The sequence below is a fragment of the Shewanella eurypsychrophilus genome, from assembly GCF_007004545.3.
In the GTDB taxonomy this organism is placed as follows: Bacteria; Pseudomonadota; Gammaproteobacteria; order Enterobacterales; family Shewanellaceae; genus Shewanella; species Shewanella eurypsychrophilus.
In genome coordinates, this window is record NZ_CP045503.2 from 573,186 (window position 1) to 688,528 (window position 115,343).

A 115,343-nucleotide genomic window follows, 5' to 3' on the forward strand; every position below is an offset into this window, starting at 1 on the left:
ATAACCTATCGCAGTTAGCCTATCGGATGCAATGCTGTAACGCTCTGCTAATAGTGAAGTTACTGCATCGGCACGATTTTGTGACAAGGCCAAATTATGCTCGTAAGAGCCTGTTTTACTACAATGACCTTCAATGGTGACTTGCGTATTGGGGAACTCACTCATAAATGAGGCGATGACTTCCACTTGCTCATAATACATTGGGTCAATGTAAAAAGAGTCATTTGGAAATAAGATTTTAAGCTCTGAACGTTCGTTTATCGCTGTGACTTTTCCACAGCCATAGTTGTCAATGGTGGCACCCATGACGGTATCGTTACAGCGCTCACGGGCGACAATAACACCGTCAGTATCCAAATCATTAAGATCATGGACTTGAGTCGTATTGCCATCCATAGTCACTATGCTGGAGCATGCACTGAGTAAAGTGATGGCTAAAATTGAGATGAAGGTTTTCATTAGTTGACTCCTCCTTCGTAGTTACGCTCACCTTGCCAAACATCTGGGCGAGTCACTCGCAAGGACTCTAGTAGTCGGCCAGTGGCATTTAAAATACGATATTCTGAAAGTATTTCGTCGTATTCGGCTTCTAAGTAATCTTTACGGGCTTCGAATAATTCATTCTCAGTATCGAGCAAATCGAGCAAAGTCCGCTGGCCTAAGTTGAACTGCTGGCTATAGGCCACTTGTGTATCCTTAGCGGCGACGACGTGATCTCGAATATACATTTTCTGCGGCACTAGTAACTCATAGGCATTCCAGGCGAGACTAACGCCTTCTACTACCTGACGATAAGCACGCTCGCGTATCTCTTTAGCTTCTCCGATTTTGTAGCTAGCTTCTCTTTCTCTAGCGCGATCTTTACCACCAGAAAATAAGTTGTACTTGATTCTCACCATAGCGACGAGGTCATTACTATGACCACCCACATTAGCTGAAAACTGATTGAAACCATCTTCACCATCTAGATCGTTATTCCAGTTCCCATCGAGTTCTAACGTCAATTTGGGGTAATAGTTAGACTGAGCTGAATCACGTTCATTTTTAGCCGCATTAATATCACTGGTTGCAGATTTCAATATTGGGTGATTATTTTGCGCCAACTGCACGCTGGTATCGAGATCTTCAGGCAGCATATCATCGTCAGGAACCGGTACAATTAGATCCTCTGGCTGCTTTTCTACTACGCGGACAAATTGTGCTTTAGCGTCATAAAAATTGTTCTTTGCAGAGATCAGATTGGCATTGGCACGAGCAAGACGTCCTGTAATTTGTGACAGGTCGGCCACTGAACCTAAGCCTGAATCGGTTCTTTCTTTTATCTGCTCGTAAATATCCTGATGGCTGAGCAGGTTTTTTTCGGCAAGCGTCAGCACTTGTTCACTACGGATATAATTGACATAGACTTTAGCAACATCCAGAGCCATATCTTCCGCTGCGGCAAATAACGCCCATTGTTCGGCACTTGCTTCAAAGCTATATCTGTCGACTTCGCTTGAGGTATAAAAGCCGTCGAAAAGCATCTGTTTGATGCTGAAGCCAGCTTCTCCACGTTCAAGCTCAATGACACCTTCGTTATCGACATCGCCTTGTCCGGCTTTTCTTCTGGTCGAAGGACTGTTGGTCTGTTCCCAGCCATAGCCACCGCTAATATCAATTGTTGGCATATAGCCAGCGATAGCTTGATTGACTTGCTCCTCACGAGCTTTGAAACGATTAAAGGCGATACGTATTTCTGGATTCGTATCGAGTGTATGCGCGACAGCTTGTTCCAGTGTTTGGCTATAGGCCGAAGCTGGCAGTATCAGCGTGCCAACAGCTAACGCAAGAGCACTGCGTCTGAGCTGTCGAATAGTGCTGGTTTTCATGTTAACCCCTCCAGGTCGATTTTTTGGGCTTAGCGCTCTCTGAGAGCGGTATCTTTTGCCCTTAAAATTGGATTAAGTATGTACTCTAGGACGGATCTTTGCCCAGTTATTACATCAACCGAAGTTAACATCCCTGGTATAATTGGCATTTCAGTGCCGTCGTCCTTGGTCAAACTCGATAATTTAGTCCTAACCCTTACAAGATAGAAACTGTTTCCCTCTTCGTCCTGTGTTGTATCGGCACTAATGTGCTCTACAACGCCATTTAATCCCCCATAGCGGGTGAAGTCATAAGCGGTAACTTTGACTACAGCGGGTAAGCCAGGATGTAAAAATGCGATATCCTTTGGAACAATTTTGGTTTCAATGAGTAGCTGATCTTCCGATGGGACTATTTCGATAATATCGACACCAGGTTGAACTACACCACCCAATGTATTGATATGTATTGTTTTTATCGTTCCGTTAACCGGAGATGTTATTTCTGCTTTATTGACTTTGTCTTGTGCGCCAACTTGAGCTTCATTCATCCTAGAAAGCTTAGTCTGCAGTTCATTTAATTGAGTTCTGGTTTCTGCGGCGAAACTTAATACGGCTTCACGTCTTTTTAATATCGCTTCATCTTGAGAAGCCTTGAGCTTAGGTCTTAATAATCTAAGGGAAGAGAGCTCACCTTGAATATCGTTAACGACACGTTCGACTTTTAGCAACTCAACTTCGGGTACTATGCCTTTATCTGCTAATGGACGGGTTAATTCAAGCTCTCTGGAGACGAGCTGGAAACTCCTAGAAAGCGTGTCTATTTTAGAGGTCAGCTCTTTCGATTCTTGTTGTTTCTGCTGGATTTGACGGGCTAAAATTTCCAGCTGGTTGGTCAGGCTATCTAGCCTGCCTGTATACTCATCAGATTGACGTTGAATCAATTCAGGCTCTTCTTTTATTAACTGCCCTGAAAACTGTAAGGGTTTGGGGGTTATTTTTACCTGCTGTCTCCAGTCTGTAGCCATGCTTGTTATGGTGATACTGGCAAGTTCAGCCGATAAACGAATCACGTTGGCTTGTAAGCTGTAGACTTCTTGAGCTTGTTGGTCAAAATCAGAACGAAATCGTGTGTCGTCAATACGTACTAGTGGCTGGCCCTTAGTGACAACCATACCCTCTTTGACATACATATCCTTCATGATGCCGCCATCAAGGCTCTGAATTACCTGAATTTGAGAGGAGGGAATAACTTTACCCATACCCGTGGTGACTTGGTCTAGCTCTGCAAAATAGGCCCAAAGTACAAAACACAGTGCCAATGCCGCGAGTGACCAAATGATTAACCTGTGGCTGGTTGGCGCATCTGTCATCATCGCGCCATATACGTCATCGACCATCTCTAAGTCATGAGTTGTCAGGTGTTTGCTCATTTCTGGACTCCAGCGAGCAAGCCTTTACTCAACTTATCCAACACTTCTTCTTTGTCTCCATCTGCGATGACATGGCCTCTGTCTAGTACTATGATGCGATCAACCAATTTCAGAAGATGCATTTTATGGGTGATAAGCAGCAAGGTTCTGTCACGACTGACGTTCTGCATGGCGCGAATAAATTGCTTTTCGGCGCGGGCATCCAAACTCGCTGTAGGTTCATCCATTAATAAAACCGGTGGATCATTTAATGTTGCTCTGGCTAAAGCGACTGTTTGTCTTTGTCCTCGAGAGAGCGCTTGCCCACCTTCACCCACTTGCTGATCTAGACCTTCAGTTTCTAAATCGGTAAACAGATTAATCCCGGAAAGTTGAACCGCTCTAATCAGTTGATGTTCAGTAACTTGGCGAGTACCAAAAAGAATATTATCTCTGATGGTTCCATGAAACAGAGTGATGTCTTGTGGTAGATAACCAAAATTTCTACGCAAGTCGGTGGGGTGTATTTGAGCCGAGTCTAGTCCATCATATCTCAGGCTACCTTTAGTTGGCTGGTAGAGACCTACAAGCATCTTGGCTAAGGTGCTTTTACCCGAACCATTGCGGCCAATAATCGCTACACGTTCACCAGGCTTAATATTGAGTGACATAGTGTGTAAAACTGGCTTTTCAGATCCTGGATAACAGAAGCTAATATGGTCGGCGTTGAGTTGACCTTCGAGGCGCTGACGGCTGACAAGGTGGCCTTTGTTTTCAAATTCATCTTCTTGCTCCATGATCTCATTGAGCTGACGCAGGGCACTGGCAGTATGGTTACCACGGGTCATTAACCCAGCCAACTGTGCCATTGGCGATATCGCTCGGCTCGATAAGATAACCGCTGCGATAATGCCCCCCATAGAGATGGCATTATCTGCGACTCGATAAACACCCAAAATCACCACACATACGACAGAAAGTTGCACGGTAAAATTAGCTAGGTTTGTCACTGAAGTAGAAAGTTTTTTTGCCTTTAATTGCCAGTTGGCTGTATGGCCTATCATCTGCTGCCAACTCTTTTGGACCAAACCCTCAGCACCGCTCGATTTGATTGATTCTAATGAGGCAAGCGACTCAATTAAGTGGCCATGCTTAAGGCTAGAAAACTTATTACTTTCCTCAATCGCCGCTTTTAGCTTTGGCTGAACAATTAAGGTATAGCCGATAATGATGATGCTACCCAGTAGAGGGATCACCGCGAGATCGCCAGCGACGACATAGATGATTAGCATAAAGAAAATAGCGAAGGGGAGGTCGACTAAGGTGGTGATGGTCGCAGAGGTTAAGATCTCTCTTATGCTATCAAACTCGCCTAGCTGTTTCGCCATCCCCCCGACACTTGGGGAGCGTTTTTCTAATGGGATCCCAATCGCTTTGGCAAAGAGTTTAGAAGATACGATGATATCAACTTTCTTACCTGCAACATCGATAAGATATGCGCGTAATTGACGCATTATTAGATCAAAAATATAGGCTATACCTGCGCCAATAGCGAGTACCCACAGAGAGGCGAAAGCCAGGTTAGGTACGACCTTGTCATAAACGTTCATGATGAAAAGGGGAGACACTAATGCAAACAGGTTAACTAATACCGAGGCAATTAATGCATCTCGGTAGATAGGGGCTGAGTCTTTCAACGTTTGCAAAAGCCAGTGACTATTATTGTCATGCTGGTGAAGATCAAATCCCATGTCGCCACGGTATTGCTGTTTGACCAAAAACAGATAGCCAACATAGATAGCTTCAAGATCCTCAATTGATAATACCTGTTCACCACCCGTTTCCGGCAGTTGAATCACAGCCTTGTCTTTATCGAAATCGATTTCTCTGAGCAGGCAAGCTTTCTTGTCTTTAAGCAACAAAATACAAGGTAAAAAGATAGGTGATACTTGGTCTAGCCCTTTGCGAGTGAGCTTTGCTGTTAACCCTGCACGACCTGCTGCTTGAGGAACAAGGTCTGGTGTCAGGACGCTAGAGGACAGCGGTAGGCCTGCCGCCAGAGATTCGCTGGAGCATGGGCTACCGAAATATTCGGTTAATAGGACTAAACTGTCTAGCAAGGGATCGACTGAGACTCTTTGAGAGGCAGAGACTGTCCATTGCTCAGTTTTCTGAGAAGCAGTTACAGACACCTAAAACGTATCCTTAAGGATTATGATAAGAACTTATTGATTTTATATTACTAAATTATTAATCAAAATGGCCTATATTGCTACAGGCCATTGTTAGATTTAATTTATTTTAAGGGTAGTCATTGCCAATTCTATTCTCTTCGAATGGAGAAATAGGCTCTGAAACTGGTGCTACAGGAGAACCATTTGAATTGGTTTCATTGCTGATTATTAGGGCTCCGTCACTGAGTAGGCCACTAATAGCCTGTTCTTCGGTGATCCCGCCACTAAGCAGGTTCACTCCATCTAGAATGATATGCTGCGTATAATCATCACCACCATTAACGTCAATATCAATAGTTGTTGCACCTGTTGTATGGTCGAAGCTGATATGCAGGAATTCATTGAGGTTGTCACTATTCTCACCCTGCAGTAAGTCACTGATATCTAGCTTATTGGTTCCTACTTCGAAATCAATTATATGATCCGTACCAAATTCGTCTTTATTCCAAATGAAGGTGTCATCACCTAAACCACCAATAAGCGTGTCATTACCTAGGCCACCAATGAGCATGTCGTTACCGGATTGTCCATCAAGAAGGTCGTGACCATCAGTACCTTCGATAGCTGTTTCCAGAGTATCTGAGTTTGCTGAGCCTCCGCGAATATAAACTGCACCATCTGCACCAACAATCTCTAGTCTCGGCTCAAAATCTGCTGCTATATCTATACTCGATTCGGCAGTCCAGCCAGAGAGAGAATAGACGCCTCCTGATTCTGAAAAAGAGTTAGCGTTGAGAGTCCATGTACCGTCACCATTACCAGAGACTAAATCTGAATTAGCATCGTAAATGGTTACCCCGTCAGGGAATCCAGATAAGGTGATTGAGTTGACTGATGAGAGATCATGATTAGTAAACTCATATGATGCTGAAAGCTCATAACTCGTCACAGTTTGGTAGCTGTCATCACTTTCAATTTCAAAAAGCGTAACGCCATTAGCACCATTGGTATCGCCTTCGACAACAAAGCTGAAAGAGCTAAATGGGATGTTATTTACTAGGGTTATGGTGTCTAAATTGTTATTTCCACTACCAATTTCAATTGGGGTATGGACTACAACGTTGCCGTTTATGTCAGTTGTAGTAATTTTAATTGACTGCCCCGCAGGGTTTTTAAAGGTAAGAGTGATATCTTTTACGGCAGACGAAAGCTCTATATCTAACTGTTCACTACCATTGATTCTGAAGCCATCATCTGCACTCCCGCCACCATTACCATTACCTTCATTTAACCCTATACCGACCCCTTGACCATTATTGTAGCTTAGGTAGCCATCTCCACTGGTGATAGAAGTTCCATCATTGAAAATGATCTCGGTTATATCTTTATCATTATGATTAGCATCGCTATTTCCACTCTTGAAAGTGGCGACATCATTTTTTACTTCAATATCGATATCTTCATCGGATTCAACAAGTCTTTCTTCACCCTTAACTAAAGTGACGGATAGATCTTTAATGGCAGCTGTAGGCTCAGGAGTTTCTGGTGGTGTTTCATTACCATTTGATGAGGTTTCTAAAACTGTCAGATCCCAATTGATAGTATTGGTAGCTGTATCACCGTTGGACGATTCAGTAGCAGTAGCTGTAACCGTTAGGGTGTAAACATTATCAACCGAATCGTTGTCAGGAACTTTAACTTGCAGTGAGCTTAGGTCCCAACCTTCAAGGTTAATGGTTCCATCGACTGTGAGTTCAGTGACCACACCGTTGTAGAGGCCTTTCAATATTGAGCCATTAGGAATGCCATCAAGAGTCAATGATAAGCTCTCTGAACCATCAATATCGTTCAAACTAGATGTGATCTCACTCAGTTTTATAAAGTCATTTTCATAGCCAAGGTTATCGACTGCCTTAAAAGTTAGATTATCTAAAATAGCGCCTACAGAGTCAGAGTTCTCTGCTTCAAATAGCAATCTATAAGTCCCGGTTTCATCGACTGGCAGTACAATTTTTTGATCTAATAACCATTCACTATTGGTTGGTGAGAACGTGTATAGAAGCACCTCTGTTCCTGGAATAGCATCACCATTATCATCAATCTGAACTAATGTTATAGACATGCCAGAGGTATCCGCATTGTTTAATCTAGCCGCGACATCAAAGCCAACTTCATAGAATCGACCTGCCTCACACTCTATGTCAGTATAAAGAGTCTTATCTCCTGTACTGCCTTCAATCTCCATTACCTGATTTTGCGAATTACCAGCGAGATAGGTGCCCTCTTTACCAACCTCAACATATCCATTATTGTTAGCAGTATTCCAAACCCCTATAGTATTCGCGCCAGAAACAGAGTTGATATCTATTTGGCCAAGCCATGAGCTACCATTGAGGTTTACATCTTCGAAATTCATTAGGGCAAGCGTTTGATAACCTTCTAAGTTAAGGTTTGGTGTATCGGCATCTGCAGTTACATTAATAGTTAATGTGGCCGTAGCACCAGTATTGGTAGTGTAGGTGATTAGAGGTACTGTTCCACTCCAATCTTCACCCGGTGTGAAGCTATAACTTCCATCACTTTCAAGCTTTAATGTGCCAATTTCGAGAGTTTCAAGAGTGCCACCTATCTCTATGTCATAGGTTAATACTACTTCTGTTCCAGCCGTATAGGAGCCAGTGTGACCAAGTATAGTAAATGAGGTCACAGTTAACTCATCATCGGCATCACTATCACCAGTTTCTGAATCTGTAAGAACATTACCAGTAGTTTGAACACTATCTTCGAGAACGGTTAAGCTATCATCTTGCGTTAGCGTAGGTTTGCCGATATGACCTTCAACGGTATTGAGATTGATAGTCAATGTTGCATTTGACTCATCCCCGTCGCTATCCCGCATGGTGTAGTGAAACTCTTCTTTAGCATTATCTGGAATATCGTTAGCGTCAGTCGTTAGCTGATAAGTGTAGCTACCATCACTGAAGATAAATAAGTAGCCATAGTCACCGTCAACTCTTGTTCCTGTGTCAGTTACGGCTGCAGCTTCAGGATCAATATCGTGCTCTGAATCAATGGTAATAACAGATAAATCGGTATCAGCACCCGTTATATCATTTGTTAATACGTTGCCCGAAGTGGCAGGTAGCTGATAATCACTACCTTCGGTAACTTTGACGATAATCTCGTAATTAGTAGATTGGCCTTCCGCAGTGTTAATAACAGTGATGGGATCCGCATCAGGAGTGCTTGGATCTCTAAAGCCAACCACTTGAATGGTATAGACGCTACCATCATGGTCAAAAGTGATACTCGGTGTACCAATAGTGATGATGTCGTCGCTATTACTACCTGAGTTTGGTGTTTCATCGTGAGCGAACGGGATATCTAAAGTGACTAGGGTTTCGTTACCAAGTGCATCCTTTACGGTAAAGGTTATTTGCATGGTAGCACTAGTGATGCCTGTGTCACTGTTTATGGTGTAGTTGTAGTGAGTAAAGGTGCCTAAGGAGATATCTTGATTTAGTAATAAACCATCACTTAATGCGGTGTCGTTATCAATAAAGCCATAACCAGATTGCTTACCACTTGTTTCACCCCATCGAATTTGGTCATGACCTGAGTCATTATCCTCACCACCACCGTAATCATTTCCTGTTGCATCTGTACCATCGAAAGTATCGACGTTTTGGCCACCTGAGTGGCTAGTCCATACGGCTTCAATGTCACCAACTAGGAAGTTATCGACAAGGACATCTAAGGTTTCTTCATCATCTTTTGCTATGCCGGCATCATCCAAGACGGTGACCGATACACTGCCTGTCGCTGTAGAGCCATTTGAATCCGTAGCAATAACTTCAATGCCGTTTATCTGTAAGGCGTCGGCATCAAGATTGTGATCCATATTATCAAGTAGAGTAGCTGTAACTGTAACGCCCCCCGTAGTCCCTGCCACGATTTCACTGCTAGAAAGTTCTATTCGAATGATTTGAGTTTGAGTACCTGCAAGACTACCGATTAAATGTCCGCCTACGATTACCCAAGAAAGGGTGCCATCGAAACCACTAACGGTTATCCCATTGAGATTGCCGAAAGCGAAGTTGCTTATATTGGCTGAGGCAGCGGTAAAGTTGAGGCTATCTGAGTGTGTATCAGTATTTGCACCTAAAGTATCGGCATCATCGAGGCTCAGTAAGACCTTATTGCCTCCACTGATCTCGTCTGTTCCATATATGGTGATAGTAACGGTTGTCGTTGTTACGCCATCAGCATTAAGAACGGTAAATATATCGTTTAAGAAGCTTGTGGGTTCAGAGGTCAAATCTTGAATAGCAGTCTGGCTATTATCTGCAGTATAGGTCCAGTTGCCGCTAGCATCTAACACTAAAGTACCGTAAGTTCCGGTGAAGCTATCGGCAGTGAACTTATCTTCACCGGCATCGCCACCAGTACCAGCATCGAGTTGGCCATTAGTCACCAAGTCACCACCAACAGTAACAGCAGTGTCTTCAGTAACACTTCCTAAATCAGGGGTTAAGACTGGAACATCATCGGTTCCAATTATGTTGATTGTTACCGTGGCGGTATCGGTAGCACCAAACTCATCTGTGATGGTATAGGTGAAAGTATCTGTATCTAGCTCGCCAGCTTTTAAGCCGCTAAACGCTCCATTGGTGTTGTAGTTGTAAGTTCCGTCATTATAGATGGTAAGAATTGCGCCACTAGTGAGTGTAATCGTATTACTAGCTGGAATGTCACTGCCGTTTACAGCGGTAATTGAAAATGAATCCGCCAAAACATGTGTATGGTCGCCAATGTCGTGATCAGGGTCTAAATCATTAGCAAGCAATCCATCTTCAATACTAGAAGCTGATAGTGAGCCGCCCTCTTGCACTACGAGTGCATCGCCTCCTAGCGCAGGGCCGGAAACAGTAATAGAGGTCAGGTAGTAATCAGAAGAGTCTCCGCCAGGGTTAGCTTGATTTAATTCATCAAGGGTATAGGTAGCCTCGAATACTAAAGTATCGAATACCAAGTTACCTGTATCTATGGTGAACTCGCCACTATTGCTACCATCTGTTTTGAAAGTCTCCATTGCAACGAGTTGACCTTGGTAATATGCCTTCCAGATACCTTGCTCACCACCTTCTTCGCTCGAATACATGTTGCTTACATTGAATGTCGCTTGGTTGACTAGTCCATTAAAGGTAAAAATTAGCGCTTCAGATTGGCCTGTCTCAGCGTTAAATTCAATTTGATCCGTTGTCGCCCCCTGAGTTCTAGGAGTGCCTACAACGCCAAGTTTGTTTGCATCGGAAGAATAGTTAACTTCGCCTACCTCTCCGTTGGCATTTCTGGCACTAATGGCAAACAATGGATTTACTTGAGCACCATTTTCAGTTCCCCAGTTATCTGCAGAGCTTGCGCTGGCTGCAAATGAGCTGCCTTGTGCATCATCAAAGGCATCCACAGTATTAATGCTAATGTTTAGCGTGCTCGTCGAGCCGGTATTCGTTTCGTATTGGATAGTAGGGGGTGTTTCACCATTCCAATCGTCAGCGGCGACGAATGTATAGGTACCATCAGCGTTTATGGTGATATCGCCATAGCCATCAATGGAAATGGTTTCACCTGCGTTAACTGTTTTTATAACTGTTAAGTTATCTGCAGCGAGTAAAGAGAAAGTAGCGACCGATAGCGTATTGTCGACATCTTTGTCGTTAGCCAGCACACCTTTATTTACATCTAGAACTTCAAGAGTTTGCCCTTCATTTGCCCTATTAGTATCGGGTGTAAGCTCTGATGGATCATCTACATCAGTTGCAGTTATCTTGACAGTGTTCTCTTCGGTAGAGAATGCACTTGAACCACCTGTTTCAGTGATATTTACTGTTGTGCCCGCCGATCCTGTTGTTTGATCCCAAGCTCTGTAAGTAAACTCGGCTGTTGTGCCTTGCTCACTATTAGGAACGAAGCGGATTTGATCGCTAGCACTCAATAATAGCGCTTGTGTAGAGCTGATATTTGTTGGGTCTAAATCTATCCAAGCCCCACCACCAATTGATACTTGCCAAGTGCCGTTACCATCATCTAAGGAGGTGATAGCCATCCCTTCTACAGCACCATTATCTACATCACTCACATTGGCAGCGAGTATTTCAGATACAGAGTATGCTTGGCTTGTTTCATCTTCAGTAATGGAGGTTAATATTTTTGTTTCTGAAAGCAGTACAGGCGCGTCATTAGTGCCAGTGATGGTAAAGCTCACAACCGTTGTTGCAACACCATTGTTATTGTCTGTCGCGGTCACAGTGTAGCTAAAGGTGATGGTTTCACCTTGAGCTAAGAAGTCTAGATTGACACCTGCGGCATTGTAATTCCAAGCGGTGTTACCAGGTGCTTCATCGGTAGCGCTGGTGCTAAAGCCATTTATCAGAGCGGTAGTGAGGCCACTGTCTAGGTCGCCGCCATTCCAGCTGATGTTGTTATTGGACGCAAAAGTGATATCAATGACATCGTTGGTATCTACATCACCAAAGGTAACAGTACCGCTGTCAGTTAAGGTTTGTGTTGAAGCGTCTGCAGCTTCGGTAAAGCCAGCTGATGCCGTAGCGCTGACAGTTGGCGCGTCATTAGTGCCAGTGATGGTAAAGCTCACAACCGTTGTTGCAACACCATTGTTATTGTCTGTCGCGGTCACAGTGTAGCTAAAGGTGATGGTTTCACCTTGAGCTAAGAAGTCTAGATTGACACCTGCGGCATTGTAATTCCAAGCGGTGTTACCAGGTGCTTCATCGGTAGCGCTGGTGCTAAAGCCATTTATCAGAGCGGTAGTGAGGCCACTGTCTAGGTCGCCGCCATTCCAGCTGATGTTGTTATTGGACGCAAAAGTGATATCAATGACATCGTTGGTATCTACATCACCAAAGGTAACAGTACCGCTGTCAGTTAAGGTTTGTGTTGAAGCGTCTGCAGCTTCGGTAAAGCCAGCTGATGCCGTAGCGCTGACAGTTGGCGCGTCATTAGTGCCAGTGATGGTAAAGCTCACAACCGTTGTTGCAACACCATTGTTATTGTCTGTCGCGGTCACAGTGTAGCTAAAGGTGATGGTTTCACCTTGAGCTAAGAAGTCTAGATTGACACCTGCGGCATTGTAATTCCAAGCGGTGTTACCAGGTGCTTCATCGGTAGCGCTGGTGCTAAAGCCATTTATCAGAGCGGTAGTGAGGCCACTGTCTAGGTCGCCGCCATTCCAGCTGATGTTGTTATTGGACGCAAAAGTGATATCAATGACATCGTTGGTATCTACATCACCAAAGGTAACAGTACCGCTGTCAGTTAAGGTTTGTGTTGAAGCGTCTGCAGCTTCGGTAAAGCCAGCTGATGCCGTAGCGCTGACAGTTGGCGCGTCATTAGTGCCAGTGATGGTAAAGCTCACAACCGTTGTTGCAACACCATTGTTATTGTCTGTCGCGGTCACAGTGTAGCTAAAGGTGATGGTTTCACCTTGAGCTAAGAAGTCTAGATTGACACCTGCGGCATTGTAATTCCAAGCGGTGTTACCAGGTGCTTCATCGGTAGCGCTGGTGCTAAAGCCATTTATCAGAGCGGTAGTGAGGCCACTGTCTAGGTCGCCGCCATTCCAGCTGATGTTGTTATTGGACGCAAAAGTGATATCAATGACATCGTTGGTATCTACATCACCAAAGGTAACAGTACCGCTGTCAGTTAAGGTTTGTGTTGAAGCGTCTGCAGCTTCGGTAAAGCCAGCTGATGCCGTAGCGCTGACAGTTGGCGCGTCATTAGTGCCAGTGATGGTAAAGCTCACAACCGTTGTTGCAACACCATTGTTATTGTCTGTCGCGGTCACAGTGTAGCTAAAGGTGATGGTTTCACCTTGAGCTAAGAAGTCTAGATTGACACCTGCGGCATTGTAATTCCAAGCGGTGTTACCAGGTGCTTCATCGGTAGCGCTGGTGCTAAAGCCATTTATCAGAGCGGTAGTGAGGCCACTGTCTAGGTCGCCGCCATTCCAGCTGATGTTGTTATTGGACGCAAAAGTGATATCAATGACATCGTTGGTATCTACATCACCAAAGGTAACAGTACCGCTGTCAGTTAAGGTTTGTGTTGAAGCGTCTGCAGCTTCGGTAAAGCCAGCTGATGCCGTAGCGCTGACAGTTGGCGCGTCATTAGTGCCAGTGATGGTAAAGCTCACAACCGTTGTTGCAACACCATTGTTATTGTCTGTCGCGGTCACAGTGTAGCTAAAGGTGATGGTTTCACCTTGAGCTAAGAAGTCTAGATTGACACCTGCGGCATTGTAATTCCAAGCGGTGTTACCAGGTGCTTCATCGGTAGCGCTGGTGCTAAAGCCATTTATCAGAGCGGTAGTGAGGCCACTGTCTAGGTCGCCGCCATTCCAGCTGATGTTGTTATTGGACGCAAAAGTGATATCAATGATATCGTTGGTATCGACATCACCAAAGGTAACAGTACCGCTGTCAGTTAAGGTTTGTGTTGAAGCGTCTGCAGCTTCGGTAAAGCCAGCTGATGCTGTAGCGCTGACAGTTGGCGCGTCATTAGTGCCAGTGATGGTAAAGCTCACAACCGTTGTTGCAACACCATTGTTATTGTCTGTCGCGGTCACAGTGTAGCTAAAGGTGATGGTTTCACCTTGAGCTAAGAAGTCTAGATTGACACCTGCGGCATTGTAATTCCAAGCGGTGTTACCAGGTGCTTCATCGGTAGCGCTGGTGCTAAAGCCATTTATCAGAGCGGTAGCGAGGCCACTGTCTAGGTCGCCGCCATTCCAGCTGATGTTGTTATTAGACGCAAAAGTGATATCAATGACATCGTTGGTATCGACATCACCAAAGGTAACAGTACCGCTGTCAGTTAAGGTTTGTGTTGAAGCGTCTGCAGCTTCGGTAAAGCCAGCTGATGCTGTAGCGCTGACAGTTGGCGCATCATTGGTGCCAACAATGGTCACTTTGATGGTATACGAAGTTTGTCCATCTAGGCTGGTGACGACGATATCACGGACAACTTCTTGACCTTCGGCTAATGATTGAATAACTAGGTTGTCGTTACTTAACTCGTAACTCCAGTTGCCATCTGCATCGATGCTGAAGGTGCCGTAATTACCATTAGAGTCACCATCGGCAACATTAGTTTGGGTGGTAAAGAATGCTTCACCTGTATCTACATCGCTAATTTCAAGCTTACCGCTTGTTGTTAACACGGTCTCATCAAGTTGATCTAAATGAGCATCTTCAGTGACGGTTCCTAGATCTGTGCCTTGATCATTAGCTGTGATAATCGCAGTATCATTAGTCCCTACGATGGTGACGGTAATTGTATGGGAAGCTGTGCCGTCAGCACTGGTGACTGTGATTTGGCGGGTAACAGTTTCTCCTTCGGGAAGAGACTGTACATCAAGGTGATCATTGTTGAGTTCGTAGGTCCAATTACCGTCGGCATCAATATTAAAGGTACCGTAGTTAGCATCTTGTACATTGGTTTGAGTTTGAAATACTGCTTCACCGCTATCGACGTCAGTGACATCAAGTTTACCACCAGTGATCTCTACAGTTTGGGTGTCATTGTCACTGGCTCCATCTTCAGTGACGGTACCCAGATCTGAGTCTCCTGCACCTGAACCAACAGAGATATTGGCAGGATCATTGGCGCCAACAATAGTGATGGTAATCGTGTGAGTATCTGTTCCATCTTTACTTGTGACGGTTATTTCACGAGTAATGATTTGCCCCTGGGTTAGTGACTGTACATCGGTATGCGCGTTATTGAGAACATATGTCCAGTTGCCGTTTTCATCTATGCTAAAGCTGCCGTAGTTAGCATCGGCTACATTAGTTTGAACCTCAAAGACGGCCTCACCAGTATCAATATCTACAATATCTAGCTTGCCGTTGACGGCCTGCACAGTAGTATCAATTTGATCGCTGTCTCCATCTTCAGTGACAGTTCCTTTATCTGTATCGCCTAGATCTGTGCCGACAGTAATATCTGCTGGATCATTAGCACCAACAATAGTGACTGTGATGGTATGAGAGTCGCTGCCATCAATACTAGTGACCGTTATTTCACGGATAATAACTTGGCCTTCAGTCAGTGATTGAACATCTATATGGTCATTATTGAGAATATATTCCCAGTTACCATTTTCATCTATGCTGAATGCGCCGTAGTTTTCATCCTCTACGTTATCTTGAGCTGTAAAAAATGATTCACCTGCATCAGGGTCTGTTACATCAAGCTTTCCACCGACAACTTGAACTGTAGAGGCATCATTATCGCTTGCACCATCTTCAGTTACTGTTCCTTGGTCGTTAGAACCATCAGCGACTGAAATAACGGCAGGATCGATTGTTGGCAAAACATTAATTGATAGTGTTGCAGTACTACCAGTATTGGTGGTGTAGGTGATAACAGGAACTGAGCCATTCCAGTTGTCGTTTGGCGTAAAGGTATAAGATCCATCTTCATTGATGACCAGCTCGCCGCCTTCAAGTTCTACTATTGTACCAGCAGTATGAGTTTCACCATTGACTTCAAAGCTTGCAACGGTGAGATCGTTATCTATGTCTGAATCGTTATCTAATACATTACCTGTCGCGACAGTGTCTTCATCAATGGTGTTGGTATCGTTAGCTAATGTGCTTGCATCATCAACCGGAGTAACCTCGATTGAGAGTGTTGCAGAAGAGCCTGTGTTGGTCGTGTAGGTGATAATAGGAACTGAGCCGTTCCAGTTTTCGTTTGGCGTAAAGGTATAAGAGCCATCCGTGTTGATGACTATTGAGCCGCCTTCAAGTTCTACTGTTGTGCCAGCTGTATGGGTTTCACCGTTTACTTCGAAACTAACTACAGATAAATCACTATCGATATCGGAGTCGTTATCTAATACATTGCCAGTCGCGACGGTGTCTTCAGCAACGGTATTACTGTCATTAGCGAGGATGCTTGGATCATCGACAGGTGTAACCTCAATAGTTACAGTACCTGTTTGGCCAGTATTAGTGGTGTAGATGATATCTGGGACCGTGCCGTTCCAATCATCATCGGGTGTGAATACAAAGGTGCCGTCTTCGTTGATGACTAACGTACCACCTTCCAGTTCTACTTCTGTTCCTGCTGTGAAAGTATCGCCATTAACGGTAAATGTATCTACAGTGAGTTCAGAATCACTATCAAAATCATTGTCTAATAGGTTGCCTGTGGCAACTCCATCTTCTTCGATGATATAGCTATCATTGGCAATGACACTAGGAGAGTCACTGCTTTTGATGCTTTCGTTATTTAATGCTGAGAAGCTAGATTGAGAGGCTCCAGCGGTATTGAAACCAGAACCTGCTTGAGTTTCACTTCCGCTACGGCCCAGGGAGACGAAATCACCGCCTTCATTACCATTTGTGCCTGCGCCTGCTGCCGTGGCAGGTCCTTCAGTTGGATCTTCACCTGCTGCGATCAGAGCTTGAATCGCTTCTATTTCATCAAGAGCAGATAAATCTATATCTGATAAAGAGGTGACTTCACTTGCTGAAGCTTGATTGGAGTAGCGAGTGCCATCTTCATATTCGATCTCTAACTCTGCATTTTCTTCTATAGATAATGCAGCTCCAACTGGAAGTTGATCACCTTGTGCAAGAAGCCGTTTATCACCGTTTATGTCTACAGTGATCTCTCCATTTGCAATCAAAACTTGTCCATGTTGTGTGGTGATTAAAGATTTCATTCTTAGCTCCAAGCAAATAACGTTAACAGTGCAGCTCTGGTAAACCCTTTACCCAACGTCAGCAGCAAATTCATACAATCTGATCGCAAAGGTTAACCCATGTAAAAACCAACGTCAATTTGTTGACGTGTTAATACCTGTTTGTTAGTAAGTCGATAGTTTTATTGTCTATTCTAACTTCTGGAATTAGTTAATAATTGCGTTGTTTTATTGGCATAACTAATTATTGGCGGGTGGACTGTTACATTGGGGGGGATATGCATTGTCACTTCCTTGTATTCAAAATATTGATAATATTTGAGTGGATTTTATTTGAAAGTTAAGAGTTAAAAATAGATGACAGTTCGAGATGTGCTAGTTAATGTAATCGCTGGTAAAAAAGGGGAAACTGGTTCAAAATCGTGTTGAATTTGTACCTGTACAACTCTACCTGCGCTTTGATCTTTTAGTTGATTCGCGTCCTCTTCCCATGTGGTAATCACTCGAATTTGTTCCAGTGGTTGCGCTCTAAGTAATACGTGAGCCTCTATTTTCTCATCGGTAGTTGGTGAATCTCCAACTCTGCGCAAATCATCACCAGCTTCAGCACCTCTGACTACAGCATAGCGCACGCCCTCCCTAGCTGCATGTGCAACAGCGCCATAGGCGAATATCATCCTAGCACCATCGAGAATAGCGAATAGAAGGAGAAAGAATATTGGTGCAACAATAGCTGCTTCCACAGCTGCTACACCTTTTTGGTATTTGCTGGGCTTTGTATTAAACAGCGGACTAGAGTACTTAAATATTTTCATGATTATTGTGCCCTTATGGTCGCTGTCCTGCTAATTACAAGTTGATTAGGTATAAGAGGATAGGAAGTTGCTGTGCGGAAGTCGCGAGTGGCAGTGACTTCTACAAATATCTCAAGTTGACCTGAGCATAAGTTACTCGTGCAAAATACTTCGTTACTGCTTCCTGGGCACTTGCAGATACGCCTTGAACTTACTGTGACAGGATCCGAGTTAAAAGCATCACTGATGAGGTCACTAGCTTCCGATAATGCTGAGGCTTTGATTCCTGATGAATCAATGACTAGGTTGGTACTTTGCGCTCCGTATCCAGCGGCTGCTCGGGCAGCATTGGTAGTAGTAATCGATACATACATCACACGCCCAAAATCGATCACTACCAGCATGAAAAAAAAGAGGATAGGTAAAACAATGACGGCTTCAATAGCGGCAACCCCTTTTTGCTTAGTGACTCTCAAGTTAAGGTACTTGTTTATATCCATATATCACTCCTTATTCTACTAACGTAACCCGTTTGAGGGGAGAGCCACCTGAGCCTGTGAAATTGCTAATCTCCACCGTCGATCCACTCGAAATCTCTAAGAATTTTGAAACTAAGATAGTATCAGACGGGTTACCCGTTGAGTTACTGTGAAATTTTAAGTGCTGGTTTCCGACATATATAGCACCGGCAAGTGTTGCTGTTACACTACTATCTATTCTGTTTAGTGGGTAAGAGCCAGGATTATCCGAGGAGGGGGCGTCTCTGTCGGAGAAGAAGAGGATGCCATCTAGATCGTTAACACATTCACTGCCACTGGTACCGCCATTACAAAGAGGGGCGGAAAAGTTAACTTCAGCGCTTGAATTGATATCCAGAGTCCAGAACCACTCTTTGCCTTTTTCGGGATCATGATCTGAATTTGAATCATCACAGGCCCAATAACAGGTGTTATAAAAAGAAACGCCGGTACCGTTAGCTTCAGAATCTGCACCTTCAACTCTTAATCCACCACCGCGAAGCACGTATAAGGCAGGAGTACCAGGAGTACCAGAAGTAAAGTTAACAGTGCCTTTTTTTACGAGAATTCCACCACAGTAAGTACCTGGACTTAATGTTACTGTGCCAGTGGTATCTATGGTGTATGGCTCATAGGGGCCGCCAGGGTCTTTCTCTTTGCCGCTACATCCACTTGCGTTACAACTCTCATCAGGTGGACATGCGCCAGAGGTCCTATCTACTGTAGGCGGGATTAAACTAGCCAAAGGATCGGGGGCGGGTAAGGGAGATTCTTCTGGTGGTAATCCCATACCGCTAAGAGGGCAATCACCATCGTTGTCACACTGATAGGCATCGCCGCCTAAATCGCAAGTTTGTCCGGTGGTATAGCCTCCAACAACAGTGATCATACCCGCTTTCACACAAGCGCCACTCTCAACCACACTGGCTGCACCGCTATCATCAGAGTTAACCCAGATGCCACAACGTGCGTCGAGTACCGAGTCACTAGTGACTTCAAAGGCTTTTTTTTGCTCATTGTCGAGTACATATACGCAGTTGATTCCGCTAGCTGTATTACCATTAGCTACTGCCCTGACTTTGTAAGGGATAGAGTCTATGTTGAGTATTTGTGAGAAAAAGGTCAGGGTTGGTTGGGTGATGATAACTTCAACTGAAAAGGGATCATCGAAGTAGAAGCCTGATAATGGCGGGTGGTTAATCTCTACGTCAATGCCATCATCGCCATGGGTGAAGCCATTGACTATGGCTTCTGCGTTAGCTGCCGTGATAATAGTGGGGTGGTCGCGACCATAAAATTTTTCGAAGGCACCTGCTAAGGCGGCTGCATCTGCGGCAGTTTGGGCCCGGCGGTAATCGGAATAAACTTTTCCTGAGTCTAAGGCTAAGCCAGCCATTGCGATTAAGGCGAGCAAAGACACCACAGCTAATGGCGCGATAATGCCTTTCATCTTTCGGCTTAAAGAGCTTATCCCTACCATAAAAGCACCCTAATTAGTTCTTGTTAGCAATCCCTCAATTAAGTCTAGTCGCGAAGATCTTGTTCATCAAATGTGAAAGTAAGCAGGCTAATTATTTAATTAGCCTGCAGTCATTAAGGAATACTTACTATTAGCGCATTATTATCGAGTAAGTCTTGGATAATGGCTTGATTACCTAATCCTGTTAAACTGGTCCCTTCCAGCAGAATGGTTATGGTGTCGGTGCCAGAGCCATCACCATCAAGATCTATAGTGATGGTCGTATCACCACCTGAAACATCGAAAGATAAATAATCAACCAAGTCTAGTGCATTATTTGTTTCACCAGAAAGAAGATCGGAAAGGTCGAGTACGTCCTCGGAAACGTCGAAGTCGAGAATAGTGTCGTTTTCGCCATTGATGGAATCAGTATTCCAGATAAAGGTGTCATCTCCTGCTCCACCATGCATGATGTCGTCACCTCTACCACCAGTTAATTCATCGATACCATCACCGCCATACATGATATCGCTACCATTGCCACCAAGAAGCTGATCATTTCCACCTTGACCAAATAAGATATTGTCACCGTCACCTCCAGTAAGGATATCATCACCGTCGTTTGCTCCAGATACATCAAAGTCACTAGCATTTGCAGATACATAAGCATGAACTTCATAAATTGATATATCTCCATCTGAATTCAAGTCACTACCCGATTGAAGGTCTACATATTCGACAAGTGCATCAAACCCTTCTTCATCTATACCGTCAAACTCGATCAAGTCACCAAAGATGATATCGTTACCGTTGCCAGCATTAAGATCATCATCACCGGGCAACAAGGCTGTTTGTAAGATGGCATCTGCTAAGTTATCAACATCGACATTAGTTAATGGAGTGCCATTGGAATCGAATTGATCAAGTATATAATCTGGGTCATTAGGGTTAAATGCATTTCCAAGGCCTATTGCTTGGACGTAAGTCAGGTTTTCAAAGGTGAGCAATGCAAACGCTGCAACGGCAGCAAGGTAAGCTGCTTCATAGTTATTATCATCATCACCAGGTTTTGTGGGCTCACCATCAGTAACGAAGAAAGTGTAATTCATCCCTATGTTTGTTGAAGCCAATCCAGAAGTAAACCAAGTGGTCGCAAGGTTAAATGCGGCTTCATAATTTGTCCAACCATCACTATTCATATCTTTTAGAGCTGCCTGAATGATACTTGCATCTAAATTTGATAAATTAATATTTAGAAGAATTTCAGCACCGGTATTGAAGTCTATTACTAAGATATTTACGACTCCGGGATTACCTTGACCAATGGTAGATATCAACTGGTTTAACACATTTGTTATCTGGGTTCTGGCGGTATCTACTGCGCTCCCCATACTACCTGACGTATCAATAATAAAGGCGATATTGTAGTTTTGACCAGGGCCGAAGCCTGTAGTATCACCTATGAGCACGTCATGGGCATTGCCTGTTTCGACTGTGGTGTCATCTTCTGGTCCAAATGTCTCTTCGGAATAGACCTCAAAGTACACAGTTGCAGTATCTGTTCCTCCATTGCCATCGTCTAGGGTGTAGGTAAAGCTGGTTGGCGCATCTTCTGTGCCATCGTGATCAAAAGTAAAGCTACCATCCTCATTAATAAATAAAGTGCCACCGGTTATATCAACTTCGGCATCACCATTATTATCAAACACTACTGCGACACCATTTATGTGGGTGATTAGTAGAATATCACTAACATCAGCATCGCTATCAATACCGTTACCCGTATCATCAGTGATTATATTACCGCTGACAGAGTCATCTTCATCAACATGATAAATGTTATTTCTGGCATCAGGAATTAGGTTTGCAGGCTCTAGAGTGATGGTGAAATGTCCATCATTTTCAGGAGTAAAAATGACTGCATCCCCATCGTTATCGGTAGCACCGTAAGCAAACTCTAAATCAATTGGCGCATTGAAAAGGGTATCTACTGAGGATAGGCCTGTGATTTGGAAATCATTCCCACTGACATGGAATATCTCAATAGACATAATAGATAACCCACTTGTGGCTAACTGTTCAATGGTTAGAGTTCCATTGATGGTAGCATTGAAAACTTGGGTAGAGTTATCTGAGTAAGTCACAATATACTGAATATCTGTGGTTCCAGTGTGATTACCGTTGTTGTTAGTCCCTAGGCTAATGGCCGCAAGTGATGTTCCATCAACGCCATATACAAATTTGATTGCTTCTCCTGTGAAAATCGAAGTCTGAGGTCCAACTCCAATACCGTGTGCATTAGAGTTGATTGAAGAGGTTGAGCCGTTGAAGGTACCTGTGATGGTTGCGATAACCATAGCAGCTTGATCATCTTGAGCGTAAATGGCGCCATCAGTGTCAACATAGTAGGCGGCATTATTGCCCGCTGGAGCGCTTCCTAAATCGTAATCAATTACGACTTCAACGTCTATTTCATCAAGTAATGTGAATTTATAGTCATAATGGCCTGTTCCATCAGGTATAGCCTGTAGAGTAAATACAGCTGTGTTACCAGCCATTGCGGTCAGTGTGTCACCGTTCATAGTATAAGTTAGGTCTATACCATTAGATTGCAAACCTTGAGTAATGACCTGAAAATCTACGCTACCAAAGCCATCGGCTCCTGGGTCGAATAGATCACCAGTGATAAATTCATCGATAGTATGAGGCATGCTAGGTGTTGCTGATTCATCGACTTCATCGAGAGGTGCATCATCTTCAATTTTTACATTGAGAATTATATCGGCATTACCTCCATTTTGATCATCTACAATGACTGTAAAATCAATAGAAAGAACGTCTTCATCATTGTTTACTGGGTGATCTACTGGGGCAAGTAGGGTAACGGTATAATTTACCGTGAAATCTGGAGCTGTACCACTGACAGAGCCAAACTGTATTGTCATTACTGTTGTTAGTCCTGCAGTACCTGTGAGCGTGTTCCCGGCCCAATCCCAAGTGATAGGAACACCTCCCGAAGAGTAGGCACTGATGTTCAAATCATCAATTGAAATTGAAAAGCTTGTGCTATCTACATCTGTAAAGTTGAGACTTCCTATGAAAGTCACAGAGTCCGTGGTGTCGTCAGGCGGAAGCGGGCCGTCCATTATACCATTTTGTAATCCCTCCTCAGAAACTGCGCCAGACTCAATACTGATAATCTCAGGATCATCATTGACAGGGTCGGTGGTAATGGTAACCGTGGCGGTATCGGTATCTACGCCGTCACTTAAGGTGTAGTCAAAGGTTGGCGGGGTTACTGCCGGATCACTGCCATCATGTTGATACTCAAAGCTACCGTCGGCTTTGATACGTAAGGTGCCGTTACCGACAGTAAAGTCCTGACTCCAGCCATCGAGGTCAAAGACCAGATTAATGCCATTAACCTGAGTGACGGTGAGTGTGCCACCGTCACCGCCGTCACTGTCTTGCAGGCCATCATTGTTATCAATGTGGCTGATAACATTACCCCCAAGCAATGCGCCCTCGTTGACACTGAAACTGTCATCTTCGGCAAAGGGACCATCGTTGACTGGATTGGTGGTAATGGTAACTGTGGCGGTATCGGTATCTGCCCCGTCACTTAAGGTGTAGTCAAAGGTTGGCGGGGTTACTGCTGGATCGCTGCCATCATGTTGATACTCAAAGCTACCGTCAGCTTTGATACGTAAGGTGCCGTTACCGACAGTAAAGTCCTGACTCCAGCCATCGAGGTCAAAGACCAGATTAATGCCATTAACCTGAGTGACGGTGAGTGTGCCACCGTCACCGCCGTCACTGTCTTGCAGGCCATCATTGTTATCAATGTGGCTGATAACATTACCCCCAAGCAATGCGCCCTCGTTGACACTGAAACTGTCATCTTCGGCAAAGGGATCATCATTGACAGGGTCGGTGGTAATGGTAACCGTGGCGGTATCGGTATCTGCGCCGTCACTTAAGGTGTAGTCAAAGGTTGGCGGGGTTACTGCTGGATCGCTGCCATCATGTTGATACTCAAAGCTACCGTCAGCTTTGATACGTAAGGTGCCGTTACCGACAGTAAAGTCCTGACTCCAGCCATCGAGGTCAAAGACCAGATTAATGCCATTCACCTGAGTGACGGTGAGTGTGGCACCGTCACCGCCGTCACTGTCTTGCAGGCCATCATTGTTATCAATGTGGCTGATAACATTGCCCCCAAGCAATGCGCCCTCGTTGACACTGAAACTGTCGTCTTCGGCAAAGGGACCATCGTTGACTGGATTGGTGGTAATGGTAACTGTGGCGGTATCGGTATCTGCGCCGTCACTTAAGGTGTAGTCAAAGGTTGGCGGGGTTACTGCTGGATCGCTACCATCATGTTGATACTCAAAGCTACCGTCAGCTTTGATACGTAAGGTGCCGTTACCGACAGTAAAGTCCTGACTCCAGCCATCAAGGTCAAAGACCAGATTAATGCCATTAACCTGAGTGACGGTGAGTGTGCCACCGTCACCGCCGTCACTGTCTTGCAGGCCATCATTGTTATCAATGTGGCTGATAACATTGCCCCCAAGCAATGCGCCCTCGTTGACACTGAAACTGTCATCTTCGGCAAAGGGACCATCGTTGACTGGATTGGTGGTAATGGTAACTGTGGCTGTATCGGTATCTGCGCCGTCACTTAAGGTGTAGTCAAAGGTTGGCGGGGTTACTGCTGGATCGCTGCCATCATGTTGATACTCAAAGCTACCGTCAGCTTTGATACGTAAGGTGCCGTTACCGACAGTAAAGTCCTGACTCCAGCCATCGAGGTCAAAGACCAAATTAATGCCATTAACCTGAGTGACGGTGAGTGTGCCACCGTCACCGCCGTCACTGTCTTGCAGGCCATCATTGTTATCAATGTGGCTGATAACATTGCCCCCAAGTAATGCGCCCTCGTTGACACTGAAGCTGTCATCTTCGGCAAAAGGACCATCGTTGACTGGATTGGTGGTAATGGTAACTGTGGCGGTATCGGTATCTGCGCCGTCACTTAAGGTGTAGTCAAAGGTTGGCGGGGTTACTGCCGGATCACTGCCATCATGTTGATACTCAAAGCTACCGTCAGCTTTGATACGTAAGGTGCCGTTACCGACAGTAAAGTCCTGACTCCAGCCATCGAGGTCAAAGACCAAATTAATGCCATTAACCTGAGTGACGGTGAGTGTACCACCGTCACCGCCGTCACTGTCTTGCAGGCCATCATTGTTATCAATGTGGCTGATAACATTGCCCCCAAGCAATGCGCCCTCGTTGACACTGAAACTGTCGTCTTCGGCAAAGGGACCATCGTTGACTGGATTGGTGGTAATGGTAACTGTGGCGGTATCGGTATCTGCGCCGTCGCTTAAGGTGTAGTCAAAGCTAGGCGGGATTTCATCCGGATCGCTGCCATCATGTTGATACTCGAAGCTACCGTCAGCTTTGATACGTAAGGTGCCGTTACCGACAGTAAAGTCCTGACTCCAGCCATCAAGATCAAAGACCAAATTAATGCCATTCACCTGAGTGACGGTGAGTGTGCCACCGTCACCGCCGTCACTGTCTTGCAGGCCATCATTGTTATCAATGTGGCTGATAACATTGCCCCCAAGCAATGCGCCCTCGTTGACACTGAAACTGTCGTCTTCAGCAAAGGGACCATCGTTGACATTGCTAATATTGAGGAACACAGTGGCCGTATCTGAGCCTCCTAGGCCATCATTTATTGTATAAGTGAAACTTGTTTCGGCAGGCTCTTCACCATTATGCGAGTAGGTAAAACTACCATCTTGGTTGATGGTTAAACTACCATCTCCAATAGGTATTATAGCTACCCCGTTAGTAAAGGTTACCGCGATACCATTGATATGTGTGATGTTAAGTGGGCCGCCGTCTATATCGCTATCGACACCTGAACCTGTGTTATCTGTGATGATATTACCGCTGGTCAAGCCCCCTTCAAGAAGGTTATAGCTATTATTTAATGCATCGGGGGCATCATTAACAGGATCAACAATGATGGTTAGTGTTGCACTAGCGCCAGTATTTGTGGTGTAAGTAACGATAGGCACATTACCGTTAAAATTAGCATCAGGTGTGAAGGTATAGGTACCATCACTATTAAGCGTTAAAGTACCGTCTTCTAAATCTACTGTGCTACCAGCATCGTATGTATTGCCCTCAACATTGAAGGTTGCAACGGTTAATACATCATCAGTATCACTGTCATTATCTAATACATTCCCCGTTGCAACAGTATCTTCATCAATGGTGTTAAAATCATCGACGATAATTGAAGCCTCATTGGTTCCAACTATATTAATGGTTACAACTTGGGTATCGATTGCACCGAATTCATCGGTCACTGTGACCAAGAACTGTTCCTGTACAACTTCCCCTTCAGTTAAGCTGTCTGCAGCCTGATTATCTAATGTGTAAACCCATTGACCAGTATCAGGATCTATTGCGAAGCTACCATAAAATGAATCTGCACTACCGCTCCAAGCTAGGATGGCTCCGTTATCGACATCAGTAGCCGTTAACGTGCCTGTAGTACTTTGAATTGTTGTGAGAGGCTCGTTTGATTCCAGTTCGCTAACGCTACCAGTAGCATCAGTCTCTGAGGATGTAATAACCGGAGAATCGTTGGTTCCTTGTACTGTGATAGTGATCTGTTGTGTGGTTGATGCGCCAAGTTCATCGGTAACAGTTACAATGAAAATTTCTTCAACTGAAGTTCCTTCGGCTAAGCTATCAGCCAAAGAGTTATCTAAGCTGTAGCTCCATTCGCCACTTACTGGATCGATAGTTAAGCTACCAAAATTACCTGTCGAATCTCCGCTCCAGGTTAAAATTGAACCATTATCGACATCTGTGGCTGCTAAGCTGCCAGTCGCAATGGTAATGCCTGGAACGACAGTGCCGTCATCTTCATTCCCTGCTTCAATTACCAAGCCTTCGTCACCAGGTAAAATAGGACCGTCTGGACCATCGGGGTCAACTACCACTACCACAGGTTCATCGTTTGTACCTGTAATCGTAATAGAGAGAGTGACTAAAACGGTATCGCCATCGGCATCCGTAAGCTGATAGGTAAATGTTTCAGTAACTTGCTCCCCTTCAGCGAGTGCTTGCACATTATCTAATGAGTTATCTAACTGATAGGTATAACTACCATCTGAAGATATTTGCAGAAGTCCAAAATCACCGGAAATATCAGCTGTTTGCAGCACTGCTATAGTGGTTCCGGCGGAATTCGATATTTGAGAAACTAATGCTGAGTCGGCTCCTTGGGTATCATTAGCAATCACATTACCTGCAATCGATACTTCACCATCCTCTGCAACGCTATTTGTGTCAGCTACACCGTTTGGATTATCGTCGACTATGTTTACTGTGATTGTGGAAGCGTTTGTATTACCTAGAAGATCTGTTACAAGCGCTGTAAATGTTTGAGAAACTATGTCTGAAACTGAATTATCTACAGCTGAGTTGAGAGTGAAGTTATAGCTAAGAGTACCGCTTACAGGATCAAAGTTTGTTAGAGTGAGAATGCCGCTAGCAGTTGTTATTGCTATTGGGCCAATAAATAAGCCTCCGGTAAATATATCAATACCATTAATTGTTAGGCTAGCAACACCTGCTTGTGCGTCAACTTGTAGACTATTCGACTGAGTAATTGCTGTGGCTAGCGGGCTTGAACCTTGCAATAAATTAGCTTCGAGTAAAGTCACACTGCTCGCGCCTATAGTGGGCAAGGCTGCTTCTTCTTCTGTCAGAATTAGGGGATCTTCGCTAGCAGTGGGTGCTGCCGCGAACCCCTCGGTATCATGACCTGCACCAGCAAGAGTTTCATCCCCTGAACGACCGAGAGTAATAAAGCCTGATCCTCCCTCATTACCTGCACCACCGGCTACGGTACCGGCTGCGGTTGCTGGAAGGCCTGCTGTTGGATCTTCACCCGCTAAAATCTGAGCCTGTAAGGCCGCGATTTCAGCAATATCAGATACCGGCGCTGTAGCTAACTCTGGGGTGGCTGATATTTCAGGAGTTGCTCCAAGGGAGCTATCGGGTATCGGCTCTGCAAGATTTGTCTCAGTGATGACTGTGCCGTCAGCCATCTGTAGTATGAATTGAGAGCTTGGTGAGAAGATTAGTTGTTCGCCGTCTTTAATAAGATCGCCAATGGTTATATCTCTGATATTACCTTGATCATCTTTGGCCTTTAATTGACCCACCAGATTGGTGACGACCGCATCTTGTTTTGCTACTGAAACACCCATAATATTATCCCTGAGCTTATTCACTCATTAGGTAAGCAGTAAATTTATTGACCCAAAAAAGATTTCTGCTATTAAACATCTTGAATTTAGTTTGGCTTTAATTGACGCTGAGTCAAATTAATGACATTGGGCTGTAAGTGGCATGGATATAGGGTTTGATATACTTTTTGTAGAAAAGTAACAATTATTCAGCTGTTTGTAGCTAGCTAGAATGGAAAATAGCTGCTACTAAATAAAAAAACCACCTATTAGGTGGCTTTCTTAGTTAATAATCGTATAAAAACTAACCGGCGATAGCGGCTTGACGGTAACTCTGAAGAGCATTATTTTGTTCGCCTAGGTGTTCATGTGTTTCACCTAGAGCCAGCCAATTGTCTTTATTTGGTTGCTGATGACAGACCTTTGTCCAGTAGGACATAGCTTGACGATAATCTTTATTTTGCAGATGAAGCTTAGCTAAAAGCTTTTGAAAATTGAGCTGTTCACCGTACTTTTTCTCCAGTGAAAATATCTGCTTTCTTTCTTCAATATCTGAGGGGGTCAATACGTCGGCAAGCGCAGAGGAAATATCTGTAGACAGATCACTCTTGAGCTTTTTCATTAAGAGTTTTTTAGCTTCAGCTTCGCGCTTAAACTTATTTAGACCAATGCAGTAACTTGCTAGATATTTAGACTCTTTGCGTTCTGCTCGGCTTAACCAATGCCAAACTTTTTCGAGCTCTTGTTCATTGTTAGTCTGAGCCTGAAGTAGCAAGGAGTTATTGGTCTTTATGGTGAGTTGATCAAGTTCCTCTACGCTGAGTACTTGTCGTTTTCTAGCTATTGGCAATAGCAGCTTCAGTGCATACCAATCTGCTTGTGCTTGATACAACTCAATGGCCAACCTTAATATTGGCAACTTGCTCTTACTGGTTGGTGATAGCTTATCAAGCTCCATTCTGGCCTTGTCTAACTCTCCTTGTTGTAACAAGTAACGAGTACGACTTGTGCTGACGGCTTTAGCTGCTAAAGGTTCTAGCTCCGCTTTTAATAGGTATTGATCTCTGCTTTCTATATTATTTTGATGTTGTGCTGCTCTTGCGGCTGCTAGCAGATTAAGTGTTGGCAACTCACCTTTCTCTGCCCCCCTAACCATGGATTGCTCCGCTGAAGACCAATCTTCTTCAGCTAATGCTAGCGCGCCTAGCAGGGTGTGTTTTCGAGCGGCTTTCTTGCGCCATTTCTCAGGAAGTAGGCGACTGCTCATTATTAAGTTGATTAGAAAAACAAATAGCCACTCTGCAAGCTGAAGAAGCCCGTAAAATATGATCAGTGAGATAATGGCAAAGACTACACCTGTTTCTACTTCGTAATCCCAAATGGTGAAATAAAGATAACCGTTCATGCCCTCAAAGAAAGGGCTGATGCATAAGCCTAATAAGATAATCCCGAGATAGATCATGATTCTAATCATAGAGAACTATCCTCTGAAGCTAGCAGGTTACCGTGTACTACCAGCTGTTGAAGTAAGGCCGTAGAGTGAAAATGTTCCATTGTCGGAGTCTGTATTTCGAGTGTTTTCAATGCTTCTAGAGCAGATAAAGCTGCTTGTGTTTGTGGATCATTAAGATCAAAATATTGATAGATCCACTTTCTCGCTAGGGTGAGTGACTGACGATAGTTCACTTGATCTTGTCGATATAAAGCCAGCTGAGATTGAAGTAACTTATTGCGAATATTTTCAACTAGATACCACTGTTGATCCGGAGTGAGAATTGGCGTGATATCTGTGGTTCGTTTACGAACTACAACAAAATCATCCATTATAGACTGCCAAAATTTACCTAGGTTAGCTTGCCAATCATCGATAGATTCTGTCATTTCTGGAGCTTCTTTGCGATTGACTGCATTGGTAAGTTCTACTCGGTTTAAAGGTAACTGATGTAGATGCTCAATCATGCTATCTAAGGTCAATACAGTGCCGGTGATATCTGTACTTTTTATGGCTGAGACAGCGGAGATATCCTTTGCTAATGCCTTTCTTAGCGGTGTTAATGATGGGTCTTTCATTGATTCAATACGTGTGTCTGCAGCTTTCAGTAAACTTGCAGCCGTACTTGGATCTTTTTCAAGCCAAAGCTTGTTACCTGCCATTCTGACTAAATATTTCGCTTCTTCAGCCATCCAGTGATTAGGATTACGCAAAGCAAGCTTAGCAACACGCTCATTTAATTGAACTTGATTAGCTGCAATTTGATCGATTCCTGAATGAGTACTGCTAGCTAATTCTTGTTGTTGTTTAGCGAGCCTTGAAATCTGCCTGTTTGGTTCATTTAAGGCCTGTTTTAGCTCGACAGATAAGGCCGACGCCTTTTCTTTTTGTGCCGTTAGTTCTTGATATAGGTAGTAGCCGCCACCACATGTGGTAAAGGTGAGCAGTAGGAGGAAAACAAAATTAAACAAGAATCCCCAAGATACACCAGAAGACCCAGCTTTTATTTCAGGTTTGGTTTTTGTTTTAGGTGCTTCTTTATTTGAGGCGTCCAGCGTTTTGGGCGATCGAGAGTTTGTTTGCTCGGCTTCTTGTGGAATCGTTTCAGCTTGTGCGTCTATTTTCGCTTCTACAGCGTTCTCATCTAAATCTTTCTTATCCATTAACAAGTCCTTGAAAGCGATACAGCAAAAAATGACGAGTTAGAACGTTATAAGCCTAAGGCTGAAAGTATGGCTTTGCAATTGGCAGCTTTTGCGTTAGTGACATGCTGCAATCCATAAGCAAAGGCTTGTTCCTGTACTCGTGAGCTAGGGACTATGATATGACATGCGCGCAGCCATGCAAATAACTCTTTTGGTACAAGTTTAATCAAATTGTCTAAAATCTCGCCGCTGGTGACTATGATGGTGTCTATTTCGGCCTGTTGCCATGCTATAGCGGTACTGTCTTTTGGAAGTTCAGGGCAGCCCCTGCGATAGACTTCCCAATAGCTGACCTGTCCACCTCTGCTTGCCAGAGTCGTCGCTAAAACTTCTCGTCCTCCAACGCCTCTAACAATCACAATTTTCTTGCCTGAAAGATTTTGTAGCTGAGGGAGCGTGAGTAGTCCTTCTGTTTGCTGACAGTTTTGCGGGGCTTCTTGCGCCGTAATGCCTAAATGCGTAAGCGCGTTAAATGTTGCTTCTCCCACTGCGTAATATTCAGCTTTTGCAGGCCAAGCTATGTGTGGATGAGAAGCATCAATTGCATTTGCTGCAAATTTTACGGCATTTGTACTGATAAAAATGATGATGTCAGCGTGGTTAATTTGATCAATATATTGATTTTGATGTGTAGCTGGAGCCGGAGTTACATGGAGTAAAGGCGTGACAATATGCGAGACACTCTTTAAATTGAGCGCCTCGATCATTAACTGATTACGCCCCTCGGGGCGTGTTAGCAGTATTTTCATTGGATAGGGCTATTGAGCAATTTACTTAATGTAAACAGCATCAAGAATTTCCTTGGCACCCTTATTTAGCAGATCTTTTGCTAATGCAATGCCCAGTTCTTTGGCATCTGTTTTAGGTCCAACAGTGGTGCCTACAAGAATTTTACTACCATCTGGATTACCCACTAAACCGCGTAAGGTTAATGTGTCACCGTCGATTTCAGCATAGGCACCAATAGGGACTTGGCATCCGCCTTCAAGATGGGTATTCATCGCGCGCTCTGCAATCACTCGGTAACGGGTTTCAGTATGCTCAAGCGGAGCCAATAAGGCTTTTACTCGTGCATCATCGATGCGGCACTCAATACCGACAGCACCTTGGCCGTTGGCTGGAAGCGAATCTTCAGTAGAGATGAAGCTAGTGATGCGCTCTTCAAGCTTTAAGCGCTTAAGACCTGCCGCAGCAAGAATGATAGCATCGTAATTGCCTGCATCTAGTTTACCTAGTCTAGTGCCTACGTTGCCGCGAAGATCACGAATTTCAAGGTCGGGACGAAGTCCACGGATCTGACATTGGCGTCTTAGGCTTGATGTACCAACGATGGCGCCTTGAGGCAGATCACTGATCGATTTATAGCTATTTGAAACAAATGCATCACGTGGATCTTCACGCTCACAAATGATTTCAAGACCTAAGCCTTCTGGAAAATCTACCGGCACATCTTTCATTGAATGAACGGCAATATCGGCTCTGTCTTCAAGCATCGCGACTTCTAGTTCTTTAACAAACAGGCCTTTTCCACCTACTTTTGCCAATGGCGTATCTAGAATGATGTCACCTTTAGTACTCATTGGGAGAAGTTCAACAGTTAAGTCTGCGTGAAACTTTTCAAGTTCAGCTTTTACAAATTCTGCTTGCCAAAGTGCAAGTGGGCTTTTACGTGTTGCAATGCGAATGACATTTTGAGACATGCTCGATATTCCATCAGAGGCCTTAGTTGCAGCAATGCTAACATTGCGCGGGGTTAGATGTAACAAACAGGGTTTGATTCTTTGAAGTCTGCCTCAAACTTTTCTAGTCAAAAATGTGATCTTAGTCTCGTTTATTCACTGTTAGTCGCAAAACTGCTAGCATGAGGCTGTTTTGACTCTGCACCCTGGTGTGACCTTAATTGCAAAATGAACGAAATCACTTCATTGAAACCGCCGAACGATTAAATCGAGTAAGGTTAGCGCGTGCGCGTGCTTTATTATCCCCTCTTAAAAGAGATCTTCTTAGCCTAATCCCGCTTTTGTTTCATTATCACAGAGCTGGTTATCCTGGTTACAACGGCCCAATGACACCATCAGGTGTATTCGAATATCAACCCTCAGAGCTTGAGCTGTTAGCCTGTGAAACTTTAGGGCTCGTCAAGCCTATGGTTCACCTCGTTAGGCAAGCGGCGATTGAAGGGGTTTATAGCATGGGAAGCATGTCCAGCTTTGGGCAAAACCCTAAGAGTGATATCGATGTCTGGCTGGTTCATGATCGCCTGCTGAGCCCTGAAGAGTGCCGACTATTGCAGGAAAAGTCAGCCTTGTTAACGTCATGGTTCGCACAACATGCTTTAGAAGTGAACATTTATCTGGTTCACCCTGAACAGTTTATCGGCATTAAATCTGTGGCTGGAGAGGCTGTTAGTGCCATTGGTAATGAACACAGCGGCAGTGCACAGCACTGGTTATTATTGGAAGAGTTTTATCGTAGCCAAATATGTTTAGCGGGTAAGCAAGTGGCGTGGTGGCCAAAATCTCAAAACATTGAGGGCTTACTCAGCTTAGGAAGTGTTGATCAAATCCCAGCCTGTGAATATTTTGGCGCCTCGCTATGGCAGCTTTATAAAGGATTGGATAAACCCCATAAGGCTTTGCTGAAAGTATTGTTACTTGAATCCTACGCATCTAACTATCCAAATACCGAGTTTATCAGCGAAAAAGTGTGGCAACACACCATAGAGGGGGATTTTTCATCTGCCAACGATAGCTATTATCTGCTCTATGAATCGATAGACAAATATCTGGTCGCTCAACAAGAACCACGTCGATTAGAGATTGCTCGTCGATGTTTTTATCTCAAATGTGGCGTACGTTTGAGTGAGCCTGAGCAGGCGCAGGATTGGCGTTATCGTAAGCTGAGTCGTCTGGTTGAGAGTTGGAATTGGTCAAAGAGTTTACTAGAGACACTGGATAATTGTGAGCATTGGCATTGCGGCCAACTGCAGTGGTTTAACGAGCAGTTAAATGAGCTGATGCTTGGTAGTTATCAAACCTTATTGCAGTTCGCATCGACCCACAAGTTGAGTGAAAGTTTGAAGCTGTCTGAACTCGGCCTCCTGACTCGCAAGTTACATACCTATTTTAGTAGTGACAGTAACCAAATCATCGGTTTGAACCGCCTTTGGAGCGAATCTATTGCAGAGCGGCATCTGACGCTTGTCTATAGTCATAACCTGGAGGAATATTGTCTGTACTGCTGTCCTCCCCAGAGAAAGTCCTTCATTGGTCAGCGTGCGGTCTACCAATCAAGGAGTCAGGCAAAACTTCTTGTGTGGGCGGTGCTCAATGGGGTTTCTGAAGGCATGACTCAGTGGTATGAACTTGATAAAGGTCGGAAAAAATCGACTCGATTAACCGATGCAGCCTTACGCTTATCCACAAGCTTTGACCCCATAGGTAAAAAAGTGTCCAACATGGATCTTTATCAGCCTTGGCAATATCGTAAGCTTTTATTCTTGCTAAATTTTGATAAAGATTCGACATCTGAGTGGCAAGGACAAGAGATAATGGTCGATTATCTTAATGCCAACATTTTTTCTTTAGGTCGCGCGGAGCAGAATATGTTGGAGTCTATCGATCTTTTCAGCCTTAATTCATGGGGAGAGTGGCATTGTCAGCATTTTGAGGGAGATCTTGCCATCTTAGAAGTGCTTGCTTTTATTACGCCAGGAATTCGCCGCTCTAGTGAACAGGTAGAGATAGAGGTTGTCAGTGGCTCTGCTAGATTGAAAGTTCAGTTTGAACAAACGGTAATAAATTTAGTGAGGCGAGCAGCACGTTTAAGTTCAAATGTGTCCTCATCATCAACTCTGGTATACCCATTAAAAGTGGCTAAGGTGCAGTATGGTTTATTTTTTAATAGTAAGGGCATGGTATATCAAGACCTTAAGGATGCTAAAGCGTTTTATCAGCAGCTCACTACTCGTATGCTGATTGAGCTTCCTCGGCCAAATCTAGGTAATGAACCTTTGACCATGGCGCCCGATGTGATTCAGGATTTTGCCGCTAGAGGTGCAATTCAATATTTTTTACGCCCCAGTGAGGAGGGGGTTGATGTGTTCGTGCTCAACGAACATAACGAGCTTAATCATTATATTCAGCATGGTGTCAGTGTCGATGAATTAGTCAGTAAAGTGAGTCATAACCATGCATTTGAGGAACCAGAGACGGCAACTCATAGATTTAACCTGCCGCAATTTTTTCGGTTAATACGAATTGATGGACGTTTACGGGCGATCCCTTTTGGGATCTCTATTGATGAAGTGGAAATGGATTTCTAATGCTTTTTTATCAATGATGTAAAAGGGAGCCTTAGGCTCCCTTAGTATCTCTACACGCTTAAACATTATAGCGACAAATTGATGCCACTTTGTTTCTGAATCGACTCTAAAACGAAAGGCATAAACTCAGTGCCATTGCGGCTATCTACCCATTTCCCTTCTACATAAGAGAAGTGATAGCCGCCAAACTTAGTGGCAACCCAGATCTGATGTAAGGGCTCTTGTTTATTGATTACAATTTTAGAGCCATCTTCGAACTCTAATTGCAATACATTGCCAGAAGCGTCTATATCGACATCGGCATCTTGTTCATCGATTGCGTATTCTATGGCCTCGTCTATGGACTGAAACATCTCATCGGCAAGTTGGTGAAATTGTGAGTCTGTTATCGACATCTGTTTTCGTCCTTTATTTAGGGCATATTGTGATTGTGAACATAGTATCAATCGCCATTGTTATGCTCCAACACTTTTTATTAAATAAACCTGCAGGTCAGCTCATGATAGAAAAATATTCAGTTTAATATGTATTAGGCCTTTATGTGCTTGACGTAGAAAGCTGAACTCTGCAACATCAGTAGACTGAGTCTATTTCGGGGGTTATCTTCCGGATCCGAAAGACTCAAAACAGATAAGATAAAAAAATCGCACTCATACCCTATTTAGATGGAAAGATTGATGTTGAGAAAAATGAGACTGTGTTCACTGATAATTTTTGTCAGCCTTTTTGCTGCCGCATGTGGTCAAAAGGGGGCGCTATATAAATCGCCGGACAAACAAGACAACCAGACAGAAGAACAACAGCAGCCAAAAAAACAAAGCAATAAGGAATAAACTTTTGGATCATTTTCTCTATAAAAATAATGAACTGTTTGCTGAAGATTGTTCAGTAGCAGAGTTAGCCCGTATTCATGGTACACCTTTGTATATCTACTCACGCGCTACGCTGGAACGTCATTGGTATGCATTTGACCGTGCGGTTGCTGAACATCCGCATCTTATCTGTTACGCCGTAAAGGCCAACTCCAATATTGCTGTCTTGAATGTACTCGCACGTTTAGGCAGTGGTTTTGATATCGTGTCTGGAGGTGAATTACAACGGGTTATTCAAGCTGGGGGAGACCCGAGTAAGGTGGTTTTCTCTGGTGTTGGTAAAACGGTATCAGAAATGGAGATGGCGCTAAACTTAGGTATCTATTGCTTTAACGTCGAGTCTGCCGCAGAGCTTGAACAGCTCAACATCGTTGCTGGGCGTCTAGGTAAAGTCGCTCCCGTGTCGTTACGTGTGAACCCAGATGTGGACGCCGGTACTCACCCGTATATCTCAACAGGGCTTAAAGACAATAAATTTGGTATTGCGATGGAAGAGGCTGAAGCTATTTTTGCTCGAGCAGCTTCTCTGCCACATTTAAAGGTTAAAGGTGTCGATTGCCATATTGGTTCGCAACTAACAGAGATGCAGCCTTTCCTCGATGCGATGGACCGTATGTTAGCCTTAGTGGATCGTCTTGCTGAGCAAGGTATTCAAATCGAACACTTTGATGTTGGTGGTGGTTTAGGGGTGCCATATGATGATGAAACTCCGCCACAGCCAGATGTTTATGCCGCTGCATTACTCGAACGTTTAGGCGATAGAGATCTTAAACTTATTTTTGAACCTGGCCGTGCGATAGCTGCGAATGCAGGCATCTTTGTGACTCAAGTACTTTATCTGAAAGGTAATGGCAATAAACACTTTGCGCTCGTTGATGGAGCGATGAACGATCTGATCCGTCCTGCGCTTTACAGTGCCTGGCAAAATATTATTCCTGTTAACCCACGTGTTGGCGAAAGTCTAAACTACGATATTGTTGGGCCTGTATGTGAGACGGGTGACTTTCTAGGAAAAGACCGACAGTTATGCCTAGCTGCTAATGACTATCTGGCGGTTCGTTCATCAGGTGCTTATGGTTTTACGATGTCATCGAACTATAACTCGCGTCCTCGTGCTGCTGAGTTAATGGTAGACGGTGAGCAGGCACATCTGGTCCGCGAAAGAGAAAAGATGGCTCAGCTATGGCAAGGTGAGCAATTACTGCCGTAAACTGTATATAATACTTGAAGATATTTCTGTTCCGTACTGAATTAACGTCTTATGACTTAATCTGGCAGACGGTTCGCTGAGATTTGAAGGAAATCCAACTTGATCCATTTCACTAAAATGCATGGTCTAGGCAATGACTTTATGGTCGTCGATGGGGTAACACAGAATGTGTTCTTTTCACCCGAGCAGATAAAGCGCCTGTCCGACCGAAAGTTTGGTATCGGTTTCGATCAATTGCTTTTGGTGGAGCCTCCCTATGATCCCGATCTCGATTTTCATTATCGTATCTTTAATGCAGATGGGGGGGAGGTTGAACAATGTGGTAACGGTGCTCGCTGTTTTGCTCGTTTCGTGCGAAATAAAGGATTGACCAACAAACAAAAAATTAGAGTCAGCACCTCAAATGGCAAGCTCACCTTGCGATTAGAGCATAATGGCAATGTCACGGTTAATATGGGCATTCCAGTACTCGAACCGAGTAAAATCCCATTCAACGCCAAAAGACCTGAAAAAACTTACCTGCTACAAACCGGTGGTGGCGATACTCAGATGCAGACCTTTCTTTGTGGTGCTGTCTCTATGGGAAATCCACATTGTGTATTGGATGTTGAGGATATTGAGACTGCTGACGTTGAAGGTGTCGGTGAGCTACTGACTCAAAATGAGCGTTTTCCGAAAGGCGTCAACGTTGGATTTATGCAAGTGATTAACTCGGGGCACATCAAGCTACGTGTTTATGAGCGAGGTACAGGGGAAACGTTAGCTTGTGGCACTGGTGCATGTGCAGCTGCCGTCGTCGGTCAGTTACAGGGCAAGCTTGAACAGAGTGTCCGTGTTGACCTGCCGGGAGGGAGTTTAACCATCAATTGGGAGGGGGAAGGTAAGCCATTATGGATGACAGGCCCTGCAGAGCACGTATATGACGGACAGATACAAACATGACTGAAATGACTAATGTGAAGAAACCGCTACCTTTTGATGAAATATTGATCCGAGAATACCTACTGGATAATCCTGACTTTTTTAGTCGTTATCCAGAGCTGTTGTTGGCCATGCGGATCCCACATGCAGAACGTGGAGCTGTGTCCTTGGTTCAGCGTCAACAGGAGATGTTGCGTAGCAGGGTACAGCAGCTTGAGGAGGAGATAACCTCCTTGATGGGAATGGCGACCCGTAATGAAATGATCTATATGTTTAATACTCAGCTATCCCTTAAGATGCTGCAGTGTGAAGACTTGGGTGAGCTGAGACAAGAGCTATCAGAAGGCTTGAGAACTCAGTTCCATTTTAGTCATGTGCGTCTTATTACTGTGCATGATCTTGATAGTGAGTTATCGAAGATCTGGAGCAAGCGTCTTAGCCAAGGCTATTATTTTGGCCGGTTAACAACGCTTGAATCTAAACGTTTATTTGGCTGTGAAGTTGGCTCAGTGGCCTTATCTCGATTATCTGAGCAGTGTGGTCAAGTGATCTTTGCTATTGCGAGTCAAGACGCTATGCATTTCCACCCTGAGATGGATCACTTACTACTCGATCAACTGAAGCAACTTTTAGATCATCTTTTGCCTAAGCTATAGTAGCGGCTTTTGAGTATTTTCTTGCTCATAAATAATGAGGGCGCAATGAATACTCTTTGGTTTAAACAGTTTGAGAGTTACCTCAGTGCAGAGCGTCAGTTTTCTGCACATACGGTGCGTAACTATCTTTATGAATTGAATAGAGTCACCGGAAAACTAGAAGGTAACAGCTCACCCCCAGTTCTATGGTCCCAAGTCAGCCACGAACAAATTCAACATACGTTAAGCCAACTACATCGTCAGGGCCTAAGCCCACGATCTTTATCATTGACGCTTTCTGCTGTTAAACAGTTCTGTGAGTTCTTACTCAGAGAAGGTGTTATTCAGTCTAATCCCGCAAAGAGTCTAAGTGCACCTAAGCAAAATAAGCCGCTACCTAAGAATATGGATCTCGATTCGATCACTCATTTACTGGACATTGATGGTGATGATCCCTTAAGCGTGCGTGATAAAGCCATCATGGAGCTGTTCTACTCCTCAGGTTTACGCTTGGCTGAGTTGGCGGCTATTGATGTCGATGATATTTATTTTTCAGATAAACAAGTCAAGGTTATGGGCAAGGGAAGTAAGGAAAGGATTATTCCGATTGGTAGGTATGCCTTAGAGGCAATAGAAGCCTGGTTGTTGCTGAGAGAAAACATTCCCTGTGAAAATGAGGCCTTATTTGTGACGAGCAAAGGAAGGCGTTTAGCTCATCGGAGCATTCAGGCCCGATTAGCTAAATGGGGGCAAGAGCAAGCCTTAAATATGAAGGTGCACCCGCATAAACTGCGGCATTCATTTGCCACGCATATGCTTGAATCGAGTGCCGATCTACGAGCTGTACAGGAGCTGCTTGGACATGCCAATTTATCCACGACTCAGATCTATACCAGTTTAGACTTTCAGCATCTGGCTAAGGTGTATGATGGGGCTCATCCAAGGGCATCAAGAAACAAAGGTACAGATAAATCTAAGGGGAAGATAGCTGATGATTAAACTGAACTCCGGCTCTTTATCAGTCACTAGAGCGGTTAAACTTGCTAGTGAGTTTACAGGAACAGAAAACGAATGAAGATTTATCTACGGCCTCATAGTTTCTCCGCTATCAGCTTTGACCTCGATGACACCTTATATGATAACGGCCCGATAATCAGAGCCGCAGAGCAATCACTGCTAGAGTTTTTAAATTATCGTTACTCTGAAACATTGCGCTGGCAAAGAACTGATTGGCTGGAATTAAAAAAGCGACTCATTCTGAACCATCCTGAGCTAGCGCATGATACTACAGCCGCACGACTTATTATGTTGGAGCAAGGCTTGTTAGGCTTGGGCTATTCCCGTGGTGAGTCGGAGGAGGGGGCTAATGCCGGTCTGAACCATTTCTTAGCAGCACGTTCAGCTTTTACCGTCTCCAAACCTGTGATTAAGTTACTCGAAGCCTTGAGTGAACAATATCCTCTCATTGGCATCACCAATGGCAATGTTGATGCAGACAAGATTGGTTTAGGCAATGTATTAGATTTTGTGCTTCACCCAGGTCAAGGGACTCGTATGAAGCCTTATCCTGATATGTTTTATAGTGCATGTCGAAAACTCGATATCCCTTTGCACAGTTTACTCCATGTCGGTGATAGCCATGTCTCAGATGTGCAGGGTGCTAGATTAGCGGGCTGTCAGTCAGCTTGGTTAAACCCAAAGTTTGATGGTGCTAAAAGTGTCATGAGTCATGGATTACTTCCTCATGTAGAAGTCAGCTCACTTCAAGAACTTATCGCGTTCCTATAGGCGTATTTAAATCTGTACTAAATCTAATTCCAATTGGTATTAGGCCAGTTATTCCGGTTGGTATAACTGGCCTTTTTTGTATCTGAAATTTATACCGATTTACTCAGCCAAGCTTAATGCTTTAGTGAATAGGATGTTGTTCTCAATATGGATGTGCTGCATCAGGTCGGCTTCAAACTCTGCTAGAGAGGCATAACAGACTCTCCAGGTTGTGCATGCATGCTGAGGTGGCTGATAGTTATTGGTTAGCTCTCTAATCTTCTCAAGCACTAAGCTCGCATCATTGTGATCATGCTCCATAGCATTGATTGGGTTGCCAATATGACCAAAACAGCCATTGACCTGTTCACCAGCAGCCATTGCTCGGATAGATGGAAATAGGATTCGCTCCTCTTTCATCAGGTGAGGGACTAGGTCTTCAATGAGGGCTTGAATCCAACCCGCCAGCGGTTTTATCTCTTCATAATGTTCACCGTGAGCACGCACCATTTTCTGGCTATATTCGATCAGCAAAGGCGCTTTCTCTCTAACATAGGTATGGTGTGTATCTTCGATATAATCGATAAGCTGATCAACAGGAAGCTGATTTAAACTATCCTCCTTTTGACCTGAAACAGCACTGGCCAGAAGTGCTGCTTCAACTTCAGACAATTTTGCATCTGCCTTCTCACAAGCTGAGGCCAGTGAGCGGCCACCGCCACAGCAAAAGTCGATACCGAACTGACTGAATATATGTGCAGCCCGAAAATCATCGGCAACCAACTGGCCGACACGTTGTTGAGAGATATCTTTGACTGGTTGTGATGTGGTGCTCATACATTGCTCCAAAGCTGCATTTATTTTATATCTTTAAATCATGGTAATCGCAGACGCTCGTTGCTGACAAGAAATACTTGAGTAATTTAGTCGGGAATTGGTGTTTTTATGATGTAGATTAAGTTGATCGTAAAAATTAGAGATAAAAAAACCAGCCGAAGCTGGTTTTTTTATCTAGTAAAGTATGAACGATTTAGTTCATGCCGTACTTTTTTAATTTCTTACGCAGAGTACCGCGGTTGATACCTAGCATGTTCGCTGCACGTGTCTGGTTGCCACGTGTGTGCTGCATGATGATATCTAGCAGAGGAGCTTCAACTTCGCTCAACACCATTTCATATACTTCTTCAGCTTCTTGTCCGTCCATCTGAGCGAAGAAGTTTGTTACTGCGCGCTTTACAGCGTCACGTAGTAACTGAGGCTTGATAGTACCGTTAGCGGTTTCGATTTTGCCAACTGTAAGCTGATGAGTTTCTGTGTTAGTAGTCTGATCAAACATTCGTATTCTGCTCTTTAATTAATTCTGTGCAATTTCATCAAAATAGCGTTCCACCATGGAACCTTGTTCTTCAACAGTTTCCAGCCGATTAAACTCGGCACGGAATGGGCGCTGTTCTTCCTGGTCCAAATACCATCCAACATGCTTTCTAGCAAAACGGATCCCCTTATACGTACCGTAAAGTTCGTACAAGTTTTGGAGATGTTCCAGCATCACATGACGCTTTTCATCCATCTCAACAGGCGCTAGCTTGCTACCCGTTTCCAGGTAATGTTGGATTTCTCGGAAAATCCAAGGCCGTCCTTGGGCACCTCGTCCTATCATGAGAGCATCGACACCCGTATGTTCCAGCACAAAACGTGCTTTCTCTGGGGTGACAATATCTCCATTAGCAACAACTGGAATCGAGATATTCTGTTTGATAGCCTTAATTGTGTCGTATTCAGCGTTACCTTTATACATGCATTGCCTAGTTCGGCCATGTACAGCTAACGAGGCTATTCCACATTCTTCAGCTATCTGGGCGATTTGAACACCGTTCCTGTGTTCTGGAGCCCAACCGGTTCGAATTTTCAGGGTCACTGGTACATCAACTGCTGCCACCACGGCCTGTAAAATTGCTTTTACTTGCACAGGGTCTTGCAGTAATGCTGATCCAGCTAGCTTTCTATTCACTTTTTTAGCAGGACAGCCCATATTGATATCGATGATTTGTGCCCCTTGCTGTACGTTAACAACAGCGGCATTAGCCATCAATTCAGGATCGGCACCTGCGATTTGTACTGAGCGTATCCCATTTTCACCAGCATGACTCATGCGCTGGCGGCTTTTATCGGTATCCCAAACATCAGGATTAGATGAAAGCATCTCTGAAACCGCCATGGCAGCGCCATAACGAATACAAAGATTTCTAAAGGGTTGGTCTGTGACACCTGCCATTGGTGCCACGATCAACCGGTTTTTCAGTTGATAGGGTCCAATCTGCATTTTCAACACACCTAGCGCTCCAAAGGGGCGCTATAGTACGCCTTTTTTAAGCCGGTGAAAAGGTCAATAAATGACCTGAGAGAAACTTTTTTTCTTGACTTTTAAAAGTGGAGAAGACATAGGCAACACAAGCTGTGTCGCGTACTACTGCTATTTACGTATACCTGTCAAGCGACTCCAATCTTCTTTGTGAGCAGGCGCGTCCATATCGAACCACTCGGTGTAAAATTCAGCAATTTCCTCAGCCTGTTCTTTTAAAAGTCCAGACAGGGCTAATTGACCACCAGATTTTACTTTTTCAGCGATTAATGGGGCTAACTCTCGCAGTGGGCCCGCAAGAATGTTGGCAACTAAGACATCTGCCTTTAAATCTGCTGGTTGATCTTCGGGAAGGTAGAGGCTTATTTGGTCTAAAACGTCATTGCGTTCAGCGTTGGCTTTAGATGCGTCTATTGCCTGATAGTCAATATCAATCCCAGTAACTACTTTGGCACCTAGTTTTAGGGCTGCAACGGCTAAAATTCCTGACCCACAACCAAAATCGATGACCTCTTTATCAATCAATTTCAGTCCATCAAGCCACTCAAGACATAAAGCGGTCGTCGGATGAGTTCCGGTACCGAAGGCTAAACCTGGATCCAATATAACATTGACTGCTTCAGGGTCAGGGATTTCACGCCAACTAGGACAGATCCATAGGCGTTGGCCGAACTTAATTGGGTGGAAGTTATCCATCCATTCTCGTTCCCAATCTTTGTCTTCAACTTGTTCAATCTTATAGCTAAAATCGGTACCAAGATAAGGCAGTAACTTAAGTTGCTCTACGATGATAGCTAGATCTCTGTCGGCTTCAAATAGTGCAGTAAGAACAGTGTGATTCCAAAGTGGTGTTTCACCCAATGTAGGCTCGTAAATGGGCGTATCTTTACCATCTTCAAGGGTGATAGACAGTGAACCTTCTTCCATCAGCAGGTCACTTAATGCATCTGCGTGTTGGTTATCGGTATCAATTTTTAGTTGGATCCAAGGCATGGAATCATCTCGTTACTTGTAAAATTGCGGCTATTGTATACCCAAGGGGGGATGTAAGCGAGTTTACAAGCATTTGTGGCTTAGGTTTATCTTGGTAAATATATGCAGCGAGTGAAAGGCTTGAGCTGAAAACTGGGAAATATTAAACATAGCGATTTTTTAGGGAGGAAATGGGTGTGTTTTGACTTATGCACCTGAAAACTATAAAGAACTGCGCTTAATTGTTCTGTTTGAATTAAAGGTGTAAGCGTTTGAATTAAATTGGTTAATTGGTATGACCTCTGTTTTTAAATATAACCATTGTTTGTGACACGCTTCAAATACCTAGCCATATTGCCGTGAGTTAAATCACGAAACTCTTAGGATGAACATCTCTTCAATAACCTTCCTGATAGAGTGTAAGTTCCGACAATAGGCACTATAAGAACATGACTGTGAGAACTCTACTACCTGCATCTAGCGTACCTGGAATCGCTGGACATCCATGGTCTGCGAAAGCGGACAAAATTCAAAGTGCTACTGGCCTCTTATTAGGCTGTTTTTTGTTAGCGCACTTACATTTTGAGTCAAGCATCCTGTTTGGTAAGGAAGCGTTTTATCAGGTTGTACAAATATTAGAAGGAGGGATGTTTAGCGATACTGGGCATGGCTTCCCTGTTGTTACTAAAATTTTCTCTATCTTCATTATGCTTGTTGTCATGTTGCATGCAGCCGTAGCACTGAGACGTTTCCCTGCACAAATTGGCCAGTGGCGAGCCCTTCGCAGACACATGAATGTCATCAAACATAAAGACAGTCATGCTTGGTTCTGGCAGCTTATTACCGGTTTTATTCTATTTTTCTTAGCGCCAGTACATATATTTACCATGATCACTAACCCTGAGATTGGCCCTCACTTGTCCGCAGAGCGTGTTTATCATGCCAATGCATGGCTGCTTTATGCCTTACTGCTTCCCGCTGTGGTTATTCACGCAATGATTGGTTTGTATCGTGTTGCGGTGAAGTGGGGGATAACTGCTAATCGAGTAGGTTTAAGAAAGCTGGCTAAAGTGATGATTATTTACCTGATCACCATAGGTGTATTGAGCTTAGTTTCTTACATTTATATTGGCAGCGGCCTGTCTTTACCTATAGAGCCCTATGTGCCTGCTAGTCATTAGTCTTGATTAGATAAGGATATCCTTGATTATTTAGAACTGAATTGATCTACCTCACTGTAATGGAGTGATTTGTGAGCGACATTATCATTACATCTAATAAATGTATTAGATGATGTAGCTACTCAACATTAAGTGAGGGTCTATGGCGGTTAATGATTCTGTAATCGTAGATAACACGACAAATACAATAAAAACAACAAATACAGTCGCGAAAGGGAGAGTAAATCGTTGGAGTGCATGGCTCGATATGAGCCAGAGTATTTCAGGTGTGATTTTGGCACTCTTTTTATGGACACACCTAGTGTTGGTTTCATCAATATTACTGGGTGGTGACGCTATGACTTGGGTTGCCGGCTTGATGGAACTCAATTTTCTGAGTGCCGATGGTCACGGATACCCTTGGGTGGTGTCGCTTGTTGCCATAGGAATAGGCGCGCTAGTATTTATTCATGTGTTGGTTGCTCTACAAAAATTACCATTGAGCATAAAACAGCAGAGCGCACTTAGAAAGCAGATGAGCACCATTAAACATGGGGATACTCAGCAATGGGTGTGGCAGGCAGTTACCGGTGTCATTATCTTTGTGTTGTTGCCAGTACACCTTTGGCTTATCGGATCAGCGCCTGAAACAATAGGTCCATCAGGCTCAGCGAGTAGAATTTGGAACGATGGCGCTTGGCTGTTATATCTGCCCTTGCTATTGAGCGTTGAATTACATGCTGCCATCGGTGTTTACCGGGTGGCAATAAAATGGGGCGCAGCTAGAGATCTTAATACACGCGCCCGTATGAAAAAGATAAAAGTCATTATCAGTGTGGTATTTGTGCTGATTGGAGTGGCGTCATTATTGGCTTTTTTACCATATGCATAATGAAGAGAAGAGCCGAGTTCCTAGGTCCTAGAACCTAGAACCTAGAACCTAGGAAAGCTGAGAAGATGCTGCGCTGGTCGGGTGAGTTGTAGGACTGGCTTTAGCCAGAAGGGAATAAACCCATGAACATCGGGGCTAAAGCACCCTCCTACAAAAAGATGATGATAGCGTTATTAGGGCGTAGCCCGTCGAATAGGCGCAGCGGTAGGCCGAAGGCCGTCGTCTTAGCTTTAACTATTTTACTTAAAACTTAAAACTTAAAAAATAGAACCTTACGCTTTAAAAGGAGCAAGTGTGAAACTGATATATACCGATTCTTTAGTGGTTGGAGCTGGATTAGCTGGCTTGCGAGTTGCTATAGCTTCCAAGGAACGCGGACTCGATACTGTAGTGCTTTCTCTTATTCCTGCTAAGCGGTCACATTCCGCAGCAGCTCAAGGGGGAATGCAAGCGAGTCTGGGCAATACCGTGAAAGGAATGGGTGATGATGAAGATATTCATTTTCAAGACACGGTAAAAGGTTCTGATTGGGGCTGCGATCAAGAAGTTGCTCGTATGTTTGCTCATTGTGCGCCCAAAGCAGTTAGAGAGCTGGCAAACTGGGGCGTTCCCTGGACACGAGTGACAGAAGGACCTAGACAGGTCGTTGTCAATGCAGAGAAGGTCACGATTGATGAAGCCAAAGAGGCTCACGGTCTGATTAATGCTCGTGACTTTGGTGGCACAAAAAAATGGCGTACTTGTTATACCGCCGATGGCACCGGGCATTCTTTACTTTACGCTGTCGATAATAAAGCAATATCAATGGATATTCCTGTTCACGAGCGTGTTGAAGCGTTAGCACTGATCCATGATGGCAAGCGTTGCCACGGTGTCGTTGCACGCTGCATGATCACAGGTGAGCTCAGAGCTTATATAGGTAAATCAACCACGATTGCGACAGGTGGTTATGGCCGTTTATATGAGGTCTCTACCAATGCCATTATCTGCGAAGGAATAGGTCAGGCACTTGCGCTAGAAACTGGCGTTGCCAAGCTAGGTAATATGGAAGCGGTTCAGTTCCATCCTACGGCTATTGTGCCGGTTGGTATCTTAACGACCGAAGGTTGTCGCGGCGATGGCGGCTTGTTACGTGATAAAGATGGCCATCGCTTTATGCCAGATTATGAGCCAGAGAAGAAAGAGCTGGCATCCCGTGATGTGGTTTCGCGTCGTATGACAGAGCATATGCGTAAGGGCAAAGGGGTTGATAGCCCTTATGGTCCACATTTATGGCTCGATATTACCTTACTGGGCCGTAAGCACGTTGAGACTAACCTGCGTGAAGTGAAAGAGATCTGTGAGAACTTTCTTGGTATTGATCCTGCTAAAGAATGGATCCCAGTTCGCCCAACTCAGCATTATTCCATGGGTGGTATTCGCACAGATAAAACCGGTCAAAACCCTCAGCTTAAAGGCTTGTTTAGTGTCGGTGAAGCAGCTTGCTGGGATATGCATGGCTTTAACCGTCTCGGTGGTAACTCACTGGCTGAAACGGTCGTTGGCGGTATGATTATTGGTAAATATGTTGCCGATTTCTGTCAAGAAAACAGTTTAGAAATAGACACGAACCTTGCCGAGTCGTTTGTTGATAAGGTACGCGACGAAATTGATGATCTGATTGAAGGCAACGGCAGTGAAAGCCCGTTTGCGCTCAGAAAAGAGATGGAAAGGATCATGATGGACTATGTCGGTATTTTCCGAAATGGCCCAGAACTAGATAAAGCCGTTTGTGAACTACAAGCGCTACTCAAGCGTTCACGTGCTATTGGCCTAAAGTGCAAGAAGCGTCATGCCAACCCAGAACTTGTCGAAGCGCTCCGTGTTAAGCGCATGATTAAAGTTGCATTAACGGTGGCTTGTGGCGCTGCAGCCCGAACAGAGAGCCGTGGCGCTCATGCTCGAGAAGACTTTCCACAACGAAATGATAAAGATTGGTTGAACAGAACGCTTTCAAGCTGGCCAGATGAAAACTCACTTTCACCTGAACTCAGTTATGAACAGCTCGATGTCATGAAGATGGAGCTGCCACCAGGCTATCGTGGCTATGGCATAAACAATGCGATTGCCCATCCAGATACCGACAAACGTGAGCAAGAGATCACTCGAATATTGAGTGAGCTGGGTGATGATGCAGATCGTCATGAAAGACAAGATGCTGTTATGCCTTTTGAAGTGCCTGAAGCTTTGGTAGCAAAAAATGAGCGTTTAAGTGACACCTTATGTAATGAGAGTGCGGGAGATAAAGTTAAATGAGCCAAGTGACAGCTAAGGGCCGTACCTTAACCTTTAATATCTTTAGATATGACCCTCAAGAGGCTGGTGATAAGCCGAAGATGGTGAAGTACCAAATTGAAGAAACGCCAGGCATGACAGTGTTTATTGCACTGAACATGTTACGCGAACATCAAGATACGTCTCTGCAGTTTGATTTTGTCTGTCGGGCAGGTATTTGTGGCAGCTGCGCCATGGTGATCAATGGTTTTCCAACGCTTGCTTGTCGGACATTAACCAGTAAATATCCAAAAGGTGAACTCACTCTTATGCCGTTACCTGGCTTTGAGTTAATCGGTGATCTTTCGGTTAATACGGGTAAGTTTATGCGTGAACTGGCTGAGCGCTTAAAGCTGTGGCTGCACCCTGTTGCTGATGATGCTGACGTTCATAGATTGGAAACGCCAATGTCACCAGAAGAAGCTGCCAAGCTTTATGAGCTTGAGCGTTGTGTCGAATGTGGCGTTTGTGTATCGGCCTGTGCGACTAAACAGATGCGAGAAACCTTCGTTGGCGCTGTCGGCATGATGAAGCTGGCAAGATTCGAGCTAGATAGCCGTGATGGCCGTAGCGTTGAAGATTTTTATCATGTTATCGGTAATCAAGATGGTGTATTTGGCTGTATGACCCTGCTGGGTTGCCAGGATAACTGTCCGAAAGATCTACCGCACATGCAGCAGATCGCATACCTGCGCCGTAAAATGGCGGTCGCCCAAATTTAATTATTTGATAATGAGTACCAGATAAAGAGCCTGCTTTAATAGCAGGCTTTCTTTTTTGTGTTAGAACTCATAGCATGATGATGACTTTCGCTAATGAAACAATTTTATGCAAATAAATGATCTTACGCTTTTTGTTCGAGTGGCTGATTGTGGCAGCATTACCGCCGCTGCGACTGAGTTGGATATCTCCCCCGCTTCTGCGAGCGCAGCACTGAAACGACTCGAAAAGCAATTAGAGACTAGTTTGTTTATTCGCAGTACCCGCAGCTTGAGGTTAACGGATGCGGGTGAACGTTACCTAATACATTGTCGCAGAGCATTGACAGATCTTAACCTTGGCCAGCAAGCTATTGATAATGTGAAAGAGAAAATTTCCGGCGTTGTCAGCCTTGCTGTGCCTTCCGATGTTGGCAGAAATGTATTACTTCCTTGGCTAGATGCTTTTATGGATGAATATCCAGAGTTAAAGCTTAGGTTGCATATCGGTGATACTTTATCGGACTTTTATCACGATAAGATAGATGTCGCTCTGCGTTCAGGGACGCCAAAAGACTCTTCCTTAGTGGCTTTTAAAATATGTTCAGCCCAAAGGGTATTGTGCGCCTCTCCTGAATATATTGCAAAGTGGGGAAGCATAGAGTCAATAGATCAGTTATCTGAGCATAGTTGTCTTTTTTTCATGTTAGATGATCGTACTCATGATCAATGGGCTTTTACCAAAGGTGGTAAAGAATTTAAAGTCAGGGTCACTGGAAATCGAACCTGTAATGATGCCGATATCGCGCGCCGTTGGGCCGTTGCAGGTAAGGGGATTGTCTATAAATCATCATTGGATTTAGGCGATGACTTAGTAACAGGAAGACTCGTTCCTTTGATGACGGATTACCAAGGTGAGTCCGCCGATCTTTATCTGGTTTGCCCTGGAAGGGATCATGTCACCCCAATTATTTTACTATTGAGGGATATGCTTAGGGAAAGGTGTAAGCAGAGGCTAGGGCTGAAGCTAAGGAAATAGGGAATAGGAGCTAGGAACTAGGAACGAGGATGGGTGCTAGGAGCTAGGATCTAGGAGCTAGGAACTAGGAGCTAGGAGCATCATCGACCCATGGGTTCTTTGAAGAGACAGACATAACTCTTTATTACAGGAAGGCCAGACACAACGAATGTTTCAAACCATCCTTGGCAAACCTTCATAATTCTTTATTACAAGAAGTCCAGACATTAAAAAGCCGCAACATGTGCGGCTTTCTTTATGCTTTTTTAGAACTTAGAACTTAGAACTTAGAACTTAGAACTTCTTAAGTCTTAGCGCGCTTCATCGCTTTGAAGAAATCTTCGTTAGTCTTGGTCATTGCCAATTTATCGATAAGGAATTCCATACCAGTCACTTCATCCATAGGATTAAGTATCTTACGTAGGATCCACATCTTCTGTAGCTCATCCGGCGTGGTTAACTTCTCTTCACGACGTGTACCTGAGCGGTTAAAGTCGATGGCAGGGAAAACACGCTTTTCAGCAGCTTTGCGAGAAAGGTGTAACTCTTGGTTACCTGTACCTTTAAATTCTTCGTAGATGACTTCATCCATCTTAGAACCGGTATCAACCAATGCTGTAGCGATAATTGTTAAGCTACCACCGAACTCAATATTACGAGCTGCACCGAAGAAACGTTTAGGACGGTGTAGTGCGTTAGCATCGACACCACCAGTAAGTACCTTACCTGATGATGGGATCACTGTGTTGTATGCACGTGCAAGACGAGTGATTGAATCAAGCAGAATAACCACGTCTTTCTTGTGCTCAACAAGGCGCTTAGCTTTTTCAATAACCATTTCGGCTACTTGTACGTGACGACTCGCTGGCTCATCGAAGGTAGAAGCAATCACTTCACCTTTTACCATGCGCTGCATCTCGGTCACTTCTTCCGGACGCTCATCAATAAGCAGAACCATTAAAACTACGTCTGGGTTGTTGTAGGTGATGCTTTGAGCCATGTTCTGAAGCAGTAATGTCTTACCTGCTTTTGGCGGAGCAACAATCAAACCACGTTGACCTTTACCAATTGGCGAACATAGATCGAGAATTCGTGAAGTAATATCTTCTGTTGAACCATTACCACGTTCCATGCGCATACGTTCTTCTGCATGTAGTGGGGTTAAGTTTTCGAAAAGAATTTTTGTACGAGAATTTTCAGGCTTGTCATAGTTGACTTCAGAGACTTTTAGAAGTGCGAAATAACGTTCGCCTTCTTTAGGTGGTCTGATTTTTCCGAAGATGGTATCACCGGTCCGCATACTGAAGCGACGGATCTGGCTAGGGGAAACATAGATATCATCAGGACCTGCAAGGTAAGATGCATCACCACTGCGGAGGAACCCGAATCCATCTTGTAGAATTTCTAATACTCCGCCACCGAAAATATCTTCACCGCTTTTGGCGTGGGCTTTGAGGATAGAGAAAATAATGTCCTGCTTACGTGCGCGGGCTGTATTCTCAACTTTCATCTCTTGGGCGAGCTTTACTAAGTCTGAAATCGACGTATCTTTTAATTCTGATAAATTCATCTTGGTGGGTCTTTTTATGCGAGACAATGCTATTTACGATAAAGGGATCAATAACTGTTTAATACAATTTGAATGATTAATCGTATAGCGAGGTGTGGGTTAGTAGAAAAGGTCTGGTTATTAAAGTAGCACTATAGTGAGTGTGCGTCTAGGGATTTAGCTCAACCCGACACAATTTAATGAATAAGCTGTGTCAGGAATCACTATATTAGCGCTATTGTGTAAGGCATCTCGTTTTTTTGATGAAATGACTTACAGTAAAGCTGACTAAAGTTTATACCAAAGAGGCAAAATACTTATAGTTGAGCTTCGATGAACTCTTTAAGTTGAGTCTTTGATAGAGCGCCAACTTTGGTTCCAGCTAATTCGCCGTTCTTGAAGATAAGCAATGTTGGAATACCACGTACGCCATACTTAGCGGGTGAAACGCTGTTTTGGTCGACATTTAACTTAGCGATAGTCACTTTGCCTGCATATTCTTCTGCGACGTCATCTAAAATAGGGGCAATCATCTTACAAGGACCACACCACTCCGCCCAAAAATCAACAACTACTGGTAATTCAGAGTTGATTACGTCATTTTCGAAGCTGTCGTCGCTTAGTTGTACTATCTTGTCGCTCATGATGTTCTCCAGTTAGGCTGCCATTGCTGGTTTGTTAATGGCTTAACCTGTATATTGGGTCTGAAAATAACTTTTCAAGGTAGTTTGAATAACCTTTAAAGCTACTTTTTATAATTAGTCGCTATTTCAAACGATTGAGTTTCTTATTGCAACCCTAACTGGTATGCTGCCGCTATGAGCGAAACACATTTATCTAATCAGAAGTTTGCCGACTTTTCCCTTAATGAAGGGATAAAAACAGCACTAAACGAGAGCGGCTTTGAATTTTGTACGCCTATTCAAGCACTATCAATACCTATTCTATTGCAGAAAAAAGATATCGCAGGTCAAGCACAGACCGGTACAGGGAAGACATTAGCATTCCTGGTGGCGACTTTTGAACATCTGCTATCTACCCCAGTTCCTGAAGGTCGTCAAATTAATCAGCCTCGCGCTATGATTATGGCACCAACTCGTGAGCTTGCTATTCAGATTGCTAAAGATGCAACTTTATTAGCAAAACATACTGGCTTGAAAGTCGGTATCGTGTATGGCGGTGAAAGTTACGAAGTGCAACGTAAGGTGCTAGATAAAGGTATCGATATTCTTATCGGTACCACGGGACGTATTATTGATTACGTCCGTCAAGGCATCATTAACTTGAGTGCTATTCAAGCTGTTGTGCTTGATGAAGCCGATCGTATGTTCGATCTTGGTTTCATTAAAGATATCCGCTTCCTTTTCAGACGTATGCCTGATGCTAAATCGCGTCTTAATATGTTGTTTTCTGCGACTTTATCGATGAAAGTACAGGAACTGGCATACGATCACATGAATGAACCTGAAAAGGTCGTCATTGCGCCTAACGAAAAAACCTCTAAAAATATCAGAGAAGAGATCTTCTATCCATCGATGGATGAGAAGATGAAGTTACTACTGACTTTGATTGAGGAAGATTGGCCCGAGAAGGCGATTATCTTCTCTAATACTAAGCACAGCTGTGAAAATGTCTGGTCTTGGTTATCAGGTGACGGCCACAGAGTGGGCTTGCTAACTGGTGATGTACCACAGAAGAAGCGTATTCGTATACTCGAGCAGTTCACTACTGGTGAATTAGATCTATTAGTTGCTACAGATGTTGCTGCTCGTGGTCTACACATCTCTGATGTTTCACACGTGTATAACTACGATCTTCCCGATGACTGTGAAGATTACGTTCATCGTATTGGCCGTACAGGGCGTGCTGGTAAGAAAGGCGTGTCGGTGAGTTTTGCCTGTGAAGAATATGCACTGAATTTACCAGCGATTGAAGAGTATATTACTCATTCTATTCCAGTGTGTAACTATGATAGCTCTGCGCTGCTGGAAGATATTCCTGCACCGATACGAGTACATAGAAAGCACAACAATCGTCCTCAACAGGGACGTAGTGGGTCGGGACGTTCGCAAGGTAACCGAAATAGCGGTCCACGCCGCCATGATCGAGTTCGCAGACACTCGTAAATGACAACACCTCGCTATGCAGCCATTACGTTAGGTTCTAATAGCTTTAATATGCTGGTCGCTGAAACTAAGGCTGATCAGCCATCTATTATTGCCAAATATAAGCGTAAAGTGCGTCTTGCTGAAGGGATCCAACAGAATGGATCTCTTAGTGAGGAGGTGTTATTACGTGGCTTAGATTGCTTAGCCATGTTTGCAGATATGCTCGATAAAGAGGGTGTAGCGAGAGATAGTATTGCAGTGATCGCGACCGCGACCCTGCGAAATATAGCCAATTCCGATGATTTTTGTCGTCGTGCTCTACCTATTTTAGGTCATCCCATCGAAATCATCACAGGCATGCGTGAAGCTGAGCTGATCTATCAAGGCATGGTGGCCACGACCTGTGGCGAAGGACGCCGCTTAGTAATTGATATCGGTGGTGCGAGTACCGAGTTTATTATCGGTGATGGCGATAGAGTCTTGTTGAAAAATAGCCTGCCTATGGGCTGTGTCACCTTCAATGAGCAATTCTTTAACTCATTCCCACTGCAAGAACTAGATTTTGAAAATGCTAAGTCTCAGGTTAAGCAAACACTGGGTACGCATTTAAAAGAACTGACTAGCTTAGGCTGGCATTGTGTTGTCGGTGCATCTGGTAGCGTTCAATCTGTTGTAGAACTCTTAAACCATCGCAATGAATCAAGCTGTATTACACTTGCAGTGCTTAATAGCCTCAAACAAGAAGTACTGGCACAGTCAGATCTTTCGATGACTGAGATCACAGGTTTAAATCATGAGAGAGCGCCAACCTTTGCAGCTGGTATCTCTATTTTGCTTGCCCTGTTTGAACTACTTAACATAGAAAAACTGAACCTCTCCGGGGGGGCGCTCCGTGAAGGAGTACTGCAAACCTTAGCTCATCGTCTCTAGAGAAAGCTTTTCCATAACGAGTTTCCAACTAACCACTCCCCATCCCTAATAGACTTTCTGATAGCAGTTTATCTAAAAGTAAGTCATCTATAGCCTGTTTGTTTTGCATTGCAGCACAAGGAGTAAATCCCCACTCCCTCTGATTTACGATTCCTTTTCTCAAAACCACACAGAAACAAATCAGTTTAAAAAACCATTTCAGATATAAAAAAACATACTTTCGACCAAATTGTTAAATCTATTAACAATTATCATCTTGTAAAACTTGAACATACTAGGTTTATCACTGTTTATACTCTCCAAATTACCTGACTATGGGCTTTTTTGGTATATTGCAGATTGTATAAAGTATGTAAGCTGTGTTATCGTTTTGTTGCGCTTAGTTCGCTTTGTACCCAAATCAACTAATAATATTTTTGCTAAGCGCGTATTCAGAGAAGGTTTAAGGGAGAATAAATTATGTCTGGAAGTAACGCGTTTAAGCGATTTACACCAAGAAGAACGCTAGCAGCAATCGCTGTTGGTTCAGTGCTGATGATGTCAGCGCCAGCTGCTATGGCAGCCGATACGAGTATTGTTAAGGGTCATATTGTCAACAGTGACGGTGTCACGGTAGCTAATGCGACCATTACTTTGAAACATAAGACTAAGGGTCTTGTGTATACGGTAGAAACGAATGCAAAGGGTGATTACTTCTTACGTAATGTTCCCGTTGGTGACTATGACGTTAGTATCACTAAAGATGGATTTTCTAAGACTCAAGAGTCGGGTGTAAGAGTTAGTATTGGTCAGCCAGTGATCTTGGATGGACAATTAATCGCTGTCGGTGCTGACAATGTCGAGCGTATCGCCGTTACTGGCAGCATGATACGTCGTGTCGATATGAGCTCATCAACTTCTGGCGTCACTTTTAGCCAAGATGAACTCAATACAATGCCTGTCGATTCAGGTTTTGAAAATATCGCTCTGCTTGCTCCTGGCACATCAGCTCCTGGCGGTGAAAGCTTTAATGGAGCATCAAGTTTTGGTGGTTCATCATCTGCTGAAAATGCCTATTATTTGAATGGCCTTAATATTACCAATATCAGAACTGGCCTTGGCTCACTTAGCCTACCTTGGGAAGCGATTGCACAGACTCAAGTTAAGACTGGCGCGATTACTCCAGAGTTTGGCAGTGCCATTGGTGGTGTCGTTAATGCGGTATCTAAGTCTGGTGATAACGAGTTTCATTTTGGGGTTGAGGGTCGTTGGGATCCGGCATCGATGAGATCGTCTCATGATTCAATCTATCAAGCCGATGGAACTATCGATGGTGACAATAACACCATGCAAAACTCAGAAGATTTCAAGCAAGCCAGAATCTGGGCAAGCGGTGCAATCATCGAAGATAAGCTGTTCTATTATGGTTTATATGAGCCGAGCCAGAATGATTTTGAGTGGGCTACTCAAACGGTTTATAAAGAGAAAGATCGTGAGTCTAATCGCTGGTTCGCTAAATTAGATTGGTACATGACAGAAGATCACTCTATCGGCTTCATGGCGATGAACAATAAGCGTACCTGGACGACAACGACCTATGCCTATGATTGGGAAACCAATAAAATTGGTGATCAGCAAGGTATTGCTGCACCGGGTGAAGATGGTGGTGAACTCTATAGCATAAATTATAATGGCTACATCACCGATGACTTCTCTGTGTCTGCTGTGGTTGGTCGAGTTGAAGAAAATGTAGAAAATCGTGTTGCTTCTTCAAACCCTGGTGTTTGGGATGAGAGAAATGGTTCATTTGTTACTTTGAGCCAGCATACTAACTCTACTGTTGTTGAGCAGCATTATGTACGCGATCAGGCTCGTATCGACTTTAACTGGGATCTTGAAGATCATGCTATCAGCTTTGGTGTCGATTACAGCAGTGTAGCGGTTGATTATTCAGAAGACCAAAACGGTATCGGTGAAGCACAGGGTTGGTGGACAATTGCAACCGCTGGTGCCAATGATATCTCTGGCGCTGCAGAAGGCGAAGACTATATTGAGCGTCGCCGTCGTTCGACCTTTGCTAAGAATGATTCAGAGGTGAGTTCATTAGCTTATTATATTAATGATTCATGGCAGGCTACTGATAACTTAGTTATCAATGCTGGCGTGAGAGTTAATAGTTATAAAAATACCGTATCTGATGGTCGAGCTTATGTCGATCTAGATAACCAGATAGCACCAAGACTTCAGGCTATCTATGATATTCATGGTGATGGCACATCTAAGATATTTGCAACATACGGACGCTACTTCCAGCCTGTATCGGTCAACATGAACATCAAGCAGGGTGGTTCGCAGCGAGAAGTGTTTGACTATTATGAGCTAGATCAGCTTGATAGTGATGGCCATCCAATTATTACTGCCGATGGTTCTCCTAGCCGTGGTGTTAATATTCGCGATACACGTGTCAGACAGCAAGGTATTACTGAGCCAGGCTTAATCGCATCATCTTCACTCGATTCTATGTACTCTGATGAAATTACTGTTGGTTATCAGCAGGAAGTATTTGAGACTATGTCTGCCGGTGCTCGTGTAATCTGGCGTGACCTAGGTCGCGGTATAGAAGATACTGATGTTGAACCGATTTTAAGTAAGAAGTTAGCTGAGCTTGGCATCGAAGATAATGTTGGTCAAGGTTCATACTATGTGCTGCATAACCCAGGTGAAGCGGTAAACTTAAGCTATGATTTTGATGGTGATGGCCAAGTCGACAACGTGACACTTTCACCTGAAGAGATGGCACTTGATGCTATGGAACGTCACTACTTAGCGCTCGAGTTAACGCTCGATGGTAATGTGACTGATGACTTCCGCATTAACTCCTCTTACACCCTGTCGCATAACTGGGGTAACACAGAGGGCTTAGTTAAAACAGATAATGATCAAGCCGATCCAGGCTGGACGACATCTTATGATTATGGCGACCTAATGGACCATGGTTATGGCGACCTGCCAAATGATCACACCCATGTGTTTAAGTTTAATGGTAGCTATGACATTACCGAAGAGTTGATTCTTGGTTTTGTAACTAGCATTAGCTCGGGTCGTCCGCAAAATGAATTCTCAGTTCACCCTGAAGGCGTAGATAGCTGTGCGCCGGGTAATCCATGGGATGCATGTATCAGCCGTTATTACGGACATGCTAGTCACTATGACGAGAATGGCAACCCATCTCCACGTGGTACAGCTGGTACTTTACCTTGGGTAACCAAACTTGATCTTTCCTTGATGTATAGAACAGAGCTATTAAGTGGTGACTTCAGCATTAAAGGCACAGTTTACAATGTGTTGAATACAGACACTGCGACAAACATTAATGAAGAGCGTACAGCTTATGGTGAAGATGGGCTAATGCTCAATCCGAACTATGGAATGACGACTGAACGACAAGAAGAGCGTTACTTCTCACTTGTCGCTCGTTATGAGTTCTAAATAACCTAGCTAAGAGAAAAGGCCGCATTTGCGGCCTTTTTTATTTATGGGGCATAGATACATTCGTTCACTTCATTCTGTCACTTATTCCATTCAGACATATTTAGATACTTTTTATGCTAATTGCATTTTTAGTTATTATGAATCTTGCACCGATAAATTTATCAGACTTAAGCTTATGGTGAGTAAGCTGTCTTAACTTATGTAACTCAGGCTTTACTGAGTAAGTAGCTAATTACTAGTCGGAAAAATATTTTTTATAAATGTGATTATATTGCATAAATACTCTAAATCACCGCATAAACTAAAACCATACCCAAGAAAGATATATTGCATACAAAATACAGCATGTGATACATATGTTGTCGCCATGTTTTGTTGTTGTTTGATTTTTGGTTTCAAACATCAAAGTTAACTGAGCATAGGACCTATAAAAAATATATTCTTGGGAGATGGAAGTATGAAATTTAATAACCTTGCGAAGCTGGTTAGTTTAGCCTGCGGTGGTGTAGTAGCACTATCTGCACCCGTATATGCAGTAGAAGCTGATGACGATGCGGTAGAGCGTATCGAAGTTACTGGCTCACGCCTTAAGCGTGTCGATATGGAAGGTGCAAGCCCAGTAACAACCATTACTGCTGAAGATATGGCAACTGCAGGTTTCTCGACAGTGGGTGATGCATTGAGAGCATCGACATTGAACTCCTTTGGTTCATACGGCGGCACATCAAACAACAGCTGGTCATCTCAAGCAACTATTCAGCTTAAAGGTGCCGATGCAAGTCATACACTGACATTGCTTGATGGTAAGCGTATGGCCAAGTCTCCAGTCTTAGGTGGCGGTGCAACCAACATCAACACTATTCCTACAGCAGCGGTTGAGCGTATCGAAATTCTCTCTGACGGTGCCTCTGCGATTTATGGTACCGATGCCATCGCTGGTGTTATTAACATCATCTTGAAGAAAGACTTTGAAGGTGTTGAAGTTAAGCTTCGCGCTGAAGATCCTGCTGCTGATGGTGGCGGTGATAACCACTCAGCCTCATTTACTGGTGGCCTAAGTTCAGATAAAGGTAACTTGATGTTCACTATTGAGCATTTTAAGAAAACAGGTATTACCTTTGGAGAACGTCCATATACTGCTGCACACGTTAAAGATGGCCAAGATCCAAGTGATTTTCAAAGCTGGATTGGTCTGAGTCAAACAGGTCGTACAATCGATATGGGGCCAAATGGCGGTTGGGAATATCAAACACCATTTACTAATGAAGGCCTAGATTGTGGGGATGTTTATGGTGAAAACTTCACCGGACCTTTGAGCGATAGTGCATATCCTGGGGAAACCTCTTGTGCCTATGACTATACTAAAGCGGCTTACAATGATGTTGACCAAGAGCGTACATCTACACTACTAAACTACTCATATAACATCAGTGATGATATTGAGCTAACAGCGCGTGCATACTGGGCATCGAATAAGACCACTGATGTGTCTGCACCTATCCCTGGATATATCAGTTTCCCACAAGCTATGCCTGCTTATACTACTGCTGCCGGACTAGATCTACGTGCAGTGCCTGAAGGTGGCGCGATGAAGTATCGTTTCGATACCGCAGGTAACCGAGTCCGTGAAAGTACCGATAACATCTATGACTTCTTAGTGGGTCTTGATGGCACAACTGATAGTTTCGATTGGAATGCATCTGTGTCATACAACAAGTATGACGTATTCAAATGGGGAACTGGCTATCAATTGATTGGTGCTACAACTGACCTCGTTGGTGCTTGGGATGATGATAGCAACTCATTTGTAGGTTGGGATCCGCGCGATCCAAACTCAGAAATGCCTGGCGGTGCAACAGCTAACTCTGATGCTCGCTTAACAAGCAGCGCATTAGAAGTTGATGCTGGTCTTAGTTTCGAGTTGTTTGAACTTGCTGGCGGTGCAACTGGTCTGTATGTTGGCGCATCATATCGCGAAGAAAAGCTCGACTCGCAGGTTGATGCCCTAGATGAAGCAGGCTTAATTGCAGGTGGTAGTGGTGGCGCTGGCGGTAGTGGTGAGCGTGATGTTAAAGCGGTCTTTATGGAGATGGCTTTCCCGGTTCTCGATAACTTAGAACTCAACCTTGCGGCGCGTTACGATGAATATTCTGATTTTGGTGGCACATTCAACCCACAAGTTTCAGTGCGTTATAACGTGCTAGAGCCGTTATTGATACGTGCATCTTGGGGAACAGGTTTCAGAGCACCGACTTTGGCGGATCTGAACCAATCTACTAGTGTTGGCTATAACGATGTGACTAACTACCTTAAGTGCTATGAAGATGGTTTAGGTATCGATGGCTGTGATATCGAAGATAATGTACCTGTTTCTATCGGTCGTAACGAGAACTTGGGCCCAGAAGAGTCAGAAAGTTATAATGTTGGTGTTGTTTGGGACATTACAGATAACTTCAATGTATCTGTTGATTACTGGTCACTTGAGACTGAAGGTCTAATTAGTTCTTTGAATGATAGTGAAATCACCCGTGCTCAAGCTGAGTTATGGCAAGCTGCTGATGCTGCTAGCCAGCCCCGACCTGATATAAGCACTATCTACCCTGGTACATCGGTGAGCCAAAACGGTGCGGGTAAGCTAACGGCAATGAATAATGTCATACAAAACATTGGTTTGAGCGAGCGCCAAGGTGTTGATACTAAGTTTGCATCTACCTTTGAAACTGAAGTGGGTGACTTTAAGCTAGGACTTGCCTGGTCTCATTATTTAAAGTATACAGATTCAATGCCAGTAGGTGGTGTACAGACTGTCTCACGTAACTGGAGTGGTACTGAAGATTATCCGGATGATCGCGTTAACTTTTCTGCTAACTATTTAGTCGGCGATCATAGCTTGTTCTATCAAGCGGATTATGTCGATCACCAGTCTACTGAAGACGAGAATGAAAACGGTAGCAGCTACCAGATTGATTCAGTTGTCTACCATACGCTAAGTTACTCATACACTATGCCTTGGAACAACACTGTTTCAGCAGGTGTGAACAACTTGACTGATGAAGATCCAAGTTTCCGTGCTAATGGTGATTATGAGAGCAGTATTTATGACATTATTGGTCGTTCTTACTGGGTGTCTTTCACTCAAGCTTTCTAAATTTGTTTAGTTAAATAATCGACACAAAAAAGGCACTCATCGAGTGCCTTTTCTTTTTAAGTCAAATGTTATCAGTTTAGAATTTTTGCTAAATCAATTTCTAATGACACTTCTGGACGTTCTACGATACGGCCAATCTCTTCACCTTTTTGCATGACAATAAAGGTTGGGATACGGCTAAATTCATACTGTGCTGCGAGTCCTTCTGGATCGGCTTTCTGGCGATCTACACCAATATAGGTCACGGTGATATTTGGGTTGTTAACCTCTTCCATGATTCGGATAAAACGGGGCGTTTCACGGTGACAATCAGGACACCAGGTACCGATGATCACAATGATTTCGGTAGGCTCTTTGAGAGACTTGAGCGGAGTAATCGCCGCAGTATCTACTTCGTATTCTTTATAACCTTCAGTAAAGTCATCTAGTTCTGTCACTAAGGTTTGTGCACTTACATCACCGGTTAAAATCACTTCTTGTTTCTCCTCGCTACAGGTGGCAATAAAGCCATCTTGCTTTTCATCGAATGCGCAGCCGCTGTCAGCTAATGTTTGGCAGCTAAAAAAGAGGGCGGTAGTGGCAAGTAATGCCTTGACGCTTTGATTCATGATAATACCTCAGGCTCGGGGGAAATGGCTAGTGCTGCTATATAGTAGCGACGCCTGTATTTAAGCATTTAGTGCTAGAGTGGAACAGCAACACTGCTGATAAAGGCTGGTTGGATCACTATCTATTTGTACAATTACTTGTATCGGTCACATATTGCCGTAGTGAACAGCTAATAAATAAACCTCTCTGTAACGATGGATAAATTATTAAACATGGTTTTATCAAGTGATGCCTTTTGCTACAGACTGCGCTTATAAGTCAGAATAGCAGGCGTAAAAAGACCGCAATAGATGCGGTCTTTTATCGAGAAAGGCGAGTAAGATTACTTAGCTTGATCCTCTTTTAACCACTGAGCTGCTCGTTTGGCGAAATAGGTCAGTACTCCATTAGCGCCAGCACGTTTGAAGCACATCAGTGATTCCATTACGATTGCTTTCTCTGCTAACCAGCCATTCTCAATCGCAGCCATATGCATCGCATATTCACCACTAACTTGATAGGCAAAAGTAGGCACAGCCAGCTCAGTCTTAACCCTAGTGACTATGTCTAGGTAAGGCATGCCAGGTTTAACCATGACCATGTCAGCCCCTTCTTGAATATCAAGGGCCACTTCGTGGAGTGCTTCATCACTGTTGGCTGGATCCATCTGATAGCTATGTTTATTGCCACCCTTAAGGTTACCAGCAGAGCCGACGGCATCGCGGAATGGGCCATAATAGTTTGATGAGTATTTCGCTGAATAGGCCATGATCTGCGTGTTAACGTGACCCGCTTCTTCCAATGCTTGGCGAATAGCACCAATACGGCCATCCATCATATCTGATGGAGCAATGATATCCGCACCAGCTTCGGCGTGAGATAAGGCCTGCTTAACTAAGATTTCTGTGGTTATATCGTTGAGGATATAACCATCTTCGTCGATGATTCCATCTTGTCCGTGGGTGGTGAAAGGGTCAAGCGCCACATCTGTCATAACACCCAAATCAGGGAAAGCTTCTTTTAGCGCACGTACAGCGCGCTGTGCAAGAGCGTCAGCATTATAAGCTTCTTCGGCGAGTAGGGTTTTCTTCTCTGATGGTGTGACAGGGAATAAGGCGATTAACGGAATACCAAGTTCTACAAGTTCTTGTGCTTCTTTTAATAATAGGTCGATAGAGTAACGCTCTACACCAGGCATAGAAGCGATTGTCTCTGTACGATTATTACCTTCAAGAACGAACATAGGGTAAATTAAATCGTTGACTGAGAGAGTGTTTTCGGCCATTAAACGGCGGCTGAAATCATGTTTACGCATGCGGCGCATTCTACGCTGAGGAAAAGCACTAGTAATTATATTCACTTTCGACTCCTAACTTTGTTCTCAAATAATTATGACCCTATTTGGCCCTATAATTATTGACTGAGTGATGTTGATAATTGTGACTAAAGAGTGTCTGGGGTATATGTCATCACCCGATTTCTACCATCATTTTTGGCGCAATAGAGTGCCTTATCCGATTGTTCTAGTAGCTGAGTTGGGTGTTGTTCTGTGTTGATGATCTCAGCGCTGACTCCAATGCTTATAGTTAGAGGAATTAAGTGGCTCTCCCAAGTGATTGGTAGCACTGCAACAGTTTGTCTGATCCGTTCTGCGACCAGAGCTGCTCCATCTTCGTCGGTATTGGGTAATATGATAGCAAACTCTTCTCCGCCAAAACGTGATACCAGATCTCCTGGACGTTTTAATTTTTCATTTAACGTTTGCGCGATCAACCTGAGCGCCTGATCACCAGCGAGATGGCCATAGGTATCATTGATAGATTTAAACCGATCGATATCCAACATCAAAATGGCCATAGGGGTTTGCTGTCTTCTGCTTAAACGCCCCTCTGCCTGTAAGCGTTTATCGAATGCGGCGCGATTCTTAACCCCTGTCAGGCTATCTATGGTTGCTTGTTCGGTGAGTTTTTGATTTGCTTCGTTAAGTTCTCGCAAAGCTATCTCGAGCTCTAAGGTTCTACCTTGAACCATCTGCTCGAGTTTTTCATTACTTTCAGCTTCTATCTTGAGGGACTCTTCGCGAGTCTCTCGAATGCGTTGTGCTTGTATGACTGCTTCTTGCTGTATTTTTAATTTTGACTTGCGTTCATCGTTATACCGAATCGCAAGTACAGCGGCCATAAAGACAATTTCGAACAATAGACCTAGCATCAAAGGAGTGAGGTGAGATATTGGTAAATCCAGTAAGCCTAAATACATGGCAGCTGTCACAAAGGAGCCAACTAGCATACCACTCCAGGCTAGGGTATAGAGTTTAGCGAGTTTATGTCCCTTCATTGCTTGGATCAGCGCCATGATCATCAAGGCTACTGTTACGATAAGTACGGCTAGAATGTTAATGTACAGACTGACAGTGTAATTTATAAAAGGTGTGATAAAAGCCAGCAAAACTGCTACAAAAGCCCCGTAACGACACAGCCTGAGCATGCGTAAATTATGGTACTTAAGCTGCAATACTTTTTCGGTAAACAGTAAGGCAAAAAACATCGTTGTAGGCACTAAAAACGGGATCATGTATTTTTGTAGAAGGGGCCAATCAGGCCAGATGAAGCGAAATGCAAAGCCATGCAGTGTTGCAACCAATAAGGTGACAGAGAGTACATAACCTGAGTAATAACTGTAGCTAAATGAGCGAGAGCTAATGGCAATGAATAGGCTAAATAAGCCGATAGCAGTGAGTGCACCGAGTTGAAAACCATTTGTCAGTGAGCTTGCTTCTATGTCTTTTGCAAAAGAGTTCGGTGATGACAAGCTTAAAGGCAGTGACGCACTGCCTTCGGTTTCGATTTTTAGATAGAAAGTATGTAATACATCCGGTTCGAGCTGAAAAGGATAAAGAAAGTGGTTATTAATTATTGGCCTTTGATTAAAGGGCAGGCTGTCACCCATAATCATTTGATGCTTCACTTGCCCATTAATAACATGATAAAGGGAGATGTTATCTATGTGGGGATTTGCCAAAGACAGAATGCGATCTATCGGTGTGTTTTCAGCGTTGTAGATACTAAACCTCACCCAGAATGCAGGTATACCAATGCGATTATTGTCGTCTGGGGTTAATCTTTGCCAGCGGCTGGAACTGAGCTGTCTAACAGTCGTAATATCATCGGCATGTTCGGCGGGTGTGTGATAAAGCCAATGGGTTAGAGCCAGTGCTCCTTCAGCATCTTCTCCGACGGCGAGTAAGGTTTCTGAACGAACTTCAGAAACCATGAATAACGAGAGAAACAGCAGAAAGAAACTAGCTGGTTTCATCGGCTGTACATACTTGAATATGCGGTGGCTGCAGATGTTGCAGACCAAAAAAGTCAATACTGTTATGGTAAACCTGTGTGACAAAGGCCTCGGCAGGTTGGCCTCTTAGGTTAGCAATATATTCAGCAATATAGGGTAAGTATTGTGGCTCATTTTTACTCGATTTTGGCTTAGGTCGCATACTGCGAGGCAGCAGATATGGACTATCAGTTTCTATCAAAATTCGATTGTCGGGTATATTGGGAACTAGCTCGGCAAGCTCAGCTCCTCGACGTTCATCACATACCCAGCCAGTGATCCCTATATGCAAATCAAGATCTAAATACGCTTGCAGGCTCTGTTTATTACCAGTGAAACAATGCAGCAGGGCCGCAGGAAGGGAAGAGCGATATTCTCTCAAAATTGCGAAAAAGTCTTCATGGGCATCACGCTCATGCATCAACACTGGCATTTGTAGCTCGGCGGCTAATGCGAGTTGATCTTCGAAGGCTTTTCGCTGCATGGGGCGCGGAGAGAAATCACGATTATAATCTAAGCCGCATTCACCAATAGCAACCACTTGCTTCGCTAGAGTGAGTCGTTTTATCTTCTCGGTGCTATCGGGCAGCCATTCGCTGGCGTGGTGAGGGTGTGTACCCGCGGTGCAAAAAAGCTGATTGGGGTATCGCTGGCACAGTGTGATTGCATCAGTACTTTGTTCGATATCGCCACCAATAACGATGAGCGGCGAAACCCCTTGGATCATCGCGCGTTGGATGACCTCATCAGCATTTTTCTCAAGCGCGCAGCCAATCAAATTGACAGCAATATCTATATATTGTGGCATTACTTTAGGCGTTTAACCTTGATGGTGGAGTTTCTTTCTTTTACTCCTAGGTAAAACGCACCAAAGGCACCTTTTTCAATATAAACAGTTTGTCCTGCTGCTAGCTTAAATCGCTTGCTATCACTTTGCTTCCATACTTGACCATTAGTGAAGGATATCTTTAGTGACCCATAAACATCCTTCTTTATTGAATCGACATCTAAATAAATTTTGTTAATTTCTTTATCAGCTTCTTCTTGGTCTTTTTTTATGCCGGCACGACCAAATTCATCTTCAATGTTGGCAGGGACCGTGGTACCTGTCGCTGTGACGGTTTGAGCTTTAGAAACTGCAGCAACGCTAGTTACTGAAATTGCTGTAGCATCACTTGTGACTTTTGGCGCGCTTTTCACGCTTCCTGCTAATGTGTCATAACAGATCAAGCGATCTAGTTTATCCGCTTTAGCGCTACAGGTTGCCAATCCTTGTTCCAGTCCAGCACTAGCTTGAGCCGATACCAGTATCGCTGCCGCGGTAATCCAACTTATGCGCATGAATATTTTCCCTTATGATATTTGAGCGCGCCATTTTTAACTAATTAGCTATAGCTTATTTAGTTTCTTGGCCAGGTTCATCCTGTTTGTCTTGCTCATCGTCTTCTTCATCATCCTTTTTACTGTAGAAACGAGCAGCAATCAATCCCCCTTCGAATAAAATTAACATAGGGATTGCTAACATAGTTTGCGAAATGATATCTGGAGGTGTCAGCATCATACCGAGCACAAAGGCACCCACGACAATATAGGGGCGTTTTTCCTTAAGCTCTTCTGGAGTCGTGACTCCAGCCCAGCAGAGTAAAACGACTGCAATTGGGATCTCAAAGGCTAAACCAAATGCAAAGAACAACTTGAGAATAAAGCTGAGATAGCTAGTGATATCCGTTGCGACTTGCACACCTTCAGGGGCTGCACTGGCAAAGAAGCCAAATACAACTGGAAACACGACATAGTAAGTAAAGGCTATTCCTAGGTAAAACAGAAAAGTACTACTGGCCAGTAAGGGGAACATCAAACGCTTTTCATGCTTATACAGGCCGGGTGCTATGAATGACCATATCTGATAGAGCACGTAAGGGATCGCGATGAAAAAAGACAATACTAATGTGAGCTTAAAGGGGGCGAAGAAAGGTGCCGCCACATCGGTAGCAATCATGCTAGTGCTTTCAGGCAAAGCTTGCATCAGAGGTGTTGCCATATAATGATAAATATCATTAGACCAATAGGCCAGGCAGGCAAACACTACGAGCACACTAGCAGTTGCGTGTAGCAATCGGGTGCGCAGTTCAAGTAAATGACTAATTAGAGGCTGTTGAGACATGGACTACCTGTTAGGTTTTTCTGTAGTGGAGCTAGTCTCAGTTGTATTTGTCTTAGGTGTTGATGATTCCGTAGGCACACTGCTACTGGCCGCTGGAGTCTCTTCTACCTTATAGGGACGATTAACTGATTGAGCTGCATCTTTTAATTGATCTATCGAATCCTGTAACTCGGGTGAAAGGTTTTTTAAGCCTTGGCTTTCAGCCTTTTTGAGATCTGAATGCAGTTGCTCAATTTTAAGCTCCTGCTCTAGTTCATCTTTCACTGAGTTCGCCATGTTTTTCATGGCGCGGATCCAACCTGTAATTGAGCGGACTGCAACCGGGAGTTTTTCAGGGCCAAGTACTACTAGCCCTAAAATACCGATCAACAACAGCTCCATAAAGCCGATACCGTCGAACATAAGGAATTACGCCTGTTCTTTGTCCTTAGACTCTGGCTTCTTTTCAGTAGCCTCTGCAGAAGTTTTAGCTACATCAGAGCTATTTTCTTCCAGTGCTTTCTTCTCATCTTCGCTAGACATGGCGTTCTTGAAGCCTTTTACAGCACCGCCCAAATCACCACCAAGTGAACGCAACTTCTTTGTGCCAAATAATAAGATTACGATCACTGCGATGATCAGAAGTTGCCAAATACCCATGTTACCCATGACGATCTACCTCTTAAAAAATATATACGGTTCTATTATGAACCTATGGTTAATTAGTGCTAGCTAAAATTTGCGATTCTTTGGTCGAGATCTCCACCCGGTAAGCCAAAGAATGACGCCGGCAGTGATACTGCCATAAGACGCCCATAGTGTAGCGTCTTGATTAAACAAAATCGTGCCGCAGATCACTAAAACTGCTGATGTGAGCAAAAGATAGTTACTTTTATGGGCCTTTTGCTGCTGTTTTAGGTAGCGGTCAAGCATCTTGTTCTGTGATTTGACAAAATTCTTGCCCACTTTCAGGTTGTCGTACACCAGCTCTGGCAACTCTGGCAATTTATCTATCCAGTACGGCAACTCTTGCTTGACCTTTTTCGCCATCGCCTTGGGACCGACTTGCTGCGACATCCAATCTTCTAGGAAAGGTTTGGCGGTTTGCCAAAGATCCAACTGAGGGTAGAGTTGACGCCCTAGACCTTCAATGTATAGCAAGGTTTTTTCGAGCAGTACCAGTTGTGGCTGAACCACCATATCGAAGCGTCTTGCTGTACGAAATAACTCTAGCAGTACATGGCCGAATGAAATTTCATCTAATGGCTTATTGAACATAGGTTCACAAACGACTTTAACGGCTTGTTCGAAGGCACCGATATCGGTATCTGGTGATACCCAGCCAGACTCGATATAAAGTTGGGCAATTCGGCGGTAATCTCGGTTAAAGAAGGCCAAAAAGTTTTCAGCAAGATAACGTTTATCCTCATCCGTTAGCGTGCCCATAATGCCGCAATCTAACCCTATGTAGTGGGGGTCATCTGGATTTTCACGGCTAACAAAAATATTACCTGGATGCATGTCGGCGTGGAAGAAGTTATCTCTAAACACTTGAGTGAAAAATAGCTCTACTCCGCGCTCAGCGAGTTTTTTAAGGTTGGTACCCTGAGCCTTCAAAGCCGCCATATCTGAAACAGGGATGCCGTCAATGCGTTCCATCACGATTAAACGAGTGAAGCAAAGATCTTCGTACATATAAGGGATATACAAAGAGCCGGAATCTAAAAAGTTATTTCTCAGTCTGATGGCATTCAGTGCCTCTAACTTGAGGTTTAACTCTCCTTCGATGGTTGTGCGGTAATCTTCGATGACTTCCGCTGGGCGGAGTCTATTTCCATGGCCTAACAAGGTCTCAAGAAAGGAGGCTGCCTGAGACATGAGTTGAATGTCGGCATGGACTTGTGCTTCAACATTTGGGCGTAAGACCTTTAATACCACGGCCTTGCCATTGGATTTTAATGTCGCTGTGTGTACTTGTGATATTGATGCTGATGCGAGAGGGGTATCGTCGAAGTCATCGAAGTAGGTGTCAATCGGTGCACCTAACTCCTCTTCAATCATCTTTCTAGCAATCGCTGAATCGAAAGGCGGCACTCTGTCTTGCAACATAGCAAGCTCTTCTGCCCACTCATCACTGAGCAGGTCTCGCCTAGTCGATAGCATCTGTCCAAACTTTATATGCACGGGACCAAGCTCTTGCATGGCGAGCTTTAGTCGTTCTCCGCCAGCCTTGTCCTTATGCTGATTTCTGATCCAGAACAGGCAGCAACGAAGAATTCGAAAGTACCAGGGAGTCATTTTTGCAGGTATTAACTCGTCGAGCCCATAATTGAGGGTGATCTTGATGACCTGATAAGCTCGTCTGATACTGGTTGCCGTCATGTTTTAGCGTTCGCCTTTGTTTTAAAATCACTGAGTAGTTGATTGATGCGCGTTTCAATGGCGTCAACATCTACCACTAGATCATCGATTCTATCACCTAAATGGATAAATTCGATTTTATGAGGAGCTAACTTGTACTCTTCGGTGGTTAACTGACCGATATGAGAGCGGCTCTTATTCAATACTTGCAGCAGGTCTGACTTTGCTTGCTTTACCCCTTGGCTAAGGAAGTGGGTAGGGGCGTCGCCAAGGTAATTAGAGAGAGGCTCGGCAAAATCAAATTCTACATGCTGTAGATAATGACTAAATGTCTGTAATAGACTGAGATCACCTTCGATACTTAGCTTGTCTTGCTTGATAAGTTCTGTGAGGTTAGCTCCCTCGGTAAGCTGATACAAGGTGGTAATGTCAGCGTTAACTTTGGTGGTTACCTCACCTTCATATTTACCCAATACTTGGATTTCGCTGGCGAAAATGAAATAAAGCGGCCAACTAAGTTGGCTAAGTTGAATGCAGAGGACTTGGCCATGAAGAGTACGTAATTTGGCATACTCCTGGGGAGACTGGGCGACAACTTGTTTTAAAGCTGTTTCGAGTCCTGCGCTGAGTAGCAATGCCATTTCACGTTTCATAAGTTATCCAATGACTAATTTCAGGCTTTATTTAGATCAAAATTCAGCGCCTTCTACAGACTCTGAATTTTGATGTCGCAACTGAGTGAATCGCAAACAGGATTTAAAACTTATAGCCTTTATGTAAGGCTACAACGCCATCAGTCATATTGGTGTACTCGACCTGCTCAAAACCTGCTTCGACCATCATACCTTTTAAGGTTTCTTGATCTGGGTGCATGCGAATCGATTCTGCTAGATATGCATAGCTGTCGGCATCTTGAGTGATGAGCGCGCCCATTTTTGGCATGATTTTAAAGCTATAAAGATCATATATTTTACGCATAACATCATGCTTTGGCTTGGAGAACTCGAGCACAAGTAGCTTTCCACCTGGCTTTAGTACACGAAGCATGGAGCGAATAGCCGCATCTTTGTCGGTTACATTACGAAGACCAAATGCGATGGTAATAATATCGAAGTGATTATCAGGAAAAGGCAGTGCTTCGGCATTGGCTTGAACATAATTCACATTGCCAACGATGCCCTTGTCTCTTAATTTTTCACGACCGACTTTAAGCATCGAGTCATTAATATCGGCTAGGGTTACTTGGCCTCTATCACCGACAAGGTGAGAAAATTTTGCAGTAAGATCGCCGGTACCGCCAGCAAGATCTAATACTTTCATGCCTGGACGTGCGCCAGCACTTTCGATAGTAAAACGCTTCCACATGCGGTGGATACCGAAGGACATGACATCATTCATGATGTCATATTTAGCAGCAACAGAATGAAATACACCAGCGACCATATCAGCCTTCTGCTCTGTTTCAACTGTTTTATAACCGAAATGGGTACTGTTTTCTGTGCCCTGTGACATCTGTTTGTTCCTATCTCTGCAATTATTAGAAGCGAGTTTAAGCCATTCTCTGAAGTTGCAGAATGTTCCATCAAGCACAGTGTGATCGATGTAAGTTATCTGGACTTGGAATTGTTGAAAATGCGTGTTAGCGCAGGCTTTCGCAAATTTGACTGCGCATTACAGCATAATATTAGTCATTGGTGAATAGTATGAGAGAAATAACCTAGGTCCTAGGTCCTAGTTCCTAGGTTATAAACCCTAGAACCTAGGAACTAAAATCTAGATTTAACTTATCTTTTGTGCCTGCATTCTGCCTTGTATATAGGCGTAAATTAACTCGCTAATACTCTGACCTGTTTCACGATAACCAGCCGCTATGCCTGCTAGATGGCAGCTAGGCGCCGCTTCGGCTAAATGTAGATAAGCACAAGGGGTATTTCTGGCAATGTGATGCACGTAATGTAAAGCATCTAGCAGAGGGACTCCCGCAGCAGTTGATGCACTGCTAGGCATGTTAGTAATGGCGTCAAGATCTAGCTCCAGTCCGACTGGTAGCTGGCTATCATTGAGCTTAATCGTTATATCATCTAGCGCCTTTTCTAAGCTTATTTCACGGCGTACCCAGATTGATTGCAAGGTATGCCAGTGACCACCAAACGTACTAAGTTGTTCCAGTGTTTCCTCACTATTTTTAAGCTCATGCATGCCTAAAACATGGTAGTAACCTAAGGCGCCGCTTGCCGCTGCATAGCTAAAACCATTACCGCTATGGCGGCCTTCACGTGGACGAAAATCTGAATGTGGATCTAAGTTAACTGCCGCGACCTTTTTGTTATAGGTGTTTTTCACCGACATCAATAAACCGTAGGCATTGTTATGGCCTCCACCGATGACAATGGGCTCAAGACCTGCTGCCATAACTTGGCTGGTTATTGAAATAACACGCTCATCGAGTTTTTCAACATTTTGTCTTAGGGCTTCTGCACTTGCTCCTTCGGCGAGCTGCAAATCATTGGTTTCAATCTGACCTAAGATTAAACACTCTTTGCCACTTAAGAAGCGGTTTGATTGCAGGTTGAGAAACTGAGCCATTGCGGGTTCAAATGCATCTGTTGCGCCGCCCCGGCCTAAATTCGCCCGTGGGCCTATGTCTTCACCTATGCCGATAATCACGAAGCGTACTTGATTGTTCTTCGCAAGCCGAAGAGTGTCTGCTAATTTGGTGTTTTTTTCGCTACACAATACTGTTTGAGCCAGCTTTGTCTCACCAGGCCTTAGTGATACAAGCTGTTGGCTTATCTGCTGTGTGAAAGGAGTGAGATACTGCATAGTGGTTTAATTCTTATTCTGATACTTATCGAGTCATTGTGGCTTAATAGAGGAGTTGAAGGCAATCAAAGAATCATAGCTGACTTAGTATCGATTAGAATCCCTTAGTTTGAATTGTGACATGGTGCTTTCTAGCAGTTTCGCTTGTTCGGATAGCTGAGTTGCTGCCGCGGCACTTTGCTGGGCTATTTGACTATTGTGTTGAGTCACGCCATCAATTTCTACTACACCTTGGTTAATCGTTTCGGCTCCAATGGCTTGTTCATTGCTTGCGTTTGCTATCTCTTCAACAAGTTCCGCGGTCTTGCTCACAGCCTCAAAGATACTTTTTAAGCTTTCAGAGGTTTGATTTGCTATTTCGCTACCATTGACAGTTTTACTCACAGAGCCAGCAATGAGCTTGGAGGTCTCTTCGGCTGCAGTGGTGCTTCTTGCTGCTAAATTACGAACTTCATCTGCGACGACAGCAAAGCCTCGGCCTTGCTCTCCTGCTCGGGCAGCTTCGATGGCGGCATTAAGAGCAAGTAAGTTTGTCTGAGCCGCTATGTCATCAATGATGCTGATAAAGCCTGATATGCTGTTACTTGCATCAGATATTTCAGTCATCGCTTGGATCATACCCTGCATTTTTTCGCTACCCTCTCTAGCGGCAACTTGTGCCTGAGCCGCGAAATCTTTAGCTTGGTTAGCATTTTGTGCATTGGTACTAATCTGTGAGGTGAGCTGGGTGAGTGAGCTGGCAATATTATCTAAACTGATTGATTGTTTTGAGGCGCCGTCCGAAACTTCTGCACTGCTCTCTGATACGCTGTTACTCCCCTGAGTTATCTCGATACTCGTCTGTTGTGTTTGAAAAAGAACCTGATTGAGTTTATCTGTCATCTCTTGCAAGGCGATACCCAATGAATCGTATTCTGAAGCTAATTTGATATCATGGTTAAGCTCACCAGCAGCAATTTTTTGAGCTAGATCCGCTTTCGTTTGTAGGCTTGATACCATGCTCTTTATCTCGGCAAAAATACCAGTGTCATTGCCGTCACTTGAAAGCTTGATTGACAGGTCTCCAAGAGCAACTTTCTTTGCTATTTCAGAAATATAGGTAGGCTCTCCCCCGAGCAAGTTAACCACGTTTTTGGTAAGTGTTAGCGCTATGACTATGCCTAAGATGATGGCGATAAGAGTACCGAAGATTGAAGAGTTAACGACGAATGACTCAGTGGCTTGCATTGACTCCATTCTAGAAGTCATTAATGTGCTTTCTCGACTTTTAAAGGTACTTATTTGGGACCTGAATTGATCGAAAAATACCTTGCCTTTGGCTTGACCGACAAGATCTGCCATATCATCCATTGTTTTAGAGTTGCCTATCTCACGCCTTAATTCAATCTGTTGCAAAACAACTTTTCCTATCCAGTCGTCAATGGTTGTTTTGCTCTCTGACAGTAATGTGACTTGATCTGGGTTGTCTGCAACGCTAATACTCAGTTCAGATATAAACTGGTAAAACTCTTGTTTCCCACTGGTATATGGGGCTAAAAACTCCTCCTTCCCAGCCAGTAAAAAGCCTCGCATGCCAGTTTCCATATTGACGGCTGATGCAACAATTGCCTGTGCCTTGGCAATGACTTGATAAGTATGTTCAACCAAAAGGCTGAGTTGTTTAAGCTGTTTAATATCTGTACTTGTGGCCGCTTCTTGCTGTCGCTGATTGAGTAAGCTCTCTTCTCGGCTAATAAACGTTGCTAGCTGCTCACGAAATTTATCGAAGTATTGCTTGCCTCTGGCCTCCTTTATTATATTCGCCATATCATTCATTGATTTAGCATCACCAATTCGTTCTCGAAGCGAAATCACTGGTTCGGTTACCTTACTTTGCCAGTCGTTGATTGTATTTGAGACGTCATTGAGTAACTTTACTTGAGCTGGGTTATCAGAGACCGTTTGAGAAAGATCGTCGATCAGACGGTTAAAGGTGGATCTGCCATTAGTGTATGGAGTCAGAAAATCTTTCTTACCTGCAAGTAGATAGCCTCGCATGCCTGTTTCCATATCCACTGCAGCGGCTTCAATTTCAGATGCTGTACTTAATACTTTGTAGGTGTGATTGACCCAGCCGATATTGGTGACAAGAGATTTGATGCTGAAGAAGACTATGACTGTAATGATTAGCATGAGTGACAATATAACTCCGTAACCAGCCAGTAATTTTGTTTTGAAATTTAAATTGCCCAATATGCTCTTTTCCATGAGTGCCTCGTTACCCTATTTGTCAGCTTTGTCTTAAGTTAAATTCTCATTTTGTGGATACAAAGATGCTTATTTGAAAGTTGTTATAACTAAGTCATATAAGTATTGATGTTGAAGCTTGTTGGGGCTGTATTTTTTTATTCTTTTTTCAGCTAAATAAAGTAATTGATATAACGTTAAATTAATTGGATGGGGAGGTGATAAAGAAAGGGGGGGTAAACAAAAAAAGATGACGCTAAGGTCATCTTTTTAATTAAAATGTTTAGGATCCTAGATCCTAGATCCTAGATCCTAGATCTAGTCTATATCTAAAGGCTCTGGTGAAAGAATAATGCCTGTATTGTCGGCATAAACATGATCCAGTGGCAGGAAGGTGACTCCACCAAAATTAACTGGGATTTCCAACTCACCAATTGAGTGACCATCGGCACCTACGGGAATAGAAGCTAGCGCTTGAATACCTATGTCTAAATCTTCCAGAGCATCTACATCTCTCACTGAGCCGTAGATGATGATGCCTTCCCATTTGTTCTCGACTGCTATCCGAGCAATCGCAGAATCAAGCAGCGCGCGCCTTAAAGAACCGCCACCGTCTACAAGTAGAACTCTGCCTTCGCCATCTTGTTGCAGTGCATCAATGATAAGGCCATTATCTTCGAAGCATTTTATTGTGCTAATTGAGCCACCAAAAGAGTTACAACCACCATAGTTACTGAACATAGGCTCGACAACATCGACAACGTCGATATAAGTGTCACAAAGTTCTGATGTGTTGTATTCCATAGTCATACTCCTGTAGATCGGTATTGTGCTGTAGTAGGCGCACAAAGTATTGAGATAAGGTCAGTATATAAGGGAATAATAAAAAGAAAAGTGTTATCAATCACGCAATTGTTGATAAATAGGCCTATTAACTCGTTTGTTGTAAAGTTTCTCTGCTTGTGGAGTATGGCAGCGCGAAACATGATTGAGGTCATTAAATTACGTATTTTTATTACATGATGGGTGTATTTTTGTTAGCATAGCTGCAGATTAACTTAACTTAACTTGCTTTAGGGGCACGGATCCCCCAATACGCTTATGGATGGCAGAAGGCCTTAAAAAGGTACCTTCATGGAAGCTTCAACGATTGAAATCATTGGCTATTTTGCGTCAGTAATGGTTGCCATTTCATTAATGATGAAAGATATCATCTGGCTTAGATGTTTAAACTTTACCGGTTGCTCCCTGTTCGTTGTCTACGGGATCTATATATCGGCTTGGCCGGTAGCAGGTATGAATGCATTTGTTGCTTGTATCAACATCTATCACCTGATAAAAATCTATCGTACAAAATCACAACAAGTTGCAATGGCATAACGAGATACTGATCTGACATTTTCGAGTGTCATAAAAACTTAGGCTAGTTGTCACTGCACCGTAATGGTACCTTTTTAGGCTCTAAATCAGCATATTGCTGGTGAGGAGCCTTTTTATGTTTGAGACTATAGCAAAATTAGACAGGCTGGCATTTCAGTACTGTTTCGTATTAAGCAAACAAAAAAAGTGGCAACGGCTTGCTAGAAGGATTTCCAAAACTGGGGATGGTCCACTCTACTTTATCTTGTCGTTAGGCATACTCGCCAGCCATGTCAGAGGTGGTGAACTGTTTAACTTAGTGTTAGCAGCGTTTATTCTCGAACTACCCCTCTACCTAATATTGAAAAACTCCATCAGGCGGACACGTCCCTGTTATAAGGGAAATATTTGCTTAGAAAGTATGCCAACTAACATGCTCGAGGGAGAGGCATTACTTGCCGCTAATAGCTGTCATTCTTCTAAACAATTTGAACCATCTGATAAATTTAGTCTGCCATCAGGGCATACCGCAGCCGCCTTCGTTATGGCTACTTCCATTTGTACCATCTATCCACAATGGCTTTATCTTGCCTATTCCTGGGCGTTAGCTATTGGGTTTTCGCGTATTGCGTTAGGGGTACATTATCCATTAGATATATTTGCTGGTGCAGCACTGGGGTCAGGTTCTGTTATTGCAGTCATCTTCGTCTGTGGGTATTGATAAGCTCTTAGGGAGTGAGTATGCGAATTCTTTATGGTGTGCAAGGTACGGGAAATGGTCATTTAAGCCGGGCTCGAGTGATGGCTAAGTCTCTAAGAAAATACGGAGTGAACGTTGACTTCTTTTTTTCGGGACGCTCTGCTGCAGACTTTTTTGATATGCAATGTTTTGGACAATATCAGGTTGAGGGGGGGCTCACTTTTGCGACCCGTAATGGCCGGGTGAGTATGGCGAGAACCGCATGGGAAAATTCAGTACCTTCTCTTTTGAAGGATATTCACTCTTTAGATCTGAGCCCTTATGATCTGGTGCTGAATGATTTTGAACCCGTCTCAGCTTGGGCGGCGAAGCGTCAGGGGATCACCTCCATTGGTGTCAGCCATCAGGCAGCACTCAAATATGATGTGCCTAAAGTTGGATCTAATTGGTTTAATGAAACCTTACTGAGTTATTTTGCCCCAGTCGATATTGCTTTGGGCTGCCATTGGCATCATTTTGGCTTTCCCATTTTGCCGCCATTTGTCGAGGTTAATCCTGTTGAGTCGATCAACCCACATCAAATATTGGTGTACCTTCCGTTCGAAGACCCAGATAAAATCACTCAATTGCTATCGCCTTTTAAAGACTATTGCTTTCATGTTTATCATGGCGCTCAGCCTAAGATACCGTATCCAAACCATATCAAATGGTCTGGTTTCAGTCGTGAAGGATTTAAACAAAAACTGTCAACATGCGGTGGTGTCATAGGCAGTGCTGGATTTGAGCTTGCTAGTGAGGCCCTAGCGCTAGGTAAGAAGCTGTTGGTTAAGCCCTTGCACGGTCAATTTGAGCAATTATCTAATGTTGCTGCATTGGAGCTACTCGGTGCTGCTGAAACGATGGCATTTTTGGATTGCGAATCTTTACGTCGCTGGTTAAAGTCTGCAGCACCTCAGGCTATTCACTATCCCCAAGTCGGAGATGCGTTAGTCAAATGGCTTCTTGCCGGTGACTGGCATTCAGGAGACAAGCTGTGTCGTCAATTATGGAATGAAGTTGATTTGCCTCAAAGTTGGCGCAAGAAGAACCCTTAGGGGAGTTAGCTTCAAATGAAGCTTGGACATTTTCTGGTTTCGTTTCATTGGGCTTTGTTGATATTTGGGAGTGTGTTTATAATTTTTTGCTTCATTGTTACTTATCACCTGCGGTGAGCTAATGTGCAGATACTTCTGCGAGTCGCCGCAAGCACATCTGACCGCCAGGGATGGTGGGAATGCCGAAAAATGTATGGAACATTTTTGGCCTTGTAGGCTCTGCCAAAACATCCTTGTTTTGGAAGCTCGCAGCGGTATCTACACAGAGTTATTCAAAAGAAGGTTATTTATTTAACTCTGCCTTTAAGTCATTTTAAATCAGAGGTCTACCTAATTCTCTACGACCCATTTGTTGTTTTGGTCGTTACTTTTCGTCATTCCGGAAGATCTTTTGAACCGGAATCCAGTGACCTTTGCTGTTTGAATATGTCATTGAAGATCATAACTTCATTGCTATCTATCGCTTGCAGCGGGCTTATATGCAGATACTTCTGCGAGACGCTGCAAGTCCATCCATGGAAGCTCTGCCAAATCATCCCTGATTTGGAAGCTCGCAGCCGTATCTACACTTGTGGATTTACAAGAAGGTTTGACCTTATTCGCTCCGACCCCTTTGCTCCACCCCTTTGTTCCTTCCGAGCCCTTGAGCCCTTTGTTCCTTCAGTTTAGGTTTATGGCTAGGCTTCGTGACACGTTTCTGCCCCAATGCGTGTTTCAGGTTCCTCAGGCTTGACCAAGTTTTTGTAATGAAGCAAAGTGAAAGGATTCGAAATGAATGCCTCTGTATCCTTTGATTTCAAAGCTGGGGTCTCCTATTTAAATCCTATTTTTTAGTCGAATGGAGCTTCGCTGCGAAAATGAAAACTTTAATACCAGTAATCGTCATCATACTTACTGGAGCAATTATGCTGTTCAACCATTTTGACCATCAATCTCATCCAGTAGAGAACAAGGTTGATATAACTGAAATTACTACCCAACATCATGCCGAACAGCCTAAAAAAAGGTTAACAAAGCAGGGCATAAAGGAAACCAAAGAAGCTGCCAAAAAGAGAACTGAGCATAAGCAGCTATCAGAATCGGAAGTTAAAGGTTTGTTGGCGAAGTGCGGTATCGATGCTGAAGTATTGAATAGTAGTCAAGATGAGAGTCCTCAATCAATAGTAGACGGGTTAGTAGAGTCTAGTTTGGCTGAAGAACAACTGGTTTACGCATTATTTTCAGACCCAGCAGATGGTTCCAAGTTAGATAATCTGTATCAATTTAGCCAGAACAATCCTGATGCACCACTACCTCTGATAGCGCTTGTAACTGAGTGCGCAAGCGATATAGAGAATCCAATATGTAATGCAGAGTTGATTGAACGTGCGGCTCTGACCGTTAGAAGTGATGGTTCTTTCTGGTTAGCCGCAACGGCCTATTTCGCCGCTAAAAATGATGATGATCGAGTATATGACGCCATTACAAAATTAGATGAAAGTGCTTACTTTGCTAACAACCATGCCAAACGTATCAAGCTTTTTATGCAGGTAACGGAGAACAATCAATTCGGTCAGTTTGGCACCAATTTAGTCAACGCCATTGGTATTGAAGCAGCGATCTCTTTTCCTGTCTCATATATAGTAACTTGGTGCAAGAATGAAGTGAATGATGCAAAAAAGTCCAGCGCTTGCCTTACACTTGGGCGGAACTTGATAAAAAGGCCTAGTACCCTTTGGAATCAGATGCTTGGCTATGGAATACAAAGTCGTGTTCATGAGGATGAAAACAACGTTAAAGCAGCGGTTGCACTGCAACAGCAAAGCGATGAAATGATGCAAAATGCCCGTTCTAGTAGGCCTCCCTATACAGATCTATTCTTGTTTACTAATGAAAAATTAGCCAAAGGTTGGTTAAGTAACATGGAAACGCTCGGCGAGTATGAGGCCGGTAAACGACTCAATGTAGATGTCGAACAACTAGCTCAGAGTGACCGATTTGAGCCTTGCCGAGTTTTATTTGACAGGCCTGTTTCAGAAAGAAGGGAGCAATAATTAGGATGCTATGTGCCAAACCACAGAAATAGATCTAATGCAGTTCATGCTTAACTGGTTTGGCTATTAATATTTTTCCTTATGATCCATTGGTGATTTAGAACTTCGGGACTAAACAACATTTGTCCAGAAATGTGCTTGATTCCCACAGGCTTCTCCTAGAAAAATAAACTCCAATCGAAGAAATAAATAATCAGGTGTGAACGCGGCTGTGACCTTCGACAGCAGGGCGAGGTTTCACAGGGTTAAACTATCCGAGCGAGAGATAGGGATATCGAACTGGCTCTTAAACATGGAGGTTGTTTGATGTCGCAGAGACTATAGGGACTGTGCTTGAATGATATCCTATCTAAAGGCCAGTTCTGCATCCATGCCTCTCGTTCATAGGCTAATGGCTACGCCATATTCACCGTGTCGCAGAACCTTCTTAAAATAAAGAGTGCACATCCCTCGCCGGGCAGGCGTTAGATAACAGCTAAGTCATGGCATCCAGCAACCCAACCAAACACCAAAACAGCTCAATGAACCCAACTAAAGATACTTGCTACTTGTTATCCGACAAGTAAGCCCATTTCTGTCCATAAACGAGTTGTTATCCAAAAAGCGTCTAAATCGAAGAGATGAATAACTTGATGTAGCTGCGGCTGTGGGCTTCGGTTTCAGGGTGAGGAATCACGAAGTGATACTCTCCGAACGAGAGATAGGGATATCGAACTGGCTTTTAAACATGGAGGTTGTTGGAAACCGCAGAGCGGCCAGGGATGCTTCTTATGAAATCAAGAGCCAGCGTCCCACAGAAGTAGCTACATGTGAGCATGCTGCAGGCAATAAACATCAATGAAGCTTTGGTACTGAGCAAACTAACCAAGTACCAAAACAGCTAAATGAAACCCGACTCAAGAAAAATATTTGAAACTTGTTATTCGACAAGTACACCACTTGTTAAGTTACTTTTTTTCATTTGGGTAACTTGTTACTCTTTAATTAATGCAGACAAAATATACAAGGGAATGGAAATGAACTGGATGGAATTTGTTATACAGCTTTTTGATAAACTGGCTTGGCCATTTGTCATTCTTATCTGCGTGTTTAGTCTCAAACGTCCTATCTCTAAATTGATCCCGCTGGCCAAGAAACTTAAATTTAAAGATCTTGAAGTGGAGTTTGGCCAAGAACTGAAGGCGATTAGCCAGAAAGCAGAGGGTGCCTTTCCTGAACTTAAGTATGACAGAAAGTCCCTGCTTATCGCTTCTGCTAATAACCTGCCGAACTCAGCCGTTATTCAAGCTTGGGAAGCTGTAGATACAGCAGCAGAATCCCTTATCAGAGCAAAAAAAATCAATATCGAATTAGATGTGAATACTCGCTATAAACATATCGAGAGCATCTTGCTCAAGGAAAGCTTTATTAACACCAAGCAGGGAAAGTTGTTCAGTGAGCTAAGGCAGCTTAGAAACCGAGTCGCCCACGCTGTAGGATATGAAATCGGAAAGGTGGAAGCGGTTCAATATATCGAACTATGTTTTAAGCTTGTTTACCACCTCGAAACCTTAGCTTGTGAAGGTGAAAGCGAGTGCTTGGCAAAAGTTGAAAATATAGCAAGCTAGAGATTAGCTTGGTTGTTATTAACTTGTTGACTAACCGTTAAGTGCTATTGACTTGCTGGTCTGCTTTTATACACTGTATAGCTTCATGGATTGAGCTGTTAGGAATTAAAAATGGATGTCGGATCAACAAGAAAAAGTAAGCGCTTTACTATCAGGTTTACTGTTGTAGGGATATTTATTTTAGCGACGGTGATCACCGCCGCTATTGCCATTGGTTTGCAATATTATTTTAGCAAGGCGATGGCGACCGACTCGGCCCTAAAATATTATAATCAAGCATCACAAAGCGCCTCCACATACCTCTCTCAAATAGATATTCAGGCAAACAATGTCACTAAATTACTATCAAGCTTTGATAGCCTGATAGAAAACGACAAGTTTAATCCTGAATCCATAGATACCTTTGCCGAGGTGATGAGAAGTAACCCACTGTTTTATGCCATCTATGTTGGTTTACCAGATGGTGATTTTTATGAGCTTATCAATCTAGATGCACATCCGATAATTCGTTCGCAGTTAGAAGCCTCACATTTAGATCGTTGGGTTACGATAGAGATAAAGGGAGAGGGGAGCGCGCGAAGCCAATATTATCGATATCTAGACGAAGAGTTTAACTTACGTGCAAGTCGTCAAAAGCCAAGTGAGTACGATGCCCGTTTACGACCTTGGTTCACCGATGCTAATCGCGTCAGTGTCAATAAAACAGAGCCTTACCTGTTTCAGCATCTGCAAGCTCCTGGGCAAACTTATTCTATCAAACTACCAAATTCAGATGCCGTTTTAGCCGTTGATATTGCACTATCAACCCTGAGTGATTATCTGATAGAGCGAGGGGACCAATCACAGGTCGAAGCTTACCTTTATAAAGCCAGCGGTGAGTTAATTGCCTCCAATCGGTACCCGCAACTCAATACCTTGATGCCTAAAGGGCCAGGCTTATCATTAACTGCTGCACAGCGCGATCTCATTGCCAATACACCTGAGTTGCTGGTGTCTAATGAGATTGATTGGGCACCTATAGACTTTACAATCTCAGGTGAACCAGAAGGCTATAGTATCGATCTTCTTAGAATGCTTGCTGAGTCGAGTGGGCTTAAATTTAACTTTGTTAATGGCTTTACTTGGAATGAGCTGGTCGATAGTTACACGATGGAAGAGATCGACATGTTGCACTCCATCATGCTGACGGATAAAAATGAAACTTTAGGTGAATTTAGTGAGTCCTTCTTAGATCTCCATTATGCGATTGTGACTCAACCAGAAAACGATACCATAACTAGGCTTTCTGAACTCAATGGCAAGCGACTCGCTATCCCAAAAGGCTGGTCAATCATTCAAGTTGTGAGCAAGGCATTTCCAGATATTGAGATTGTCGAATTGGCATCCACCCAGGCCATCTTACAAGCTGTAGAGAGTGGCGAAGTGTTTGCGGCCTTGGATACTAGTGTCAATTTGCACTATACCGCTCAAAGCTATTTTATTGATCGACTTAAATATCATGAAACCATTAGTTTTGGGAATATCAGTGTCCCGACTGGCTTGCATATGGTGATGCAAGGTAAAAATGCACCCTTGATTGACATCATAAATTTGGCTATTAGCAATATTACGTCAGAGCAAAGAGCTGCATTAGCCGCTAAATGGTTTGCACATGGTGAGCTACAGAGTTTTACTCCTCAAGGAATCGTTCCTTATGAGGTGTTGATTGATATGGCTGCAGATCCTAAACAGCAAAACCAACTCATTAGCACTAAAATAAATGGTATCGAGCAGTTTATCTATGTCACCAGTTTCGGAGAGGATAAAGCTGCTCAAGATAAATTTGCCATTGTGGTGCCAGCTTCAATATTGCTGGCATCGAGTAAAGACAAAGTGAGCCAGTCTATATTGATCACCGCACTATGCCTGTTGCTCATTTTGCCTATCTCTTGGGTGTTTGCTTCACCGATAATTCGACCGATTAAAGCGCTGGCGATTGAGAATGAGAAGATAAAAAATCGTCGCTATGATGAGGTTACCAATGTTGACTCCAGTATTGCCGAGCTCGACGAATTGGCTAATTCAATGCTCGATATGTCCGAATCTATTCAATTATATGAGCGTAATCAAAAGGAGTTGATGGAGTCATTCATTAAGTTAATTGCACAAGCCATTGATGATAAATCTCCATATACGGCGGGTCATTGTAACCGTGTGCCTGAACTTGGGTTGATGCTGGCGGATGCCGCAGAAAAGTCACAGCTTGACCATTTTAAAGCGTTTAGTTTCAACTCTGCCGATGAGCGTAGAGAGTTTAGAATCGCAGCCTGGCTACATGATTGCGGCAAGATCACCACGCCTGAATATATAGTCGATAAAGGCACTAAGCTTGAAGCGGTTTACAACCGCATTCATGAAGTTCGTATGCGCTTTGAGGTGCTTTGGCGTGATGCTGAGATAGATTACCTTAAGCGACTCTCTTGTGCTGATTCAAGTGAATTGTTGGCTGTAGAGTTAGAAAAAAAACGTGAGCAGCTTAAAGCTGACTTTGAGTTTATCGCCAATGCCAACGTGGGTGGTGAGTTTATGGGCCAAGCCCATAAAGACCGCTTAGCTGAACTTGCCGAAATCACTTGGCAGAGAAACTTCGATGATAGGCTAGGTTTATCTCCAGTCGAAGAGCTTAACTTAAATGATGCTAAGTCGACAGAGAGCTACCCAGTGACGGAGCCACTCTTGAGGGACAAACAAGAACATATTATCAAGCGTATCAACAAGGTGGAGTTTGACCCTAAGTTTGGTATTAAGATGGATATCCCAGAACATCAGTATAATCTCGGTGAACTCTATAATCTTTCTATCTCGCGAGGAACGCTCACCGCCGAAGACAGGTTTAAGATTAACGAGCATGTCACCAGTACTATCAAGATGCTTGAAACGCTGCCATTCCCACCTGAGTTAGCTAAAGTCCCAAGATACGCATCGACCCACCATGAAACCTTAAAGGGCACGGGTTATCCCCGCAGACTCAGTGCTGAAGACCTGTCTATCCCGGAACGTATTTTAGTGGTGGCCGATATTTTTGAAGCGCTTACCGCAGCCGATAGACCTTATAAGAAAGCCAAGCCGCTTAGCGTTGCTATCGATATTCTTCATAAGATGGCATTGGATGAACACTTAGACATTGAGGTCTTTAGGCTGTTCCTAACAAGTGGTATCTATTTAGAGTATGCTCATAAATTCCTTGACGCTAAACAGATTAATGAAGTCGATGTCGCTAAGTATTTAGCGGATGAACCAAAGCTAAAAAGTGCTTAATTATTGGGGGCTGGACAGCTATATGTTCCATTTCAGTTGCTTGTTTTAGTTGCTTGTTTTAGTTGCTTGTTTTCGTTGTTATCCCGGCGGTACTTTGGCCGGGTTCTAATGTCCAAATGAACGATTTCACTTTTTTTTGCGTAAACCATCTTATCCTAGTGCCTGATATTTTCTATAAACCTATTTAAGTACTTTCCTTTGCTATGACGACGTCGTGGTATGGGGGAGTACTCATATTTAGGTTAAAACAAATTAATGGTTCAAAATTACTGTCGTGCTAAAATGCGCTCGGCGAGTCAAATGACTGCCAGAAAGGTCGTTTAACGCCTCCCTTATTCCCATCATTGATTAGAGTTTTTATGAAACGGATTTTACTGTTATCCCTGTTTGTTTTTTCTACCTTTTCCAAGAGCGCTATTGCCGTCGAACCTCTGTTTGAAACTCCAGAAGATATGGAGCCGACTTGGGTTGATAACATTCTGTCGGTCTTTGGTGCAGATGGTGAATTTGATGAGACTAAAGCCATCGATATGAGTTACCTACCAACGGCTTATTACACGCCAGAGAAAAAGTTTGGTGTCGGTCTGTTGATGGTGGGTTTATATAAAACCGACGATGCATCGCCTGAAGAGCAGCCATCATCATTAGTGCTAAATTCGTTTGTTTCGATGAATAACTCGTATGGTGTCGAAGTTGAAAATATGACATTTTTCAACGAAGGCAAGCAAAGGTTACTGCTGGAATTAGAGCTCAATAATGAAGCGGCGGTGTATTATGGCCAGGGCATAGAGCAAGGTGATCAAGATAGTAATCATCACGAATATGAAGGGCAGCTATACAGCTTTAAGCCACGCTGGATGACAGAGGTCGCTGACAACTACTTTATCGGAGTAGGTGCTGACTTTATCTATGCGAGTGCAGATAAATTAAAGTTAGTAGACACTGAGACCCCAGTAGACTCAAGCGACATATTGCCAAATAACTTTAGTTCAGGTGTCGTGTTGACCAGTGTCTATGATTCACGGGACTATCGTTTAAACGCGACCAAAGGCTGGCTATTTCAAGTTGATGCTGGCCTGTATCAAAATAATGAATCCTCATCATTTTCAACTTATGACATTGAGTTAGCTAACTATATTGATCTAAGCGGCTCTGCACCTGGGCTTATTGCATGGCAAGTACAAGGACACTTTACCAATGGCGATGTGCCTTGGAATATGTTGCCTGATCTTGGTGGATCTAATGCCATGCGCGGATATATCAAAGGCCGTTATCGTGATGAGCAGATGATGATGGGGCAAGTTGAATATCGCTTACCCATATTCCAACGTTATGGCATGGTCTTCTGGGGCGCGGTAGGTAGCGTGGCGCCGAAAGTTAGCGATCTTACTGAGGAGCTTTTAACCTCCTACGGAACAGGTTTCCGTTTTAATATTAAAGACAATATTAATTTACGTTTTGATGTAGGTGTTGGTGAAAATGAAACCAACTTCTACCTTAATGTGAATGAAGTCTTTTAAGCATGGCTAACATTGCATGCACTTTTTTGTCAGTACCAACACTAACACCTGTTTTAGTGCGAGTTTTAACGCTAACTTTAGTACTAGGGACATTAACCAATACAGCCTTCGCCAATACGGCACAAGAGCAACAAGAGCTTGTACAAGATCATAGCCAGAAACAGTGTAGTCGTACTTCAAACTTCTCTATTTACCTGAGTGGCTTATATACAGGCTCAATGAACAGGACTGAGGTTTGGCAGGGAAAAACTGCGGTTGTTACCACAAAAAGTGAAGCCAGTATTTTGGGCATAGGCACTCAGTACCATCAAAGGGCTGAGTTATCCTGGTCGAGTACCACTAACGAATGGCTAACCGATAAATTTCACCAAAAAGTGACGGGGTTCCGAGCCAGAGACATGCGAGTGACTTTCGAGCATGGTGGGCGTGAGTCTCGGGTCGATATAGATGGGGAGGTTGATACTTATGTATCAGACGATATACCTCTGCGAGGCGTTGATACCCTGTTGATTCAAATTCGTCAATACTTGCTGCAAGGACGCAAGCAATTCGCTTTAATCAGACAAGCTTCAGATGATATAGAGCCCTATCAATTCTATGTTCAGGATACGCAAACAACAAACATAGAGCCTTGGGGTGAGCTAACTTTGATACCTGTGGAGCAAACGGGTGCTGAAGACGTTACCTATTACTTTGCCCCGGCTATGGATTATCAACTGATTAAAGCCCGTTATCACGGGATAATACTTCGAGGACTCATCGAACTTGATCGTTACACCTCATCTTGCGAACTAAGCTCGGCTCACTAGCAGTGAGCTTGCGAACGTCCTCGCAGGCACGCAGTGCCGCCCTAGCAGGGCGAAGCCCGTTCTATTTAAGCACCTTCTCCTCAAGATAATGTATCGACTGCCCACCTTCTCTAAACCCTTCATCTTCGAGTATTCGCTGTAGAAGAGGCTGATTCGTTGATATGCCCACGATAACTAGCTCACTGAGCGCTGTTTGCATGCGCGAGATAGCTTCATTTCGTGTGGAGCCCCAAGTGATCAACTTACCTATCATGGAGTCATAAAATGGTGGGACTGTGTAGCCTTGATACAAGTGGGAGTCCCAGCGTACGCCGATGCCGCCAGGGGCGTGAAACCTGGTTACAGTGCCTGGGGAGGGGATGAAGCTTTGCGGGTTTTCGGCGTTAATCCGGCATTCAATGCTGTGACCTTTTAGTTGAATGTCGTCTTGTTTAATTGAAAGCGGCTTACCCGCTGCGATCTCCAGCTGTGCTTGGATTAAATCGATTCCAGTGACCATCTCTGTGATGGGGTGCTCTACCTGAATGCGGGTATTCATCTCGATAAAGTAAAAGTTTCCTGCTTCATATAGGAACTCGAAGGTGCCAGCGCCACGATAGCCAATATCGACACAGGCCTTAGCGCATAACTCGCCGAACTCTTGGCGAACTTGCTGGTTAATACCTAGGGCTGGCGCTTCTTCTACCACCTTTTGATGTTTGCGTTGTATGGAGCAGTCACGCTCGCCTAAGTGAATGGCATGACCTTGGCCATCACAGAGGACTTGAATTTCGATATGACGAGGGGTCTGTAGATACTTCTCCATGTACACATCGCCATTGGCAAAGGCAGCTTTGGCTTCAGCTTGGGTGAGAGCTATGGCCTGTATCAGCTCGCTTTCGTCATGGACGACGCGCATGCCACGGCCACCACCACCCGCAGTGGCCTTGATGATCACTGGATAGCCAATCTTGTTGGCTATCTGTTTATTGAGCTGAGCGTCATTAGACAGCATGCCGTCTGAGCCTGGAATCGTAGGTACTCCAGCCTTTTTCATTGCCGATATAGCCGAAATCTTATCGCCCATCAGTCGGATCACAGCCGCTGTTGGGCCAATGAAGCTAAAGCCGCAGGCTTCTACTTGCTCGGCAAAGTCAGCATTTTCCGATAGAAAGCCATAACCTGGATGTATGGCATCGACTGCGGTGGCTGAGGCCGCGGCTAGTATTGCAGGAATATTGAGATAGCTTTCGCTTGCGGCAGGTTTGCCTATGCATAAACTGGCATTGGCTTGTTCAATGTGTAAAAGGTCTTTATCTGCATTGGAGTATACGGCGACAGTTTCGATACCAAGTTGAGAACAGGCGCGCTGAATTCTCAGGGCTATCTCACCTCTGTTGGCAATAAGCACTCGCTTGATTGGGCGCACAACAGGCAGACTCATCAATGGCTATTCCTCTTTTGCTACTTAATAAAGTATCGAGTTTAAGACAAGGCTAAGAAAGTCTCTAGTCACGAGCTATAGACCTAAGCTCCTCACCCGCAACTTGCAACTAATACTATTCATCTTCAATAATGATCAAGGGCTGATCGAAGCCGACGGCGTCGCCACTCTCAACCAGAATCGATTTGATGATACCGCTGCGGTGGGCTTCTATCTGATTCATCATCTTCATCGCTTCGATAATGCAGACAGCTTGTCCCTGTTCGACTTGTTGTCCGATGTGGATAAGCGGCTCCGCTTCGGGTGCGGGGGAAAGATAAAAAGTCCCCACCATAGGTGAGATAACCATATTATCATTAGCTTCTTCGAATTCATCACTGAACATTGAGCTTGGGGATGTTTGTACTTGAGCTTGGCCCTGAGCTGCTGGCGATGTGGGTGAGTCATTACTCACTGTATAAACCTGTTGCGGTACATTAACTTGAGCTGGTCTTTGGCGACAGATACGTACCGACTCTTCACCCTCTTTGACTTCCAGCTCTTCAATGCCAGACTCTTGAACCAGTTCGATCAGCTTCTTTATTTTACGAATATCCATCACTCTTACCTTCAAATATTAGCTTAAACGTTTATCCTGATACCTGCTAACCAAATGATTAGTGTTCAGCTGACTTGGCATTTAATCGTGTAACTACTGATTGCAGGGCGAAGTGATAACCTTCGGCGCCCAAACCACAGATCACGCCAATGGCCTTATCTGAGAAATATGAGTGATGACGGAAAGGCTCTCGAGCATGCACATTAGAGAGGTGCACTTCGATAAAAGGAATGCTGACGCCTAATATTGCATCACGTATCGCTACGCTAGTATGGGTAAATGCTGCTGGGTTGATGATGATAAAGTCTGCATCTGTATTATGAATCGCATCAATAAGTTCGTGTTCGGCATTAGACTGGATATGTTCGAGTTCTATGCCTGCGTCTTTGGCCTCTTCCGTTAGGTCAGTAACGATCTGCGCTAAAGATTTTACACCATAATGCCCAGGTTCTCGTCGACCCAGAAGGTTAAGGTTTGGGCCATTAACTAATAAGACCTTTGCTTGGCTACTCATGTCTAAATCCTTTGATAATACAGATAACTGCTGCGCTAACGCACAGAAAATATGAATAGTTTGATTTCAACAGAAGTGAGCGGAGATGTCGACATTTGCCTGCATTTTCGACGAAATTGGGGGCAAGAAGGGGCAAGAAGGGGCAAGAAGGGACTAGAACCTAGGGACTAGTACCTAGGATCATGATTAATCGGCTTCATTTTTAATAATCCGACTTATTTCGTCTTAACGCTTTTGTGGCCCCTTTTTGCTTTTTAGCATCGACTCGTCGGCGTTGGCTGCCTTTGGTAGGTTTAGTGGCTACTCGTCTTTTCTGTACTATAGCTACACTGGCAACTAATTCGATAAACTGCGCCAGTGCGGTCTGGCGGTTAAAGTCCTGACTGCGACTCTGTTGGCATTTGACAATGATCTTGCCGCTCTTAGTTATGCGATGATCGGCGCGCTTTAGCAGGGCTTGTTTGTAAAAATCAGGCAGAGAAGAGGCGTTAATATCAAAGATAATTTGTGCCGCGGTAGAGACCTTATTGACGTGCTGACCGCCAGCACCACTCGCACGGATAAATTGCCATTCGAGTTCATTTTCTTGAAGATAGACACTGTTTGAAATTTTTATCATGGCAAAATAAGTCGTTATCTGGTGCAGCTATATTAACATTTTATTGAGCAGGTGCACTGTATACCAATCAGTATAAAGATGTGATCGCTCAGCGAGAGTTTAGCGCTTCAGAGGCAAGGCAACGAGTGAAGAGCATAGTAATTCTACGTACTAGCTCGTTAACACAGCATCAGATGCGCTAAAACTCGCCTTTCAGAAGTGTTTTTGGCCGTCTACTTCTTCGTTGAATAGCTTCACAAGGGAATAACCATTCCATCAACGATTCGTCTTGAATTAGTTGCCAAAAATCACTCTGAGTAGATCTCTTTCTTATACTGATTGGTATTTGTCATTTCCCCGTGATGGAGTAAGAGACATTGTTTGATATTTTACTCATGGAGATATCAATATCAGAACTAGGCGTATTAATAGAATAAAAATCAGTATTGATATAGTCACACTTGGTAAATCTGGTATTATTTTGGCATTCGTTCATTACTGATAGAGTCAGTATTGGCAAATCTGATATGCTTTAGTGACTTAGTAAAGTCAGCTACTGCATGACTGTTCATTTTTGTTCGGAGTTTCTCTATGCTATGCAAAATCCCCGATATTGCTGATGGGGTGATAAGCCTGTTTGCAAGTGGGCGTTTGTCGACTGCAGATTACCAGCAGATGCTTAAGCCCCTTATTGATGATTACCGTGAACAAACAGGTAAAGTCTGCCTCTATATCGAAGCCGATGTCTTACTTGAAGGCTGGGACTCTCAATCGCTATCAGGTCGCGGAGAGGTACAGCTACCAAAATTTGATGGTTTGGTATTAGTCGGTGGACCAGATTGGTTCGGAAATGCAGTCAAGCTGCTTGGACCATTTATGCAAGCGGAAGTGGCTTGGTATCCCCTAGAGGATAAGCAATTAGCTGCCGATTGGATTGCACTTAAACTTTAAAGGAAATTATATGTCTTCATCTAATCTTGTTAGCCACACCTTAGCTAAACTTAGCGCTGTTTCATTCGCCGCTTTTTTTGTCCTCGGTTTAAGTGGTTGTGCACCAGAAGTCGGTAGCGATAAATGGTGTAAGCAAATGGAAGAAAAGGATAAAGGCGACTGGAGTGCTAATGAAGCAGGCGATTATGCTAAGCACTGCGTGTTTAAATAAATAGCCACTGATTTAGAGTGTGCTAATGTGACGTAGGCAATACTTTACACACAGAAAAGTGAGTTAAGTATTGTCTGATCTGAACTTTTGATTACAATACGAGTCAGATTGGTTAGCACCAAGAACCCTAAATTTAATAAGGCTTTATTTGCAGCATTATTTTCGTCAATTCACTCACAAGATCGCCATAGCGATGATCGCCGTTGTGCTTCTGCAGTTTGCAGGTGGCAACATGGGTGAGCATCAGTTGCATCTTGGCAGCCATGACGAAGAGCCTGCAAATCATCCCCATGTTCAGTTTACAGCCCAGGTTACAACGGTAGAGATAGAGCAATGTACAGCATGTACTGATCCAAACTTTGCCGAACAAGATGCTAACTGTGATAACACCTATTCTGATGGTGAGTTCGTCACCAATGGCTATTTAGCGGCAAATTTCGATGATTCTTTCTCAACAGCATCCGCTACAGAGCCGCATAGCCACCAAATAACTAAGACTGAAATTAAACTTTTCGACCTCTGCTTAGACTGTCAGTGTCATGGTGGTCATGCTACGGTAATGACCCATTTATCGACTGAACCATCAGTTCCTTTAAGTGATGAACTTGTTGCTATGGTTAGTCGTTACTTACCTCCAGAATCTTTGCCTGATTACCGCCCTCCGATCGTATAACCCCTATACTTGCTCAAATAGCCTAATGCTATTTGAGCAAGTAGAAATCATGACTAAACGTTAATTGGATCTTTAGGCCATTTGCCTAAACGATCTTAGATATGATTTAACCCCAAAGCCATCTGTTAGACCTGCAATCTTCAGGCTGCAATCATCTGTCCGTAATGACAGTGAGATTGGGCTTGACTTGCGCTACAGCTTTTGCTGAATAGTTGGCTTGGGGATAGGAAATACGATGAAAAAGACCATAATAGCCAGTCTGTTATTAGCCTATTTTTCTAGTGGTGTTGTATCTGCTCAGGCTGAAAGCTTAGATCTAGCAGACACAGGTAGTGCACTTAATACTAGTGAAACTTGGCTAACCCAAGGTAGCCAAACAGGTTTCAAAGCCTGGTTACCAGGTTTGATGAAAACCTTTAATGCCTTACCTGAAATCGCTGCTCAAGAAGCCAGGCGTACCCAAGCACAATACGGTATCAGGGCTGCTGATCAGGCTATATATAATCCTGAGCTAGGCGTGGGTTATCAAAATGCCACCGATGATACTTACTCACTAGGCATCAGCCAGACCATTGACTGGGGTGATAAACGTGGCGCAGCGACGCGTATTGCCCAGCTTCAAGCAGAAGTGTTGCTGTCAGACATTACCCTCGAGCGTAGTCAGATGCTAGCAAGTGTGATCCAAGCTTTGGTGGAGCAATCTCAGAGCCGTAAGGCACTCGACTTTCAAAAACAACAGTTATCTTCCGCTAAACGTTCTCTGTATATCGCTAAACAGCAGTTACAGGTAGGGGATCTTTCCTCTGTAGCCATACAGTTAGTCCAGTTAGATCTTGCCAGCCGAGCCGCAGAATATGCGATGGCTGAGCAAAATTCTATATCAGCGGATGCCAATGTTTTGATGCTGTTAGGTGATAGTGAAACGCCATTTAGTGGATTTATCGGCGCATTGAACGTTGCCAGTATTTCGACGCAAATAGACCCTGAATTACCGGCATTGAAGAGTGCTTATCAACAAGTGATGCTGACTAAGCTCAACGCTGAACAGGTTAAAGCCGATACCTCTGCCGACCCAACCATCAGCCTCAATGCTGAGCGCGAAGGTGAGGAAAATAAGGTCGGTGTCGGTTTATCTATCCCACTGCAGTTTCGTAATAACTATAGCGATACATTCGCTGTAGCCAGCCAAGGTATTGCTATTGCTGAACAAACTTATTTGGCACAGGAACGAGTGCTAAAACAGCAACAGAAAAAGTTTTATCTGGCCATGCCCAGACTTAATGAGCGATACCAAGATTGGCGTGAATTAGTGCTCAATTCTGGTCAAGAAGCGGCATCGGGTCTTGCATTGCAATGGCGCGCCGGAGATATAGAAACCAGTGTGTATTTACAAAGTCAGCGTCAGCTGTCTACCAGTTACCTTGCGGGTTTGTCTTTAGAGACGGCTCTATATACAAGCTGGCTTGAATGGATGGGGGCTAGTGGGCAACTTGAGACATATTTAAATACTCAGTTAACAGCCTCATCAGAGATAAATCATTCAGGCGTTGAGCTAAATAGCGCTTCAGCTAAGTACTAATTCAGATGGGATCGTTTTTTATGAACACACTCAATAACAGATTTAACAGCTCTAGCCTAGATATGAGCGAGCAAGAACAAGCTATCACTACACCATTTAATCTTAATGCGCTTGCTAGAGCCATGAGCTTCGCATTTCTAATGACGCTAACTGCCGTCGTTGTTACTCCTTCAACGGCATTTGCTGGTGAAGGTCATGATCACGGCGCTGAAACAACAGAAGAAACTCAGGCACCTGCTGAAGACGATGGCCATGGTCATGGAGCAGAAGCTAGTGAGGAGAGCGGAGAAGATCATGCGCTTAAATTGACAGCTGAGCAGCAAGCGCTTGCCGGTGTTGAGGTGACGCAACTCTCCGAAGAGTCTTTTCGTTTAGAAGCTGTGGCTACAGCGACGTTAGTGGTCGACAGAGATAGAACCATGGCACTAGCACCTCAGCTTGATGTGCGTGTGTTAGCGCGCCATGTTGTGCCGGGTCAAGAGGTAGGTAAAGGCGATCCTTTGTTAACTTTAGGCGGTGTCGCTGTGGCGCAAGCCCAGGCTGATTATATTAATGCGGCAGCTGAGTGGAGCCGAGTTAAGCGTATGGGCAAGAGCGCAGTCAGTGCTAGCCGTCGACTGCAAGCGCAAGTCGATGCGGAGCTTAAGCGTGCCATCTTAGAGGCGATGAAAATGACACAAGCTCAGATTGCAAAGCTAGAGTCAAACCCGAGCACTATTGGTAGTTATCAACTATTGGCTCCTATTAAGGGTCGCGTACAGCAAGACATTGCCATGTTAGGCCAAGTGATCACCGCGGGAACAGCGCTTATGCAACTGACCGACGAATCGCATCTATGGGTAGAGGCACAAGTGACCCCAGCACAAGCTGAGAACATCAGTGTTGGCAGTAAAGCGTTAGTTCGCGTTGGTGATAGAACCTTAGAAGCGAAGATCATCGGCCGTTCACATGAACTTAACAGTGTCACTCGTACCGAACAGATTTTAGTGAGCCTTGAAAACCCTGGCCATGTTATTCATGCAGGGCAGTTTGCCGAGCTGTACTTACCTAGCTCAGTACAAGGTGGGGTGATCTTACCCGATGCGGCATTGACTCGTGGCGGTGACGGTGATTGGCAAGTATTTATTCAAGATGAAGATGGCTTCGAGGCGGTAGAAGTCGAAGTGGTTGAGCGTCAACGTGGCATGAACTTAGTTCGTGGTTTGGCACCTGGCAGCAATGTGGTGGTATCAGGGGCATTTTTCTTAGCCTCAGAGCAGGCAAAGTCCGGCTTCGATATCCATAACCACTAATTAGCGTTTAGCTATCACCACATTGTTGAATTTGAAGGAGCTCTCTTATGTTACAGAGACTTATTGAGGTTGCGATCCGTAACCGTCTAATGGTGGCGCTGGCGCTAATCGCCATTGCGATAGCCAGTGTTGCTATGTTGCCTAAATTAAATCTGGATGCATTTCCAGACGTCACTAACGTACAAGTCACCGTGAACACAGAGGCTGAAGGCTTAGCAGCTGAAGAGGTTGAGAAGTTAATCAGTTATCCCGTTGAGTCGGCCATGTATGCCTTGCCAGCCGTGACTGAGGTGCGTTCGCTCTCTCGTACAGGTTTATCACTGGTAACAGTGGTCTTTGCTGAAGGTACGGATATCTATTTTGCCCGTCAGCAAGTTTTCGAGCAGTTACAAGCAGCCAGAGAGATGATCCCAGATGGTATTGGTGTGCCTGAAATCGGTCCTAATACTTCAGGTTTGGGTCAGATCTATCAGTATATTTTGCGTGCTGATCCCGGCTCTGGCATCGATGCCAGTGAGCTTCGTAGTCTTAATGATTATTTAGTTAAGCTCATTATGATGCCTGTTGGCGGTGTCACTGAGGTGCTTTCTTTTGGTGGTGATGTGCGTCAGTACCAGGTGCAGATCGATCCAAATAAGTTACTTAGCTATGGCTTGACCATGGAACAAGTGACTACCGCGCTTGAAAGCAATAATCGCAATGCAGGTGGCTGGTTTATGGATCAAGGTCAGGAGCAACTCGTTGTTCGTGGTTATGGTTTATTACCTGCGGGTGACGCTGGTCTAGCTGCAATTAAGTTGATCCCATTAACAGAGGTAGCGGGCACGCCGGTACGTGTTGGCGACATCGCGACTGTCGATTATGGTAGCGAGATCCGAGTGGGCGCAGTAACGATGACGCGTCGTGATGAAGCGGGTCAGCCGCAAGCCTTGGGTGAAGTCGTAGCCGGGGTAATCCTCAAACGTATGGGGGCTAACACTAAGGCGACTATTGATGATATCAACGCACGTACAGCCTTGGTTGAACAGGCGTTGCCCGATGGCGTGACGTTCGAAGTCTTCTACGATCAGGCTGATCTAGTTGATCAAGCGGTGACCACAGTGCGTGATGCACTCTTGATGGCTTTCGTGTTTATCGTGGTGATTTTAGCGCTGTTTTTAGTCAACATTCGCGCCACCATGTTGGTGTTACTGTCTATTCCAGTTTCTATCGGACTGGCGTTGATGGTGATGTCATACTTTGGCATGTCGGCTAACTTGATGTCCTTAGGTGGGCTGGCGGTTGCTATTGGTATGTTGGTTGATGGGTCTGTGGTGATGGTGGAGAATATCTTCAAGCATTTGACACAACCCGACAGTCAGCACCTTAGCGATGCACGCAGTCGCGCCGATGGCGAAGCCGATCCTTATCATGCCGATGAAGATGGTGTGGCGACGTTGGCTCATACTGGCTCTACTGACGGGATCACAATGCGTGTCATGTTGGCGGCCAAAGAGGTATGTAGCCCTATCTTCTTTGCGACTGCGATCATCATAGTCGTATTCGCGCCTCTGTTTGCATTGGAAGGTGTAGAGGGTAAGTTATTTCAGCCGATGGCGGTAAGCATCATCTTGGCCATGTTATCGGCCTTGGTCGTGGCGCTTGTTGCGGTACCAGCCTTAGCAGTATTCCTATTTAAACGTGGAATTACCCTAAGAGAAAGTGCGGTACTTAAGCCTATCGAAAAGGTCTATCGCAAGTTATTGACCATGACGATGGCGAATCCAAAAGCGGTAGTCATCACGGCTATTACCTTGTTTGTACTCAGCATGTCCTTGTTGCCTCGTTTAGGGACTGAGTTTGTGCCAGAGCTTGAAGAGGGCACCATTAACTTACGTGTGACTTTAGCGCCTACTGCTAGCCTTGGGACTTCAATCGATGTCGCACCTAAGTTAGAGAAGATGTTGCTTGAGTTTCCCGAAGTTGAGTACGCCTTGAGCCGCATCGGTGCGCCAGAGCTTGGCGGCGATCCTGAACCTGTGAGTAATATCGAGATCTACATCGGCCTTAAGCCAATTGATGAATGGGAACATGCGGAAACTCGCATCGAGTTACAGCGTAAGATGGAGGAGAAACTTAGTGTCTATCCAGGTTTACTGTTTACCTTCTCACAACCTATTGCAACCCGTGTTGATGAGCTGCTATCTGGGGTTAAAGCTCAGCTAGCGATCAAGATATTTGGTCCTGATTTAGATGTGCTATCTGCAAGTGGTGAGCGTCTGACAGAGCTAGTGTCTAACATTCCTGGTGCGGTTGATGTATCTCTGGAGCAGGTTAGCGGTGAAGCTCAGCTCGTCGTGAGACCCAAGCGTGAGCTATTAGCGCGTTACGGTATCAGTGTTGATGAGGTGATGAGTCTGGTCAGTCAGGGGATCGGCGGTGTTAGCGCTGGCCAAGTGATCGACGGTAATGCGCGATATGATATTAACGTACGTCTTGCTGAAGAATATCGTAGTTCTCCCGATGCACTGAGAGATCTGATCCTCAAAGGTGTCAGTGGTGCTACGGTACGCCTTGGCGAAGTGGCTAGTGTCGAAGTTGAAATGGCGCCGCCTAATATTCGTCGTGATGATGTTCAGCGCCGAGTCGTGGTGCAGGCGAACGTTTCAGGCCGTGATATGGGATCTGTGGTTGAGGATATCTACGCTATCATTCCACAAGCGGAACTGCCAGCGGGTTATACCGTAGTGGTTGGCGGTCAGTATGAGAACCAGCAACGTGCTCAGCAGAAACTGATGCTGGTTGTGCCTATCTCTATCGGCTTGATTGCGCTCTTGTTGTTCTTCTCATTCGGCTCACTAAAGCAAGTTGCCCTTATCATGGCGAACGTGCCTCTGGCTTTAATCGGTGGTGTTGTTGCGCTGTTTATTAGCGGTACTTACTTGTCGGTTCCTAGCTCGATTGGCTTTATCACCTTGTTTGGTGTGGCGGTGCTAAATGGCGTAGTGCTGGTGGATTCGATTAACCAGCGTCGTCAACAAGCACTGAAACAGAAACTAGGTTCAAATGCGGGTGAGAGTCTTTATACCAGTGTTTATGAAGGTACAGTTGGTCGTTTACGTCCAGTACTGATGACGGCGTTGACCTCGGCGCTCGGCCTGATCCCTATCTTGATATCAACTGGGGTAGGTAGTGAGATCCAGCAACCATTGGCTGTGGTTATTATCGGTGGTTTGTTTAGCTCGACAGCTTTGACCTTACTGGTATTGCCAACACTTTATCGTTGGATGTACCAGAAAGAGGAGAGAAACTAGGTGCTAGGTGGTGTTAGTCACGAGGTACTAGGTTTGAGCAGTACCTCTCACCTAGAGACTTTCTTAGCTCTATCTTGAGCTAGATACTTTTTTAAAGCTGGAAGCTTAAAATGAGATGCGTAGCGTTAGTCTGCCGTCGCATCTTATATTCACTTGGTCACTTACTTTTCTGGTGAGTCGACTTGTTACGCGCAGCAGGACGCTGCGCTTTTTTAACGCAATAAACCTAAATATCTTTGTATTTCTTGCTGTCTCTTTTCATGCGAAAGACTGACTGCTTCAGCTTGCTAGTCGACTTTGGCATAGTCTTGATGAGATGTTCGTCTGTTATTTAAGTTTCTTGTTGCCTTTACGAAGCTAGATTGTTGTTTTTTATTTTGTTTTTGTGTATTTTATGATGCTCAATCAAGGATGAGTTTAGTTAAAAAGCCTACTAAGGACGGTATCTCAGTGTGAGTGCGCTTCCTTATATTTCTATATTCCTTCTTAAGTGAACAATTTCGTTTTCTGTCTAAAGAGTCTCTACCAATTTCTGGGCTCTCAAATTTGTCTGCTAGGATGCACAATGAAACTTACAATCACGCTTACGTTGCTCATGTTATGTCTATTTGGTTGTGGTGGAGGCGATGATAACTCTAGCCCTGAACCGCAACCAACACCGGTAACTGATACTGATAATGACGGCATCGCAGATAATGTGGATAAAGATGATGATGGTGACGGAGTTGATGATGACAAGGATGCGTTTCCATTAGATGCAACCGAGTCAGTCGATACAGACGGTGATGGTATTGGTAATAATGCTGATACTGATGACGATGGCGATGCTGTTCTAGATGAAGATGATGCATTTCCATTAGATGCTGCCGAGTCAGTCGATACCGACGGCGATGGTATAGGTAATAATGCAGATACTGATGACGACGGCGATGCTGTTCTAGATGAAAATGATGCATTCCCATTAGATGCTACCGAGTCAGTCGATACAGACGGCGACGGCGTAGGCGACAATAGTGATTTCTTTCTAACAGATGCGAGCTGTTTTGCAGAGTCAGATGGCAGTGAAGGGTTTTGTTATTTGACCTGGATGGCATCGCAGACAGTAAGCGTTGTGGAATACGGTGATAATGGCGTTGTCTATTTTTCTGGACCACAGTGGGGATTAGTACATAGATACGATAGTAATACAGAGCATTTCTTAACCCCTGTCGTCGTTCAAGCTAGTGATACGCCAACGATGGCCTATTCAGCCGGTCATCAGCGTTTCTATATCAGTGATGATAATGGCGACATCAGTTATATTGATGAGGATGAATTAGCTCATTTCGTGACATTAGATAATCCTGCTACTAGCTTAATTCCAGTTGGCAATTACCTACTTACGCTAGTGGAAGCCTATTACAGTAGTGAGTATGCTACTTACAATATTACCGGCGTAGTCTCCGAGCAGAATAATAATCACTTTGCTTTTCACTCAAGTGCTTACTCGTGGAATCAAGCTAAGTCTAGGCTGTATCATTTCCAAGATGGCCTCTCACCGAATGATCTTCTTTATACTGAAATTGATCAGTTAACGGGTCAAATAGGCCAATCAGTAGATAGTCCATATCATGGTGATTACTCTATTGAACCACCGCTCTCTATTTCACTAGACGGCAGTACCGTATTATTAGGTAGTGGAGATCTATATGACGCTGAAACATTAGAGTGGACAGGTTCAATCGCGAGTCAATTTAGCAGCGCATTCTGGTTAGCTGACAATGCTTTGGTCACGTTGCAAGCAAATTCAGGTGAATCATTTTTAGTTCGCCGAAATAAACAATTAGCGCTGCAAGAGTATGTCGCTATCGATGGTGAGTTATTAGGCGCATTTTCAAACAGTGATTCAGCGGTGTTAGTTTTAAAAACAGCTGAAAGAGTGTTGGTAAGCACATACCTAGTTAATGATGATAATGATGGTGATGGCGTAGTTAATATTGAAGATGCTTTTGCGCATAATGCCGCTTTTTCTAAAGACACAGATAATGACGGTTTTGCTGACGAGCTTAATGAAGGGATAGAAGCTAATGCGGAAATCTTGGCATTAATTGACGCATACCCACAAGATTCCGCATGTTGGCTAGCTGAGCATGGTGTTGATGGTGTGTGTGATTACCATGCTATGGTGCCTAATTTCAGCCCCGATGATGTGATCACTATTGACGGTGTTGTGTATCTATTAAGTGCTGATAATAAGAAAATATATCGCTGGATATCTGATACTCAATCTTATACCAATCCAATAAACCTGCGCTCTTCTTTACCATTCAATAGTGAAGACTCTGCAACACAACTTGCGTACTCAGAGACCCATGAACGCTTGTATGTGGGTTTTGATTTTGGGGCTATCAAGTATGTTGAGCTTGACAATCTGGCTCTATTGCAAGAGTTTGCAAACTTGAGTAAATCGGTGGATGGTTTAGCCAGTGTGGGTAACTTTATACTCGCTCAAGACAGCACTGGTGCTTGGGTATCACATCATATTTATAATCAAGATGGCATGCTCACCGATAGTAAGGATTGGAACTATTTTTCCCATACCTATGCATGGAATGAAGATACATCAAAGGTATATTTCTTGAGAGATGGAACTTCACCCAATGACCTGCATTTTGAAGAGATCGATCAGACTAACGGCACAATTATTAGTGCGGGTGATTCGCCCTACCACAGCAGTGCCGGCATCGCTCATCCGATACGGATTTCCAGTGATAACTCTAAAATCATCTTAGGCAGTGGCAGAGTTTTTGATGCTACAACATTAGATAAGCTCGCTGATTTAGCCTTGTCAGCGATTGATATCAGATGGATAGGAGATGAAATTTTTGCCTTGTCAGTGAATGAGGCTGGCTCATCGGTGATCTCTATTTGGTCTGCTGATGATTACCAAAAAATAGGTGAGTTGAATGTATCGGGGGCACCTGTCTCCCTTGAGATTAATGGTGACGATTTGGTAGTGGTGACCATGACTGGTGACACTCTTAGTTACCTTAATCAGTTAGTTGCAGATCACGATGGTGATGGTTTACCTGGTTGGTGGGAAGACCTGTATGGCTTAGATGATGCTAACAGCAACGACGCTGCAGTTGATTCAGACGCTGATGGATTGATTAATATCGGTGAATTTGAGGCTCGTACAAATCCTAATATAATCGATACAGATGGCGATGGCTTGAGTGATGGTGACGAGGTCAATACTGTTCATTCCGAACCGCTAAATGCTGACTCAGATGGTGATGGAATATCTGACGGTGATGAGGTCAATGAACATGGTACCGATCCATTAAATAGTGATTCTGATGGTGATGGTCTAAGTGACTATCTGGAGGTTGCAACGCTTGGCACAAATCCTTTAAGTCTTGATAGCGACAGCGATGGTATGCCTGATGCGTGGGAAGTTGACAATGCTACTAACCCGTTAGTGAATGATACCTCGCTTGATAACGACAGTGATGGCCTCATCAATGCTGATGAATTTGCTTATGGGAGCGATCCTAGCGTTATTGATAGTGACTTCGATAGCCTCAGTGATGGCGATGAAGTTCATACATACAATACGGATCCAACTAATGCAGATACGGATGAAGATCGTATGCCTGATGGTTGGGAGCTCACCTTTGGATTTAACCCTAACTTAGATTCTGATTCGGCACTTGATTTTGACACCGATGGCTTTTCCAATGTTAAGGAATATTTTTTAAAGACGGATCCAACGAATTTAACTGATAAGCCTGTGGCAAAGCAGTGGTCTAGCAATCAAGGCAACGCTGCGCATAATGGTCTCAATGTTGTAGACATTAATAGTAATGACTTGAGCTTACGTTGGAGTGTCGATATTCCGGTTAATTTCGATTATACGAATGACAGTATCGTTATCGCAGACAGTAAAGTTGTTGTCACGGGTAATCAAATTAACAACAGTTCAGTCAAAGAAATATTAAGCCTAGACGCACTAGACGGCACTATCGTATGGCAAAAATCCTATGAGGTGAACTCTATTACCCCTCCGGCAGTGAGTGATGGAAAAGTGTATTTTCAAACCGGCGGCCATGATGATTCCTTTGTTCGCGCCCTTGATATTACAAGTGGGAATTTAGTATTTAAATCGGCTTATAGCAATCAATGGTCAGATTTTGCTGCTCCTACCCCCTTTGGCGATAGTATCTATGTAGGAGGTGGTTCTTATGGCGGTATCTATCGATTTGATGCGAGCTCAGGTGAAGAAATTTGGTTTAGAGGTGGAAGCCATAGTGATTATTGGACGCCAGCAGTCGATCAACAATCAGTGTACTTTTTTAATGAGGCTTTAGATATTTTAGATAGAGAGACTGGTGAGTTGTCGGCATCTATAGCAGTAGATGGTTTGTCTTTTAATGGACAAATTCCAATTCTGGGTAATGAAGATGACCTATTTGTTAATTATGACAATGAATTGGTAGCCTTTGACCTAGCTGGAAACACCGTTAAATGGCAAAAGCAAGTAAGCTACTCAACATCCATTTCTGTTGGATTTGGTGAGGTCTATATTATCAATAATGACTCAATTAACGCGTTAGACTCAAGAGATGGCGCTTTATTGTGGGCTTGGGAGCCTGATAATAACGAGTCTTTACAGGGCAATATTGTCGTTAGCAATAATTTGCTGTTTGTCTCTGGCAGTTCAACCACTTTTGCCGTGAATTTAGAGAGCCATCAACAGGTATGGTCAATCTCAGAGAGTGGAAAATTGTCACTAGGTAATGAAGGCGCTCTGTATATACTTAATCAACAAGATTCAAAACTCGTAGCGATTAACGTCAGTGGTGATGCAGATAATGACGGTATGCTCGATTGGTACGAAGATTACTATGGGTTCGATAAACTTAACGCCGATGACGCTATTTTAGATGCAGATAACGATGGCTTAACCAATGTTGAGGAGTATGACTTAAGCACCAACCCAGTGAGTAACGATACTGATGGTGATCAAGTTAATGACGGCGAGGAGGTTAATACGTACCTGACAAATCCGCTTTTGATGGATACAGACTATGATGGCTTAGATGATGGTACAGAGCTCAATTCGACATTAACGGATCCCTTACTTGGCGATACTGATGGAGATTCATTTTCCGATGGTGATGAAGTGAATTTATATGCTAGTGACCCTAATGATGCTGATTCTAGGCCTACCGCTTTGACTGAGTTCAATGAGGGTTTCGAAGCTGAACTCGTGCTCAATTGGCAAAGCGGAGCCAGCTCAGGTGCTCCGTGGGCTAATTCGCAAACCAATTCGAGTCAAGGTGAAACAAGTTTCCGCTCAGGCAGTATTGGTGATTCGCAAGTTAGTAGTACAGAGTTTAAAGTATTGGTGGCGAGCGGAGTATTGAGCTTTGATAGCTTGGTCTTGTCGGAGCCATGCTGCGATCTACTTAAGGTCTATGTGAATGATGAACTCATGATGCAAACAGCCAGTCAGGAGTGGAGTACTCATTCGTTGAGTCTTGAAGCCGGTGAAAATACGGTTCGTTTCGATTATACAAAAGATGGCAGTGCCTCAAGCTTAGAAGATGCAGTATGGATAGATAACTTAGTTTTTAACCAGTAATTTACCTGTCGAAGTAATTTTTAAAAAAGCCCAATCTGTTGATTGGGCTTTTTTATTAGAGTGTCACGTCCTGAGGTAAGCAGATGTTTTGGGTGCTTATTAATGAATCCTTCAAATCCTATCTAAAATCTAAAATCTAAAATCCTTTGAAATCTACCTAACCTTTATAACTTCTAGTCTTTGCCTGTCAAACTAAAGACTGACCATTTCGGCTGCTTAGTTGACCGGAAAACAGTTCTCGTGAAACCTTTGTTAATTATTTGTTGGTTTCACCCAAGTGTTTAACTTCTATTACTGTCTGTTTTTAAAGTGGTTATTTTTTCTGTGACATTTTTGAAATGTAACTGAAATCAGCTTGAAGTCTTATTGTCATATTGGGCCGTTAGTTTCGTTTGCCTAATAACTCAATACTTTTATTCCGTCTGCGGAGATGACAATGGACCTGAAAAATATTTTTAAACTCGGTGCACTTTCGACTGCATTAGCTCTTGCCGGTTGTGGTGGCGATATTAATATTAATACCGGTGGCGAGGGGGGAAATACGCCTCCTCCGACTACAGTACCGACTCCGGGCCAAAGCGTTCAAGAGTTAGCTTACAGTGGTTTCGCCGAGCGTAATGCCAGCCTGTCCGTCGATGGTAAACAGGTGTGGATGCTGAAGGGGACCTTAGCCCCAACGAACGCCGCGTCTAGCATGGGTAGCGGTGACACAGGTGGACAAGATGCAGATAAGATTGTCTTGGGTAACGATGTTGTTTGGGAGCTAGATGGCGCCGTTATCGCGGGTAGCGATAAGGAAAACTCTGTGGAGCTGATCATCAGAGCTGGCACTAAGGTTATCGGCGGCAGTGATGCTTACCTGGTGATCAGTCGCGACTCGAAGATCCAGGCCGAAGGTTCTAAGACTCAGCCTATCGTGTTTACTTCGAAAGAAAGTGCCTTGGGTGAAACCGGTGAAGCGGGCCAGTGGGGCGGACTGGTATTACTGGGTAACGCCCCGGTAAATACCTGTCCTGATCTCGATGCCTGTGATGCAGCATTCGAGGTGGGCAACCACAGTTATGGCGGTAATGACAGTGAAGATAGTTCAGGTTCGATCAAGTATGTTCGTGTCGAGTTCGGTGGCTTCAAGATAAACGACACTCAGGAGATGAACGGTATCTCTTTTGCTGCTGTCGGTTCAGGGACACAAGTCGACCATATTCAAATTCACTTGAATAACGATGACGGCGTCGAGTTCTGGGGCGGTAACGTGTCCATTTCCCATGTAGTGTTAACCGAAAACTTCGATGACTCGCTGGATTGGACCAATGGTTGGCAAGGGAGTGCGCAGCACGTTTATATCCGTCAGCAAGATAACGGTTCAAACCGAGGCATAGAGGGTGACAGTAACAGCGATGCCGATGCTACGCCTCAGTCTCAACCTGTATTGGCCAACGTGACCATAGCTGTAGCCAATGGCGAGAACAGCGGTGGTGACCACGGTGAAGGTATCTTGTTCCGTAAGGGAACCGGGGCTCACGCTTACAACATACTCGTCAAGGGCGGTGTCGATTCCGGTGAATGTCTAGAGATCAACGATGACAACACAGTTGTCAGTGCGCAAGATGCAGCACTTACCATGCAAAACAGCTTAATCGATTGTGTCGAGCCATTTAAGAATGCAAAAGCAGATGCGGAAAAGGGACGTTCACTGTCTCTGGACGTTGAAGCTTGGTTCTTAGCTCAACAAGGCAACTTAGCGGCTGCATCGGATCTTAATGGTTATATGCCTAATAGCTCATCTGTCGCTCTGACAGGTGGGGCTGCAGACCTGAGTAATTTAGACGCCCGCTTAGAAGACGCGCAGTATATCGGCGCGTTCGATGGCTCGAATGACTGGACTCAAGGTTGGACGACGGCGATTCATGACGAGGTCACTCCGGCGCCAAGTGCATTACCCGTGCTGACATCGTGTCCGCTAGGAACATCTGCCGAGACCGTCGTTGCCGGTATCTATAAAGACAGCTCAATTAATCTTGTTTGTACTCTAGAAGGTAATGTCACTACTAATACGACCCTACTCGCGGGTCAGAATGTGATGTACAAGATCGACGGCGGCGCCGTGGTTGTCGGCGGCGATAAAACAGATTCTGCTACCCTGGCGATTCAAGCCGGCGCATATCTTTTTGCCACAGATAACAGCTATATCACAGTGAGCCGTGGCTCGAAGATCATGGCCCAGGGCAGTGCGACTCACCCCATCATTATGACGTCTGAGCAAGATGTCATCATGGGGGCAGAAGCTGCTCGTGGTCAGTGGGGCGGCTTAGTGCTACTAGGTAACGGACTCACTAACAAATGTGATGATCACACCAGTTGTGATGTGGCATTCGAGGTGGGTGACTTCCCATATGGCGGCAATGACAACACAGATAACAGCGGTCAAATCAGTTATGTGGTCATCAAGTACGCCGGCTTTAAGGTCAATGATACCCAAGAGATGAATGGTATCTCTTTTGCGGCAGTGGGTAGCGGCACTCAGGTCGACCATATTCAAATTCATGCCAATGGTGATGATGGTGTCGAGTTCTGGGGCGGCGCGGTAAATCTTAAATATGTGTATCTGACCGATAACTTCGATGACAGCTTAGATTGGACTAATGGCTGGCAGGGCAAGGCGCAGTTTGTCTACATCACCCATGAAGATGGCAACGCCAACCGTGGCATAGAGGGCGATAGCCATAAAGGCACAGGTGATACACCTGTTTCTAGACCTATCCTGTCTAACTTCACCATATTACCGGGTGTCGATATCGAAAATGCCAGTGGTGATAAGGGCGAAGGGATCTTGCTTCGAGTTGCTACCGCAGCTTCACTCAATAACATACTGGTTCAGGGACGTAAGGGAACGACGTCTACTACCGAGTCTGGTGAGTGTCTGGAGCTGGACGGCACCTATGCCGACCTGGTTGATAACGTCAATAATGACCAGCTGACCATCAGTCATTCGATTATCGATTGTAATGAGCCGTTCAAGTACAGCTCTGATAATGCGGCAACTGCAGATGCCGTTGATGTGGCGACTTGGTTTATGGGCCAAACGGGTAATGGCACGGCTGCCGTGTCGATAACCCATGGTATGCCAGCTGCGAACGAAACCAATCTACTGGGCGCGGGTAAGGATATGAGCACCACTGACAGCTTCTTCGAGTCAACTGACTATATCGGCGCATTCGATGGCCAGAACGACTGGCGTCAAGGTTGGGCCTTCATCGCTCAATAACCCTTATCAAAAACTCACATCCTCAGACGTTTAATGGGGATGTGACCTCTAGTAAGTGCTGGAGGAAAGTTTACTGATATGACATAAAGCCGTGAATGACTGCGGCTTTCATCAACCCCATACAGGATAGTAGGTATGAAAACCAAGCCGAGTTTTACCCTGAATAAGCTCAGCCTTGCTGTAGCATCGGCGGTATCTGCAGCTACATTGCTTACCGCACTGCCAGTTTACTCGCAGCAAGACCCATATGATCCGGGTGAGGATTTCCCCATCGAAGTGATTGAGGTCACAGGGCGCTTACGCACCTCGGCTTCTGAAGCGATGGAAGAGCGTCGTGAACAAGTGGCCGTTGCCGATATCATGGGCTCTGAGCAGATAGCCAGAACTGGTGACAGCGATGCCGCCGCGGCCCTACGCAGAATCACAGGCCTGACACTTAAAGATGGTAAGTTCATCTATGTACGTGGTTTAGGTGAGCGCTACTCGAGTACCTCACTCAATGGCGCTATTGTGCCATCGCCAGACCCGACTAGAAACGTGGTGCCGCTGGATATGTTTCCGGCATCGATTATCGAGTCGCTGTCGGTGCAAAAAAGCAGTACCGCAGATATGCCTGCGGCATTTGGTGGTGGTCATGTGGATATTCGCACTAAGTCGATACCCGCAGATCTATTTTTTAAAGTCTCAGTGGGCGGACGTTACAATAGCAATGACAGTCAGGATACCTTTAGCTATAACGGTGGTAGTGATGAGTGGCAGGGCAAAGATGACGGCACTCGCGCCATGCCCAATAGTATTCCCCAGACTTTCAACCAGTTTGGCGGCATTAGTCCGGTAGACATAGTCACAGGCTCGAACGGCCAGATTGACTTTCAGTCGGCTAAACAGATGAATCGAGATTTAGCCTCTGATATCTACCGTGATATGACAGTGACAACCGAGAGCACAGATCCCGGTTTTCGTGGCAACATCGCCTTAGGTAATAATTGGGATATCGGCGAAGAGTCGATATTCGGTGTCATTGCTGCAGCTTCATACAAGCAGCAAGCCGAGAACTATACCAAGTTGGATGTCGAGCTGGACGGCGATGAGCAACAGGCTCAGGTCGAAAATTCCAAAAATGTACAAGGCACAGATTCCATAGTGCAGATCTCTGGCATGCTGAATATGGGCTTCGAGTTTAACGACGACCATAAAATAGAGACCTTCACCACTTACTTACGAGATATATCGGATGATGTGTCTGTGGCGATCGAGGAGACTTTAGATACCTTAGGTGAGCCCAATGCATATCAGGTTTACGATATCGATTATGAGGAGCGTACCCTGATAAGTAATCAGATAAAGGGTCAGCACTTCTTCGAGTTGCTGTGGGACCTTGAGCTTAATTGGATGTACTCAGATGCACGTTCAGAGCGTTATGCCCCCAATGAATTGTCCTATACCTATAATGTGGTGTTTGATGATGCAGGCTCGATGACATCCCGTAACCTCAACACCCAAGATGCGCCTAAGTATGTGTATAGCAAGCTAGAAGATGATACGACCAATTATGGCTGGGACATCTCGTTTCCCATAGAGTTTGACACGACACTCGTTACCCTGAAGGGCGGCTATGAGTACTTCGAACGCACCCGTGAGAGTTACGCTACTCGCCTGAGTCTGGATGTGGATCTGAGTCCAACGGATCCCAATGGCGATATCCTGCAGCAAGAGTTCGATCAGATTTTTAGTGATGCTAATATTGATAGCGATGTCTTAGGCCTAGAGCTTAAAGATGCCTCCACAGATACAGAAGATTACGTCGCCGCAGAGAAACTCGATGCCGGGTTTGTTAGTGTCGATGTGGACTTCGATGATGTGTGGCGTTTCTATGCGGGCGTTCGCTATGAAGATTTCAGACGTGTGACTCTGCCTATCTCACCCGAAGGTGAGATCTCCGATGAAGGTGGTCGTTACGATCTTAGCGATTATGCCATTGCTGAAGATGGCTGGTTCCCGTCGATGTCGCTGACTTGGAAAGATAGCGATACTACACAGTGGCGACTGGCTATGAGTAAAACCTTAGTCCGTCCAGATTTACGTGAGGTGTCACCGGTTCGCTTTCAGGATCCTGTTACTGGTTTCGACTTCTTCGGTAATCCAGAGCTTGAAAGCTCAGATATCTACAACTTAGATCTGCGTTGGGAGTGGTATGGTGAGACTGGCAACAACTTGAGTGTGGGTGGTTTCTATAAAGATATCGATGCGCCTATCGAGCCTATTCAGCGTATCTCAGAAGCCGGGCGCCAGCTTAAGTTTTATAATGCCGACTCAGGTTATGTGTATGGTATCGAAACCGAATTCCTGCAGGAATTAGGATTTATCGGTGGTGGTGAAAGTATTTGGGATAGTTTCTTTGTTGCGGGCAACGTAACTTTGAGCGACTCCGAGATAGAGATATCTCCCAACGGTGAGATAGATCCCACCAACACCTCCAGACGCATGACGGGACACTCGGCTTGGGTCACTAACGTGCAGTTGAGCTTCGATTCTCCCGATGAGTACCATAGTGCGACTCTGGTTTATAACGTGTTCGGTGAGCGTATCGCTTACGGTGGGCGTGGTGGATTAGATGACGTGTTTGAGCAGCCGTTCCAGAGCCTAGATCTCACCTATAGCTTCTTCCCGTCAGAAAGCATGGCGATAAAGCTGAAGGCGAAGAACATATTAGGCGAGGAGACCGAATACCAGCAGCAGGGCATTAAGGTATACGCCAAAGACCCTGGCACTGAGTATACGCTGCAGTTTAGCTATCAGTATTAATCGTTTATAGAGATGATTATTCGCATAAATAAGAGTTATCTGTACTAGCGATTTATACCGCAAGGTATTGGCATTACGCTAGATAACGTTTCAAACGGTACCAATCCTTACCGTTTGAAACACACCAAAAGGCCACTTTTTCTGGACAAAGAAGTGGCCTTTACCCTTCCTATATTCTGGTGCTTCTTTGACCTTTATTATGTTAGTCTCTGAGTGGTAAATGGATTTAACTAATAAAAACAAGGATATGTTTATATGCTAGCCCCCTATGATGCACCCAATGCTACTGCTCACCTTTCTCTAGTCCGCTTTAACTTCTCGTTAAAACAGGCCTGCTTGTTATTGATTTCTGCTTTTATTAGCTTGTTCTCCAGTATGAGTTTAGCTGTTACCGAGTGGGTCGATTTTGAACTGGTCAAGGGGCACATTACTTTGCCTGTGACAGTTGAGGGATTTGAAGGTAGAGCGATTTTAGATACTGGTGCACAAGGAAACTCTATCAATCAAGTTTTCATCAATAAACATGAATTGGAACTAGATAAAGCGGATAAGATCATTGTTCGCGGTGTATATGGAGAGGAAAAGCGGCAGCGATATAGCAATATTCAGGTCAATCTGCTCGGCGCCGATATCGAGATGGATAAGCTAGCGTCGCTGCGTCTAGGGAGCGATAAGAATGCGCTGTTACTTGGGGGAGCATTTTTACGAAATTTTATCTTTCAGTTTGATTACCCCAATAGCAGAATGCGCCTGTTTATGCGTGATGAAATTGATTTAGCTAAACTTGAAAATATTGAAATGCGGATGGATAAAGGAAGAAGACAGCCAATAGTAAAGGTCAATCTGAACGACCAGAAAGAGGCTTGGTTGATTATGGATACCGGCAGCAACGGTGGGATCTTTTTGAAGCGCAGTACCGCTGAGGACCAAGGCTGGCTGGAAGAGTTTGAACTAGACAAGGTTTCAAGCTCTGGTGTACTGGGCTCAGGACATAAGGATGCGTTCACATTACCAGAGATACAGTTTGGCCCGTTTACCGTTGAAGATGTCAAAATGTCGGTGCCAGAAAAAGGACAGAAAGTGAATATATTCTCTAGCGGACGTGGCTCCTTGGTCGGTTTTAAGGGCAAAAATATCAAAGGTCTTTTAGGCTATGATATTTTGAAGCACTTTGTGATCACAGTAGATTACAAGGGGGGTAATATGCATGTGGGCTTGCCTGAGTAGAGTAGAAGAGGGCTGAAAATAGCATCACTCCTTGTGATCAGCAATGTGGATCACAAGGCAGGTAATATGCATGTTGGTTTGCCTGAATAGTGTTGAAGATAGTTGAAAATAGTTAACTTTTAAACGAAAGGAGCTATGGTTTGAAAACAAGATGGCTTATCTACTTGTTGATAATGCTGCCTTTTATTTCGCAGCAAAGTATTGCTAATGTGTGGAGTGAATTTAAAACTCCTTATTCAATGCCAAGTGTTGGAGCGGATGAGGAAGCGCAGGCTACAGAGATAGATAGCTTAGCCATTGGATCCTATGCCAATGGCTGTTTAGCTGGTGCAGAGACTTTGCCATTAGAAGGTGAGGGCTATCAGGTAATTAGAACCTCCAGAGCCCGTTATTATGGTCATCCTGAGCTTATCTTTTTTATTCAAGGTTTTGCTAAGCAAGTCCATCCATACACAGATAAAGATCTCTTGATTGCTGATATCTCTATGCCCCGTGGCGGCAACTTTGTATCTGGCCATGCTAGTCATCAAATTGGTCTGGATGTCGATATTTGGTTTAGGCAAGCTGCCAAGTTGCAAACACGTAAACAAAGAGAGTCGCCGTTAGAACTAAGCTTGGTGGATAAAGACAGCTTTGAAGTTAATGGCAATTGGCAAGCCGCATATGGGGAGATGATAAGGCTAGCTGCAGAAAACCCTCAAGTCGCTCGGGTATTTGTAAATCCCGCGATTAAACATAAGCTGTGTAAACTCACTCAAGCCGATGCAACTTCAAGTCATGATCACTGGCTGAGCAAGGTGCGCCCCTGGTGGGGACATAAAATTCATATGCATGTGCGCTTGAAATGTCCGCTTGATGACAAGCTTTGTCAAAACCAGCGGCCACCAGAAAGTGGTACAGGTTGTGACAAGCTAGGCTGGTGGAGAGAGCAGGTGTTAGGGCCAGCTAAACCTGCTAGAACCGAGACAAAAATAACTAAGCCTAAGCCTATAAAAGTAAAACCTGAGCAGTGCCAGGTTCTGCTTAAATAAGCTCATATTCAATGAAAAGTAAGCAGAGTATTAGCTGCTTAAGGCGTAACCACCTTTAAGGTGTGCGATGTTACTAAAGCCTAAGCGTTGCATGGCTTGTGCGACCACTAGCGAGCGGCTGCCACTGCGGCAGACTAATACCCACTCGCTGCTTTTATCATCTTGATGTTGCTGGATAAACTGCACCAGACGAGTCATGGGAACATTGATACTGTCAGATGCCATTGTCTTTATGCCAAGCGAGTGCTGTAGCGCGTATTCATGGGGCTCTCGAATGTCGATCCACTTGATAGTCTCCGACTGAGCAAGTTGTTGCAGATTACTTGCATCGTACTCCTTAATGGCCATTTTTTGGCAATCAGTTGTATAAGCACCGCACATTATCTCAGTGCCGACTTCATCATTAAGGTTAGCGTCTAAGTGAGCTTTTTCGGTGACGAATTCAGCTTCAGATAGCTTGCCATTGAGTGCCCCCTCTAATAGAGGGTTACGTGCCGCTTCGGCCATCAAGCTGGTGGTAAATTCGTTGTTATAGTCATGGCTGGCACAGAGTAAGGTGTTAGGGCCGATTAACTGTTCGAGTTGCTTCAAGCTGTGGAACATTTTATTTGAGCTACTTGATTCGAAGTTGGTTCTACCCAGACTGCCCATGAGTACGGTATCGCCACAGAAGGCGAAATGCGTCGAACTCTTTAGCTTAGTGATGTCTGAGGTTAGCAAGAGGCTGATGCTGTCATCGGTATGACCCGGTGAGGCGACCTTAACCAGCGAGAGTTCACCTAACTTGATCATATCGAGTGCTATGCCATCAATTTGTATTTTAGCACTCGACTCAGGCCAACCTAAGTGATCACACTTCTGTTGCTTAAGGTGCTTCTGGGCCAAGGCGACGCGGCCTGAGATATGATCTGCATGGCCATGGGTATCGATAATGGCGATTGGCGCTAGTTGCTGGCACTCGAGCAGGGTGTTGATACGTTTCTCGAGCTCGGGCAGCGGATCGATGATCAACACCTGTTTAGTTTTCAGATCTGCATAGATCCAGGTACAGCTTGCGCCGCCCCTGAGCTGTACTAAGCCATCGAGTGGAGTTCTATCATCACTTAATTGAGTGTCATCTAGCATCAGGCAACTGTGGGTTAAGGCGCTGGCTGCAAGTTGAATTCTGTCACAGGCCTCATCGACCTCAGTTTGAGTCATGGCTGGACCAAAAGAGAGGCGAATAGCCGACTCACTCTGCCATGCTGGAAGCCCCATGGCATCGAGTACGAAACTACGGGTAACCTTAGAGCTACAAGCCGAGCCTGAACTGACGCGAATATTTGCGGCATCGAATAGGTCCATGAGCTCCTTGCTGCTAAAGCCCGGAACGGCGAAGTTAAGCGTAGTGGCTACACTGTTTTCGAAGCTGTGGTTGAACACTATCTCAGGGAAAGCCGCTGTCAGACTCGACACCAGTTGTTGTCTGTATTGCTCAAGTTTTTCAGCAGTCGAGAAACAGGAGTTTTCATGGTCTAGCAGCATCTCGAAAATCACATTTAGTGCGGCAAACCCTGGTAGATTTTCTGTGCCTGAACGTAATCCACCCTCCTGTCCACCACCTGCGATAAAAGAAGTAAAGGGGGCTGAGTCCCGGATATAGATGAAACCAATGCCTTTAGGTGCATAGAGTTTGTGGCCGCTAAATGGGGCGTAGTCGATGCTGGTTTCGCTTAGTTTTAGTGGACGTTTCCCCAGAGCCTGAACGCAATCAACCATCCAGAAGGTATCGGCATTGTGTTCTCTAATTGTCTGTTCGAGTCGCTGAAGGTCTTGATATACACCGGTTTCGTTGTTAACTGCCATGGTGCAGATCATCAGGGCGTTAGGCACTTCTCGTGCAATAAACTCCAAGTCTAGATTACCTAAACTGTCGACGGGAATGGCTTTTATCTCGGCATTGAGACCCAAGATACTATTCCAATGCTCCAGCGAATTTGGTACGGCTTTGTGCTCTGTGGCGCCATAAAGAATCGAGTAATTTTTTCCAGGTTCGATATTCTCTCTGGCCTTGATTAATCCTGAAAGAATACCGGTTTGAATGCCTTCGGTCGCGCCACTGGTGAAAATGAGCTTGCCCTTACCAGTCCCTAGTAAAGTCTTAGCCCTTTGACGTGTTTGTTCCATCATGTTCTTAGCTTTTAGGCCAGTGATATGGCTGCTGCTTGGATTGCCAAACAAGTCTTCCATTGCTGTGAGTGCGGCTTGTGCCGCTTGGGGAAGTACAGGCGTTGTGGCGTTAGCATCTAGGTAGATCTGGCTTAAGTGGATAGCTTGACTCATAAGGGACTCGTATTGTTATTTTATTTTTAGCTATATAAATGATTTTTAATTATTAGGTATAAAAGCTTATATAACTATATGGAATATGTAATTCGATGTGGTTATATTAGCAGTTTAGCTTGAATGATCAAGATCACATTTTTAGTTTTTGAACGTGTTTTAACGGGCGTGAATTTATAGGGGGTTTGGCTTGTCTAGCTTGAATCAATTGAGCCAGAAGGGGGACGTTGTTAGATGACGGCCCTTTTTATAGGGCCATCATGGATTTAGTGCTGATATTTGGCTTTAACCGTTTCGATTAATGTATCCCACTGTGGATATTCTTGTAGGCTTTGTGTCAAATCGCCCCAAGGTGCAAGAGTTTGCTGCTTATAGGCTAGGCTGTCTGCTACGCCTTGCTTAATTTGATAAAGATAATAAAAGGCTGAAGCGCGATAGTTTGCTGCGCAATGAACCAGGATATCTTTATTGGCATTGGCATCCATAATGTCAAAAAAGTGCTCCACATCTGTCATTGTAGGTTGCTGCCAATCCACTGAGATCTGTTCATATTGCATGCCTACATTGTTAACTAGGCTAGCTTCATCAGTATGGCCACTTGAATTGCCATCTGGAATGAGGTTGATAACCACCTCGACACCTGCAGAGGCAAGTTTTTCAAACTCTGCCTTACTGGGCAGTCCTGCTGTGATCACAGTGTCGCTATTAAACTGTACTGCTTTGATGTCTTGTAATGAGTCAGTTGAAATAGCGGCTTGAGTCAGGGATG

75 protein-coding genes (2 of these 75 cut by a window edge) are annotated in these 115,343 nt (G+C 44.3%); 35 read left to right on the forward strand and 40 right to left on the reverse strand.

What is annotated here, in order from left to right:
- The 13 genes from FM038_RS02420 to hemC form a co-directional block, all read right to left on the reverse strand.
- Nucleotides 1-459: the 5' portion of an OmpA family protein gene (locus tag FM038_RS02420; protein ID WP_142871787.1), read on the reverse strand. The gene continues 141 nt to the left of window position 1, outside the view; only the first 459 of its 600 coding nucleotides appear in the window; the start codon lies at nucleotides 457-459; the stop codon falls past the left edge of the window.
- Nucleotides 459-1,868, reverse strand: a complete 1,410-nt coding sequence (locus FM038_RS02425; RefSeq protein ID WP_142871788.1) for a TolC family outer membrane protein — start codon at nucleotides 1,866-1,868, stop codon at nucleotides 459-461. Before FM038_RS02425 ends, FM038_RS02420 begins: the two co-directional genes overlap by 1 nt.
- 29 nt (nucleotides 1,869-1,897) lie before the next feature.
- On the reverse strand, nucleotides 1,898-3,280 hold the full coding sequence (locus FM038_RS02430) for an HlyD family type I secretion periplasmic adaptor subunit (RefSeq protein WP_142871789.1): 1,383 nt from the start codon (nucleotides 3,278-3,280) through the stop codon (nucleotides 1,898-1,900).
- The gene (locus FM038_RS02435; RefSeq protein WP_142871790.1) at nucleotides 3,277-5,451 is read right to left on the reverse strand and encodes a type I secretion system permease/ATPase; all 2,175 of its coding nucleotides are present in this window, start codon (nucleotides 5,449-5,451) and stop codon (nucleotides 3,277-3,279) included. Before FM038_RS02435 ends, FM038_RS02430 begins: the two co-directional genes overlap by 4 nt.
- 109 nt (nucleotides 5,452-5,560) lie before the next feature.
- Nucleotides 5,561-17,188: a retention module-containing protein gene (locus tag FM038_RS02440; RefSeq protein WP_223292985.1), complete on the reverse strand. Its 11,628-nt coding sequence runs from the start codon at nucleotides 17,186-17,188 to the stop codon at nucleotides 5,561-5,563.
- A gap of 326 nt (nucleotides 17,189-17,514) precedes the next feature.
- Nucleotides 17,515-17,982, reverse strand: coding sequence for a TadE family protein (locus tag FM038_RS02445; RefSeq protein WP_142871792.1), 468 nt, complete (start codon nucleotides 17,980-17,982; stop codon nucleotides 17,515-17,517).
- A gap of 2 nt (nucleotides 17,983-17,984) precedes the next feature.
- The gene (locus FM038_RS02450) at nucleotides 17,985-18,461 is read right to left on the reverse strand and encodes a TadE family protein (RefSeq protein ID WP_142871793.1); all 477 of its coding nucleotides are present in this window, start codon (nucleotides 18,459-18,461) and stop codon (nucleotides 17,985-17,987) included.
- Nucleotides 18,462-18,471: 10 nt separating this feature from the next.
- On the reverse strand, nucleotides 18,472-19,959 hold the full coding sequence (locus tag FM038_RS02455) for a pilus assembly protein TadG-related protein (RefSeq protein WP_195873194.1): 1,488 nt from the start codon (nucleotides 19,957-19,959) through the stop codon (nucleotides 18,472-18,474).
- Nucleotides 19,960-20,072: 113 nt separating this feature from the next.
- Nucleotides 20,073-28,247: a retention module-containing protein gene (locus tag FM038_RS02460; RefSeq protein ID WP_142871796.1), complete on the reverse strand. Its 8,175-nt coding sequence runs from the start codon at nucleotides 28,245-28,247 to the stop codon at nucleotides 20,073-20,075.
- Between the two features lie 283 nt (nucleotides 28,248-28,530).
- Nucleotides 28,531-29,700: a heme biosynthesis HemY N-terminal domain-containing protein gene (locus FM038_RS02465; RefSeq protein WP_142871797.1), complete on the reverse strand. Its 1,170-nt coding sequence runs from the start codon at nucleotides 29,698-29,700 to the stop codon at nucleotides 28,531-28,533.
- The gene (locus FM038_RS02470; RefSeq protein ID WP_142871798.1) at nucleotides 29,697-30,881 is read right to left on the reverse strand and encodes a uroporphyrinogen-III C-methyltransferase; all 1,185 of its coding nucleotides are present in this window, start codon (nucleotides 30,879-30,881) and stop codon (nucleotides 29,697-29,699) included. The genes FM038_RS02465 and FM038_RS02470 overlap by 4 nt, the downstream gene beginning before the upstream one ends.
- A 47-nt stretch (nucleotides 30,882-30,928) precedes the next feature.
- Complete coding sequence (locus tag FM038_RS02475) at nucleotides 30,929-31,672, reverse strand: uroporphyrinogen-III synthase (RefSeq protein ID WP_142871799.1); 744 nt, start codon at nucleotides 31,670-31,672, stop codon at nucleotides 30,929-30,931.
- Between the two features lie 21 nt (nucleotides 31,673-31,693).
- Complete coding sequence (gene hemC / locus FM038_RS02480) at nucleotides 31,694-32,623, reverse strand: hydroxymethylbilane synthase (protein ID WP_142871800.1); 930 nt, start codon at nucleotides 32,621-32,623, stop codon at nucleotides 31,694-31,696.
- Nucleotides 32,624-32,823: 200 nt separating this feature from the next.
- On the opposite strand from hemC, the gene FM038_RS02485 reads away from it, so the two are divergent.
- Nucleotides 32,824-35,247: a class I adenylate cyclase gene (locus tag FM038_RS02485; RefSeq protein ID WP_142871801.1), complete on the forward strand. Its 2,424-nt coding sequence runs from the start codon at nucleotides 32,824-32,826 to the stop codon at nucleotides 35,245-35,247.
- Nucleotides 35,248-35,312: 65 nt separating this feature from the next.
- Here FM038_RS02485 and cyaY read toward each other — a convergent pair whose 3' ends face one another.
- Nucleotides 35,313-35,642 carry an iron donor protein CyaY gene (cyaY, locus tag FM038_RS02490; protein ID WP_142871802.1) on the reverse strand — a complete coding sequence of 110 codons (330 nt, stop codon included), beginning with the start codon at nucleotides 35,640-35,642 and terminating at the stop codon, nucleotides 35,313-35,315.
- Nucleotides 35,643-35,924: 282 nt separating this feature from the next.
- Between cyaY and lptM the strand changes: the two genes are divergently transcribed.
- The 6 genes from lptM (at nucleotide 35,925) to FM038_RS02520 (ending at nucleotide 40,673) form a co-directional block, all read left to right on the forward strand.
- On the forward strand, nucleotides 35,925-36,080 hold the full coding sequence (gene lptM / locus FM038_RS02495) for an LPS translocon maturation chaperone LptM (RefSeq protein WP_142871803.1): 156 nt from the start codon (nucleotides 35,925-35,927) through the stop codon (nucleotides 36,078-36,080).
- A gap of 4 nt (nucleotides 36,081-36,084) precedes the next feature.
- A complete protein-coding gene (gene lysA / locus FM038_RS02500) occupies nucleotides 36,085-37,329 on the forward strand; it encodes a diaminopimelate decarboxylase (protein ID WP_142871804.1) in 1,245 nt (414 codons plus the stop codon).
- 99 nt (nucleotides 37,330-37,428) lie between these two features.
- Nucleotides 37,429-38,271 carry a diaminopimelate epimerase gene (gene dapF, locus FM038_RS02505; RefSeq protein WP_195873195.1) on the forward strand — a complete coding sequence of 281 codons (843 nt, stop codon included), beginning with the start codon at nucleotides 37,429-37,431 and terminating at the stop codon, nucleotides 38,269-38,271.
- The gene (locus tag FM038_RS02510) at nucleotides 38,268-38,906 is read left to right on the forward strand and encodes a DUF484 family protein (RefSeq protein ID WP_142871805.1); all 639 of its coding nucleotides are present in this window, start codon (nucleotides 38,268-38,270) and stop codon (nucleotides 38,904-38,906) included. Before dapF ends, FM038_RS02510 begins: the two co-directional genes overlap by 4 nt.
- Nucleotides 38,907-38,951: 45 nt before the next feature.
- Nucleotides 38,952-39,884 carry a tyrosine recombinase XerC gene (gene xerC / locus FM038_RS02515; protein WP_142871806.1) on the forward strand — a complete coding sequence of 311 codons (933 nt, stop codon included), beginning with the start codon at nucleotides 38,952-38,954 and terminating at the stop codon, nucleotides 39,882-39,884.
- A gap of 72 nt (nucleotides 39,885-39,956) precedes the next feature.
- Nucleotides 39,957-40,673 carry an HAD-IA family hydrolase gene (locus FM038_RS02520; RefSeq protein ID WP_142871807.1) on the forward strand — a complete coding sequence of 239 codons (717 nt, stop codon included), beginning with the start codon at nucleotides 39,957-39,959 and terminating at the stop codon, nucleotides 40,671-40,673.
- Nucleotides 40,674-40,772: 99 nt separating this feature from the next.
- Here FM038_RS02520 and ric read toward each other — a convergent pair whose 3' ends face one another.
- The 4 genes from ric to prmA all read right to left on the reverse strand — a co-directional run bounded on the left by ric (nucleotide 40,773) and on the right by prmA (nucleotide 44,007).
- A complete protein-coding gene (gene ric, locus FM038_RS02525) occupies nucleotides 40,773-41,489 on the reverse strand; it encodes an iron-sulfur cluster repair di-iron protein (RefSeq protein WP_142871808.1) in 717 nt (238 codons plus the stop codon).
- A gap of 193 nt (nucleotides 41,490-41,682) precedes the next feature.
- Nucleotides 41,683-41,988: a DNA-binding transcriptional regulator Fis gene (gene fis, locus FM038_RS02530; RefSeq protein ID WP_005496187.1), complete on the reverse strand. Its 306-nt coding sequence runs from the start codon at nucleotides 41,986-41,988 to the stop codon at nucleotides 41,683-41,685.
- 18 nt (nucleotides 41,989-42,006) lie between these two features.
- A complete protein-coding gene (gene dusB, locus FM038_RS02535) occupies nucleotides 42,007-42,975 on the reverse strand; it encodes a tRNA dihydrouridine synthase DusB (protein WP_195873196.1) in 969 nt (322 codons plus the stop codon).
- A gap of 150 nt (nucleotides 42,976-43,125) precedes the next feature.
- Nucleotides 43,126-44,007, reverse strand: a complete 882-nt coding sequence (gene prmA / locus FM038_RS02540; RefSeq protein ID WP_195873197.1) for a 50S ribosomal protein L11 methyltransferase — start codon at nucleotides 44,005-44,007, stop codon at nucleotides 43,126-43,128.
- Nucleotides 44,008-44,435: 428 nt separating this feature from the next.
- On the opposite strand from prmA, the gene FM038_RS02545 reads away from it, so the two are divergent.
- From FM038_RS02545 to FM038_RS02565, 5 genes are all read left to right on the forward strand, one after another.
- Nucleotides 44,436-45,167, forward strand: coding sequence for a fumarate reductase cytochrome b subunit (locus tag FM038_RS02545; protein ID WP_142871809.1), 732 nt, complete (start codon nucleotides 44,436-44,438; stop codon nucleotides 45,165-45,167).
- Nucleotides 45,168-45,309: 142 nt separating this feature from the next.
- The gene (locus FM038_RS02550) at nucleotides 45,310-46,038 is read left to right on the forward strand and encodes a fumarate reductase cytochrome b subunit (RefSeq protein ID WP_142871810.1); all 729 of its coding nucleotides are present in this window, start codon (nucleotides 45,310-45,312) and stop codon (nucleotides 46,036-46,038) included.
- A gap of 294 nt (nucleotides 46,039-46,332) precedes the next feature.
- A complete protein-coding gene (locus tag FM038_RS02555) occupies nucleotides 46,333-48,333 on the forward strand; it encodes a fumarate reductase flavoprotein subunit (RefSeq protein ID WP_142871811.1) in 2,001 nt (666 codons plus the stop codon).
- The gene (locus FM038_RS02560; protein ID WP_142871812.1) at nucleotides 48,330-49,073 is read left to right on the forward strand and encodes a fumarate reductase iron-sulfur subunit; all 744 of its coding nucleotides are present in this window, start codon (nucleotides 48,330-48,332) and stop codon (nucleotides 49,071-49,073) included. Before FM038_RS02555 ends, FM038_RS02560 begins: the two co-directional genes overlap by 4 nt.
- A 106-nt stretch (nucleotides 49,074-49,179) precedes the next feature.
- A complete protein-coding gene (locus FM038_RS02565) occupies nucleotides 49,180-50,088 on the forward strand; it encodes a LysR family transcriptional regulator (RefSeq protein ID WP_142871813.1) in 909 nt (302 codons plus the stop codon).
- 283 nt (nucleotides 50,089-50,371) lie between these two features.
- Here the strand turns inward: FM038_RS02565 and rho are convergent, their stop codons facing one another.
- Together rho and trxA are read right to left on the reverse strand one after the other, a co-directional pair.
- Nucleotides 50,372-51,637, reverse strand: a complete 1,266-nt coding sequence (rho, locus tag FM038_RS02570) for a transcription termination factor Rho (protein ID WP_142871814.1) — start codon at nucleotides 51,635-51,637, stop codon at nucleotides 50,372-50,374.
- A 296-nt stretch (nucleotides 51,638-51,933) separates the two neighbouring features.
- On the reverse strand, nucleotides 51,934-52,260 hold the full coding sequence (gene trxA, locus FM038_RS02575; RefSeq protein WP_142871815.1) for a thioredoxin TrxA: 327 nt from the start codon (nucleotides 52,258-52,260) through the stop codon (nucleotides 51,934-51,936).
- Between the two features lie 174 nt (nucleotides 52,261-52,434).
- Between trxA and rhlB the strand changes: the two genes are divergently transcribed.
- From rhlB to FM038_RS02595, 4 genes are all read left to right on the forward strand, one after another.
- The gene (gene rhlB, locus FM038_RS02580) at nucleotides 52,435-53,742 is read left to right on the forward strand and encodes an ATP-dependent RNA helicase RhlB (RefSeq protein WP_142871816.1); all 1,308 of its coding nucleotides are present in this window, start codon (nucleotides 52,435-52,437) and stop codon (nucleotides 53,740-53,742) included.
- Nucleotides 53,743-54,654 carry a Ppx/GppA phosphatase family protein gene (locus FM038_RS02585; protein WP_142871817.1) on the forward strand — a complete coding sequence of 304 codons (912 nt, stop codon included), beginning with the start codon at nucleotides 53,743-53,745 and terminating at the stop codon, nucleotides 54,652-54,654.
- A gap of 459 nt (nucleotides 54,655-55,113) precedes the next feature.
- A complete protein-coding gene (locus tag FM038_RS02590; RefSeq protein ID WP_142871818.1) occupies nucleotides 55,114-58,122 on the forward strand; it encodes a TonB-dependent receptor in 3,009 nt (1,002 codons plus the stop codon).
- Between the two features lie 460 nt (nucleotides 58,123-58,582).
- On the forward strand, nucleotides 58,583-61,273 hold the full coding sequence (locus FM038_RS02595) for a TonB-dependent receptor domain-containing protein (protein WP_142871819.1): 2,691 nt from the start codon (nucleotides 58,583-58,585) through the stop codon (nucleotides 61,271-61,273).
- A gap of 71 nt (nucleotides 61,274-61,344) precedes the next feature.
- Here FM038_RS02595 and FM038_RS02600 read toward each other — a convergent pair whose 3' ends face one another.
- The 14 genes from FM038_RS02600 to rraA all read right to left on the reverse strand — a co-directional run bounded on the left by FM038_RS02600 (nucleotide 61,345) and on the right by rraA (nucleotide 75,551).
- Nucleotides 61,345-61,881: a thioredoxin family protein gene (locus FM038_RS02600; RefSeq protein WP_142871820.1), complete on the reverse strand. Its 537-nt coding sequence runs from the start codon at nucleotides 61,879-61,881 to the stop codon at nucleotides 61,345-61,347.
- Nucleotides 61,882-62,204: 323 nt separating this feature from the next.
- Nucleotides 62,205-63,221, reverse strand: coding sequence for a porphobilinogen synthase (gene hemB / locus FM038_RS02605; RefSeq protein ID WP_142871821.1), 1,017 nt, complete (start codon nucleotides 63,219-63,221; stop codon nucleotides 62,205-62,207).
- Nucleotides 63,222-63,304: 83 nt separating this feature from the next.
- Complete coding sequence (locus FM038_RS02610; protein WP_142871822.1) at nucleotides 63,305-65,176, reverse strand: sensor domain-containing diguanylate cyclase; 1,872 nt, start codon at nucleotides 65,174-65,176, stop codon at nucleotides 63,305-63,307.
- Nucleotides 65,163-66,002 carry a TatD family hydrolase gene (locus FM038_RS02615; protein WP_142871823.1) on the reverse strand — a complete coding sequence of 280 codons (840 nt, stop codon included), beginning with the start codon at nucleotides 66,000-66,002 and terminating at the stop codon, nucleotides 65,163-65,165. The genes FM038_RS02610 and FM038_RS02615 overlap by 14 nt, the downstream gene beginning before the upstream one ends.
- Entirely contained in the window at nucleotides 66,002-66,535 is a 534-nt protein-coding gene (locus FM038_RS02620) for a hypothetical protein (protein WP_142871824.1), read from the reverse strand. Before FM038_RS02620 ends, FM038_RS02615 begins: the two co-directional genes overlap by 1 nt.
- A 55-nt stretch (nucleotides 66,536-66,590) precedes the next feature.
- Nucleotides 66,591-67,358 carry a twin-arginine translocase subunit TatC gene (tatC, locus tag FM038_RS02625; RefSeq protein WP_142871825.1) on the reverse strand — a complete coding sequence of 256 codons (768 nt, stop codon included), beginning with the start codon at nucleotides 67,356-67,358 and terminating at the stop codon, nucleotides 66,591-66,593.
- Between the two features lie 3 nt (nucleotides 67,359-67,361).
- Entirely contained in the window at nucleotides 67,362-67,760 is a 399-nt protein-coding gene (tatB, locus tag FM038_RS02630; RefSeq protein WP_142871826.1) for a Sec-independent protein translocase protein TatB, read from the reverse strand.
- A gap of 6 nt (nucleotides 67,761-67,766) precedes the next feature.
- A complete protein-coding gene (gene tatA / locus FM038_RS02635; RefSeq protein ID WP_142871827.1) occupies nucleotides 67,767-68,006 on the reverse strand; it encodes a twin-arginine translocase TatA/TatE family subunit in 240 nt (79 codons plus the stop codon).
- Nucleotides 68,007-68,069: 63 nt separating this feature from the next.
- Nucleotides 68,070-69,719, reverse strand: a complete 1,650-nt coding sequence (gene ubiB, locus FM038_RS02640) for a ubiquinone biosynthesis regulatory protein kinase UbiB (RefSeq protein ID WP_142871828.1) — start codon at nucleotides 69,717-69,719, stop codon at nucleotides 68,070-68,072.
- Nucleotides 69,716-70,351 (reverse strand): ubiquinone biosynthesis accessory factor UbiJ, encoded by a 636-nt coding sequence (locus FM038_RS02645; protein WP_142871829.1) that lies wholly within the window; start codon nucleotides 70,349-70,351, stop codon nucleotides 69,716-69,718. The genes ubiB and FM038_RS02645 overlap by 4 nt, the downstream gene beginning before the upstream one ends.
- 103 nt (nucleotides 70,352-70,454) lie before the next feature.
- Nucleotides 70,455-71,210: a bifunctional demethylmenaquinone methyltransferase/2-methoxy-6-polyprenyl-1,4-benzoquinol methylase UbiE gene (gene ubiE / locus FM038_RS02650; RefSeq protein ID WP_142871830.1), complete on the reverse strand. Its 756-nt coding sequence runs from the start codon at nucleotides 71,208-71,210 to the stop codon at nucleotides 70,455-70,457.
- Nucleotides 71,211-71,477: 267 nt separating this feature from the next.
- Nucleotides 71,478-72,521 (reverse strand): formimidoylglutamase, encoded by a 1,044-nt coding sequence (locus FM038_RS02655; protein ID WP_142871831.1) that lies wholly within the window; start codon nucleotides 72,519-72,521, stop codon nucleotides 71,478-71,480.
- Between the two features lie 84 nt (nucleotides 72,522-72,605).
- A complete protein-coding gene (locus FM038_RS02660) occupies nucleotides 72,606-74,768 on the reverse strand; it encodes a CHASE3 domain-containing protein (RefSeq protein ID WP_142871832.1) in 2,163 nt (720 codons plus the stop codon).
- A 297-nt stretch (nucleotides 74,769-75,065) separates the two neighbouring features.
- Entirely contained in the window at nucleotides 75,066-75,551 is a 486-nt protein-coding gene (gene rraA, locus FM038_RS02665; protein ID WP_142871833.1) for a ribonuclease E activity regulator RraA, read from the reverse strand.
- A 330-nt stretch (nucleotides 75,552-75,881) separates the two neighbouring features.
- Here rraA and FM038_RS02670 point away from each other — a divergent pair, with 330 nt between their 5' ends.
- The 8 genes from FM038_RS02670 to FM038_RS02705 all read left to right on the forward strand — a co-directional run bounded on the left by FM038_RS02670 (nucleotide 75,882) and on the right by FM038_RS02705 (nucleotide 87,166).
- The gene (locus FM038_RS02670) at nucleotides 75,882-76,127 is read left to right on the forward strand and encodes a YgjV family protein (RefSeq protein WP_142871834.1); all 246 of its coding nucleotides are present in this window, start codon (nucleotides 75,882-75,884) and stop codon (nucleotides 76,125-76,127) included.
- A gap of 115 nt (nucleotides 76,128-76,242) precedes the next feature.
- Nucleotides 76,243-76,827 (forward strand): phosphatase PAP2 family protein, encoded by a 585-nt coding sequence (locus FM038_RS02675; RefSeq protein ID WP_142871835.1) that lies wholly within the window; start codon nucleotides 76,243-76,245, stop codon nucleotides 76,825-76,827.
- A 20-nt stretch (nucleotides 76,828-76,847) separates the two neighbouring features.
- On the forward strand, nucleotides 76,848-77,900 hold the full coding sequence (locus tag FM038_RS02680) for an MJ1255/VC2487 family glycosyltransferase (RefSeq protein ID WP_142871836.1): 1,053 nt from the start codon (nucleotides 76,848-76,850) through the stop codon (nucleotides 77,898-77,900).
- An 857-nt stretch (nucleotides 77,901-78,757) separates the two neighbouring features.
- Nucleotides 78,758-79,933: a hypothetical protein gene (locus FM038_RS02685; protein WP_142871837.1), complete on the forward strand. Its 1,176-nt coding sequence runs from the start codon at nucleotides 78,758-78,760 to the stop codon at nucleotides 79,931-79,933.
- A 1,016-nt stretch (nucleotides 79,934-80,949) separates the two neighbouring features.
- Entirely contained in the window at nucleotides 80,950-81,540 is a 591-nt protein-coding gene (locus FM038_RS02690; protein ID WP_142871838.1) for a hypothetical protein, read from the forward strand.
- Nucleotides 81,541-81,651: 111 nt separating this feature from the next.
- On the forward strand, nucleotides 81,652-84,837 hold the full coding sequence (locus FM038_RS02695; protein WP_142871839.1) for an HD domain-containing phosphohydrolase: 3,186 nt from the start codon (nucleotides 81,652-81,654) through the stop codon (nucleotides 84,835-84,837).
- A 359-nt stretch (nucleotides 84,838-85,196) separates the two neighbouring features.
- A complete protein-coding gene (locus FM038_RS02700; RefSeq protein WP_142871840.1) occupies nucleotides 85,197-86,357 on the forward strand; it encodes a BamA/TamA family outer membrane protein in 1,161 nt (386 codons plus the stop codon).
- Nucleotides 86,358-86,359: 2 nt separating this feature from the next.
- Nucleotides 86,360-87,166 carry a hypothetical protein gene (locus FM038_RS02705; RefSeq protein WP_185965738.1) on the forward strand — a complete coding sequence of 269 codons (807 nt, stop codon included), beginning with the start codon at nucleotides 86,360-86,362 and terminating at the stop codon, nucleotides 87,164-87,166.
- A gap of 61 nt (nucleotides 87,167-87,227) precedes the next feature.
- Here the strand turns inward: FM038_RS02705 and accC are convergent, their stop codons facing one another.
- The 4 genes from accC to arfB all read right to left on the reverse strand — a co-directional run bounded on the left by accC (nucleotide 87,228) and on the right by arfB (nucleotide 90,320).
- A complete protein-coding gene (gene accC / locus FM038_RS02710) occupies nucleotides 87,228-88,589 on the reverse strand; it encodes an acetyl-CoA carboxylase biotin carboxylase subunit (protein ID WP_142871841.1) in 1,362 nt (453 codons plus the stop codon).
- 115 nt (nucleotides 88,590-88,704) lie between these two features.
- On the reverse strand, nucleotides 88,705-89,187 hold the full coding sequence (gene accB / locus FM038_RS02715) for an acetyl-CoA carboxylase biotin carboxyl carrier protein (RefSeq protein WP_142871842.1): 483 nt from the start codon (nucleotides 89,185-89,187) through the stop codon (nucleotides 88,705-88,707).
- Nucleotides 89,188-89,245: 58 nt separating this feature from the next.
- Nucleotides 89,246-89,701 carry a type II 3-dehydroquinate dehydratase gene (gene aroQ / locus FM038_RS02720; RefSeq protein WP_142871843.1) on the reverse strand — a complete coding sequence of 152 codons (456 nt, stop codon included), beginning with the start codon at nucleotides 89,699-89,701 and terminating at the stop codon, nucleotides 89,246-89,248.
- 202 nt (nucleotides 89,702-89,903) lie between these two features.
- Nucleotides 89,904-90,320 carry an alternative ribosome rescue aminoacyl-tRNA hydrolase ArfB gene (gene arfB, locus FM038_RS02725; protein ID WP_142871844.1) on the reverse strand — a complete coding sequence of 139 codons (417 nt, stop codon included), beginning with the start codon at nucleotides 90,318-90,320 and terminating at the stop codon, nucleotides 89,904-89,906.
- A 570-nt stretch (nucleotides 90,321-90,890) separates the two neighbouring features.
- Between arfB and FM038_RS02730 the strand changes: the two genes are divergently transcribed.
- From FM038_RS02730 to mepA, 11 genes are all read left to right on the forward strand, one after another.
- Nucleotides 90,891-91,250, forward strand: coding sequence for a SpoIIAA family protein (locus FM038_RS02730; protein WP_142871845.1), 360 nt, complete (start codon nucleotides 90,891-90,893; stop codon nucleotides 91,248-91,250).
- A gap of 10 nt (nucleotides 91,251-91,260) precedes the next feature.
- Nucleotides 91,261-91,461 carry a DUF3012 domain-containing protein gene (locus FM038_RS02735; protein WP_142871846.1) on the forward strand — a complete coding sequence of 67 codons (201 nt, stop codon included), beginning with the start codon at nucleotides 91,261-91,263 and terminating at the stop codon, nucleotides 91,459-91,461.
- A 148-nt stretch (nucleotides 91,462-91,609) separates the two neighbouring features.
- Entirely contained in the window at nucleotides 91,610-92,134 is a 525-nt protein-coding gene (locus FM038_RS02740; RefSeq protein ID WP_142871847.1) for a hypothetical protein, read from the forward strand.
- Between the two features lie 235 nt (nucleotides 92,135-92,369).
- Entirely contained in the window at nucleotides 92,370-93,713 is a 1,344-nt protein-coding gene (locus tag FM038_RS02745; protein ID WP_142871848.1) for a TolC family protein, read from the forward strand.
- 20 nt (nucleotides 93,714-93,733) lie between these two features.
- Complete coding sequence (locus FM038_RS02750) at nucleotides 93,734-95,005, forward strand: efflux RND transporter periplasmic adaptor subunit (RefSeq protein ID WP_142871849.1); 1,272 nt, start codon at nucleotides 93,734-93,736, stop codon at nucleotides 95,003-95,005.
- Nucleotides 95,006-95,052: 47 nt separating this feature from the next.
- Nucleotides 95,053-98,298, forward strand: coding sequence for an efflux RND transporter permease subunit (locus tag FM038_RS02755; protein WP_142871850.1), 3,246 nt, complete (start codon nucleotides 95,053-95,055; stop codon nucleotides 98,296-98,298).
- Nucleotides 98,299-98,863: 565 nt separating this feature from the next.
- A complete protein-coding gene (locus FM038_RS02760; protein ID WP_142871851.1) occupies nucleotides 98,864-103,924 on the forward strand; it encodes an outer membrane protein assembly factor BamB family protein in 5,061 nt (1,686 codons plus the stop codon).
- A gap of 436 nt (nucleotides 103,925-104,360) precedes the next feature.
- Nucleotides 104,361-107,189, forward strand: coding sequence for a hypothetical protein (locus tag FM038_RS02765; RefSeq protein WP_142871852.1), 2,829 nt, complete (start codon nucleotides 104,361-104,363; stop codon nucleotides 107,187-107,189).
- 135 nt (nucleotides 107,190-107,324) lie between these two features.
- The gene (locus FM038_RS02770) at nucleotides 107,325-109,994 is read left to right on the forward strand and encodes a TonB-dependent receptor plug domain-containing protein (protein ID WP_142871853.1); all 2,670 of its coding nucleotides are present in this window, start codon (nucleotides 107,325-107,327) and stop codon (nucleotides 109,992-109,994) included.
- A gap of 255 nt (nucleotides 109,995-110,249) precedes the next feature.
- The gene (locus FM038_RS02775) at nucleotides 110,250-111,221 is read left to right on the forward strand and encodes a pepsin/retropepsin-like aspartic protease family protein (protein ID WP_142871854.1); all 972 of its coding nucleotides are present in this window, start codon (nucleotides 110,250-110,252) and stop codon (nucleotides 111,219-111,221) included.
- 140 nt (nucleotides 111,222-111,361) lie between these two features.
- Nucleotides 111,362-112,252: a penicillin-insensitive murein endopeptidase gene (mepA, locus tag FM038_RS02780; protein WP_223292986.1), complete on the forward strand. Its 891-nt coding sequence runs from the start codon at nucleotides 111,362-111,364 to the stop codon at nucleotides 112,250-112,252.
- A 30-nt stretch (nucleotides 112,253-112,282) separates the two neighbouring features.
- On the opposite strand, the gene FM038_RS02785 is transcribed toward mepA, so the two are convergent.
- Both FM038_RS02785 and FM038_RS02790 read right to left on the reverse strand, forming a co-directional pair.
- Nucleotides 112,283-114,574: an aminotransferase class V-fold PLP-dependent enzyme gene (locus tag FM038_RS02785; RefSeq protein WP_142871855.1), complete on the reverse strand. Its 2,292-nt coding sequence runs from the start codon at nucleotides 114,572-114,574 to the stop codon at nucleotides 112,283-112,285.
- A gap of 266 nt (nucleotides 114,575-114,840) precedes the next feature.
- A protein-coding gene (locus tag FM038_RS02790) for a protein tyrosine phosphatase family protein (protein WP_142871856.1) crosses the window boundary here: on the reverse strand, nucleotides 114,841-115,343 show its 3' portion. It continues 64 nt past the right edge of the window; only the last 503 of its 567 coding nucleotides appear in the window; the start codon falls outside the window, past its right edge — the gene reads right to left on this strand; it ends in the stop codon at nucleotides 114,841-114,843.

Excerpts from the sequence above, each read along its gene's own strand:
- FM038_RS02550 (WP_142871810.1), top strand. The coding sequence starts at position 45,310 with ATGGCGGTTAATGATTCTGTAATCGTAGATAACACGACAAATACAATA.
- FM038_RS02610 (WP_142871822.1), bottom strand. The coding sequence starts at position 65,176 with ATGAAACCAGCTAGTTTCTTTCTGCTGTTTCTCTCGTTATTCATGGTT.
- FM038_RS02460 (WP_142871796.1), bottom strand. The coding sequence starts at position 28,247 with ATGGGTGTTTCAGTAGCAAAACAAGATGCGGTCGTCACCAATCTGGTG.
- FM038_RS02560 (WP_142871812.1), top strand. The coding sequence starts at position 48,330 with ATGAGCCAAGTGACAGCTAAGGGCCGTACCTTAACCTTTAATATCTTT.
- ubiE (WP_142871830.1), bottom strand. The coding sequence starts at position 71,210 with ATGTCACAGGGCACAGAAAACAGTACCCATTTCGGTTATAAAACAGTT.
- FM038_RS02730 (WP_142871845.1), top strand. The coding sequence starts at position 90,891 with ATGCTATGCAAAATCCCCGATATTGCTGATGGGGTGATAAGCCTGTTT.
- FM038_RS02520 (WP_142871807.1), top strand. The coding sequence starts at position 39,957 with ATGAAGATTTATCTACGGCCTCATAGTTTCTCCGCTATCAGCTTTGAC.
- FM038_RS02510 (WP_142871805.1), top strand. The coding sequence starts at position 38,268 with ATGACTGAAATGACTAATGTGAAGAAACCGCTACCTTTTGATGAAATA.
- FM038_RS02595 (WP_142871819.1), top strand. The coding sequence starts at position 58,583 with ATGAAATTTAATAACCTTGCGAAGCTGGTTAGTTTAGCCTGCGGTGGT.
- FM038_RS02440 (WP_223292985.1), bottom strand. The coding sequence starts at position 17,188 with ATGAAATCTTTAATCACCACACAACATGGACAAGTTTTGATTGCAAAT.
- accB (WP_142871842.1), bottom strand. The coding sequence starts at position 89,187 with ATGGATATTCGTAAAATAAAGAAGCTGATCGAACTGGTTCAAGAGTCT.
- FM038_RS02465 (WP_142871797.1), bottom strand. The coding sequence starts at position 29,700 with ATGATTAGAATCATGATCTATCTCGGGATTATCTTATTAGGCTTATGC.
- FM038_RS02585 (WP_142871817.1), top strand. The coding sequence starts at position 53,743 with ATGACAACACCTCGCTATGCAGCCATTACGTTAGGTTCTAATAGCTTT.
- FM038_RS02685 (WP_142871837.1), top strand. The coding sequence starts at position 78,758 with ATGAAAACTTTAATACCAGTAATCGTCATCATACTTACTGGAGCAATT.
- FM038_RS02770 (WP_142871853.1), top strand. The coding sequence starts at position 107,325 with ATGAAAACCAAGCCGAGTTTTACCCTGAATAAGCTCAGCCTTGCTGTA.
- ric (WP_142871808.1), bottom strand. The coding sequence starts at position 41,489 with ATGAGCACCACATCACAACCAGTCAAAGATATCTCTCAACAACGTGTC.
- accC (WP_142871841.1), bottom strand. The coding sequence starts at position 88,589 with ATGAGTCTGCCTGTTGTGCGCCCAATCAAGCGAGTGCTTATTGCCAAC.
- fis (WP_005496187.1), bottom strand. The coding sequence starts at position 41,988 with ATGTTTGATCAGACTACTAACACAGAAACTCATCAGCTTACAGTTGGC.
- ubiB (WP_142871828.1), bottom strand. The coding sequence starts at position 69,719 with ATGACGGCAACCAGTATCAGACGAGCTTATCAGGTCATCAAGATCACC.
- FM038_RS02680 (WP_142871836.1), top strand. The coding sequence starts at position 76,848 with ATGCGAATTCTTTATGGTGTGCAAGGTACGGGAAATGGTCATTTAAGC.
- tatA (WP_142871827.1), bottom strand. The coding sequence starts at position 68,006 with ATGGGTAACATGGGTATTTGGCAACTTCTGATCATCGCAGTGATCGTA.
- FM038_RS02765 (WP_142871852.1), top strand. The coding sequence starts at position 104,361 with ATGGACCTGAAAAATATTTTTAAACTCGGTGCACTTTCGACTGCATTA.
- FM038_RS02660 (WP_142871832.1), bottom strand. The coding sequence starts at position 74,768 with ATGGAAAAGAGCATATTGGGCAATTTAAATTTCAAAACAAAATTACTG.
- tatC (WP_142871825.1), bottom strand. The coding sequence starts at position 67,358 with ATGTCTCAACAGCCTCTAATTAGTCATTTACTTGAACTGCGCACCCGA.
- rraA (WP_142871833.1), bottom strand. The coding sequence starts at position 75,551 with ATGGAATACAACACATCAGAACTTTGTGACACTTATATCGACGTTGTC.
- FM038_RS02690 (WP_142871838.1), top strand. The coding sequence starts at position 80,950 with ATGAACTGGATGGAATTTGTTATACAGCTTTTTGATAAACTGGCTTGG.
- FM038_RS02700 (WP_142871840.1), top strand. The coding sequence starts at position 85,197 with ATGAAACGGATTTTACTGTTATCCCTGTTTGTTTTTTCTACCTTTTCC.
- FM038_RS02750 (WP_142871849.1), top strand. The coding sequence starts at position 93,734 with ATGAACACACTCAATAACAGATTTAACAGCTCTAGCCTAGATATGAGC.
- FM038_RS02475 (WP_142871799.1), bottom strand. The coding sequence starts at position 31,672 with ATGAAAATACTGCTAACACGCCCCGAGGGGCGTAATCAGTTAATGATC.
- FM038_RS02695 (WP_142871839.1), top strand. The coding sequence starts at position 81,652 with ATGGATGTCGGATCAACAAGAAAAAGTAAGCGCTTTACTATCAGGTTT.
- dusB (WP_195873196.1), bottom strand. The coding sequence starts at position 42,975 with ATGCAGATTGGACCCTATCAACTGAAAAACCGGTTGATCGTGGCACCA.
- prmA (WP_195873197.1), bottom strand. The coding sequence starts at position 44,007 with ATGCCTTGGATCCAACTAAAAATTGATACCGATAACCAACACGCAGAT.
- FM038_RS02470 (WP_142871798.1), bottom strand. The coding sequence starts at position 30,881 with ATGGATAAGAAAGATTTAGATGAGAACGCTGTAGAAGCGAAAATAGAC.
- FM038_RS02775 (WP_142871854.1), top strand. The coding sequence starts at position 110,250 with ATGCTAGCCCCCTATGATGCACCCAATGCTACTGCTCACCTTTCTCTA.
- FM038_RS02735 (WP_142871846.1), top strand. The coding sequence starts at position 91,261 with ATGTCTTCATCTAATCTTGTTAGCCACACCTTAGCTAAACTTAGCGCT.
- FM038_RS02445 (WP_142871792.1), bottom strand. The coding sequence starts at position 17,982 with ATGAAAATATTTAAGTACTCTAGTCCGCTGTTTAATACAAAGCCCAGC.
- FM038_RS02545 (WP_142871809.1), top strand. The coding sequence starts at position 44,436 with ATGACTGTGAGAACTCTACTACCTGCATCTAGCGTACCTGGAATCGCT.
- arfB (WP_142871844.1), bottom strand. The coding sequence starts at position 90,320 with ATGATAAAAATTTCAAACAGTGTCTATCTTCAAGAAAATGAACTCGAA.
- FM038_RS02705 (WP_185965738.1), top strand. The coding sequence starts at position 86,360 with ATGGCTAACATTGCATGCACTTTTTTGTCAGTACCAACACTAACACCT.
- lptM (WP_142871803.1), top strand. The coding sequence starts at position 35,925 with ATGTTGAGAAAAATGAGACTGTGTTCACTGATAATTTTTGTCAGCCTT.
- FM038_RS02745 (WP_142871848.1), top strand. The coding sequence starts at position 92,370 with ATGAAAAAGACCATAATAGCCAGTCTGTTATTAGCCTATTTTTCTAGT.
- FM038_RS02425 (WP_142871788.1), bottom strand. The coding sequence starts at position 1,868 with ATGAAAACCAGCACTATTCGACAGCTCAGACGCAGTGCTCTTGCGTTA.
- cyaY (WP_142871802.1), bottom strand. The coding sequence starts at position 35,642 with ATGTCGATAACAGACTCACAATTTCACCAACTTGCCGATGAGATGTTT.
- FM038_RS02655 (WP_142871831.1), bottom strand. The coding sequence starts at position 72,521 with ATGCAGTATCTCACTCCTTTCACACAGCAGATAAGCCAACAGCTTGTA.
- FM038_RS02450 (WP_142871793.1), bottom strand. The coding sequence starts at position 18,461 with ATGGATATAAACAAGTACCTTAACTTGAGAGTCACTAAGCAAAAAGGG.
- FM038_RS02675 (WP_142871835.1), top strand. The coding sequence starts at position 76,243 with ATGTTTGAGACTATAGCAAAATTAGACAGGCTGGCATTTCAGTACTGT.
- FM038_RS02615 (WP_142871823.1), bottom strand. The coding sequence starts at position 66,002 with ATGCCACAATATATAGATATTGCTGTCAATTTGATTGGCTGCGCGCTT.
- FM038_RS02590 (WP_142871818.1), top strand. The coding sequence starts at position 55,114 with ATGTCTGGAAGTAACGCGTTTAAGCGATTTACACCAAGAAGAACGCTA.
- rho (WP_142871814.1), bottom strand. The coding sequence starts at position 51,637 with ATGAATTTATCAGAATTAAAAGATACGTCGATTTCAGACTTAGTAAAG.
- hemC (WP_142871800.1), bottom strand. The coding sequence starts at position 32,623 with ATGTCTCAAAATGTCATTCGCATTGCAACACGTAAAAGCCCACTTGCA.
- FM038_RS02600 (WP_142871820.1), bottom strand. The coding sequence starts at position 61,881 with ATGAATCAAAGCGTCAAGGCATTACTTGCCACTACCGCCCTCTTTTTT.
- FM038_RS02565 (WP_142871813.1), top strand. The coding sequence starts at position 49,180 with ATGCAAATAAATGATCTTACGCTTTTTGTTCGAGTGGCTGATTGTGGC.
- xerC (WP_142871806.1), top strand. The coding sequence starts at position 38,952 with ATGAATACTCTTTGGTTTAAACAGTTTGAGAGTTACCTCAGTGCAGAG.
- FM038_RS02620 (WP_142871824.1), bottom strand. The coding sequence starts at position 66,535 with ATGCGCATAAGTTGGATTACCGCGGCAGCGATACTGGTATCGGCTCAA.
- rhlB (WP_142871816.1), top strand. The coding sequence starts at position 52,435 with ATGAGCGAAACACATTTATCTAATCAGAAGTTTGCCGACTTTTCCCTT.
- FM038_RS02785 (WP_142871855.1), bottom strand. The coding sequence starts at position 114,574 with ATGAGTCAAGCTATCCACTTAAGCCAGATCTACCTAGATGCTAACGCC.
- tatB (WP_142871826.1), bottom strand. The coding sequence starts at position 67,760 with ATGTTCGACGGTATCGGCTTTATGGAGCTGTTGTTGATCGGTATTTTA.
- FM038_RS02670 (WP_142871834.1), top strand. The coding sequence starts at position 75,882 with ATGGAAGCTTCAACGATTGAAATCATTGGCTATTTTGCGTCAGTAATG.
- FM038_RS02760 (WP_142871851.1), top strand. The coding sequence starts at position 98,864 with ATGAAACTTACAATCACGCTTACGTTGCTCATGTTATGTCTATTTGGT.
- FM038_RS02455 (WP_195873194.1), bottom strand. The coding sequence starts at position 19,959 with ATGGTAGGGATAAGCTCTTTAAGCCGAAAGATGAAAGGCATTATCGCG.
- FM038_RS02645 (WP_142871829.1), bottom strand. The coding sequence starts at position 70,351 with ATGAAACGTGAAATGGCATTGCTACTCAGCGCAGGACTCGAAACAGCT.
- FM038_RS02755 (WP_142871850.1), top strand. The coding sequence starts at position 95,053 with ATGTTACAGAGACTTATTGAGGTTGCGATCCGTAACCGTCTAATGGTG.
- aroQ (WP_142871843.1), bottom strand. The coding sequence starts at position 89,701 with ATGAGTAGCCAAGCAAAGGTCTTATTAGTTAATGGCCCAAACCTTAAC.
- FM038_RS02430 (WP_142871789.1), bottom strand. The coding sequence starts at position 3,280 with ATGAGCAAACACCTGACAACTCATGACTTAGAGATGGTCGATGACGTA.
- trxA (WP_142871815.1), bottom strand. The coding sequence starts at position 52,260 with ATGAGCGACAAGATAGTACAACTAAGCGACGACAGCTTCGAAAATGAC.